Below are 115343 nucleotides of genomic sequence, written 5' to 3'. Positions count from 1 at the left end.
AGCTCGGCAGGACGAGCGGCAAAGTTAACCCGTAACTAATTCAGTAATTGACGGACCGACGACGATCAGCATGGTTACCGTTGCCGCGATTGCCGCGGCACCTCCAGCAACAAGCCACAAACGATATCGCTGACGCGCAGCGTCGACTTCAGCCCGAAGTCTTTCGAACCGCGCGGTGAGCCTCACGTTCGCGTTACCTGCTGCCGGTAGAACATGCCATGACTCGAGACGAGCTGCTGTGGCTACAAGGCGGTTCACCTCCCCTACGGAGTGCACCGGAGGTTCGTGGAGAAGCCAGCTCACGAGCTCTCCGAGCTGAAGCACCGGAACGGGCGGGCGCTTATTGCCATAAATGACACCGGAGGCACCCCCAATGGTCACGACGGGACGGACCCCGATGTGATCGGCACCGAGATCAGCCAACTCCTCAGCCAGGCGATCCGCCCCAATCAGGGCATCCCGAACATAGGCAACGCGGCGCCCATTGACCATAATCATCCGACCAGCGGTCACAATCTTCGCTAGCGGATGTTGCCGACTGCACACCAAGAAGACTCCAGGAGGACCGAGCACTATGTGGTCGGTATTGATCCGGTTAGTCGCACTGCGGGTCGAATGGGCAACGCACCAGTCTGCGCCTAAGGCTGCAAGGGCGACTGCCGTTTCCAGCTCGCTGAGAGCCGAAGAATAGTGCTGACGTGCCGTCATCGAGAGGGGATTAACACCAAAAAATCTAGCCGGCACGCTCTGACGTTCGCGCGCAGCCTGCGCTCGAAGGCAGGCAGACATCGCCGGCCCAAAACCGACTTCGGCCTCTGCAACCGCTGGTGCCCCAGCCATGGTTTCGGCACCCTCGCGCCGCTCAACACCACTCACTCAATTCCCCCACACGCCACAGGCAGAGATTAGCTGGATTCTGTGAATCACCCAACTCGGCGCATGGGGGTAGAACGGCCGTTTAGAGTTGAGAGGTGAATGTGTCCCCGCTACTCGACCTGCTGCTTATTGCGCTGCTGCTTGGGTACGTGGCCTATGGCATCTCGATAGGGCTGACCAGAAGCGTTTTCGTCATCGCGGGAATCGTCGCGGGAGTCATTGCCGCTGTACTGCTGGCGCCATCAATATCAACCTCGATTCCGTGGCCACAGCTTCGCGTCGCTCTCACTATTGTGGCCGCGATTGCTCTTATCGCAATTGGGCACGCGATCGGTGCAGCGATAGCTCGCGCACTTCGCGCGGAACTCGAAACCAGCAAACTCAGAGGCATCGACCGAGTCGCGGGGGGCATAGCCAATGGTGTCCTTGCCGCGCTAATCGTTTCGACCGTCAGCTTTAGCGTCGCGCAGCTCGGCTCACCGCTACTCTCCCGCACCATTTCAGGCTCGGCTGTCATCAGCACAATTCAGGACCTGACACCGAATGACGTCGAACTCAGAATCGCGCAATTGCGCACTGTGCTCGCCGATCAGGGCGTACCGTTCTTCACATCGGAGCTCGGAGCCGCTGGCGGGAAAATCCCGACGATCGACACTGACAGCGCAATTCTCGCCACGGCAGCCGAATCCGTTGTTCGGATCACCGGCAACGCCTACGCCTGTGGCCAAGCCCAGACCGGTACAGGATTCGTGGTTTCCGATGAACGAATTGTTACCAACGCTCATGTCGTTGCTGGCACGGAACGCCCCGTGATCGAAGCGCTAAACGGCCAAGTCCTCACCGGAACAATCGTGTATTTCGACCCGAGCGACGACCTCGCTGTAATCGCGGTACCCGGACTCAGCTCCGCTCCCCTCCCACTCGGCCGCACTGTACGCCCCGGAACTAGTGCCGCTATCGAGGGCTATCCCTACGGAGGGCCCATCACCGTCGATGCAGCACTAGTGCAGCACGTCAGCACAACCAGCAGCCCCGACATTTATGGGTCTGGCGGTTCGCCTCGCGAGGTTTACACCCTCGCAGGCCAGGTGAATCCCGGAAACTCCGGTGGCCCACTGCTCTCGCTCAGGGGGGAAGTAATCGGAGCAATCTTTGCTCGAGGTGCCGACCAAGAGAATGTCGGTTACGCACTAACCCTCACCGAGCTTCAACCCGCCGTTGATGACGCACCCGGCCTCTCCGCGACTGTGTCAAGCGGTGCGTGCATTCCGGGCTAGTCGCGCTGCTCGCTATCCGGTGATGACGACGCGGTCGAATCGAACAGCAGAGTCTCGAACGAGCCAGGGTCGCCAGGGCACGCATCGGCGGACGCGTCATCCCACATCGAAAATGCAAACCATGACCAGTCGTCGCCAAGCTTCTTGAAAACATTGCGCGGAATGACAAAGCTCACTACAGCGCCATCGATCTCAGCATCATCGACATCAAGTCGATCGCTCTTCTTGTCATCGAACTCGTACGAAGTGACGCTCTCAATCTCGCGATCATTGATTTCAACAGAGAACTGATAGGCGCGATCAGCGTCGGATCGTTCAACATAAATGCCCAACTGTGCCGAGCCAGCGGGCACAGCGGATGCCAGAGTCACGTCGACGGTGAGATCGCCACGGTCCGTCTGAGTCAGCGAGGCTTCAACAATATCGAGTGCGACTGTCTCCTCGGTGAAATCGACACAGCGCGCCCCGGTCGACTCCTCGGTTGGAGCGACAGCGGCAGAGTCCGGCACTGTGAGGTCAGGCGAAACTGCGGACGGGGAAACGCCCGGCGTTGGCGCTTGAGCACCGCTACCAGGAGTCGTCGCGGCAGCGAGCGTAATAACGATGGTCACAACAACGGCAAACACCAGAAGCGCAACAACCGCCACAATCACCGGCGCAACCGCAACACGTCGCTGCACAGGATCCAACGGAGGTTCAGAAGTCACCCAGTCACGCTAGCAGCCTCCCGAGCCCGACTTCGCAAGCGCAAGAAGCCGGTGACGATCAACAACTGGCCCGAAACATACAGCGCCATGATTACGGCATCCGAATTCCACCACGCACCCGTCGGGGCGAACAGAGCCCAGGCTAAAGAGGTGTCTGAAACCAAGAACAGCACAGCCCCAGTCGCAATCGTGGCGCTTGTGGCAAACGCTGCGGCTGTCGATGCACCAAGCACGATTCCGTAGATGGCTAGTGGAAGTAAGAAGACGCCAAGATCGTCGCGTAGCAAGAGGAGCATGCCCATCCACCACACAACAAGCCCTGTGGTTGACCAAGGGATGTGACGGGTTCGAAGGCTTCGAATAAAGAGAACGAAGTACACAACGTGGGTACACAAGAACGCAGCGAGGCCAATGATGAAGCTCGAGCTGCCCGTATTCGACACGAAAATATCACCGACCCACGCGAACACCAACGCGAGCACCAACGCGCCATCGGGGGCACGGAACTTCAGCCGAAGACTGCCGGCGATTGCGACGACAAGCGCGGGCATGAGGAGAAACTTTGTCGTGTTCGCCGCACCATCTTGCCCACAAGCCAAACCAAGGACATGGATCGCAGAAACCGCTAGGTACGGAACAAACCAGCGCGCGGAAGGCATGGCCCCAGAATACGCTTCGCTCACGTCAATATGAAGAATTTTCGACATCATGGCGGCGCCGGAGCGTAACCCGAGCACGGTGGCGCACGGCAGCAACGCTGAGAGTAATGACGACGCCGATAGTCGCGCCGAGGGAATTGGAAAGAATATCCCGTGGATCAGACACCCTCGATGGAATGAACTGCTGCACCCACTCGATACCCGCGGTCAAACCGACCGCAAGCCCAATCGCAAGCCACCACTGCCGCTTGCCCACGAGCAAAACAAAAAACAAACCAAGCGGAACAAAGAGAGCAATGTTCGCCACGAACTCAAGATCATTGAACGTCAACCACTGTGTTGCAGAAAATCGGTCGAGGAATAGCGCGAGTCGCCAGAGCGGACCGTCGCGCTGATCAGGCGCTTGGGGACTCAAAGTGAGCCACGCCACGATTGCCAAATATCCGAACGTGGCAACGCTCAGATATGGATGTCGCCTAAACATTCATCCATCGTGCCTTACCTCGAGAGAGAAAGCGCTCGACTCGCTAACGACTCACGGCTGACTATGGATCAACGCATAAGGAACTCACATGTCGCGTACGACCGCAGAAGCGAGGATCGAGACAAGAATCCACACGGAAAGAAACAGGATGATCACCGAAGCAGCACCCCACAGGAAACGTCGCGCCGTTGCCGCGCGAACTTCATGATGGATCCGCACGAACGCTCGCGTTAGATTTCGTGCCTTTCGAGCGCTCTTTTGAGGTTGTGGCCATGTGTCGTTGGCTTCGGCCGCACCAGAAATGTTGGCAACATCCTCACCGGAAAGCACCGACGGGGCCGAGAGCAGCCACTGTTCAAGCTGCATCGAGGTGAGCACGTGAACGTCAGCAGCATCCTGCAAGGTGGAAACCTTAGTCGGCTCAACCAAGACAAGGACTGGCGTGACCCTAATCGTGGCGCCGAGAGCGTTGCTGAGCGACTCAGCGACGATAGTCGCAGCGGACTTGGCCTCGCGCAACCCGGGATTGACACTTTTAGCGACAATGAGTTCATCACCATTGACGGCAACTTCGTCGCCCCGGCAATTTACGACGGCAATCGCAAAGACTCCCGCGCGGCCAACGGCAAAGTGATCAAGCGAGGAAGGGCCAAGAGGAACACCGTGCAGCACATCCCAGCTGTGCCCAAGATGGTCAAGGATGGAGCCGACAAGTAACTCGCCAACGGCGCCACGGTAGTGCGCTTTGCCTTCATCAGTGAGCGGGGATACGCCAAAGGTGCGCGCCAAGCGTCCTCGTGGCGCTCGGTGTGATTGCGCTTCGATTACGGCGGCCATAGCTGACTGTCCAGCGATCCGGCCGCGAAGATCGTTATTCTGCGGCACGCAGACCCTCCAGCTCTCACATGCACCTCAATGCATGCAGAAATACGTTGGGCCGGAGGCTCCCCCGCCTCCGGCCCGACTCGTGGCGAAAACTCGCTCCCGAGTGAAGGTCCCTCCCCCGAGGAACAACTTCTAGATACATAGTGCCTAACCTGAGAATTTCATGAAACCCCCACTTTTGGGCCTACCCGAGTGGGGGTGAACAGCCGCGAGCACCCTATTTCGGTAAGGGAATACCTTCCGGGAGCCCCTCAGAAGCCACAATGCTGAGGCGCTGGGTTGGGCGCGTCATCGCGACATACAGGGCGGCAGCGCCCCGAGTTATCTCGTCAACAATGCGCTGAGGCTCGACGACAACAACCGAATCGAACTCCAAACCTTTAGATTCTCGAGGCGTCAGTACGGCGATCGGCTTATTGAGGCCCGCTGCGCCCTCACCAACGAGACCCGGAAGCGCACTGGTGAGTGCAGCAACGGTTTCGTCCGTCAGCGACTCGCTCACGATGACCGCCGTGGTTCCATCAGTAGAGATAGCCCGATCGGCATGCACTGCATCGACAACGCTCCCGGCACGACTTTCAGGGGATGTCGTCGTCACGGCTACCGGCCACGGGCTCTCCCGCACAGCCCGCGACGGCGTGATCGACACGTGATGGGCTAAAGCAACTGCTTCGGCAACCGCAACAATCTGAGAGGGGGTGCGGTAATTGACGGTGAGTTCTTCAAGCCGCCACGCGCTACCGACATGAGCCCCCAACGCTTTTTCCCAACTCGTTGCAGCCGCTGCAGCACTTGCTTGAGCCACGTCACCGACAATCGTGAACGATTTCAGAGGATTGCGACGCCCGAGGAGACGCCACTGCATGGGCGAAAGTTCCTGAGCTTCATCGACAACGATATGCCCGTAGGCCCAAGAGCGATCAGCGGCAGCGATATCAGCGGTCGACGCACGTTCGACAGCCACCTCAAATCCGTCAGCAAGGGTCTCGGCATCAATCATGCCTTCAACACCCATGTTCTCAATGGCTGCGGCCGCGTTCTCGAGGTCACGCTTGCGCTGCTGGGCGTGCTCATGCTCGGCCGCGGTGTGGGCTACATCCACTTCACCGAGCCATTCGGCTGCTTCATCGAGCAGTGCAACGTCACTGATCGTAAATGCGGCATCGCGCTCACGCAGCAGCAATTGCCTCTCCGCGGGAGTCCAGCGGGGCGTGAGACTCTCCAGCCACGCCGGCCGAGCGTAGAGATCGCTAATGAGTTTCTGAGGCGACAGGGGCATCCATGCCGTGTTCAGCGCAACCTTGACGTCGTGGGCAGTGCGGATGTCTTCGCGCAACCATTTCTGATCGGAATCGTCGATGGTGTTGCCGTGTGAACGAAGCTGTTCGGCGAGCATCCGGCTCAAGGCGGCGATCGCGGCCTTATTGAATGTCACTCGAGCAAGATTGTGGGGCTTGTGGGAATCCCACGCCTTCTGCATCGCACCACGAATGAGATCAGCGGGAACATCAAGGATTTCACCATTGATTTCCATGCGCTGAGTAGCGGTAGGCACTACCTGACGTGACCGAACAGCCCTCCTGATCAGCGCCGCCATTTCTAGCGAACCTTTAAGGCTCGCAACCGCATCTAGATCTTCGCGACGAGCATCCACACCCGGGAATAGCTGTCCGAGGCTCGCGAGCACCACGCCCGTCTCACCGAGCGAGGGCAGTACCGCTTCGATGTACCGCAAGAACGAGCGAGACGGACCGACAATCAGCACACCGGATGTCGAAAGACGTTCACGATGCGAATACAGCAGGTACGCCGCGCGGTGCAGCGCTACCGCCGTTTTTCCAGTACCTGGTCCGCCCTGCACCACCAGGGCACCGCTGAGTTCGGAGCGAATGATCGCATCTTGCTCGGCCTGGATCGTCGCGACGATGTCGCCCATCCGGCCCGTGCGTTCGGCAGTGAGGCTGGCCATGAGAGCCGCCTCGCCTTGAAGTGAGACTGCGTCGCTCTCAAGAATCTCTGAGTCAAAGATTTCATCGTCGATGCGCACAATGTTGCGCCCGCTGCTTTGGAGGTGGCGTCGAGCGCGAGCCCCGAGCGGGGTCGCGGCCGTTGCCTGATAAAACGCTCGTGCCTGAGGAACTCGCCAATCGAGAAGCAGCGGCAATTGGTCATCGTCACGAAGGCCGATTCGACCGATGTAGCGCAGCACGCGACCGCTTTCATCGCCATCGGGTTCCAACTCGAGCCGACCAAACGCCAATCTTTCGTCAATCTCGCGCAACTGGCCAACTCGATCTTCATAGATTCGGGCAAAAGCATCGCGCTCAGACCGGTTCTGATGGGTTCCTCCTGGAGCGCTCCTGCGCACAGCCTCCAGCTGTTGTTGAGCGGCATCCCGAAGCGAATCGAGTCGGCGATAGAGACCATGGACATAGTCCCGTTCCCGTTCAAGTTCACTCGATGACATTCGGGTTCCTCTCCAAATTGCGGCCTTCAATGGTACGCCGTTTTTGACTATGAAATCGCCGCCAACCTATTGCGCTTAGCGAAACTTGGTGGCACGCTGAAAGCAGTAACACTCATCGCTCACCAGAGTCGCAGGCAGTGCCGCACCGGTGGGCGATGAGTCTGTGTGGGGCTTGCAGTCCCGCAAAACCCGCGATTCTGAGCCGTCTCCCCCCAAAGTGAGACTGACGGCTTGAGTGCCTCACAACTTACGATGGAACGATGCTTCGCTCAATCGACTACTCCGGGCTGATCTATCCCGTTGACGCTCACGAGGTATCGCAATTTCGGGCACAACGCCGCGACCATTTCGGGTACTCGCAGCTGGGGATGGTCGCCAAAGTTGGCCTCGTCGCTGTCGCAGCTGTCATCTTTCTCCTCGTCGCCGGTGGCCAGATTTTCGGCGTTCTTAGCGGCATAGTTCGATCAGCGTTCGTCGAAGGCGCGGTATTCGCTGCACTACCCGCCCTTCTCTTTCTCCTCATCCTTCTGATGGTGGCGACAGGGGCGATCTATGCCGGCATTCGCGCATGGCGTCGCAACGGCGGGCCATGGTTGCGCTTCTATCGCATGAACAAGTTCGCTGAAGACAATGGGCTCACATTTGCGCCCCTCGACACCGCCATTGACTATCCAGGACTCATCTTCAACAACGGCGGCACTCGCTCTATCCGCAATCGCTTTCGCAGCAATGAGGGGCGCACACTCGACTACGGCAACTACCGCTATGTGACAGGCTCGGGAAAGAATCGCCAGACACACAACTGGGGCTTCATGGCCTTAGAGCTTGACCGGGCTCTCCCCCACATGGTTTTGGATGCTCGTTCCAATAATCAATTATTTGGTGTCAGCAATCTGCCCAAGTCGTTCGCTCGCGATCAAGTGTTGAAACTCGAGGGTGACTTCAACGAACATTTCACGCTGTACTCACCGCGCCAGTATGAACGCGACGCTCTCTACGTTTTCACACCAGATTTGATGGCGTTGCTCATTGACCACGCTGCACCGTACGACGTTGAGGTCGTCGACAAGTGGCTATTGGTCTATTCGCCACAGGAGTTCGACCTTGTTGACCCAGCGCAACACCGTCGGCTGCTCGGCATCGCCGATACTGTCGGCGCCAAGACTCTGCGCCAGTCCCGAAATTATGCGGATGAACGCATCGGCGACTCGAGCGTAAATCTCGTCGCCCCTCAGGGGCAACGGCTGAAGGGCGGCGTCTCAATCGCCGCCATTACGATGGTGGCGGTAGTTGCGGTTTTCTGGATCGGGCAGTTCGTGATCCGCCTGCTTGCTTAGCAGATCACTTCCTCATTCACGGTGCCGGCTATCCAGTCGGTGGATCCTTGCGAGGCGGATTCCCGGTGCCCATGAGGGCATGGCGTGACTCGACTACGGCCCCTAGGAGCACTGCTTCGTCAGTGGTCGCACTAATCCGGTCACGCCCCGTGATGATGCGCTGACGGGCGAACGCGAGTCGCGTCGCATCCTGAATATAGGCTTGCATCGCCACTCGCTTGTTATTGCGGGCCGCCCACGCCAGCGCGTGACGTCGGCCACTCGCCGTCGCAAGCACCGCGATCTCATCGTGATTGAACCAGCCAACGCTCGCATATTCTGCAAGCCGGTCGAACGTCATTTTTTCTTCCTGCTTGCGCAGATAAAGAACAATCACGATGGCAACGACGAAGAGCGGAAACTGCACAATGGCGTAATAGCCGAAGAAGTCATTGACAAAAAACAGTGCGCCATTCCACAGGGCGTGCAACGCGATCGCGACGGTGAGCCCCACGGCGAAGATGCCCACTCCGTGAGCGGCTCGAGTCGAGCGCGATGCGAATCCCAATGCGATTCCGGTGCACGCCGTAAACATCACGTGGGCGAACGGTGACATGAGGCCCCGGACCAAGAACATCTGGAAGATTCCTGTTCCACCGCCATCAACGCTGACGAGTTGAGTGCCGAAGTACAAGATGTTCTCGGTGAACGCGAAACCGCCAGCGATCCATGCCGCATAAACCAATCCATCGATCGGTCCATCAAAGTGACGGCGTGCGACCCAAAAGATCACAAGAATCCCCAGCGCCTTACCCGCTTCTTCAACAATCGGCGCCTGAATCGCTGCAGAGAAGAACTCGTAGGCTGGCCCAGGCCCTCCGAGAGCAGCAATGACATTCTCAATCTCTGCACCGACAATCAACGCAAGCAAGACAGCGACGCCAGCACCCCAGAGAAATGCGAAAACAACGGCAAGGCGCGGTTCTGGTTCCCAGCGATCGATCCATCGCACGGTAAAGAAGACGACAGCCAGCGGAACAACCGCCAGCACACCGCCAAGCGCGAAAGCATCCGTGCCGATGGCAGAAATCACGTAGACAACAACAAAAAGTAAGACGAACGAGAGGGCGACAACGCCCACTATCCCCAAGATAAGCAGGCCAGGCCCTCGCCGCGGAGGCGGCCCACCATGCAATTGGTTCTGCTTCGCTTCGCTAGCGACCTCGGCAGGCGCCGGCAATGGCTGCTGAGCGGCAATCCCTGCGGATGCGGTGAAATCGGGAGTCGCAGAAGGTGAATCACTCGCGGTCATAAAACGACCCTAGCGTGAGACAGCCACCTCGCTGGGGACGTCTACTGTGAGGCTTGCTGCTCCCGCAAAATGCTCAATGCCCGCGTCACTCGATCACCGAGTCCTGCGACTCGCTTCTTCGAGGAACGTTCGGCTTCGATGATGAGGCCGAGAAGCTCTCCGCGGTAGACATCTTGAGTCGACCGCACGGCTGCGCGCAACGTCAGCGAAGCGCGGGCAGCGGAAACAGCAAACTGGAGGCTCAGAAGAAAGATCACCACTGCTACTGCCAGTGGCCACGATCGCGAGGAGTCGTTGGCCACGTCAACAATCGCCGCGATGATGGCCGCTAGTGAAGCAACTGGCGCGATCAACCAGTGCGGCGTTCGCAGAATCAGTCGCACGGTTGCTAGAGGTGTTGCTGCGTCCGGCATCCGACGATCTTTGGATGCTGCATCGATGGCAGCGACTCGCGCACGAAATTCGTCAACCTGATCTTGATGCATGCGCACACCGGCAAGCTCGATGAGCTCATCACGCATGAGTCGATAGCTATCGGCAGGAGGGCGAACCACCACGACAGCGATGATCGCAATGAGCGCCACAATTAACACCACGGTGCTGAGCGCGACGATGACCCCAGCGGGGGTCTGTGTTGGATTCGCGAAGAACAAGCGTGTGCTCCAGTCAATCCCTACTGCCGTAATGACAAGGGCCAGCGCGGCAACAGGCACGATCCACGCAACAGGGTGCAACCGCACTCTAGTTCGAACACCGCGCGCTAGTCGAAGGTGGTCGAAGCGTGCCGTCGCGTAGTCAGCGATTTGAGCTGAGAATGCTACGAGCCAGACGGCCGCAAGAATGGTGAGTACTGTCCATGAAGATTCCACGGTGCGACTGTAGTCGCTTCGGCCAGCTTCGGGTCAGCGCGCCGGGCAGTACTCGGTCAAGTCGCCGCAAGCGTGATGTCTGATTTCCGCTGGTCAGTAGCCTAACGAGGTGGCACCCTTGAGTTATGTCCGCCTCCATGCTCAGCTTCGATGAACAATATCGAGCACTGTGCTCGCGGGATGCGCGGTTCGATGGGCAGTTCATCGCCGGCGTGCACTCCACAGGAATCTATTGCCGCCCAAGTTGTCCTGCTGTCGCACCACAACCGCGGAATGTGCGGTTCTATCGGACCGCGGCTGCTGCTCACGAAGCTGGTCTCCGCGCGTGCAAACGGTGTCAGCCCGACGCAGTACCAGGTTCTCCCGACTGGAACCTCAGCGACGACCTGGCCTCACGCGCGATGCGCCTCATCGGCGACGGTGTCGTCGAACGAGAAGGCGTGTCTGGACTTTCCTCCCGTTTGGGATACACCAGCCGCCACCTCACCAGAGTGCTCTCAGCAGAACTCGGTGCTGGACCTTTGGCACTCGCCAGAGCACACCGGGCACAGGCCGCACGAACGCTCCTGAGCGCTACGGATTTGAGCATTTCCGACGTCGCCTTTGCCGCAGGGTTTTCCAGCATCCGCCAATTTAACGACACAATCCAGGCGGTGTACGAAACCACCCCGAGTCAGCTGCGTACGCTAGCCAGGCGCGGCAGCTCCGCTCATCCGCACCTTGCAGAAGAACGACCGTCGACGCTAACTCTTCGACTGCCAACTCGTGCACCCTTCGACGGAGCCGGGCTCATGACTTTCTTCGCAAATCATGCAGTCGAGGGCATAGAGCTAGCCACTGAATCCAGCCTTGAGCGCGCGGTGCGCTTGCCGGGCGGAGTGGCAACAGTTCGCCTCGAACTGATAGACAACGGCCTCGTGTGTACTGCCCAGCTAGCCAGAATTTCGGATGTCGCACCGCTAGTCGCTCGAGTGCGTCGCCTATTCGACCTCGACGCAGACTCACACGCAATCGATCGCATCCTTTCCGTGGATCCGGCACTTGCGCCCTCAGTCGCGCGGGTTCCCGGAATGCGCCTCCCCGGCAGTATCGATACCGAAGAGACACTATTTCGCACTCTAATTGGGCAACAAATTTCGGTTGCGGCCGCGCGAACAGTGCACGCCCGCATCGCTCGCGAACTGGGCAGTGATGGCCTGTTTCCCACCGCTGAGCGGTTGGCGGCGGCTGGTAGCGAGGTACTGCGTGGCCCACGCACTCGCATTGCGAGCATTCTCGCTGTCGCCGAAGCGCTTGCTTCCGGCGATCTCAATCTCGACGTTTCGACCCCTGTCGACGAATTCACAGCAAGGCTAAAGGCGATGCCGGGGATCGGCCCGTGGACCGCCGGGTACATGGCGATGCGGGTGCTCGGAAATCCCGACATCATGCTGGGCAGCGACCTCGTTGTGCGCCAAGGGGCTAGGGAACTGGGGCTTCCGGCCGCTGCTCCGGCTCTCACTCAGTATTCCGCCGCGTGGGCGCCTTGGCGTAGCTACGCCTGTATGCACTTGTGGCGATCACGCCCCGCCCAGGTAGAGCGAAAGGCGACCTCACCGTAGGCTAGACGCATGAACGCCAGACTCGTGAAACTCGCACTCGGTATTGCCATCGGCTATGTTCTCGGCGCGCGCGCCGGCCGCGAACGTTACGACCAGATGAAAGGCAAGGCAACAGAACTCTGGGAGAGCCCGCGAGTCAGCAAGGCACGCATAAGAGTCGAAGACTATGCACGCACTCAGGCACCGATCTTGCGCGACAAGGCTGAGGCTGTCGCAAAAGCTACCCCGGGATTCGTAACCAGCACGGCTAAAGACGTCGCTGAAACGGCGCGCGAGGTTGCCGAGTCCGCGAAGGGCACGGCAAAGGAACTTGCCGAGACTGCCAAAGAGACCGCGAAGGATCTCGCTGATTCTGCCAAGGGCTCGGCAAAAGAACTCGCTGGCCGAGCTTCAACAACGGCACGGGATGCGGTCGGTCGAGTGACCCACACTGCGAGCGATGTGCGAGACAACGCCACTCACACTGCCGCCGAACTTCGAGAGCGAGGCGAAAGCGTTATCGATCGTGCTTTTGCGACAGCGGGCAAGGCGCGCGACGAGGCTTTAGCGCCCCTCGATGACGAAGACGATGACGACTCTGAGTACGACACCCCGACCTCGAAGAAGCCCTAGCGCCCTACGACTCGTGCCCCTCAATCCGGCACACACTGGTTAACTCAGAAGACGCCTAGCCCCTCGCAGCGCGAGAGGTTAGGCCGCAGCGCGAGAGGTTAGGCGTCTTCTGCGTTGGGGCTGGCTATTCTTCTTCAGCTAGCCAGGGAAGGGTGATTGCGGAGGTCATAGGCGAAACCCCACTCAGTCGCTCAGGAGTGAGCACTCGGGCGACGTCTTCTTCTTTCATGAGCCCGGCAGAGACCACAAGTTGTGCAATGGATGCGTTCGTCGTCAGCGCTGTATGCGCGAGGGTCGCCGCTGCTGCGTAGCCAATGTAGGGAGTAAGAGCGGTAACAACGCCTACGCTCGATTCGACCTGTGCCGCGAGACGTTCCTCGTTGGCCGTGATTCCATCGATGCAGTTCTCGCGAAGAGTACGGCAAGCGTTAGTCATCCAGGCCAGCGACTGAAGCAGCGAGTGGGCAATGACGGGCTCAAAAGCGTTGAGCTGCAATTGCCCTGCTTCGGCCGCGGCGGTGACTGTGGCATCCGCCCCGATTACGCTGAATGCGACCTGATTGACGACCTCGGGGATAACCGGATTCACCTTGCCAGGCATGATCGAGGAACCTGCCTGCTTTGCCGGGAGGTTGATCTCACCGAAACCGGCTTGCGGGCCGCTGGAAAGCAATCGAAGGTCGTTGCAGATTTTCGAAAGCTTCACGGCCGAACGCTTGAGAATTCCACTCAGCGACATAAAGATTCCCACATCGCTCGTAGCTTCGATGAGGTCGAACGCGGTCTTCATCTCGATGCCGGTGGCATCCGTCAGGTGGCGTCGTACCGCTTCGGCGTACCGAGAATCGGCGGTAATTCCTGTGCCGATGGCAGTGGCGCCCATATTGATTTCGCTCATGAAGGGCAGAACGTCGGTGAGTCTGGCGTGATCTTCTTCGAGCGTGTGCGAAAAGCCAGTGAACTCTTGGCCAAGGGTCATGGGCACCGCGTCTTGCATTTGAGTGCGACCGATTTTGAGAATCTTGACAAACTCGCGACCCTTGACCGCGAAAGACTCGGACAGCAGTGCGTGTTCGGTGAGAAGCCGATGAACACCAAAGATCATCGCTAGCTTGATCGCGGTCGGATACACATCGTTCGTGCTCTGGCTGCGGTTGACATCATCGATGGGGTGCAGGAAGGAGTACTCGCCCTTCTGGTGCCCCAAGATTTCGAGGGCGCGGTTGGCAATCACCTCGTTGGCGTTCATGTTGGTAGACGTGCCAGCACCGCCCTGAATCACCCCGACACAGAACTCTGCATGAAGTGCGCCATCGAGAATCTCTTGGCACGCGGTATCGATAGCGTGCGCTTTCTTCGATTCCAGAACACCGAGTTCGGCGTTGGCACGAGCCGCCGCCTGCTTGATGTGAGCCAAAGCGCGAACGAGGTCAGGATAGACAGAGATCGCACGCCGAGTTATCGGAAAGTTCTGCATTGCTCGGAGAGTGTGGACCCCCCAATAGGCATCTGCCGGAATCTCTAGCGAGCCGAGCGAATCGGATTCGATGCGGGTAGTGGTGTTGTGCGAAGAGGCATTGCTCAACTGTTGGTTCTCATCTCCGTTGACGGTTGGCACGACAAAACCTGCGTGTCACTCATGCAACCATTCTACGCTTCGGCCACGCGTGAGCCGACGGAGACCGGTGACGAGAACGTCAGTTCTTAACGGTGAGCTAATTCTTGATGGCGTCCCGCAGCAGCGCGGAAAGCGCCTGAAGTTGGATATTCGACTCCGCAATGACTTCGTCATCTGAACCGTCAAGTGCCCGTGCAGCCAATCCAGCCTTACTGTCTATGAGCTCTGCGATTCGCGCATCAATCGTGTGCGCTGCGATGATGCGCCAGGCTGTCACCGGAAGCTCTTGGCCGATTCGGTGCACGCGGTCGATCGCCTGCGTTTGCTCGGCGTTCGTCCAACTAAGTTCGGCGAGAACAACGTTGGATGCTGCCTGAAGGTTTAGTCCAACGCCAGCGGCGGTAAGCGATGCAACCACTACGGAAACGTCGGGGTCATCGGCGAACGAGTCGATGGCGTTTTGGCGAGCCTTGGCGCTCTGGTCACCGCGAATCGACACCGACTTAAGTCCGACCTTGGCAAAGTGTGCCTCGGCGGTGTCCATCACATCGATGTGCTTGGCGAAAAACACAACCTTGCCGACTGAGCGAGCCAATTGCGCTGTGTAATCGGCGGCGAGCGTAGCCTTTGCCTGCCCAATTCGACGCACCATCGTAAAGACGTTCTCTCCCGTGGTTGCACTCTTTGACTCTTCGAGCTCGGCGTGAGCGACGACCCGAATCAAGTCTTCGACAGCGACATCGGGCTTGAGGTTGCGCACTCGAGTGAAGCGATCAAGGAGTCGCGCGGTGAGCGCTTGCTCTGCCGCCCGAATCGAGCGACCGAGATCATCGTCGAGTTCAACGGGAATATCGGCGATGCGTCGCGCCGGAATGTCAGCCGCGACATCCACTTTCTTGCGACGAACGATACCCATATCGATAACCGCACGTCTCGCTTCGGAGAAGAAACCGGGGTCAGCGGGGGTGAGATCTGATTCTTCGAGCTTTGCCATGAGTGGTGCGAGTGGCTTCGTCGCATCGATCCAGCCCAGAAACTGCCAGATTGCTCGGAAGTCTTCAATCGAGTTGATGAGCGGTGTTCCGGTTAGCGCCATCAAGAGCGCCTTCGGGTACGTCGCACGGATGCTGTGAGACAGGCTAAGTACATGCTTGGAACGTTCAGATTTGAGGTTCTTAATGAAGTGGGCTTCATCGACGACCATGCCTTTGAAGCCAAATCGTCCGAGCCAACCGACGTGGCGGTCGAGAACCTCATAGTTGACGATGACGACGTCGCTGAAGGCATCGACAGAATCGCCATCACCGTGAACAACAGTCGCGGTGCGACCAGGAGTCCACAGTTCCACTTCGCGTTCCCAGTTGGTCTTGACGACGTTAGGGACAACAACGAGCAATGGGTACGAGTGAGAAGCCTCCGCCGCCATCAGCGCTTGAGCCGTCTTGCCGAGTCCTGGCTCATCGGCGAGGAGGAACGTGCGGTGGCCCTGCTTGACGCGCTCGACGAAACGAGCTTGGTGCCGCATGAGATCGAGATTTCCCCGCGTGCGAAGCGATTCAGCTTCCGGCAGTTCCATTGACGCAGCACCACCGCCAGATCCGTGTTCGAAAGCCCGGAACAGAGGGTCAATGAGTTCCCAGTTTGCGAGGCGGTTTCCGTGCTCTGGCTTTGCAGCCACTGCACTGAAATCGGGAGCCAAGAAGGGGTTTGCCATTTGCATTTGACGAACGGATGCTGGCACAACTTGCTTATCGACCTGCTTGTCTACAGGCTTCGGCTCGGCGGAAATGATCAACTCTTCAGGGCTCAGCTCAACGCCAGCAGCCAACAAAAGGTCACGGCGCAGAGCTTTCGCTGCTGGCGTGATTGGGGCGGCCTCCCCGAGCATCGAAAGCAGGCTAGTGTCTCGCGCTGCGGTCTTAGCCAAGATGCCGGCGAGGCCATCAAGGCGCTTCTGCTCATTAGCTCGTTCAGACTCAGTCAGCGTTGCATCAACCTTGACTCTGGCGCGCTCTTCACGCAGGAGCAGCGCGGCGACTTGGAAGCGTGCACGGTTAGCAGGCTTAAGCGGGCCCTTTTGCACGGCAGTCTCGACTTCACGAGCGGCGCGAGCGAGCACGGGGATTACTCCGGTGTCGTCACCGGGGCGAGCGCGTCGACGTTGAGCGCCGGCTTGTCGCTGACCAGAGTTTTTGGGTCGCTTGTTGCGCTGCGAGGGATCGGTCTTTGACGAGTTGGTCAACTATTCTCCTGGCGCTAGGCAAATGCTCAGTCACACGGATCGACGGCTCGAAGACGTTGCCACGAATGGGACCTCATGCTGAGTGACAACATCCGCTCGAGTGAGCCAGACCCAACTGCGGTGCGATTGGTGGTCTCAAGGGATGCGTTACTAGTGTACGCAGAAAAACGGGATCATGTGCTACTCGAGCGAATTAACCTCGACTTTGGGTATCGGTGACGCGAACGGCGACGCCAATAACGATGAACACAAGCGCTGCGGTGTAGTGCAATCCCGCGAACAACTGAGTGTCGGCGACGACAATTGGAAACACGGGATTCCATAAAATCGCAATCGGCACGAGTGCGATCGCCCACCACCATTGGTGAGCCTGAACCACGAGCACCACGCAAATCAACGCAAGAATGCTGACAACGTAGCGAACCACTGTGAAAATCTCGGTGTCGATGATGCCCGCCCCAACGAGGAGCACGAGCACAGCGAGGATTGCTGCCGGGAGGACCACTCGGCGTGGCCTGTTGGGGTACGTAGCACTCATTAGAGCAAATATACCCGCGGCTGACTCTGCAGAGCGCTACACGCCGCCACCGCCACCACCGCCGCCACCACCACCGGAAGAGCCGCCGCCGCCGGAACCTCCACTCGAACTGCTCGACGCGCTGCCAGAGTACGAACTTGCGATCGAATCAGACATTGACGAAATACTTGAGGCAAACAGTGCACCGTTGAACGCGCCAGAACCGCTATACCAATCGGGTGAGCGTTCAGAGTAGTACCGACTCAGCTCCCCAGACCACTGCTTTTCGAGCCCAAAAAGCACTGCATAGGGCAGGAGCTTCTCGTAGATCTTGAGCACGTCGTTGTTACCGGTCGATGTACTTTTCTCGCGCAAGGCACCTTCAGGGCTTTGCAGCATCCTCAACCGGTCCGCTTCTGCCAGCCGGATGTACAACTCAAGTCCCTCAAGATGGTCTCTAGCTTCGGCGCCGCGCGCGGTGACGGGCGTGCGAAAGAGCAACACCAGAGTCGCTACCCCCGCGACAATCGAACCCGCAATGATCACGAATGGGACTCCGGATCCATAGGCACCATCGATCAGCAGGACTCCGAAGAATATGACTGCGGCTATCGCGACCGCCGACACCGCAATCGGTAGGTAGCTACTCGCCGACACTGTGCGACGGAAACCGGCAGCAACGAGTCCGGAATTCTCTCGCTCCACAATTTTGTAGAGCTTCTGGCTGAGCTTCTGATCGGCCTTCGCGAGACTTCGCACCGCGCCGTGCTGCAATGACTTCCCGAAAAGCGCGCGCAATATCTCTAGTTCAGCGCCACGCACCCCCGTTGGGTCAACCAACTCAAGGAGATACTCGGTGCGCGACGAGAAGAACCCACTCGATTCCGCTTCACGAACCCGAAGCTTGCCTCGGACGGCAAACTCGAGGATTTGCGCGGCGATCGCTTTATTGCGCTTGCCAAGAAGAAGGGCTGCCGTGACGAGTGGCACGTCGCTGGGAGGCGAATATTCGGCGATGATGGTGGGCCGCCCTGCAGCGTCGGCAAGTTTTGTTCGCCGCGTACGGAACGCCCAGATGAGGCCTGCAAGAGCGCCGAGAGCACCCAACGGTTGCAGATAGCCCGAGGTTGAGGCGAAATAGGAGCTGTCTCGAGCCACAAAGGTTCCCGGTTCGAATCCCATTGCGACGGTGAGGTTCTGACCTGCGCTTAAGAGATCGTGGGAGGCAACAAAATCGTTCGCGTCAACCGAGACGATCTCGCATACCTCTGTCGATCCTTCGTAGCCCCAATAGCAGCGAGGCGGCGAAATGAGTGCATCTGCGAGCCCTTCGCCCAAGTGGATGGTTGCTGTGACTGAGCCAAACGGTTGTTGCCAACCCGTGCCGTTCGTGTCCCAGTACCATTCGTCAGCCTCAGTGTTGGAAAAGTATCGAGTGACGTCAGTTTGGTCATAGCTGAAGACGTACGTTTGGGCTCCGCTGACAAACGTGTTTGCGGCACTCGTGATCAGAGTGAATCCCTCGTCATGCTCCACGTCGAATGGTCGAGGTTTGCCGGTCTCGTCTGTCACCGAAATATTGGCTAGGTTTACCGGCACACCCTGGTAGTAATCAGGGATCGCTCGCCGCATCCCCCGGTTCTGGTCTGCCGGAAATACCGCAACAAAAGTTTCGACCGTGGAAAGCGTCGAATGACCTTCGCTATCGCGATCAAGAAAGAACTCGGCGTCATAACTATCGAATACGAAATCGTCGAGACCGGCGCTCACGATGCTTGTAGGGGGATCTGTGAGAGCGTGCGCGTTCGGCGTAGTCGCTGCCGTGGGTGCTGCGGTCGCCATCGTCGGCGGCAGAATCATCCCGATTGCCCACAGGAGGGCTCCGGCAAGCACCAGATATCGGCGTGCTCGATGACCATTGGCCGCCAGCTCCAGTCGAGTCACAGTCTTCCTTCCTCGCGCATTACGACCCCCGGGTGGGGGCAATCACCGCCCAGCTCTCGATAGAGTCGACGTATGAAGAGTGCCTTGGCTGTCGAACACCTGCAACAGCTCGTACAAATCCCTACAGTTTCCCGCGAGGATGTGGACGCAACTGAGTGGGCAGAATTTACCCGCTTCGCTTCAGCGCTGCGCAAACTCTATCCACTGTGCCACAGCCGTCTCGAACGTGAGACAGTGCTTGACTACTCCCTTATTTTTCGCTGGCGCGGACGTGCATCGACAGAACCGTCAGTGCTCTTGGCCCACTACGACGTTGTTGCCGCTCCCCCTGAAGGTTGGAAGCGGCCGCCGTTTGCCGCTGAACTCAGCGGCAAAGGCGAAGAACAATTTATCTGGGGGCGCGGAACGCTCGACAACAAGGGCTCGGTCGTCGCCATCCTCGAAGCCGTCGAGTCTCAACTCGAAGCTGGCCTAGTGCCGTCTCAAGATATCTACCTGTGCTTTGGCCACGACGAAGAAACACACGGCACTGGGGCTTCAGCGATTGTGGATCTGCTCGAACAACGCGGAGTGAAACCCGTCTTGGTGCTCGACGAAGGCGGCGCGATTGTTGACGACGTCTTCGATCAGGTCACAGCCCCCATGGCAGTTGTTGGAGTCGCCGAGAAGGGTACGGCTGCCTTGCGTTTGACTGTCGACCAGTCAGGCGGACACGCCTCAACGCCACCACGCACTCCCGCCGCTGTTCGACTCGCTCAAGCGATAATTCGTCTCAATGCTCGTCCCTTTCCCGCCCATTTGACTTCGACAGGCTCAGACTTGCTTCGCACTCTCGGCGAGCATGCCGGGGGCTTCAGCGGCTTCTTGCTGCGCAATGTGTCGTGGACACGGGGGCTCCTCGTGCCCATTCTGGTGCGCAAGAGCGACGAGCTAGCCGCAATGTTGCGCACAACTCAGGCCGTAACAATCCTCGAAGGCGGCCACGCCGTCAACGCGCTGCCGGAGCGGGTCAGCGCCATCATCAACGTACGAATCGCTGTCAACTCCACCCTCGAAGCGACTCTCAAACATGTGACAAGGGCAGTAAACGACAAGCGGGTCAGAATCACCGTCGAGTCCCCCGGTGAGCCGTCTCCCGTCTCGCCGACTACGGGGTTGGCTTGGGAATTGCTTCGCTCGACAATTGAGAAAAGCTTCCCGGGAACGATCGTGACGCCCTATGTGCAGAACGGTGCAACAGACAGTCGCCACTTCACACGCATTAGCCGCGGAGTCTATCGATTTACCCCGTTTGCGATGGCACGCGAGGTTCGCGATACACTTCACGCCCGAAACGAGCGGATGCTCGTGAGCAGCTACCTCGCCGGCATCGACTTTTATCGAGCCCTCATCGCCTCGCTTTAGCCTGCAACTCGCACTCCCCTAGCGAATGGCAGATCCTCGGGGTCGGTGAACTCGCGAGCGATCCACTGTCCCAACTCTGCCGGTCTGTCGGTGACGATCCCGTCAACGCCCAACGACACCGCATCCGACCACGTCTCAGAATCGTTAAGGGTGTAGATGAGTATTCCGAGGCCAGCATCATGCACCCGCTGCACTAATTCAGGATCAGCCGTAATCGCTTTTTTGCTTGTGACGAGAGCAACTGCGCCCGCTGCTGCGGCCAGCGCTCCTGGGTCACCGACAATGTCTCGCACAATAAGCATGCCTGGCAGCTCGGGGTTGACGCGCTGCAGTGCTCGCAGTGTCATGATGTCGAAGCTTCCGATGATGACATGATCGCTGACACCATGACGCGCGATGAGGTCAGAAATCAGGGAAACCTGTTCATCAGTCCACGATCCTTTGAGTTCGAGGATGGCGTTCTTTGTAGACCAGCGAAGCAAATTGAGAAACTCTTCCAGCGTGGGAACTGACGCCCCCGCAAAGGCTTCACCAAACCACGAGCCAGCATCAAGCTTGGCAAGCTCGTCATAGCTGTAACCCCAGACGGGGCCCGTGCCGTTTGTTGTGCGATCGACTGTCCAATCGTGCATCAGTACCGGAACGCCGTCGGCAGTGAGTTGCACGTCAGTTTCGACGTAGTCTGCTGCGCTATTGAGCGCGTGACCGAGCGCCTCAAGGGTGTTCTCTGGCGCAATCATTTTGTCTCCGCGGTGCCCGGCGATGAACGCGGCCTCTCCAGGCGCACGAAGGGATGAGAAAGCACCGGCGGCATGAACGCGGCTGACGTTAGCATTCAGCACGAGCGCGAGAGTAATTGCGGCAACGAGGGCGTCGGCGAGGGTCACTCTTCGCGCTCGTTGGTCTCGATAGTGAGGTGCCGGGTTCTGCGATGTCGCCATTGACTCGCCATCCTTTGTCGGGTTGCCGTACGTTCACGGTGACCCCACTATAGCGAGTCTGTTATCAATCCGTTACCTAATGCGCAGATTCTTTTGCGCGTGTCTCGATGGCCGCACGTCGCGGAATCGACGGCACAGCTCCATTGCTCTCGACCGAAATGGATGCCGCCGCCACAGCAAATCGTAATGCTACATCCGCCTCCATTCCTTCAACGAGGCCCGCCGCGAAAGCACCACAGAACGTATCCCCAGCGCCCGTGGCATCAACTGAAGTCACACGATGTGCCGGGACAACAATCTGATCAAATCCAGTGCGGTGCAAGGAAGCACCCTTCGAACCGAGAGTCACAATCACTGTTGGCACCAGCGAGAGAAGGCGCTCCCCCAGTCCGTCGAGTTCAGGGTCCAAACCGTTATCACGTGCCAGCTCGGCAGCTTCATGCTCATTCACAATTAGTACATCAAGAACGTCAAGCAGCTCTTGAGGAAGCGTCTGAATGGGTGCAGCGTTCAGAATGACCAGAGTGTCAGCCGCCTGAGCGATTTTTGCCGCCTCGACGACTGTGGCTAGCGGAATTTCCAACTGCATCACGAGAGCCGACGCCGCCGTGATCGCTGCCGCATCCGCACTGCTGAGAGCCACAATATCGCCGTTAGCCCCCGGCTCAACGATGATCGTGTTCTCGCCCGTTCCGTCAACAGCAATCAGTGCTGTGCCGGTTGGCTTGGGCGAGGTGCGTAATTGGGCTATATCAATCAAATCGTCGCCCATTCCCGCGCGCACCATCTCGCCGAACGTGTCTGCGCCGACGGCACCCACGAAGGTGGTTTGTGCTCCGGCGCGAGCTGCAGCAACGGCCTGGTTTTGCCCTTTGCCGCCAAGCGCAGTGCTCAGACCGTGCGAAAGTACGGTTTCTCCCGGCGAAGGGATGCGCTCAACGCGAAAAACCTGATCAATATTTGCACTGCCGACAACGACGATTCCAGACATTAGTCAAATGTATCGCAGTCGGGTCATTAGCCAAGCGTGGTCAGTCAGCGGTGTTCGATTCTGCTGCAGCAACGATCCGATTTACCATGCCGCTGAAAATCACACCATGGAAGGGAAGAATCGCTGCCCAATAGAGGCGGCCGCCCAAACCGCTAGGAAAAAACACTGCGCGCTGGCGGTACAGCGATCCGGTAGCGCCATCCGGTTTAACGGTCAATTCGAGCCAGGCTCGACCCGGCAGTTTCATTTCGGCCCGCAGCCGAAGACTGTGACCATGGTCGATGCTTTCAACCCGCCAAAAGTCGAGCGCGTCTCCAGTATTGAGAGTACTCGGATGACGACGTCCGCGCCGCAAACCAACTCCGCCAACCAGCTTGTCTGCCCAGCCCCGCAACGCCCACGCAAGAGGGAACGAATACCATCCGTTCTCACCCCCAATTCCTTCAACTACAGCCCAGAGTGCTGCTGGCGATGCCGGAGTGCTTCGCTCTCGCAGATCGGTGTAGACAGTGTGGCCCGTCCATTCTGGATCACTCGGGATCGGGTCGCTCGGAGCCCCAGCGACGGTGGCGTCTTGCCAACTGGTCGCGACTTCCCCGTCGCGCATCTTCACTAGAGCTAAACGCACCGAGGCCCGGTAACCCGTAAGCCCGCCCGGTGGCTTGGGGATGAAGTCAGAGACAGATTCATCGCGCACAATGCAATCAAACTGAAGAGACTCGATGATCGGCACCGCGAGCAACCGGGGAATGGGAGTCACCAGGTTTACCCACTGCGACGCGAGCCACGGCGTTAGCACCGGCAACGAGGCGATGGGGCGCTGGTGCAGGCCAGCTTCGAGAGCATAGCCGTTCATCATTTGGCCGTAGCGGAGCACATCTGGGCCGCCGATATCGAAGCTACGGTTGAGATCTTTATCCAATTCGAGTGCCGCAACTAGGTAGTAGAGCACGTCTCGTACGGCGATCGGCTGGATGAAGTTGCGCACCCACTTCGGCGCTGGCATGTAGGGCAACACCTCGGTGAGGTGACGGATCATCTCAAACGACGCCGAGCCTGAACCAATCACGACACCAGCGTTGAATGCGATCGTGGGCACGCCGGAGTCCATCAGGATCCGACCCACCTCAGCGCGACTGCGCAAATGACGACTCAGCTCGCTAATGTCGCCTTCAGGGTGAAGTCCGCCGAGGTAGACAATTCTCGATACTCCGGCGCTTTTCGCTGCCACCGCCACGTTATTGGCGGAGAGCTTCTCGGTCGCTTCAAAATCGCCCTTAGCCCCCATGGCGTGCACGAGATAGTAGAGCGCGTCGATATCGGCGACAGCAGTGGTCAGTGTCTCGGCATCGGTGAGATCACCGATTACGGTCTCCACGTCGTCCCGCCACGGAACATCACGCAGCTTGCGAGGGTTGCGCACAAGCACGCGCACGGAGTGCCCAGCATCTATCAACCGAGGAACGAGTCGGCCACCCAAATATCCTGTTGCTCCAGTTACAAGAACGCGCATGTCAGAACTCTAAACAGCGCAACTGAGAACCAGCGCACAGAGGCTGAACGCTCGCGGCCAGAATGTCAGCTTCGAGCTCGTCTTCGCCACACCACAAACCAGACGCCGGCGCTAAGCAAGAGAATTCCGGCGAAAACAGACCACGCGATCCAGGTCTGATCTGGTCTGTCGCCGTACACGCTCGCCTGCAATTCTTCGCGCGACATGGTCGACGGCGATCTCGAATCAGCGTCTTCGCCCGCATCGGCGGATGCCGTTGGCGACGGTGAGATCTCGGCATCCTCAGCGGCTTGAGCGGCAGCTCTCTCAGCGGAGCTCGGAGCGTCTTCCTTCGGAGCTTCGGCTACAGGAGCAGGTTCTGTTTCAACGGCAGGCGCCGGGGCTGGTGCTGGGGCCGGGGCGACCGCGGCCGCCGGCGCTGCTGGTCCGGAGTGCCCAGCGTAGTTCGCAAAGACTTGCACACCCCACGTTGTTCCGCCGCTCTCGTAAAACGCGATGCCAACGTCGGTGAACGACCCCAGAATGTTTGCCTTATGACCTGGGGACCCCATCCAGCCATCGTGCATCGATTGAGCGGTGCGGTAGCCCTGAGCAACATTTTCCCCAGCCTTGTTCCAGCCACTAGGGATTTGGCTCGAATAATGGGGATTGTGTGGCATCCAGTTATTCGCGGCCATGTTTTTTGCCCAATCGAGAGCAACAGCATCCATCGCTGAATTACGAATCAGACCAGCCTGACCCACTTTCCAGCGTGCTTGATTCACCAAACTGTGAATGGTGTCGGCGGGAGCAGCGCTGGCCGGCGCCGCGTCGGCAACCGGGATCACGACAACAGCGATCAGTAGCGCGAAGAGCGCGGCACCGATACGCGAGAAAGTGCGGCGTGAAAAGACCATTACCCAGCAAGTATCCGCAGATAATCGTCTAGATCAAGCTTCACGCCGCACTTCTCGGCTAAATCAGAGACTTCGTGTGCCACACCGTCTTGGTCTCAGTCCACTGCACAACACGTTCAATTGACGGCGCCGGAACACCGATAACCGGTCCGGATACGCGCTTGAGAGTGTCTGCCGCGGCGATCTGAAGGTCAACCCACTCGAGCTGTTCTGCTCCGGCAAGGTCGAGACCATTGACATCCGCGTGGCTCGCAAGCCACGGTGCAATTTCCGCCGGAGAACCGGTGAGGATGTTGACGACACCACCGGGAACATCACTCGTCGCGAGAACCTCAGCGAGGCTGATCGCGCTGAGCGGGGCGTTCTGGTGAGCAACCACGACAACCGTGTTTCCACTGACGAGTGCCGGAGCAATGACGCTCACGAGCCCGAGCAGCGACGACGAGTCCTGCGGAGCCACAATGGCGATAACACCACTTGGCTCAGGCGTTGAGAGGTTGAAGTACGGCCCTGAAACGGGGTTACCGTTGCCAGCGACCTGCACGTACTTGTCAGCCCACCCCGCGTACCACACCCACGCATCGATCGCCGTATCCAGCTGCGCCGTTGCCGCGGCCTTCGACAGCGACTCCGTTGCCATGAGCTCGTCGATGAACTGCTCGCGACGACCCTCCAACAGTTCGGCGATGCGATACAGCACCTGGCCGCGGTTGTAGCCCGTGGCCCCCGACCAGCCGCTGAATGCTGCGCGGGCGGCGACTACGGCATCCCGAGCGTCCTTGCGGCTTGCCAGGGCAGCGTTCGCGAGGAAGGCGCCCTTCTTGGTTGCTACCTCGTAGGTGCGACCGCTTTCGCTGCGCGGAAACTTGCCACCGATGTAGAGCTTGTAGGTCTTAGGAACCGTGAGACGGGTCATTTCTTGCCACCTTTCGTGACGGCGGGCGCGGCCCATCCAGCGGATTCTAGGTAAGCGGCGAGTCCGTGACGGCCACCCTCGCGGCCGTAGCCACTCTCCTTGTAGCCACCGAACGGCGACGCAGGATCGAAACGGTTGAAGGTGTTGGCCCAGATGACACCGGCGCGCAGCTTGTCAGCCACAGCGAGGATGCGCGAGCCCTTGTCGCTCCAGATGCCCGCAGACAGCCCATAGGGCGTGTTGTTGGCCTTGGCGATGGCCTCGGCCGGCGTGCGGAACGTCAAGACACTCAGAACGGGCCCGAAGACCTCTTCGCGAGCGATGCGGCTCGAGGTCGACACGTTCGTGAAGATCGTCGGGGCGAACCAGAAACCGTTCTCAGGGATCGCGCAGTCGGCAGTCCAACGCTCGCCGCCTTCAGCTTCCCCGATGTCGCTGAGTTCGCGGATGCGGTCGAGCTGACCCTTGGAGTTGATTGCACCGATATCGGTGTTCTTATCAAGCGGGTCGCCCATTCGGAGGGTCGACAATCGCGCCTTGAGGCGGTCGACGACGTCATCGTGAATGTTCTCCTGAACCAGTAGGCGCGAACCTGCACAGCAGACGTGGCCCTGGTTGAAGAAGATGCCGTTGACGATTCCCTCGATGGCCTGGTCGATTGGCGCATCATCGAACACGATGTTTGCTGCCTTGCCACCGAGTTCGAGAGTGACTTTTTTGCCCGTTCCGGCAACCGATTTGGCGATCGCACGGCCAACGCCGGTTGACCCGGTGAAGGCAACCTTGTTGACGTCAGGGTGATTGACGAGCGCCTGGCCCGTGTCGCCGGCACCGGTGATGATGTTGACGACACCTTTCGGCAGGTCAGCCTGCTGCAAGATTTCAGCAAAGATCATTGCGCTCAACGGAGTAGTTTCGGCCGGTTTGATCACGACGGTGTTTCCCGCCGCAAGCGCCGGAGCGATCTTCCACGCGAGCATGAGCAGCGGGAAGTTCCACGGGATCACCTGAGCGGCAACACCGAGCGACTGCGGGTTCGGTCCGAGACCGGCGTAGTCGAGCTTGTCAGCCCAACCGGCGTAGTAAAAGAACCAGGCAGCAACGAGAGGTACGTCAACGTCGCGGCTCTCCTTGATCGGCTTTCCGTTGTCGAGGCTCTCGGCAACAGCAAGCTCACGAGCCCGCTCCTGCACGAGGCGCGCAATACGGAAGAGGTACTTGCCGCGGTCTGCGCCCGACAGCTTCGACCACGTGCGGTCGTAGGCCTTGCGGGCTGCAGCGACTGCGACATCCACATCAGCGCTGTTGGCGTTGGAGATCGAGGCGATCTCCTTTTCGGTTGCCGGTGAGATCGTGCTGAACGCGTCTCCGCGGCCATCCACAAATTCACCATCGATGAAGAGACCGTAGTGTTTCTTCAAGTGCAGAACCGAAGTGGACTCTGGAGCTGGCGCGTAGTCGAGAAAGCTTGGTGCTTTCACGCTTAATGCTTTGTCATTCTCAGTCATGGTGTGCCTTAGTCAATCGTGACGTAGTCGGGGCCTGAGTAGTGGCCGGTAGTGAGCTTCTGACGTTGCATGAGCACGTCATTGAGAAGACTGGATGCTCCGAAACGGAACAGGTGCGGCTGCAACCATTCCTCGCCGACAGTCTCAGCGACTGTGACGAGGTATTTGATCGCGTCTTTAGAACTGCGGATGCCGCCTGCTGGCTTCACCCCGATCTTTTCGCCGGTGAGCAAGTGCCAGTCGCGCACAACCTCGAGCATGAGGAGGGTGACGGGCAGGGTTGCGGCGGGCGAAACCTTTCCGGTGGAGGTCTTGATGAAGTCTCCCCCGGCCAGAATTGCGAGCCAGGATGCACGGCGCACATTGTCGTAGGTGTTGAGTTCGCCGGTCTCCAAGATCACCTTGAGGTGAGCGTAGGTGCCGTTCTCGCGGCGGCACGCTTCTTTGACAGCGACGATCTGGTCGAAGACAACACCGTACTTGCCCGAGAGGAAAGCGCCACGGTCGATAACCATGTCGATTTCGTCTGCGCCGTTAGCTACGGCTTCCTTGGTGTCCATGATCTTGATCGGCAACGATGAGCGTCCGCTCGGGAACGCGGTCGCGACGGCGGCAACGTTGATTCCGTTGTCTGAACCGTTTGACCAGGATGACCCGAGGGCTTCAGCCGCGTACGGGACCATGTCGCCATAGACGCAGACGGCAGCGACCTGAGGGGTCGACGCATCCGAAGCATCCGGCAGTACAGCCTTGGCCGCGAGCGAGCGAACCTTGCCAGGTGTGTCTGCGCCCTCAAGAGTGGTGAGGTCGATGAGTTTGATGATGGTGTCGAGAGCCCATGCCTTCGACGTGGTCTTGATGGAACGCGTTCCCAGACCCGCTGCGCGCTGCTCAAGCCCAACAGCGTCAACGCCCGAGAGTCCTTCAAGGTGAAGCTTGAGAGATTTCTCGGTCAGATCTGCTCCGATGAGATTGACCGCGCGCTCAGCAGGTGCGAGCGCGATGGCCGATTCGATTGTCATGTGGTTTCCTCCAGAAGGGCGTGCGCTGTGGCCTCATCGGTGACGATGACGGAACACAGCCCACTCGTAACGACGGCGCGCGCGACGTCATGTTTAGCGTCGCCAGCGACGACAAAAATTGCGTGATCTGCTGCACGAAGCTCATCAAGACCGATACCGACAGTGCGCTCGTCTAGAGCAGAGTCAACGATCTTGCCAGCGCTGTTGATGTAACGACCAACCACGTCGCCGACGGCTCCCTTAGAGACGAGGTCATCGACATCGTTCTCGGTCAGGTAACCACTATCGACGTGGACCGAACTAGCACCAGCAACACCGGCACTATACAAATAGGCGGATGCCGAAGCACCCAGTGCACGAACGCTAGCCACAGCACGGTCGCGTTCTATCGCACGCTTCGTCTCGACCTGCTCCAGAATCGCGGGGATCGGCAGCAGCGTCGCTTGACCGTGCCCCTTCTGGGCGATAGTGACAGCAGTTTGGGCTGCGGTTCCCTGCTTACTGTTGAGACTCACACCGCCGTTGATCTGCACGACCTGCACGCCAACGGTCCAGCCGGGAGCAAGTAAACGAGCGACCTCGTCGAGCGTGCGACCCCAGCTGACGCCCAGAGTGCGCGGAACGGGGCGAACAGCGGCCAAGTAGTCGGCAGCCGCTTGAGCCACGCGAGGGTTGACCTCTTCGTCATCCGCGGGCAGCGGAACCACGACCGCATCTTTCAGACCGAAGCGGTCTCGCAACTGCCGTTCGACATCCAGCCGCCGAGCGCGGGGGTGAATGATCTCGATGCGCACGATTCCTGCTTCGCGGGCACGAGTGAGCAGTCGGCCCACTTTCCAGCGGGTAATCCCGAGAAGAGCTCCGACTTCGTCTTGAGTCTTGTTCTCTTCGTAATAGAGCTCGGCAACACGCACGGCCAAGAGCTCGGTTGATTCGTCCACTGCTGCCTCCTCCCTCAACGATAGAGTTCCTCGACGCCCGCTGCAACATATGCAGTTGCATCTGCTCAGATGAGCAGCAATTCTCACTGGGCGATGCGCACATGCGCAGCCAACACCCTCAAGCTGAATGCCACACGAAAGTCATCAGGTGAACCACGATCACCACAGACACCCAATAAGGTGGATGCCGTGACCACCACCACATCGAATCGTTATGCCCTCGCCATCGACATTGGCGGAACCAAAGTCGAGGCTGCCCTCGTAGACCCGAACGGTGTCGTTCTCGCGACGAGCCGCTTCCGAGCCCCCACGGGCCGCGCATCATCGAGCGAGCAACTCGCCGAGAGCGTGCGCACCGTCGTGCGACAGTCGAATGCCGCCCTCCCCGATGGCGCTGAACTTCTGGGCGCTGGCATCGGTAGCGCCGGGCCCATTTCGGTATCGCGCGGCGAAGTATCACCCCTCAACTTGCCGGCCTGGCGAGACTATGGCGTGCGCGCCCTCGTCGAAGCAGAGCTTCCCGGCATCTCCGTTGCGCTGCGTGGCGACGGAAACTGCATCGCTCTCGCTGAACACTGGATCGGCGCCGCTCAGGGAGTGAAGTACTTCATGGGAATGGTCGTCTCGACCGGTGTCGGTGGAGGACTCATCCTCGACAACCAGCTCATCGACGGCCCCACCGGCAACGGTGGCCACTTCGGTCACGTCGAAGTCGGCGGCGAGGACACCCTGTGTGGCTGCGGCGGCACCGGATGCGTAGAAGCTGTGGCTTCCGGGCCCAAGACTGTCGAATGGGCACAAGCTCACGGCTGGAACGGCAGCACGGGAGAAGAGCTCTCGGCTGATTACGCTGCCGGAGATGAGATCGCAATTCGCGCCGTTCGCCGCTCGGCACGCGCTGTCGGCCACGGAATCGCCTCGGCTACCGCTCTTGTCGACCTCGAACTCGTTGCGATCGGTGGCGGCTTCTCCCACGTCGCCGCCGACTACATTGACCTCGTCGCAGAAGCGATCACCGACCGCGCGCCGTTCCCGTTCATCACGAAGGTGCGCGTTGTGGCGTCAGGTCTCTCTAGCGACGGCCCGCTGATTGGCGCCGCCGCTCTCGTTCATCACCCCGAGCGACTCAGCAATTCCGCGCTGCAGAGCTAAAGGTCTAGTCCGCGAGTTCGCCAACGGGAATGCGTAACTCATCTTCGACGAATCGCGGCCGAGTCAGCCAGAATGCGCTGATGATGGCAAGCAAGCTAGTGGCGAGCAAGAACATCAGGGGCGCAACCCACCCACCAGAAAGCTCTCGAACTAGCGCGACAGCGAACGGGCCGAGCGCGCCGACGGTGTAGCCAACGCTCTGCACGAAACCGCTGAGAGCAGCCGAGGCGTCATGACTACGGGTGCGCAGGTTGATCAGCACAAGGCTGAGCGGGAACATGATGCTGCCAATTCCCACGAAAATAACCCACAGCCAGGTCGCAACAGTGGGAGCAAAGGCTAGCCCAAGGAAACCTGCGGCACCGGCCGCTACTCCGCCAAGCATGAGCAGACCGACGTTGGAGATTCGGCTGACCAGAATCGGGCTCACAATGCCCAGCGGAATCCCGATGAGCCCGAAGAGCGACAGCATTGCGCCAGCCTCTACAGGCGTCATTTCGGCGGACTCAATAAGGATTTCAGGAAGCCAAGCGAAGAACGAATAGAAGCTGATCGACGAGACAGCGAAGGCAATCGTGATGGCCCAGGCCGTTCTCGAACGCGCCATTGACCACACCGAAATACTGTCCGACGTCGGCAGGAGAGCTTCTTCACTCGCGACAGTGCGACGAGCATGACGTCCACGCGCCCACAACAGGAGCCACGGCACTAGCGCAGTAAGGGCCAGCAGAGCCCACACCGCCACCGATACACGCCATCCGGCAACCTCAGCCAACGGAGCAGCAAAGAATGCCGGGATCGCGGCACCCAGCGAGACGAGCATGACATAGCCGCCGGTAACCGTGCCCAAGCGATCAGGGAAGTACTTCTTTACGGCGGGAGGCAACAGGATATTTCCGATTCCCATTCCTCCGAGAGCGATGATGCTGCCAAGAGCAAGCATGACGAAGTCATCACTGACGGCGCGGATGCTCGAACCCAAAACCATCGCCATTGCCGCGATCAGCAAACTCGCATCAAGCCCGCGAGCACGAGCAAGTGCCGGTGCACCAAGGCCGGCAAGGGCGAACGCAACAGGGGGAAGCATTCCGAGCACTCCGAGACCCAAGCTCGAGAGCGGGATGTCGTTTTGAATTACCCCAAGAATCGGAGAAATTGCGGCGACAGCGGTGCGCACATTGAGGGCGATAAAGAGAATCCCCAGGAGGGCGAGAATGCGGCCTCTCCAGAGAGTGCGCGCGATAGTAGTCATTCGAACTACTCTACTTCCCGTTAACCCCTGTCTCTACGATGATGGGTCCAGTCGGCAACTCGTGCTGGCTGCACGCCAAGGAGATACTCATGGGAAACAGCGGATTCGACCACGGGGCATCGGAGATATTGTCGGCGGTTTGGTTCGGGGTAAAGGTCTCGATCTCAATGCACTCGAGCCAATCTGGGAAGGCATCCAGCCCACGCTCCAGGGCCTCGATACCGACACGATCCTCGACACGATCGGCAACTGGGCGAAAGACCCCAATCTGCCCCTCATCGGCGATGTGCCCGATGACATTGTCGAGAACCTCAAGAATGTCGTTAAGGTCCCCCTCAACAAGCTCATCAAGGGCTAGCCTCAGCAACTACTTCTTGGGCGTCGCTTTCGCGGGGACGCCCAAGATGGTTCTCACGGTGTCTTCATCGCGGCCCATCTCCTCGACGAGAGAATCAATCGACGAGAACTTCACCATCCCGCGAATGAACTCAACAAACTCAATCTCGACTCGCTTGCCATAGATATCGAAGTCCTGATCGAGCGCATGGGCTTCAACCTGCTTCGCCGCCACGCCCTCAAACGTCGGATTGTTGCCGATCGATACAGCCGCCGCGAAACGTGTGCCGTCGACTATGAGCCAGGCCGCATAGACGCCATCCGCCGGAATAAAGCCTTCGGGCAATCGCTCAAGATTTGCTGTCGGATAACCCAACTCGCGACCGCGCTGCTGACCGAGCACAACGACACCTCGCACCGAATGCAGCGCCGTCAGAATGCGACCAGCTTCAGCGACCCGGCCATCAGCAAGTAGCTCTCGCACAAAGGTCGACGAAAGACGACGACCTGCCTCGAGCTCGATGTCGTCGATGACGATGACCTCAAAACCGTGTTTCTTGCCCAGCGACCGCAGTAAATCGACGTCGCCAGCGCCGCGTGCACCAAAACGGAAATCTGCACCAACAAGAACGACGCGAGTCTGCAGAGCACCCGTCAGCACTGTCGTTACGAACTCTTCAGCGCTCACCTCGCTCAGCGCACGATCGAATTCCAGAACAAGAGTCGCGTCAACGCCAGTCGAACCAAGTCGTTCTAGCTTTTGCTCAAGGCTCACGAGCGGCAGTGGACACGCCTCGGGGTTCAACAAACTCATCGGATTACGATCGAAAGTCACCACAACAGAACGCAGGTCCCGCTCGGCGGCAATCTGCTGCAATCGCTCAAGAACCGCGCGATGGCCACCATGAACACCATCAAACTTGCCGATCGTTATAGCAACCGCACCAAAATCATCCGGAACAGCGTCGATCGATTCGAACAACTCCATGTCAGCGATTCTCCCGAGGTTTCTGCACCCGATACAGCCAGATGAGCCCAAGAACAGGAAGGATAAGCGGCACGAACCCGTAGCCAGCCCCGAATGACGACCACACCGTATCTGCGGGGAACAGAACAGCGTCTACGAGACTGAGCGTGCCAATGGTCAGTACACCGACGAGTTCGAAAACGATTGCCACCACGGCAACCCTGAACCAGAGCGCTCCGGAACGGACAAGAGCAATCGTCGCAACAATATAGACAAGTCCCGCGAGCGCAGACAGAAGATACGCGACAGGCGCGTCATCGAACTTCGTTGCGATCTGAAAAAGCGACCGCGCGGTGGCCCCCAACGCCATAACGGCATAGACGGCGATAAGCACGCGGCCAAAACCGGTGGCGGTGGAAGAATTCTGGCTAGTCATCGCTTCAACTTTAGGCGCTCTGGGCTAGGCCAATTGCACAAACCAGATTTGGCTCATCCGGTAGACCATCACAGCGATTGAGAGGCACGCGACCCCCAACACAACGCTGCTCCAACGATTGCGTTCGATCAGTCCCCACATCACTGCAGCCGGCGGGATCAGGATGGCGGAGACCAGATAGATCCAGAACTCTAAGCCACTGCCCGTTGCCACATTTCCGAACGCTGGGGCGACAATCGCCATCACGAGCTGCACGGCCAAGAGCGCTTCAACGAGAAGCGTGGCACCCAGCGTGTAGTCGTTGGGCTTCACTCCCGCGAAACCAGCGACTATTGCCGCGGTGCCGGCAAGCACCGCCACGATCACTTGCACCCACACAAACCATTCAACCATCGTGCGGGGAACCTTCCTGGGGAACTGCTACGGCATCCGCCGGAAAATTCGACAGGATGCGGGTGCGGCCATTGACGACTTCTGCAAGACCGACGAGCCGGCCCCCAGAGTTCACAACAGCGAGCGGGCCGGAGCCAACGGGCCCAAGCGGAATCTGCTGGCCCCGCGAGAGTTCGAACGCTTCTTCATCACTGATCTTGACAGTCTCAAAAAGTGTGCCAGCAACCTGAGCGGGAGCAACGAGCTGCTGTTCGAGATCATCCGAGAGCGTGCTCGCCATCTCGACAGCGAATGGCCCCACTTTGGTGCGTCTCAATACAGTGAGATGACCGCCTACTCCCAGCACCTCACCAACATCGCGCGCTAGCGCTCGGATGTAGGTTCCCGAGGTGCAGTCGACTCGAACCTTCACATCAATGAACTCGTCACGCACGATCTCGAGCACCTCGAAAGCGGATACCGTCACTGCGCGTTCTGCCAACACAACCTCTTCGCCGGAACGAGCAAGCGTGTAGGCACGTCGACCGCCAACTTTGATCGCGCTGACCGAGCTGGGCCGCTGCATGATGGGGCCCGTGAATTGCGCGACCGCTTCGCCAATAGCGTCATCGCTGATCGCGGCAAGTACTGCAGCATCCGCGGGCGCTGAAAGCTCGCCATCGGCATCATCAGTATTCGACGAAGCGCCAAGCCGAATCGTTGCCGTGTACTGCTTATCGAGGCCAACCAAGTAGGTCAGAAGCCGAGTGGCATTATTCGCGCCGAGCACGAGAAGACCCGTGGCCATGGGATCTAGAGTGCCGGCGTGGCCAATCTTGCGTGTTCCCACGGATGCCCGAGCTCTGGCGACAACGCCGTGACTCGTTATTCCTTGAGGCTTGTCGATGAATAGGATTCCGCTCGTCGGATTGCGCGGTGGTTTAGCCATGACCGCACCTCCCGAACCCAGCGGCCCCGGATGGGCAGCGCAACAACATTAGCCAATTCTCTCGCATCGCACACGCGTATCGACACCGCCGGTCAAGTCCCAGCCGTTCGCGCGGTCAAGCGCTTAGACTTCGACCATGCGAATTGGCATCATTGGGGCGGGTGCCGTCGGCGGCGCAATTGCGGCTTTGCTTGCGCGCGCCGGCCATGATGTCGAAGTGACAGCGCGCGGGGCGCACCTCCACTCCATTCGCCAATCTGGCATCGCGCTCACTGGCGCGTGGGGCGAAAGCACCGCCAGACTTCGCGCGGCAGCGACCCTCACGCGCGTCAACGAGCTTGTTGTCGTGGCGACAAAGGCCCACGACGCTGAGCAAGCACTTCGCGACAACATCAAATATTTGCGCAACGTTCCCGTCGTCGTTTTTCAGAACGGACTCGATTCGCTCGAGGCCGCACAGCACGCCTCGCCTCGCTCCGACATTATTGGAGGCCTCGCGACTTTCGCTTCGTCGTTCCTCTCCCCTGGCAAGATCCATGTCACCGCCGCTGGCCCCAGCTACGTCGGTGTCGCTGGAGACAACGATGTTCCTGCTCGCTATGCCGCCCACACCCTCAATGACGTCATGCCGACCTTCGTTGTGCCCAACTTTCGCGGTGCACAGTGGACAAAACTCGTCATCAATCAGGTCAACGCGCTGCCCGCGATTAGCGGCCGTAGCGTGCAAGCCGTCGTTTCACACCGAGGCCTACGACGCATAATGACAGCAAGCATGCGCGAAACAGTGCGCGTTGGGCTGGCCGATCACATCCACTTCGAAACACTCCAGGGGCTCACCCATCGCCAATTGCGCACGTTCGCTCGAACACCGCTGCTGCTCGGCGAGCTACTCCCCCGGCTCATGGCACGGCGCATGGGCCGCACCCCCAACCCTGGCTCGACCCTTCAGAGCATTCGACGGGGCCAACCAAGCGAAGTGGACGCGCTGAACGGCGCCGTTGTGCGCACCGCAGCCGCCAACAACAGCAGCGCTCCCGTAAACGCCCTTATGGTCGAGCTCGTACACGCGGTAGAAGAACGCGGCACCTTCTTCAGCCCCGATGACATCGCCGCCCGCTATGCGGCTCTCACGAGTGGCAACTGAGAATTCGGCCGCAGATCTCGTCATACTTTCGCGGCTGATTCGAGAATGGTTCGTCGAGAACGGTCGTGAATTGCCGTGGCGCCAGGATGGCTACGGCGCCTGGGGCATCTTGGTCAGCGAAATCATGCTGCAACAAACCCCGGTCATCCGAGTCATACCGCGACTCGAGCAATGGCTCGAACGGTGGCCGACACCGGCTGCACTCGCCTCAGCGCCTCCCGGCGATGCCGTACGGGCGTGGGAACGGCTTGGGTACCCCCGACGTGCGCTCAACCTCCACGCCGCGGCCACAGCAATTACTGAGCACCACGGCGGAATTGTGCCGGAGGATGTGCCAACGCTCATGGCTCTTCCCGGCATAGGTGACTACACCGCTCGCGCTGTCGCCGCCTTCGCCTACGGTCACCGGCATCCGGTCGTCGACACCAATGTTCGGCGAGTAATTGCGCGAGCAGTGCGCGGTCAGGGCGAAGCGGGGCCGCCGTCAACGAAACGTGACCTTGCAGCGATGGAAGAACTGCTGCCAGCCGAACGCGATGCGGCTCGCGCAACTAACGCTGCGGTCATGGAACTTGGTGCCATCGTCTGCACCGCGAGAAAGCCGCTGTGTGACGAGTGCCCGATTAGGGAGCACTGCCAGTGGCGTGCCGCGGGCTACCCACTGTATGAGGGAAAACGGCAAGCCACCCAGAAACGGTTCGAGGGATCCGACCGCCAAGTGCGGGGCCTAATCCTCGCCGAATTGCGCGCAAGCGATGTACCGGTGACGGCAGAAGAAATTGCCCAAGTGTGGCCAGAAAGTGTCCAACGAGATCGAGCCATCGCTGGGCTCCTCGCGGACGGCCTCGCCGTGAAAGTAGGCTCCGACTACGAGTTGCCGTAGTCGAATGCTCTGATGCTCTAGTCGTCTTTGCTGACGTAAACGGCGTCGTCATCGTCATCGTCGTCGTCGAAGCCAGCAGCTTCTTCATCGGCGGCGATATCGCGCGGTTTGACGTAAGGGTCTTCGTCGCCGGCGTAGGTAGCGTTCTGCTTGAGCGAACCGATCGATGCGTCACGCTGATGGGCCTCGGTGAGGAGGGAATCGATCAGTGCGGCGTTCTCGGGAATTCCATCGGGAATGAACTCAATCGACGGGGTGAGCCGTGCGGTGAGATTCTTCCCAACTTCGCGACGAACAAGGCCGGTAGCGGATTTGAGGGCGGCGGCGCTGTCGAGGCGCTCCTCATCTGTTCCGTAGACGGTGAAGAAGATTGAGGCGTGCTGCAAGTCACCGGTGACACGAACGTCAGTGATTGTGACAAATCCGAGTCGCGGATCTCTGATGCCACGCTCTAGCGTCTTCGCAACGATTACTTTGATGCGGTCGGCCATTTTTGCCGCACGAGCTGCGTCAACCATCTCTACTCCTTCTATAACTTTTGCTGCCTCAAGATTAACTGAGGCGTTGACGGCAACCTGAGCAGGAAGCTCGCGGAGCCTGCGTAGCTCCGCTTCCTGCTCAGGTTGCCGTCATAAGCCAACGAGTTAGACTCGCGGCTTTTCCTTCATTTCAATTGTCTCGATCTCGTCACCGATTTGGATGTCGTTGAACTTGCCAAGTCCGATACCGGCTTCATAGTCGGTGCGAACTTCAGTGACGTCATCCTTGAAGCGACGCAGCGAGTCGATTGCGAGGTTGTCGCCAACGACGACACCTTCGCGGATAACTCGTGCTTTGGCGTTTCGCGTGATCGTTCCCGAGCGCACGATGACACCGGCGATGTTTCCGACCTTGGAGGAACGGAAGATCTCGCGGATCTCGGCAACACCAGACTGAACTTCTTCGAATTCTGGCTTGAGCATGCCCTTGAGCGAGTTCTCGACGTCTTCGAGTGCTGCGTAGATGACCGAGTAGAAACGAACGTCGACACCTTCGCGAGCGGCACGTTCCCGTGCCTTCGGGTCGGGGCGAACGTTGAATCCAATGATGATTGCGTTGTCGACGGTAGCGAGGTTGATGTCGCTCTCGGTAACAGCACCAACACCGCGGTGGATGATGCGCAGCTGAACCGAGTCATCAACATCAATCTTGAGGAGCGACTCTTCGAGGGCTTCAACAGCACCCGATACGTCACCCTTGATGATGAGGTTGAGCGATTCGACCTTGCCATCTTCGAGGGCCTTCGTGAAGTCCTCGAGGCTGATGCGCTTGCGGCTACGAGCGAGCATTGCATTGCGCTCTGCTGCTTCACGCTTTTCGGCGATCTGACGAGCCATGCGGTCATCGTCGGTAACCAAGAACACGTCGCCGGCCTTGGGTACTGAGGTCAAACCGAGCACAGCAACCGGACGCGACGGCTCAGCCTTGAGGACAGAGTCGCCGTTCTCGTCGAACATTGCACGAACGCGACCGTAAGCGGTTCCGGCAACGATGGGGTCTCCGACCGAAAGCGTTCCCGACTGGATGAGCACGGTAGCAACAGCACCGCGACCCTTGTCGAGCTTGGCTTCAATCGCAACACCACGAGCATCCTTGTTGGGGTTTGCGCGCAGGTCGAGCCCAGCATCCGCTGTCAGGAGCACAGCGTCAAGAAGCTCGGTGATACCGATCTTGTTGAGCGCCGAGACGTCCATGAACATCGTGTCTCCACCGTACTCTTCGGCCACGAGGCCGAATTCGGTGAGCTGCTGGCGTACCTTGGCCGGGTTTGCACCCTCTTTGTCGATCTTGTTGATTGCGACAACGATCGGAACATTTGCTGCCTGAGCGTGGTTGAGGGCTTCAACCGTCTGGGGCATGATTCCGTCATCTGCAGCAACCACGAGGATCGCAACGTCGGTGACCTGAGCACCACGAGCACGCATGGCGGTGAACGCCTCGTGACCCGGGGTGTCAATGAAGGTAATCGGACGCTCGAGGCCGTCGTGCTCTTTGACAACCTGGTAGGCACCAATGTGCTGCGTGATGCCTCCGGCTTCGCCAGCGACAACGTTGGCGTTACGGATAGCGTCAAGCAACTTGGTCTTACCGTGGTCGACGTGACCCATAACGGTGACAACGGGAGGGCGAATTACGAGTTCGTCTTCCGACTCGTCTTCAAGTTCTTGATCGAGGTCCATGTCGAAGCCGAGCAGCAGTTCGCGATCTTCTTCTTCTGGCGAGACCATTTCGATCTTGAAGCCGAGCTCTTCGCCCAAGATGTCGAACGTTGCCTCGTCGAGAGACTCCGTTGCCGTTGCCATCTGTCCCAAGTGGAACAGTACGGTAACGAGGTTTCCGGGGCTTGTGTCGATCTTGTCGGCAAAGTCGGTGATCGATGCGCCACGGCGAAGGCGAATTACTTCCTTGCCGTTTCCGCGGGGGACGCTAACGCCACCAAGCGAAGGAGCTTCTCTCAGTTCGAACTCTGCCCGCTTCGCCCGCTTCGACTTGCGTGCCTTGCTCTTGCCGCCACCGCGACCGAAAGCACCAGCAGTGCCGCCACCTGGACCGCGACCACGACCGCCGCCTGGCGGACGGTTGGGGCCAAAGTTATTGGGTGCGCCGCCTGGACGAGCACCGGCTCCAGCACCAGCGCCACCGGGACGCTGACCGCCACCGGCACCTGGGCCACCTGGACGCTGACCGAAGCCACCTGGGCGTGCGCTCTGGCCAGGGCCGCCTGGGCGCGGAGCGCCTGGACGAACTGAGCCGGGGCGAGCAGTGCCTGGGCGAGGTGCACCCGGACGAGGAAGTCCGGGGCGAGGTGCGCCTGGGCGAGGAATTGAGCTGTTGCCGCCGCTTGCAGCGGGACGCCCCATTCCCTGGTTAGAGGCAAAGGGGTTGTTTCCCGGACGAGGTGTACCCGGACGAGGAACAGAGGATGGGCTCGGAGTCGCAGCGGCGTTGCCCTCTGGCTTCGCTCCAGACTCAGCGGATGCTTTCTCGGCAGCCAAAGCCTTTTCGGCAGCGAGTGCCTGAGCTTGACGCTCGGCGACAGTCAACGGTGCGGGGGCCGCGCCCTCTTCTGATTCGTGAGTCGGCTCGGGCGCTAGCGTAGGAGCCGGGGCTTCTACAACAACCTCTGCCGGGGTCGGAGCACTAGGCACCGGGGTCTTGGGTTTTGGCGCAGCTTTCGGCGCGGCCTTGGGAGCAGCCTTGGGCTTCTCTGGCTCTGCCGGTGCTTTCGCAGCGTCTGCTTCTAGAGCAGCTTTTAGCCGTCGTGCGACGGGTGGTTCAATGCTTGACGAAGGGCCTTTAACGAATTCGCCCATTTCTTTGAGCTTCGCTAGTGCAGCCTTGCTATCGACGCCTGCTTCGGCGGCAACTTCGTGTACGCGTGGTTTGGAAGCCACATTTCTCCTGTCTGGGTCTGCTCCCAGACAGGGGCAGACCGCTAATTACGGACGGAACTCATTTCGAGCCGCTCATTAGTTGTCCATAGGTCAATCAGCCTGTTCGTTAGGGGACATCGGTTGATGTCCCGTCTCATATTCAGCTAACACTGAAAGAAGTGTTCCGGTATCTAGTGGCAACTTCACCTTCAATGCACGCTCAAAAGCCCTGCGTTTGACTGCAGACTCTAAACACGTGGATGTGGGGTGGAGCCACGCACCGCGACCCGGACGTGTGGCCGAATGGTCGGCCACAACCGCACCGTGAGATGCGATAACCCTCAGTAACGAGGATCTGCTGCCGCTTGCGCGACAGCCAATACACGTTCTTACTGCATCCATGATACCCCTACTCTCCAATCCCGCACTCCCCCGCGCCCAGTATCGGCACGTCAGCAGCGCTGGGGAGCGACACACAACCGCGGTCAGCCCTAACTCACGGGGAGCAGAGCCTGCCGCAGTCGTATGACTACTCGTCGTCGAGAATCGAGTCTGGCTGGATGTCGATGCGGGCGCCGGTCAGTTTTGCTGCCAGGCGCGCATTTTGTCCTTCTTTTCCGATTGCCAGTGAAAGCTGGTAATCGGGAACGAGGGCACGAACAGCTTTGGTTGCTTCGTCGATGACAAACGAGCTGGACACCTTGGCAGGTGAAAGCGCGTTTGCGACGAAAACAGCAAGATTCTCCGAGTAGTCGACAATGTCGATCTTTTCGTTGTTGAGTTCTGCTGTGACCGCGCGAACACGCTGTCCAAGCTCGCCGATGCATGATCCCTTGGCGTTGATTCCCGTTTCAGTCGCGCGCACGGCCATCTTGGTGCGGTGACCGGCTTCGCGAGCCACTGACGTGATCTCGACGAGTCCGCTTGCAATCTCGGGGACTTCAAGGGCAAAAAGCTTGCGTACGAGCGAAGGATGCGTGCGGCTGACCGTAATCTGGGGGCCCTTATCGCCCTTGTTCACTGCGGTGACATAGACACGAAGTCGTGAACCGTGCTTGTACTCTTCGCTCGGAACCTGCTCTTCTGGAGGCATAATCGCCTCGACGGTTCCCAGATCAATGTGGATCATTCGAGGGTTAGGACCCTGTTGAATGACGCCGGCAACAATGTCGCCTTCACGACCTTTGAATTCGCCGAGAACTTTGTCGTCACCGATGTCGCGAAGCCGTTGGTTAATAACCTGCTTCGCTGCGAACGCGGCAATACGACCAAAATCGCTCGGGCTGTCTTCAGCCTCACCGATGATTGCGCCTTCGTCGTCGTATTCAGGAACCCACACACTGACGTGGCCAGTCTTGCGGTCAAGTACGACGCGAGCAGTCGGCGCAAGTTCTGCGGCCTTACCTTCGGGAGCCTCAACGTGCTTGAGGTAGGCACTCATGATTGCCTGCTCAATGATCTGCACTAGCTCTTCGAACGGTATCTCTCGCTCGCGCTCCATCATGCGCAGCACGCTCAAGTCGATATCCATTGAGGGCCTCCGATATTCATTTAGGGGTGATAAACCGGAGCCTCACTGGCTCCGAATAGGCTAGTTTAGCCGCCTTAGGCGAGCAGCGCCGCACCAACCTCGTCGATGCTCGTGCTGGTGCGCTCGTTTGTCGTACGATCCCAGACTTCGACCATTCCGTTGGCAGCATCACGACCGACAATGACGATCTTGGGCACACCGAGCAGCTCAGCGTCGCCAAACTTTACGCCGGGCGAAACTTTGAGGCGGTCGTCGAAGAGCACGTCGAGTCCGGCGCTTTCGAGCGAAGACACCAAGTTCTCAGCGGTCTCGAAAATGAGCGGGTCTTTTCCTGCCGCCACGATATGAACGTCGAAAGGGCTGATGTTTTTCGGCCAGAGCAAGCCCTTGCCGTCGTTGGTGGTCTCAGCGATGGCAGCCATGAGGCGAGTAACCCCGATGCCGTAAGAGCCCATCGTGACGGTCACAAGCTTGCCGTTCTCATCGAGCACCTTGAGTCCGAGAACCTCGGCATATTTGCGGCCGAGCTGGAAGACGTGCCCAATCTCCATTCCGCGAGCGGTTTCGATGGGTCCGCTGCCGTCAGGAGCCGGGTCACCGGCGCGGACATCGGAAATCTCTACAGTGCCGTCGGCAATGAAATCACGACCGGCAACAAGACCGAGAACGTGCTTCTCGTGGATGTTCGCCCCGGTGATCCACTGAGTTCCATCAACGACACGGGGATCGAGCATGAAACGGACACCGGTTGCCGACTTCTCACCGATAACGGCACCCTCGGGTGACCACGGGCCGATGTAACCCTTGACAAAGCCGGGGTTGCCCTCGAGCTTGGCAAGGGTGGCGAAATCTTCTGGAGTTGCCGCTTCGACCTCAGCAGGCGCGAAGGCAACCTCAGCGCGCTTGAGATCAACATCGCGGTCGCCTGGCAGCCCAACAACAACAAGCTCGCGGGATCCATCGAGCGAGCTGAGCGCCAAGACAACGTTCTTGAGCGTGTCTCCCGCAGTCCACTGGCGGTCAGCGCGAGGCTGCTGCTCGTTCGCTAGAGCGACAAGCGTGTCGATCGTTGGTGTGTTTGGCGAATCAAAAATGAGCGGTTTAGGAAGCCCATCAATGGGAAGCGACTCTGGGACTGTTGTGCGGTACGCCTCAACGTTCGCGGCATAGCCTCCAGCAGAGCGAACAAACGTGTCTTCGCCGATAGGGGTTGGATGCAAGAACTCTTCGCTCTTCGAGCCACCCATGGCTCCAGCATCCGCAGCAACCACGACGTACTCAAGGCCCAAGCGAGCGAAGATTCGCTCGTAGGCGTCACGGTGCTGCTGATACGAAACGTCGAGGCCAGCATCCGTGTAATCGAAAGAGTAGCTGTCTTTCATCGAGAACTCGCGACCACGCAATAGGCCCGCGCGAGGGCGTGCTTCGTCACGGTACTTGTCCTGGATTTGGTACAGCGCCAGCGGAAGATCCTTGTAGCTCGAGTACAGGTCTTTCACGAGCAGCGTGAAGACCTCTTCGTGCGTTGGCGCCAAAAGATAGTCAGCCCCGCGGCGGTCCTGAAGACGAAAAATACCGTCACCATACTCAGCCCAACGACCAGTCAACTCATAGGGCTCGCGCGGCAGCAACGCCGGAAAGTGCACCTCTTGCGCGCCAAACGATTCAAGCTCATCGCGGATGATCGCCTCGATATTGCGGCGAACCTTGAGACCAAGTGGCAACCACGCAAAGACACCAGGAGCCTGACGACGGATGTAACCGGCACGCACCAAAAGGCGGTGACTGGCTACCTCAGCATCGACGGGGTCTTCGCGGAGCGTGCGGACAAAGAGTTGAGAAAGACGTGTAGACACGTCTCAATGTTAGTGGCGCTACGGTGTCAGTACTTGCGGGGTACCGATCTCACCGGCAGGCATTTCTGCTGCGATGCGATTGGCCTCTTCGATGAGAGTCGCAACGATCTCTGATTCGGGCACAGTCTTGATGACTTCACCCTTCACAAAGATCTGGCCCTTGCCATTACCGCTGGCAACACCGAGGTCAGCTTCGCGAGCCTCACCCGGTCCATTCACGACACAACCCATGACAGCAACGCGCAACGGAACCGTCATGCCCTCGAGGCCCTCGGTGACATCGTTTGCCAACTTATAGACGTCGACCTGAGCGCGACCGCAGCTGGGGCACGAGACGATTTCAAGCTTGCGCTCGCGAAGGTTGAGCGACTGCAGGATTTGCAGTCCAACCTTTACCTCTTGAGCTGGTGGTGCCGAGAGGGACACCCGAATGGTGTCGCCAATGCCTTCGGAAAGCAAGATGCCGAACGCGGTAGCGCTCTTGATCGTTCCTTGAAATTCGGGGCCAGCTTCGGTGACGCCCAAGTGCAGCGGCCAGTCACCGCGCTCAGCGAGCAGGCGGTAAGCCTTAACCATGACGATGGGGTCGTTGTGCTTGACCGAAATCTTGAAGTCGTGGAAGTCGTGCTCTTCGAAGAGCCCAGCTTCCCAGACGGCACTCTCAACGAGCGCCTCTGCGGTTGCCTTGCCGTACTTCTGCAGAATGCTCGGCTCAAGCGAACCGGCATTCACACCGATCCGCAGGCTTACGCCAGCATCTTTCGCTGCCTTGGCGATCTCGCCAACTTTGTCGTCGAACTTGCGGATATTTCCGGGATTGACACGAACAGCGCCCACTCCGGCATCGATCGCTGAAAAGACATAGCGCGGTTGAAAGTGGATGTCGGCGATAACCGGAATTTGGCTCTTCTTCGCGATGATGTGCAAGACATCTGCATCATCCTGATGAGGAACAGCGACGCGAACAATGTCGCAACCGGAGGCGGTAAGTTCGGCGATCTGCTGAAGAGTTCCGTCGATGTTCGTGGTCTGCGTCGTCGTCATAGACTGCACGCTGACTTGCGACTCGCTGCCGATTCCTACAGAACCGACCTTAATCTGCCTGGTCTTGCGACGAGGAGCGAGGACTTCGGGAACTTTCGGCATTCCAAGATTGATTGCTGGCACGATTCCAGTCTAGAGCCGACTCCTGAACAACACCGGAACGCTAGTTCGCGGCGAGGTGCGCGCCGAGGGCTTCAACGAACTCCTTGGGGTGTTCAAGGTGAGCCGAATGGCCGCAGTTTTCCCACGCCAACTCGGTGTATTCGCCGCCATTGGCGACGTAGCGATCGAAAACAGCGCGAGTTTGTTCGATCATTGGCTGCGGCGGAGCGATGTCCGCCCCCGGCCAACCAGGAATGACACCGAGTTGGCCCAAGAAGTTGAGATCAAATCCCGAAGCATCCGAAACAATCGCGTCACCGAGACCGCGAACCCACAGAATGGGCGGTTTGCTCGCCAATTCGGTGATTCCACTGACATTGAAGTGGTCTGGCGTCATCGTATTGAGCACTCCGCGACCGCCGGGACCGAATCCGGGCCACGCCTCAATAACGACAGAATCGCCAGGGTAATTGTCTTCGCCTGTCGCCGTCGTGAGCATCGACTCAACCCACAGATCTTCATGCTCAGCGTGCACTTCGGGGTTCGCAACGTATGCCGTGCGGAAAACCATGCGAGCGGATGCCGGAGAGTCGACACCCGTATTACCCGCCTGGAGCTGGGCGATAAAGTCGGGGTTCGCTCCCCCGCCACCGGTGCCAGGGCACTCCGGGGCGAGAATCTCGCCGGTGGGGCCCTTGGTTCCGCCAAAGCCATAGGGCGACACTGGGGAGACAAACGTTGCTGTTGCCACACGCTCAGCGTGGTCGATCATGAACTGCATGACGACGCCGCCACCCATGCTCCACCCGACAAAGTTTGCGCGCTCTACACCGAGAGAATCCAGCACTGCTGCGATGTCGTCAGAGAAATCGCGAACGCCACGGGTGGCATCCACTGGCAATGTCTCGCTGTCTCCAAAACCGCGAAGATCGATGGCGAGCGCACGAACATTCGGGTCGAGTCCGAGCATTGTTGGTTGCCAGAACAGTGACGATGACACGTTGCCGTGAACAAAAACGACGGTCGAGCTCGCCGGATCTGCTGGCCTTTCCAGCACTGACGCGACAAGGCGCGGGGTCGTAATGCTGTGCTGAATGATGCCGTCGAGAAGAGTAGCCATGGGGTGTCCTTTAGTCGGTGAAACTGCTGGAAATGCGGGTGTCCACAGAAACCTAGTGAGCGATGAGGTCGACCGTGAGTTCAGGCTCGGTAGCGGCCCGCACGGTGGCTTCGTCGACTCCGGGAGCGAGCTCGCGCAGCACGAGACCCGTTGGAGTGATATCGATCACGGCAAGATCCGTGATGATGCGGTGAACAACACCTCGGCCGGTGAGCGGTAGCGAGCACTCATTCACGATCTTGGGAGTTCCGTCTTTCGCGACGTGTTCCATGAGCACGATCACTCGTGCAGCACCGTGCACAAGATCCATCGCGCCGCCTGGGCCCTTCACCATCTTTCCGGGAATCATCCAATTGGCCAGATCTCCGGCAACAGATACTTGCATTGCACCCAAAATGGCGGCATCGATCTTGCCACCGCGGATCATGCCAAAGCTCATAGCAGAGTCAAAGAAGGCTGTGCCGGGAAGCGTGGTGACGGTTTCCTTTCCTGCGTTGATCAGGTCAGGGTCGACGTTTTCCTCCGTCGGGTACGGTCCAACACCGAGGATGCCGTTCTCCGACTGCAACACAACAGTGCGCCCCTCGGGAACATAGTTCGGCACGAGCGTCGGAAGGCCGATGCCCAGATTCACATAGGAACCGTCAGCAAGTTCGAGCGCCGCCCGCGCGGCCATTTCTTCACGAGTCAAAGCCATTACGCAACCACCTTCTGCACTGTGCGACGTTCAATACGCTTCTCGACATCGGAACCAACCTCAATGACCCGCGTGACATACACACCGGGCAAGTGCACGGCATCCGGTTCGATTTCACCAGGTTCAACTAGCTCTTCAACCTGAGCGATACAGATGCGGCCAGCCATTGCCGCGAGCGGCGAGAAGTTGCGGGCCGACTTGGCGAACACAAGGTTGCCGTGACGGTCCCCTTTAAGGGCATGTACGAGTGAAAAGTCAGTCGTGATCGATTCTTCGAGAACGAACTCTTTTGACGTTCCGTCCACATCGAATGAGCGAACCTCCTTCGGAGGCGAGGCGATCGCAATGCCACCGGCACCGTCATAGCGCCGCGGAAGACCACCCTCAGCGACCTGAGTACCCACGCCCGTCTGGGTGAAGAACGCCGCCACTCCGGAACCACCGGAGCGTAGCTTCTCGGCGAGCGTGCCCTGTGGAGTCAGCTCAACTTCAAGCTCACCCGTCAAAAACTGGCGCTCAAACTCCTTGTTCTCACCAACATACGACGACGTCATTTTCCGGATGCGACGGGCCGCCAGTAGCACGCCAAGCCCCCAGTCATCCACACCACAGTTGTTGCTCACAATGCTGAGGTCATCAGAGCCCAACTCCAATAACGCCTCAATCAACACCATTGGGTTGCCACAGAGACCGAAGCCGCCAACGGCAAGAGATGCCCCACTCGGAATATCCGCGACTGCCTCCGCCGCCGACCCCACTGTCTTATCGATACTCACGCTCGAACCTCCCGCGGTTGACTCGCCAATAGTTCACCCATGACGTCCGCAACACAATCTGCGCCGCGCTGCGTCAAAGTAATTGTGTAGTGGTTGACATCGTGCGCCTCATGAAAAATCACCTGAGGAAGCTCTCTGTGCCACTGCTCACACTGTTCCGGAGAATACAACGCGGGCACCTGATTGAGAAGCCCTCGAGGTGCACGGATGAAATGAACCGGCACCCTAATTGCCCGAAGCGCACCCAAATATTCCGCATCGCCGCTCAACTGCAACGCATCATAAGTGACCGCCTCAATATTGCTTGCCGGATGCAACGCTGGCTCAGTACCAACCAAGTCGTAGTCAACATAGTCACGCACCGCTTGAGTGAAATTACCCTCAAATGCCGGATGCTGAGCCCAAAAATCTTGATAGCTGGCACGATCCGGGAACGTCATCGACAGTCGCTCCGCCGCCGGCCCCAAAATCACTTGAGGAAGTTCCTCCATCGTCGTGCCCTTCGGAGCCGGAATCGGCAGACCACCATCAATGAGAACCAACCCGGTCACGCGCTCCGGGTAGAGCGCCGAAAGGCTTGCAGCGACAAAACCACCCATCGAATGAGCAACAACGAGCGCCGATTGCGTCTCTGTCGCAGCCAACAGCGCGTTCATGTCAGCGGCGTGCTGCGGCATCCCGAACGGAGCAGGAAGGCCACGGCTCGCACCGCGCCCCCGCAGGTCGGGAGCGATAACGCGATACTCAGGAAAAGCTGCGGCAATCAGAGGCCATGACATATGGGATGCCGTGATGCCGTGGATCGCCAGGATGGTGCCCTTCGGTGGCTCGGCTGGCTCCCAGATGGCTGCCGTGAGTTCGCCGCCATCGACGAGACACGTGATAGTTCGATAGTGCTGAGTCATCGTGCGCTCCAGCCGCCATCCATTGTGTACGAGGCGCCCGTCACCATTCCGGCGGTGTCACCAGCAAGCCACAGCACGAGGTCGGCAACTTCGGACGGCTCAAGCAAACGCTTAATGGCACTCTCAGTGAGCATGACCTTTTCGACAACCTCAGATTCGGGAATGCCGTGAACCTTTGCCTGATCAGCGATCTGCTTCTCGACGAGCGGAGTGCGAACGTAACCGGGGTTGACGCAGTTGCTTGTCACCCCGTGCTCGCCGCCCTCCAGCGCCGTGACCTTCGAAAAGCCTTCAAGGGCATGCTTGGCGGCAACATACGCTGACTTGTATGGCGATGCCCGCAAACCATGAACCGAGCTGATGTTGATGATGCGACCGAATTCGCGCTCATACATGCGCGGCAGTGCGGCCCGCACAAGCAAGAACGGTGCCTCAATCATGAGATCGAGAATGCGGCTAAACATCGCCGGCTCGAAACTCTCGATCGGGCTCACGTGTTGGATACCGGCATTGTTTACGAGAATGTCGATGTCGAGTGAGAGGTCCGCAAGAGCCGCGGTGTCGGTGAGGTCGACCTGCCAGGCCTCCCCACCCACGAGCGTCGCCTGAGCGGTGGCAGCATCACCGTTGAGATCGGCAACAATCACGTGAGCTCCGGCCTTGGCCAGCGCGACAGTACAGGAGGCACCAATTCCACTTGCGCCACCCGTAACGAGGGCCCTTCGGCCCGTCAGATCAGTCATTTCTCGACTCCTTCACTGCGCGGCTCTGGCACTGCCAGACCTCGGCGGATAAACGTGATCATTTGATCGAGAACTTCATCGGGAACCCGCGATGTTCCACTTGCGGTCGGATCGGCGTCATGGCCCGCCGACGGGGAGTCTCCCCACAAGACCCACCGCATCCCAATCATTTCGCCGATGCCCATCAGCGCCCAGGCTGCAACGGTCGGATCAACGTCACCGATTTCCCCGAGCAACTGTGCTTCTTTGAGACCTTCGATATAGCCATCGACGATGCGCGAATAGTGCAATCGCAGCGACTTGGGCGAAACAAATTCAGCCTCGCGCACCACGCGGTACAGCGCGGGGTGTTCCGCCGTGAATTCGAAGAACGCCCGAAAGCCGGCGCGCTCTGATTCAATGCGATTGGATGCTGTGCCCGATGCTTCACTCATCGCCCGACGAACACGCCGATTCAGATCCTCCACGAGCTCTTCGAAAATCTCGAGCTTGCTCGAAAAGTACAAATAGAACGTGCCCTGACCTACGCCGGCCTCTTCTGTGATGCGCACGACAGAAGCATCCGTGTAGCCATAACGGGCAAAGATTGTCTCGGCAGCCTCGATCAGTTTCGTCTTGGTGCGGGTGCCGCGAGCGGTAAGTGGTGTGCTCATGAACTGATCCGTCCTGATTGTGCCGACTGTTCTGTCCATTGGCTAAGAAGTACACGACGTCGAACTTTGTCGCTGGATGACCGGGGAATCGACTCCACGAATAGCACTCGTTTCGGCACTTTGAACTTGGCGAGAGAAGCGAGGGCAAAATCGAGAACGTCAGTTTCATCGGTCGATTCACCAGAGCGAACGACGACCCAGGCGACGGCAACTTCGCCCCACTGCTCGTCTGGCACTCCGACAACGGCGACGTCAGCAATAGCTGGATGCCCGAACAGCACACCCTCAATTTCTGCAGGAGCTACCGACTCTCCCCCGGTGATAAAAATGTCCTTGATTCGATCGAGAACGCGGTAGTAACCTTCCGCATCCCGATCCACCAGGTCTCCCGTGGCCAGCCACCCTTCGCGAAGAGCGAGTGCCGTCGCTTCTGGGGCGCGAAAGTAGCCAGTGAAGACACCCGGGCCATGAACCAGCAGCTCTCCCTGCCCGGCGCCAGTGATTCGTTCTCCCGTGACGGGGTCGGCGATATCGACGTCAACATGCGGATACGGTTTGCCCGCTGATCCGATGCGAACGCGCGCTTCCTCATCGGGAAGGCACAGCACATTGGGGGCAGCTTCGGTGAGGCCATAGCCCTGCGTAAGCGCTACACCCCGACCGTGCCACACCCTCAGCAACGGTTCGGGCATAGGAGCACCACCAACAATGGCGTGCGCCAGACTCGACAAATCACTCGACGCGAATCGTGGATGCTGCGACAAAATTAGGTAGTTCGCTGGCACGCCCATCATCGTCGTAATGCGCCGATCAGCAATAAGTTGAAGCACGCGTGCGGGGTCAAAAGTGCGCTCAAGAACCACTGTTGCCCCCATCCACCACGCCAAGAGTGGCTGAATGTTCCACCCGCCAACGTGATACTGAGGCATTACCGCGAGCACCGTGTCAGCGCTCGTGATCTCGGCAGTACGAGAGAGTGACAGGTTCGTCCAAAAGCAATTGGAATGACTGAGGATGGCGCCCTTAGCTTGCTCGAGGGTGCCCGAGGTAAACACGATGAGGAGAGCGTCCTCGTCTCGGACGGGTCGTCGCACCGGCAGTGCCGCATCCTGGCGCAACGGGGCAACAATGTCTCGTTCGATACCGTGGGTGCCCAAAATGCTACGGGCAATGGGGGCCCGAAGGCGATCTGTGGCGAGTGAAGCCAGGGTCGAAAATTCGTCTTCGACGAGCAACAGTGCGGGATCTGCTTGCTCCAGTTGCTGAGCGATCTCTCGCGGAGAGAGGCGCCACGACAGTGGCACAAGTACGAGCCCTGCCTTTGCACACGCAAAGAACACCACAACGTGGTCTGAGCTGTTGCCGGTAATCGTCGCAATTCGATCGCCAACACCGTAGCCGCCATCGAGGAAAGCGGCGGCGAGGGCTGTGGCCCGATCATCCAACTGCCGGTAAGTCAGCACCACACCACGGTCATCAACAGCTACGCGCTCTGGCGTAGCGATGGCGCGATCGGCCGTCCACCGCCCTAGCGTGTGTAGCCCATCAGGCTGACTCATTCCGCCTCCTCAAGCTGCTTGCGAGCAGCCGGCGTCGAACGAGTGCCTGTTCCTAGGCGCCGCACTGCACCGGCAATTCCTCCGGGAAGGAACAACACCACAAGGATAAACAGCGTGCCCAAGATAAAGAGCGGTTCTGACAGAGGAATACGCAAAACTGCGGGAAGTCCGGCAATTGCGTCGGAACCTGCGAGCGCCGTCAGTCTCTGATCGAGCAAGGTGTAGATGATTCCGCCGACGATGGCACCCCATCGCGAACCGACACCTCCGAGCACCACAATCACCAGAATCGTGAGCGTGAAGTCTGCGGATGTTGCTCGAGGAGTCGTTCCGCTCTGAAGCAGCAAGTGCACCATTCCCACGAGCGATGCCAAAACCGACGCGATGACGAACGCCATGAGTTTGACGCCGAACGGGCGTAATCCGAGCACTCGCACTCTCAACTCGTTTTCGCGCGTTGCCGTCACCGCGTGACCGGCTCGAGAATTTTCGAACCACGCCACGACGACAAAAACGATGACCAGCAGCGCGAGCGCAAGCCAGTAAAGGTTTCGTGTATTGATCACACCAACGAAAAAGTCGGGGATGTGCTCGGTGTCGAGCCGCAGCCCCTCCTCGCCGCCAGTGACGGAAGGATTACGTCGCACGAGTACGTTTCCTGCCTGCGCAAAAGCCAAAGTGACCATCGCGAAGGAGATTCCAGTAACTCGTAAGCTCAGCGAGCCGAGTAAATAGGCGGCCGCGATGACAATCGCCAGAGTGAGGCCGAGCGCCGGGATCAGGGTGAGCTCAGTTTGCTGCAACACAATGCCAAGTCCGTAAGCACCGAGGGCAAAGTAGAGCGCATGGCCAAAGGACAGCATGCCCGCCGTGCCAAACAGCAAATGGTAGCTCAGAGCAAGCGAAGCAAAGAGTAGCGCGAGGGCGAGCAACTGAAGCGTACCCGGCGTGTAGGTGGCCCCTGGCAGTACGCCGGGGATAGAGATGTTCAGCAGCGGCAGCAGGGCGGCGAACACCACAAACGCTCCCCCGAGCATCCACCACGTGCGCTGGCTGAGGTTCGTTAGCGACTTCATGCCTTCTTCCCCAAAATTCCGGTTGGGCGAACCAACAGCACGACAGCGAGCAACAGAACAACCATGAGGTCGCCAGTTCCGCCCAAGAAATAGTTAGCAAACTGCTGCAGGATGGCGACAGCCACCGACGCAATCGCCGCGCCAGCGAGCGAACCCAAACCACCAATCACGGTGACGATGAAAGCAAAGATCAGCAGTGATCCGCCCAGCTGCGGTGAAACGTAACCGAAGTAGTGCGAGGCGAGCACCCCACCGAGACCAGCTGCTGCCCCTCCAATCGCAAAGACAACGGTGAAAGCTTTACGCACGTCGATCCCCAACGCGGTCACCATCGAACGATTTTCGACACCAGCCCGAATGACAAGCCCAAACCGCGTGTACCTCAAGAATGCAACAATGCCGAGCAGTACGAGCACCGCAGCCCCGATGAGCAAGAAGCGATCATTCGGAACGCGCGCCCCCAATATCTCTGTCGTTTGCGACAACCATGGTGGTGCAGTGACGTAGATGGGATCAGTACCCCAAATTCCCTCAAAAAGTGCAACCGTCGCCAGAGCCAATCCCACGGTGACAAGCACTTGCTCAATGTGCCGGTTGTACAACCGCCGGATCAGCAAAAACTCAGTTGCCGCAGCGACGGTAGCGCCAACGACCATGCCGAGCAGCAACGAAGCAATTAGCGTGCCCCAGCTCTCTCCGCCCAGACGCCGCGCCAGTTCCCAACCGGCAAAAGCGCCGAGAGTGAGAAATGAACCGTGCGCGAAATTCAGCACTCCCATGAGGCCGTAGATCAGCGAGAGACCGGATGCCACCAAGAAATACAGGGCACCAAGCCCCAGACCGGTAATCAACAGGAGAATTATGGTGCTCATGCGACTCCCAGCAATTCTTTTGTTAGGGCTTCATCGCCCAAGAGTTCTTCGGCGCTGCCGTCGTAAACAACGCGGCCACCTTCAAGCACGATGGCCTTCTCTGCGAGCATCCGCACAACCTGAAGATTCTGTTCAACGAGCAGAACGGGAACAGACTGCGCTGCCCGTTCCAGAGCCCGAGCGACATCCATCACAATCAACGGCGCTAGCCCCTTAGTCGGTTCATCAACCAACAGCACGCGGTTGTCGTTAACGAGTGCACGAGCAAGCGAGACCATTTGTTGCTGACCACCAGACAGGGTTCCCGCAAGTTGGCCAGCCCGCTGAGTGAGATCAGGAAAAAGCTCGGCGATCAGTTCACGATTTGGTGAAGAGTCACGCTCAGCGAGGCGCAAGTTTTCGGCAACCGTGAGAGACGCAAACACTTCGCGATCCTCCGGAACATAGCCAACACCGCGCTGCACAATTCGATGGGTAGGTTCGCGGTCGACCCGCTCCCCCGCCAAAGTCACTTCCCCAGAACGTTCGATTAGCCCCATGATCGCGCGCAAAGTGCTCGTCTTGCCAACACCATTGCGCCCCAAGAGTGCCGTCACACCAACGGGGAGCATCTCGAAACTCACCGCTTCAACAACCTGCTGACCCTCGATGCTTGCGCTGAGATCAGCAACCGTCAAAATCGAATCTGTGATCGTCGGCGTCGTGCCGGTCGACTCGGTCATAGTGGTGCCCCCAAATAAGCTTTCTGCACCGCTTCGTCTGCCATCACGGCATCCGGGGTGTCACACGCGAGCAACTGACCATGGTGCATAACCGCAACACGGTCAACCAAGCCGAGCACGACATCCATGTGGTGTTCAACCATCAACACTGTGCGTCCAGACTGATGAACCTGGCGGATGACGTCGCTGAGTCCAGCAACATCTCCAGAGGCGACCCCTGCCATCGGCTCGTCGAGCAAGATCACGCTCGGGTCAGTAGCGAGCAGCATGGCGATCTCAAGCTTGCGCTTGTCACCGTGGGAGAGAACTCCTGCCAGCGTCTCACTGTGATGACCCAAACCGACCTCGTCGAGCCCCGCTCGAGCAATCGTCGATGCGGCATCGGTTGGCCTGGGAAAGCGGAGCACCGAAGTAGCACCACCCAGCTTGACTTGAGCTGCCAGCCTCACGTTCTCCACAGCGCTCAACGCCGGAAAGAGACTGGAGGTCTGAAAGGTTCTGCCGAGCCCAGCCCGGGCTCGCGCATCAATGGTCTGATTCGTGACATCGCGCCCCTCAAGACTGACGGTTCCCGTCGTGGGAGTCATCACTCCAGAGATGAGGTTGAATAGCGTGGTTTTTCCGGCCCCGTTAGGGCCGATCACGCCGAGCATCTCGCCCTTCGCTACCGACAGTGACACGTCATCGATGATGACGGCACCGCCAATCGTGAGAGCTAGATGCTCGACCGTGAGCACGGGCTGGTTCGACATAGCTTCTAACTTCGTTGGTTATTCAGCGACGGGAGGCGTGACAGCTTCAGCGTCAACCGCGGTTACCAGCTCAGGCATCCACGAGTCGCCGTCAGCGACAAGAGTTACCTGGAACATGGGCTGGATCATGGCGTGGTCTTCAGCGCGGACGGTGATCGATCCCTTGACGGAGTCGAACGTCCAACCTTCAAGAGCCGCAATCATGGCGTCGACATCGTCGCCGCCTTCACGCACAGCCTGAACAACCATCTGCGCGGCAACGAAGCCATCAGGCGAGAACAGGTCAGCCTGCTTGCCCTCTGCCTCGAGGTAGCTCACCATGGCCGAGTTGGCGTCGTTGTCTGTTGCTCCACCGAAGTAGTGGTTGAGGAAGCTGATCTTGTCGCTAGCGGGACCGTAGGCGCCGTAGGTCGAGATATCGCCAAGCCCGGTAGCAACCGGAACGCTATCGAACACGCCCTGCTGGCTGAGTGCCTCCCACATCGCACCCGAGGTAGCTCCAGCCCACGCCACGAACACGAGGTCAGGCTGGGCATCAACAATCTGCTGGGCGAACGGGGTGAACTCGGTTGCGTCTTCAGGAACGAGCAAGCTCGTCACATCGGCACCTTGGCCGCCGAGGACGGCAGTTGCTGCGGCAACGTTGCCCTGACCGAATGCGGTGTCCTGACCGAAGACGAGAACCGACTTACCCGAAGGGTCTCCGATAAAGGTTCCTGCAGTAGCGACGTCTTGGTAGCTCTGGCGACCTGAACGGAAGGTGTAGCCATTGACACCGGTGATGGCATCAGCGGCTGCGGGGCCCGAAATGTAGAGAACCTTGTTTTGCTCAGCCTGTTCGGCCAGCGCGAGCGCGATTCCGGATGACACCGTGCCCATGATGATCTTCTTGCCTTGACCGATCACGTCTTTCGCTGCGGTGACTGCCTTGTCGGCATCGCCGGCGTCATCCGTGATTTCGATGTTGAGTTCACGGCCGTCGACGGTGCCTGTGCCGTCGGTGGCGTAGTCGAGACCGGCGTCGAATCCGGCGAGGTAGGCCTCACCATAAGCCGCAAGGGGGCCGGTTTGGGAGGTGATGATGGAGATGTCGACCGGAGCGAGCTCGTCGCCGCCCGAACCGCTATCTACGCTGGGGGCACAGCCCGCCAGTGTGAGAGCTACCGTCGCAATTAACGCTGGAGCGAGGTACTTTTTACTGACCCGCATGATGGGACCTTTCCTGCTGCCTTAGGAGGATTGTGATCTGAACCTGAGACCCGGTTCAGGTTTCATGTAGCCTATGGTTGCTCAACCTCGCTGTCAACAACGGCGCACCAACAAAGGAGTTTGCACAGTGGCCAACACCCCTGCACCCAACGATGTAGTAGTCCTTTCCGCAACACGCACTCCACAAGGGAAACTGCGCGGACAACTCGCCTCACTCACCGCCGTCGAGCTCGGCGCCATAGCGCTTCGCGCCGCCGTCGAACGCTCCGGCGTCGACGTTGACTCCATTGACCAAGTGATCTTCGGCCAGGTCATTCAGGCCGGCGCCGGGCAGAACCCCGCGCGCCAAACGGCCATCGCCGCAGGCCTCGCCTGGAAAACCCCCACCGTCACAGTGAACAAAGTGTGTCTTTCCGGGCTTGCCGCAATCGTGGATGCTGCACGCCTCATCCGTCTCGGCGAAGCAAATGTCGTCGCTGCCGGCGGTCAAGAATCCATGACTAACGCACCGCACGTGCTCCCCGGATCGCGCATGGGCTGGGCTTACGGCACAGTGTCAGCACTGGACTCTGCCGCGCACGATGCCCTCACCGATGCTTTTGATGCCGAGTCAATGGGCGCTAGCACCGAACGTCACAACGGCCGCCTCAATATTGGCCGCACCGAACAGGACGAAATCGCCGCTGCCTCGCACCAGCGAGCGGCCGCCGCAATCGAAGCCGGCATCTTCGTCGACGAGATTGCACCGGTGACTATCCCGCAGCGCAAGGGTGACGACCTCATTCTGGACACGGATGAGGGTGTGCGAGCAACCACCACCGTCGAAACTCTCGCCGGGCTGCGTCCCGCTTTCGATCCCGAAGGCACGATCACCGCCGGAAACTCGTCGCCCCTAAGCGACGGAGCATCCGCCGTGATCCTAGCCAGTCGCGCCTGGGCTGAAGAAAACGGACTCACCTGGCTTGCCGTGCTCGACCGCTCCGGCCATGTCGCCGGCCCAGACAACTCGCTGCACTCGCAGCCAGCGCGCGCTATCGCCGCCGCCCTCGACAACGCAGGATGGAGCGCTGGCGACCTCGACTTTGCCGAGATCAACGAGGCCTTCGCCGCAGTGAGCCTGCGCTCGACCGCCGAGCTCGGGCTCAGTCATGACATCGTAAATATCCACGGTGGCGCTATAGCGATCGGACACCCCGTTGGCGCATCCGGTGCTCGCCTCGTCGTTCATGCAGCGCACGAACTTGCCCGCCGCGGCTCAGGTCGCGCCGCAGTCGCACTGTGCGGAGGCGGCGGTCAGGGCGACGCCCTGCTGCTAACCCGCTAGTACTCACTAGTTCGTGCTAGTCCGTCGGTACTGCACCGTCGGCGTTGCAGCGTTCGGCACTTGCACGGTTGATTGCGGTCTGGCCTCACGGGGCTAGACCGCAATTCGCCAAAAACTAAAAGATCGAAATGGGCTTCACAATGTCTGCATAGATGAGCAGCGCGCTCATTGCTCCGAGCAAGACAACAACCACTAGCGTCAACGGGATGATCTTGGCGGTATCGACCGGTCCAGGATCGGGCTTGCCAAAGAGCTTCGCGAAGAACCGTCGAATACCTTCATAGAGCGCACCGGCGACGTGTCCACCATCAAGCGGCATGAGTGGCACGAGGTTGAAGACGAAGAGTGCGACGTTTAGTGAACCAATCAGTCCAATGAGCGAGGCCACTCGGTCTGCAACCGGAGAGGAATCGAGGCTGGCAATCTCACCAGCGATCCGGCCGACTCCAACAACACTGATTGGTCCGTTGGGGTCGCGCTCATCTGGCCCAAAAGCCGCATTCGCGATATCAACCATGCGCTGCGGAAGGTGCAGGATGACGTTGGCGACAGCAACAACGTTGTCACCGACCGCGGGAAGCACTGCGGTAACAGGCTGGCGCACCGCTTCAACCGCCGAACCAATCCCCAAGAAACCGTACTCTTCGGTCTGAGGGTTGCCGTCGGCATCTTCGACAATTGCCCCTCGATCATCGTAAACATAGCGTTCGGTCAGCAGCGGCTCGGCCACCAGAGTGACCTCGGCGCCATCGCGCTCGACAACGACCGTTAGCTCGTCGCCAGCAGCCGCACGGATGTACTCAGTGGCTTCAGCCCACGTCTCGACCGGCTCACCGTCCATCGACACCAAACGGTCGCCGGGGAGCATCCCAGCCGCAAAACCAGGGGCCGCAGGATCAGCGCTTTCGCACGACTGACGTTCAGAAGTCGCAGGGAGCACACACTCCGAGACACTCCCGATTGTGGTGCTCGTCTGGGCAACACCAAATCCCATGAAAAGAATCGCGAACATGACGATGGCAATAAGCAGGTTCATCACCGGGCCACCCAGCATGATGATGATCCGTTTGATAATGGGCAGGCGATAGAAGGCCCGCGACTCATCAACGTCCACGAGAGTGTCAGCGCTGGCAGTACGAGCATCCTGAATCAGAGCCTGAAACATACCTGTCGTGGCGGTGCGCCCCCCACTGTTTGCTTTGCCCGGAGGATACATTCCCGCCATGGCGATGTAACCGCCAAGAGGAATTGCCTTGACGCCGTACTCCGTCTCTCCCCGTTTGCGGGAGAAAATAGTCGGGCCAAACCCAATCATGTACTGGCTTACGCGCACCCCAAAGAGCTTCGCCGGCAGTAAGTGGCCGATTTCGTGCAGGCCGATAGACACGGCGAGTCCGACGACGACAACAAGGATGCCGAGAATATACAAGAGCACGTTTTCCACCCGCTAAGAATAGCCACGAGCGCCGACGTCCACCTGTGCCAGCGCTGTGCAGACCTCAGAACTACCCCGCACTGGGGGTTTTTGAGACTCAGTGGCGAGTCTTTGACACAACCGAATCTGCTTCACGACGAGCCCAGACCTCGGCCTCGTGCAGGGCGTCAAGACTCAACTCGGTCGGCTGGTGGCTCTCAACGACCCGCTCGACGACATCCAAGATGTCGAGGTAACCGATAGCACCAGCGTGGAACGCCAGCACCGCTTGCTCGTTTGCCGCATTGAAAACTGCCGGGAATGTGAGGCCTGCCGTACCGACAGCCTTCGCCATCTCGACTGCAGGAAAAACTTCGCTATCGAGCGGCTCAAAACTCCACGTGCTTGCTGTAGTCCAGTCCAGCGGTACGCCGACACCCGGAACACGGTGCGGCCAATCCAATGCGAGCGAAATGGGCAAGCGCATATTGGGCGGGCTTGCCTGGGCAATCGTCGAGCCATCCACAAACTCGACCATCGAATGAACAATGGACTGAGGATGGACGGTGACAGCAATGCGGTCATATGGCACGTCAAACAGCAAGTGTGCCTCAATCACTTCGAGACCCTTGTTGACCAGTGTCGAGGAGTTCGTGGTGATTACGAGGCCCATGTCCCACGTCGGATGCGCCAACGCCTCGCGCGGCGTTACCTCATGCAACGACTCTCGCGATCGACCGCGGAACGGACCACCGGATGCCGTCAAAACTAGACGCTGCACCTCCGAGTGCTCCCCCGAACGAAGTGCTTGCGCGATGGCCGAATGCTCGGAGTCCACCGGAACAATCTGGCCCGGCTTCGCTCGCGACATCACTAAATCGCCACCGACAATCAAACTCTCCTTGTTGGCCAAAGCCAACACTGCGCCAGAATCAAGCGCAGCGAGCGTGGGACCCAAGCCCACAGAACCCGTGATTCCGTTGACGATAACGTCAGCCTCGACATCCCGAGCCAACTGAGCAGCCGCTTCAGCACCGAACGCAATGTGCTCGACGCCAAAACGCGCAGCTTGTTCCTCAGCGAGCGCGCGGTTCGACCCGGCGGCCAGCCCCACTACTTCGAATTGGTCGCGATTGGCATCGATGACGTCAAGCGCCTGAGTGCCAATTGATCCGGTCGATCCGAGCAGAATTATCTTGCGCATTCCGCTACCTTAGCGAGCCAGACGAAACTGACGAGCGGATGCTAGCCAATGCCGAGAATATCGACAACGAACACGATGGTGTCAGTTCCACTGATCGCAGCGCCTTCGTTGCCAGCTTCGCCGTAGCCTTCGCTTGGCGGGAGGACTGCGATGATCTGAGATCCGACTTTTTGTCCCTCAAGAGCAGCTTTGAAACCGGGAACAACCTGTCCGGTATTGAAAGTCGATGGGGTGCCGCGCGCCCAACTTTCATCAAAGATTTCGCCAGTTGTCCAGTTCATTCCTACGTAGTGAACGGTGACATCGGAATTTTCGCCAACAGTGTCGCCGTCACCTTGCTTAAGCACGGCCACGGCGAGCTCAGTGGGAGGATCAGTCGAAGGAATCGTGATGGTCGGGCGACCATCGTCGTCGAGCTCAACGGTAGGGAAGCCATCCTCAGCGGGCTGATCTTCGCCATCAGCTCGGGGAAGAGCTGCCGGCGCTGGAGCGTCAACGGAAACGATGTCGACCACAAAGACAATGTCGTCGTCGGCGCCAACACCAAGCTGCTCGCGAGCGGCGTCGTCGGCAAATGACTCGTCAGGAGGAATTACACCCACGACGCGCGAACCGGCGGTAGAGCACTGAATGGTCTTGACGATACCGACGAGGAACTGCTCGGCATCAACCGGGAATGGAGCGAGACCGGCTTCGTCATAAGTCGTCGACGACAGCTCTTCACCAGTAGCACCGCTGTACAGAGAGAACTGAACGTTAGCGGTTGCGCCCTCAACAGCAACCTCGTCACCGTCTCCGGCGATAGCAACGGTGCGCTGAGTTTCAGAAACGTCTGTGGGGAAGTCAATTGTGACTTCTGGCTTCGCGCCGAAGTCGCCAGCGGTATTGACGGCTTCCGAAGCAGATCCCGATGCTGTGGGCGAGCAATCACCTGATTGTTCAGCCGTTGTCGAGTCGCCGGGGGCGCATGCGGCAAGCGAGGCCACAACACCGAGGGTCAGGAAGAACGGAATCGCTTTACGCACAGGAACCTTTCACAGCAACAACAAGAAGAACCAATCCTCGCGCACTATTGCTGTGCGTAGCGTGTGGAATCGCCGCCCAGTGCACGATCGCCAAGCGATGTTGGCTCAGACCGCTTTCTCATCCCCGACGATGATCCGCGGCTGGTGAAGCACAGGGAAGTTGACGGATGACGCGATGAAACACTTCTGACTGGCTTCGGTGTGCGCATCCATCGCATCCTCAACGCTTCCGGCAGAGATCGTCACCACCGGCCGAAGCGTCACCGAGGTGAAATGCCCGCCTCCGTTGTCCGTCTGCTTCATCGTGCCCGAAACTTCGTCGTGGTAGGCGGTGACAACGATGCCGCGGCTGACCGCTACGTGCAGATAGCTGAGCATGTGGCACTGGCTGAGCGCGGCAATGAGCAACTCCTCCGGGTTCCACCGTGTGGCATCACCGTGAAAAACACGAGCGCTCGAGCCCTCGATGCTGTGCTTGCCAACGGCAGTGACTTCGTTATGGCGAGAGTACCCACGATATTCGCGCGTTCCCTCACCAAGATTGCCCGACCATTCGAGTCGCACTTCAAAGTTGTGATCGATATTCATCAGAAACTCCTTCGCCAGCATCTAGCCCAAAGCCCATGATCGCAGTACGAAGTCCCACCACCACGCGCGACTCCACCGTATCTCGCTCAGACCTCACGGCGAAGTGCTTGAAGTGCTTCGAAACGGCTAGCGTGGGATGGTGAATGAAGCTACCTCAGGCCAAGCCAACGCCCTCACCGTCGAAGACACCGTGCAGCTTGCTGTGCTCGAGCGGTCGGGGATGATCGAATCTCGCCATCTCGGAGCGGCAGTAGTGCTCGCCCCTGACGGTAGCGAATTGCGTCGTCTCGGCAACCCCGAAGCACTCATCTATCCGCGCTCGACTCTGAAACCGATGCAAGCGATCACTGTCCTGCGCTCAGGAGTCACACTCAGCGACGAACAACTCGTGTTGGCCAGCGCAAGTCACATCGGTAGCCAACGCCACCAAGACGTTGTCGCCTCGACCCTGGCCGCCTACGGCCTCAGCGATGATGATTTGCGTTGCCCGCCCGACTGGCCAGCAGACTCGGCTGCTCGACGCGCAACGGATGCTCCTAGTCGGCTGGCCATGAATTGTTCAGGAAAGCACGCGAGCTTTCTTGCGGCCTGTGTCGTCAACGGTTGGCCACTTGAGAGCTACCTTGAGCACGATCATCCGCTGCAATCTCGAATCCGCGAAACGATAGTCGAGTTCACTGAAGCTGAGTTGGCACATGAGGGTACCGACGGTTGCGGCGCCCCCGTCTTCGCGATGAGTCTTGTTTCCTTGGCACGGGCAATCCAACGCGTGACCACGGCAACCGCGGAGAACGATCCCCACGCTCACGCCCTCGTCAGCGCGATTCGGGCCAACGCCTGGGGGCTAGACATGCCGCAGGTTGCCGAAGCGATGGACACCCTCGGCATTATTGCCAAGCGCGGCGCCGAGGGTGTTCTTATCGCGGCGGCGCCCGATGGCACCACCGTCACGCTGAAAATCCTTGACGGGTCTATTCGGCCGCTGCTCCCTGTCGGTTTGTCCTTGCTCGCTGAAGTTGGTGCCATCGACGCGGATGCTGCCGCTGCGGTTCTCGCCTCGACTACCGAAAAAGTACTGGGTCGAGGCGTGCCCGTCGGTGAACTGCGTTTTCAGCTCACGTAAGAACTACGTGCTAATGATGGTGCGAGGATGACGGCAGGTCAGCCCTTACCGGTGATGCGACGGAACTCGGCATTGAACGCTTGGTCATCGGTGGTACTGAGCGTGCGGAAAGAACTGGCGCGCGACATTGCAGTGGCGTTGGGGAACGTGAACTGGTTTGTGGCCAACTCCGGGTAGTTCTCGATTGCGTACTCAAGGGTGCCGTCAACAGGGCTCACACACTTGATCCACTGCACGACCTTGGTCGCGTTTGCGGGATCGTAGTAAAAGTCCATCAGCTTTTCAACGTTGGCTTTGTGCTGAGCACCCGCAGGAATAACGAGCGAGTCCGTGAAGAACGTGCCCCGCGATCCTGGAAGCAAGAACTTGTACTTTTCGTACCCAGCTTGGGCATTGAGCACAGCGATATCGCCGGCACGAGCAAATCCGGCTACTGCTTCGCCTGACTTAAATTTGTCGATGTAGTCACTGCCCATGACCCCAAGAATGTGTTTGGACGCGAGGTGCTTTTCGAGAACATCACTCGCCTTCTTGAATTCGTCGATTCCCCAGATATCTTTCGAGATATCGACACCTTGGGCGAGCAAGAGCATCCCCATCGTGTGGCGCATTTCTGCGAGAACAACGACTTTTCCTTTGAGTTCATCTGCCCACAGTTGCTCAACCGAAACTAGGCCCTTGGGATATTCCTCGGTGTTCCAGGCAATGCCGATGAATCCGCTTTGCCACGGCAGTGAGTAGTCACGGTCGGGATCGAAGTCGGGATGAGCAAGCTTCTTGTTGAGGTTCGCCTTGTTGGGGATGTTCGCCGAATCAATCTTCTGTGCGTAGCCGAACCTGATCAGTCGAGCAGCCATCCAGTCGCTGACAACGATTACGTCAGCCCCTGTTGGCTTTCCCAACGCGAGTTGGTCTTTCATCGTCAAGTAGAAGCCAACGTTGTCTTTGACAACAGAACGGTATTCAACACTGACACCGGTCTGATTCTTGAATTCTTTGAGGGTCGCGGAGTGTCCGCTGAGGTCTTCATCAATGTATGAGGGCCAGCTTGCCCACACGAGAGAGCTATCACTCTCTGAAATATCAATAGCACTCGAGCCGTCTGGCGCGGCGCATGCGGCAAGAGCTAACGCGGATGCGCCAAGCCCTGCTCCCTGCAATAGCCGCCTGCGGCTGAGTTGAGATTGCTTCGCCTGCAGCATCAGCTGTTGGATCGCTGGATCCTGCGGAAGTGGTCTCGTCACGTTTTCTCCTTCGCCACACCAATTACCCCGATGGTAGTGAGCGCAGTTTGCGTAGTTGTAGCCCCAGTTAGGAGGGGCTTTATGGGCGCGTGGCAATAATTCCATGTTTTGTGCTCAGATTCGCGCCATTATTGTGCCCAATTCGGGTACCGCTGAAGATCACGTCCTCACCACTTCTCGTCGCGAGATTACACCGTGGTAGTTCTTGGCAGTCGCACTCTCTCTGCTCCAGCTTCGGTGACGTTCCAGTAGTGGCCCGAGCCGGGAGCAAGAGGGGGTGGCAGTTCCCGAGTGCGCGCGAGCGTGCGGTAGTCGCTGAGGTTGCAGCCATCGAGCAGGATTGTGGCGTGCGCTCTGAGGAGCGTTAGCGCGCCCCAGCGCGACTGCCATTCATCGATTGATCCGATAATGGCAACGGGGTCGTTCCCGTTGGGGATGAACAATTCGCGTTCGGAACCAGGCGCTCCTTCGAGTACGCGCGTTTGCCATCCTGCTGCGGCGAGTGCTGCTCTGGTTGCTGTGGGACGGCTGCTGGCGACAGCGAGGTGCTCATGACGATTGAGGGTTCTGACGGCTGCCGCTCGCGGCACAGGTGGCACATCTTCGCTTCTGGCGATGTGCACTCGCATGTCTTTCCATAAACCACCTCCGGGAGGTAGTGCCGGGTTAAAATCGTCTGAGGCGCCGCCGGAAAGTACGAATTCCTGCCGACTGCTGAAGCGGAGCCTCAGGATGTTTGGCATGAGTTGGGCGATGGCCTGCAGCGCTGCGGTGACACGTTGAGCGCTCGCGACCACCCAAATTTTGTGAGCGGGTCCCTCGCGGAGGAGGCGAATAAGTCTCTCGAGAATTGCGGCTCGGTGGTCGTCGTCGAACCGTGAAACTATCGCGTCTAGATCATCAATGAGCACGATCGTTCCCCCCGCGGACTGCTCGCGCGATGTCGAATTATCGAGTAGCGCATGAATTTCGGCAAGCGTGTCCCAGAATCCTGCAGCGTCGAGCCCTCCGGCTTCAATGCGGAAGCAAGGCTCTTCGCCCATGTGTGGGCCTGTGACCGCTTCTGCAGAGTCTGCCGTCACAGGGCGAGCAACACCGCGAGAAGCGGCCGCAGCGGCGACTGTGGCGATCGCGACACTCTTGCCGCTGCCTGGGCCACCGAGAATGAGAACATTCCCGTCTGCCATCGGCGACCATTCCGCAATGCCCTGGCGCTGCTCCTCGGGGATATCGCTGAGCCCAAAGCAGATGGTGGCCTCTTCTCTCCCCTGTCGCCAAGCCCTCCCCGCAGCGGAGCTACTGCGCTCAGCAACACGAGCGAGCGAAACATCGCCGGGAAGGGGCTCGCACCATGGTCGTCTCGGGGTTACGGTGGCTGGCCATCGTTTGGCAACTGTCTGAATGTCGTCTGGCGTCGCGAGCGCGAACTGCGCTAGCTCGGCGGATGAGGACCCGTGAGCAAGCCACGCGCGACCCTTCGCTCCCGTTGGCAGCTCGGCCGCGCGATCGCTACCGATCACGGCGGAGCTATCTGCTCCGTTGTTCACCCGCAGCGAGATCCGAAGATCGGCATTAGCTAGGAGCGAATCTCGCACCACTCCTGACGGGCGCTGTGTGCACAAAATCAGGTGCACCCCGAGAGACCGGCCACGGGCAGCAATGTCGCTAAACAGGGCGTGCAGTTGAGGATAGTCGGCCATCATCGCCGCAAACTCATCAACGACAATCACTAGGCGCGGAAGCGTGTCCAGTTCAGCGACATCTCTCACCCCGGCGATGGCGAGTGCACGCTCTCGGTACTGCAATTCTGCTCGAAGGCTGACAAACGCTCGACTGGCCTCGGCGGCGTCGAGGTCAGTAATGATTCCCACCGTGTGAGGAAGCTCTGAAAGGTGAGCGAATGCTGAACCACCTTTGAAATCGACGAGCAGGAAAGTGACATCGTCCGGCGAGGATTCTGCAGCCATTGCGAGAACCCAAGAGATGAGCAGTTCGCTCTTGCCGCTTCCCGTGGTCCCCCCAACAATTGCGTGCGGCCCGTGAGCAACAAGATCGACAACGATGCGACCGTTCGCCCCCACCGCCGGCCGACTCGCTAGCGACTTGGTACGACGCGGTCGCAGCTCGCAGCCAGGATCCAGCTGGCCCAACAGTCCTCTCAGCTCGACCGAATCAGGCACTGCACCATCGCTGCTTGCTAACCCGTCGCGGGAGGCAATGTCGTGTGCCGCGAGCGCCCACGCCAATGCTTGCTCCCGACCGAGAAACGATGGTGCAAAGTTTCGCCGCTGATGTTTGTCCGGATGGCGGACAACAGCAACCGAGCTCCCGTCGGCGCGAATAATAATTCGATGCCCGCTCGGTGCGTGCTCCTCATTCTCGACAACGCTGATCGAGACGCTGGGTACACCATCTCCGAGTACTCCCCAGTGAACACTTGCCCGGGTGTGCGCGTGGTCAGCATCATCGACACCGCTCTCTGAACGCAAGACTCGGTGCGGAAGATGTGCACTCCATTGCTCTGAACTAAAGACGCCGCGCAACCTCACCCAGCTTGTCGTTGGCGAAAGCGTGCGCGCTAACTGAATGGCCAGCCCCCTGGCTAGGGATAGTGCAATTGGCTCGGTACCGAAGATCGCAATGCCGAGCCGAGCATTCACAGCGATGGGAGCACCGTGCACACTCGCGGCCTGATCGACTAGGTGCTGGTAGTGCTCGTCCGTAAGCGGATCCACCGCATCGTGCGACCCGGAACGATCAATGACGAGGTCGCTGCGAACTGTGCCGTAGCCGAGGTGCACCGGCAGAACGTCGCGAGGCTCTCGCGCCCAGCGCAAGGAATCTATCTGCACGTCGTTCACCATGACGATCGCCGGTGGCGTGCGCTCAACAAGATCGCCTCGCTCCTGCCGATGGTAAGCCTCAATGGACAGTTGGGTCGCCGCTACTTCCCGGGAAAATCGTGCGGTTTCGGCGCGCAGCTTTTTGCGTGCGGAAACCCGCGAATCAATGAAGCTTCCCGTCGCCGCTAGTGGGCCAAGCGCAGCGAAGACCAATGCGAAGGTGGATCCTGTTATGAGCCAAATCGCCAATGAAGCCACGATCGGAACTGTTGCAGCGACGATCGGGAATCTAAAGGGTGCTGCGGGCTGTGGAGCGGTAGGCAAGGTAATACGGGGGCCAGTAGCGCGAGAATCGGTCACTCACTGAGTTCATCAGCCTTCAGCATCCGCTCATATCGCTCACCCCAAGTAGTGGAAAGAGTGCATCCTGTGGGATTTGTGAGGGACGCTTCTCCCCAGTTCGACCGCACCGACGGTGAGTAAAGCGAACGCCGGTGAGTTCTGTCGCTAACTAACGATGAAGAACTGTTCGCCGATCTCAACTCGTGTGCCGCGCATGACTCGGTAACGCTTGCCGGGTTCACACCGCTTGGGTTCTCCCCCGGGTTCTCGCACGACCGTTCCGTTGCCGGAGTAACGGTCGCTAATCCAGAAGGCACCAGTGATTTGACCGAACTCAAGATGCGTTTTGGACACGGACTTACTGGGGTCGGTAATCGGCACAAGAATGTCGAACTTCTCTGATGGCTCTGCAATCGGATTGCGACCAACCAGACCGGTTCCCGTCACAATCACGCTGTCGCCCGTGCTGAACTGAAGCACAAAACGTGTGCCAGAAAGACTTCTCTCGACGATCCGAGTGTCTTCGATGTCTTCGTCGTCGGAAGCAAGCGATGCAATCGGGGTTGGCGGAGCGATGGGAAGCTCCACTCGGTGATGAGACATCGGCGGCGGTGCAAGAACTGAGAGCCCAGCCGTCTCAGATGCGCCGCTACCATCCGTGCTTGCGCTTACCTCCTCGGCAACGCGCTGATCATCGCTTGATGCAAAATCTGGCACTGCGCTGAGTCGCTCGAATTCGGCAGCTGAGTCGTTATGGCTTCCGTCAACGGCACCAACCGAAGCTGCCTCATCCAAGGAGTCGATTGATTCACGTGGCGCGGATGCCGACGCTGCCTCAGAATTCAACTGTCCGATTTCCGCTGCACGGGAACTCGAATCCGCATCCGAAAATTGTGGGTCGCCTGAATCGTCGCGTGCCTCGTCGCTCGAAGCAGAGTGGTCGTTTTGCGAGTCTGCGTTGTCATCATCGCTCTGGGAAATTGTGGGCAGTTCTGGGGCGTCTCCCGATTCGGGATTCCCCGCGTTCATGACTTGGTCGGCGATCTCGGCCTGCTCGGCGACCTCAGCGTGCCCGGATTGTTGAGCCTGCTCAGCTAGTTCAGCCTGCTCAACGTTCTGATTCTGTTCAGTCTCGTCTTGTGCCGCTACCTCGTCGATGTGACTAGCAGCGAGTGTGTTGCGCGCTGAAGCGACTGCCCCGGTGCGGGCGGTTGGTTTTCCCCAGGGGAAGGGGTCTAGTGGTGGTGCGACCGCGGTGCGAGCTGTTGGCCCGATTCCGTGTTTGACGAAACCACAGGAGCCGCAGAAGATATCGGATTCCGAAAGAGCTTCACCACATTGAGCGCAGACTGCATCGCTCGATGCCGCCACGGCCAGTGGCGCCGTCGGTGCTTTTTCGGAATCGACAGAAGCGACTGACTCGTTCTGCGGACCATTGACACTGTCGGATGCCCGGGGAGCAGTTGCGCTGAACGAAGTCACCTCAGCCTCTGGCTCGACCGCTGTCGTTGAGGGAGCTGGCTGATCGGCTACGCGCTCCGATGCTACAGGCGCAAAAGCGGACGCCCTCAATCGATCTGCTGTCGTAAAGAGCGTTTCTTCACCGAGGGGGCGCACCTGCTTTGCAGGGGAACGCTCGGCGGCAGGAACGGCCACCTCAGGCCGACCCACATTCTTGAGATCTGGTTCAAACGCCGATCGCGGCAGGGGCGACGGCTCGACCAAGGGCTCTGGCTCAACGAGTGCTTCAGGCTCGGCCGGAAGCTCAGGCTCAGCTTGCTCTTCGTGCCCTGTCTGCGGCTGCGGCTCTGGCGCTGGCTCTTGCGCTGGCTCAGGCTCGGATTTAGCGTCGGATTCGGTTTCGGTTTCGGGCTGAGACTCTGATTGAGGCGCGGGCACCGGTGCGTCGCCCGCAAGCAGCACTACCCCGTCGCGATCGCTGTCACGGACGCCAGAGTGATCCTCTTCGAGCGATCCATTGACGTCACGAGTTGGATCGTCTCCGCCACGCGCATCGTCATCGACAAGCGCACCGTCATCGTCAGCAACATCGCCGCCGTCAGCGGCCTCGCCAGCCTTAGCGGCACCCGCATCAACACCCGCATCATTAACTACAGCAGCGTCAGCGTCGCCGATCTCAGCTATCGGGATCTCGTCATCAGATTTCGGCGCGTGGTCAGAATCGCCCTCAGTTTCGGACTGCAGCGAATTCTCAGTCGCTGCGTCGTTGACCACCACTGCCTCGTCCGCGGCTGCTGCGTCCACCGCTGCCTCGTCCGCCGTGGCGTCGGGTGACTGCGGCCAGGCCACTTCTTGGGGGTTTGGCGCCGGAAGGTCACGCCAACCCTCGTCGGCTGCGGGCGGGACATCGCTCACCACAGGTGATGGGGAAATGGTGGCGGCGAAAGTGAGAACTGAGGGGTCAACGACTTCGTCGTAGGGACCATCTTCGTCGAACGGCAAAACCTCGTGCTCTGGGCCGTCTTCTGGCTCGTCCTCGGGAGCGCCGTCGTGCTGAACTAATTCGCTGTCGTCAGTCGGAGTGTTGGGAAAGTCGCCAACATCGTGGGCCGAGAGTTCATCAGCGCTGGGGAGCACCAGTGGCTCGCCAAGCTGCAAAACAATGGTGTCGGATGCTGTGGGCGCGGTCTCATCGAACTGATGAGTTTCGTCGGCCAACGGAGAAGTTTCGGTGTTGACCTCGTGAATGTCAGCGGTGGCGGCAGTCGATGTCGGAATCGTGGGGCGTGAAACCGCACGAGACGCGGCTGCCGGTGCGACCTCAGCGCTCTCGCCGCTTTCGACCGAGTGACGGCGACGTGCGCTCAGCAAAGCCGCTGCCTTTGCCTTCTTTTCCGCGCGCTTCACTCGTGCGGATTGTGAGCGTTTGGGAGCAGCATCAGCGCTGCGGCGGGCGCGCCGCGACATCGCGGGCCGCCCGCACTCGGCACAGTAAACAGCATCGGCGGGCAGTTGCGTCGCGCAGAAAGAACAGATCATCGGGTAGTCCTCTATCGCTTAAACAGACTTGTGACACTATAACCACCGAGCGATCGCAGTGATATTTTGGTCGTGAACCGCGCCCAACGCGACAGTCCAGTGTGAAGCTGATTTTCGAGATCGGTGACGTTCGTCCAGAACGCATCGACCTCGTCTGACTTCGGATCAGCTCCGGAGAAAATTACGCGGTCGGCATGCACCGCAAGGTCATACGCGGCTGGTACTTGCACTATCGCAGCGACCTCCGTTCGGGTTCCTGACGGTGGTGGCGTGTAGCCGTGGTCAAGGAGGGAGTCTTCAAACTCTTGCCAACCACCGCTGATCTGGTCGAGGGCGGAATCTGCGCGTCGGCGCAATATCCGTCGACGCAGTTTCGCGGCGACAATAAGCAAGAATGGGGCAGCGATCACGAGGAGCACGAGCAACGTCCAACCGACAGCGCGGAGAACCGCGAGGATCGCCTGCAGCACAGGATCAAGGTCAGGTTGCAGCGCCTGCTCACTATCCGGGTTTGACTGGCGGTTGAGCGTGTCCGATTCGATTTCCGGAGGTTGCACGACTGTTTGGGGGCGAGCAACCTGCGCAGTGTCATCCGGATCTTCGTCCGGAATCTCACGCAATGGTGGATTGGGGTCAAGCGTGACCCAGCCATATTCTTCGGTATTGACTTCGATCCAGGCGCTCACGTCATTGCCGCGAATCTGCTGGTCTGAAGTGACGAACCCGAGCACTATTCGGGCGGGGAACCCCAACTCGTTTGCCATGATGGATGCCGCAACCGCATACTGCTCTCCATCACCGATCATTCGCTGCTCAGTAAACAGCTCAGCAATTCGATCTGCTGAGTGACCAGATCTGCTAGCCGGTTCGTCTACACCGACACCGTGACTGATGTAGCCGTCAGCTGCCAGGCCGGCAAGCATGGCGGCGAGACGCTCGCCTGGCACGGTGATCCCACGCACGTACTGGTCGAGTTTTTCCGTGAGTTCGTCTGGCGAGACTCCGATGGGAGGAACTTCAGCTGCACCAGGCGTAAGTGTCGAAATTTCGTCATCCGTGGGTTGGACGGGGACAACGCCTTCAAGGGTGTAGCTATCGCCACGCTCGAGTCGCTCGGTCACCGCTGCAGTGCCGGAAACTTTGTTGTAGTAGAACGAGTCGCGCAAATCCGCGGCTCGATCTCCACCGAAGTCAACCTCTTCAAACAGGCCAACGGTCGGCACCCAAACTCCTGAATATGCGGCAATAGTGATTGCCATCTGGGCCGGACTTCCTTCGACTTCAGACTGGTCAAAGCGAGAAGGCACACGAGCAAATGATCCGGAAGCGCTCGTGACGCGACCGCTACCTACCGCGTAAACAACCCCATCGTAGCTATCAAGTGTGGCAAGCCTGACTCGAGTTCCCAATGGGACACCCGACACTTCGAAAAGCACAGAGTTGGCTGTTGTTGGCTGCCAATAGCGCCGAAAACCAGAAAGCGGGCTCACGTAATCTCGCGGATCAAAAGGCTCAACTATCGCCGTGCGAAGCACGGAGCGATCGTTCACGGGAGGCACAGCGTTGGCAAAAGCGACTGCGGCACTTGTCGCGATCGCCAAAATCATGACCGCACTGATTACTGTTCGCGCACCAGCAAAGCCAAACTCTCGCTTGCGTCGAGCTACACCAGCGGTATCCATCGCGGCTTCAAGAGCATTGACGGTGTCGCGTCGACGTCGCCAGCGAAACCACACCAGCGCGAGCGCAATGACGACCAATAGGGCGATTGCCAATGTTGCCGGTCGATCGGGGTAGGTGGGGCCAAACGCCACTGCCGACAAGAACAACGCGATTGGTGGGATTACTGAAAGTTCTGGGCTTCTGGTGCGATAGGCGATGCTGAGCGCAGCGACTGTGGCGGTGAGGACAAGCACGAGGGCTGGTACGAGCAACGCTTGATAGCTGCCAACGGGAAGGGAAATTGTCAGAAGTTGCTTCCACCCGAGAGCAACACCGAGAACGAGATCGATAAGTCCGCCGAGCGTCGGCAACACTGTATATTGCGCCTCGGATGGAACCGCAATAGGAACTCCGATCACCAGAAATGCAACAAACGTGACAAGCGTTGTCGTCACGAATGACCATTTTCTCCAGAGCGAAACGACGGCCACAATGGAGCCGACGATCACACTCACGGCGATGAGAATGATCACGGCGGGGCTGCGGTAGATCGGCCACAGCGCGGCCGCAGCGAGAACAATTGCCAGCCAGAGCAGTCCGCCGCTGACAAGGAAGAAGGAACGTGACAGTGTGCGCCTCATACTGCCGCCGATCGCGCGAGGGCTCGTTTAAGATCCTCGAGGTAGCCGATCGTGAGAACGCTCAGTCCGGCGACCCTGCGCAAACCAGGAACTGTTTCCGGGTCACACACAATGGCAACCACTTCCACGTTCGCGGCGAATTTTGTTGATGCAGCGCGCAGTTGCTGCGAGGTCACGGGTGAACCGCAAATAAGAAACGCGACCGAAACACCGCTCGTCTGCTCAGACGTAACGCGTGCGACATCCACAATTCGAAGAGCCGTTTCTGCATTCTGCACGCGAGTGAGGTCGTCGAGGAGTCGGGTCCCGGTCAAAGTGGAAAGGGCTCGTACGGCGAAAATCTTCCGTTTGGCAAACTGCGGTGTTTGCGCGCTAGCAACTACCGTTACCGTTCTGGCATCGCGAATAGCTTGCGCGCCCAGAGATCCGGCAACGCTCACCGCCATCTCGAATTCATATTCGCTCGCAAAGTCGGCAGTCGCCAAGCTTAACGCGATCACCAAATGACTGCGGCGGGTCTCCTCAAACTGACGAACCATATACCGGCCGGTTCGCGCAGTGGTTTTCCAGTGGATGTTGCGCCGCTCGTCACCCGGAAGGTATTCGCGGAGCGCATGAAAAGAAATGTCGTTATTTGCTAGATCCTTGGTGGGGTTTCCTTCAAGGTCGCGGATCAGACCAGTGCTGACACTGGGGATACTGATGGTGCGCGGGTGAACGAAGACTTCCGCGGACTCAGTCCACACGAGCTCGCGGCGTACAAGCCCTATCGGGTCAGCGCGCACTGTTCGTACGGGGCCGACTGATATAACGCCTCGACGATGAGTAGGGATGGGAAAATCGTGCGTTGCCGAACCGCCGGGCCGGATGCTCGGAAGCACTGCCTCGGCAAAGGTCTGAGCGACCGGAATTTCAGCGACAACTCCGAGGCTGCGTCGCTTACTCTCGTTGACCCCGCGAACCTCGCCGCTTGCAGCCTCCCCGACAACCACACGCCGTCGATCCACGTGAAGGCTGATTGCGAGCTGGCTTCGCCCAAAGAGATAAATGGCCGCCATCAGCGATACAGCGATGAATGCGTAGCCCGCAATAACGAGTTCGACCCACGCTATCGAGTAACCAACGATCAGGCTCAGAGGGATGAGGGCAAGAATCACCCAGCCGAGCGGAGTCACGACTGACGTGACTCTCGCCGCGTAGCGAGAGATCATGGTGCGCGCGAGGCCAACGAAACGCACGATGGCAACGATTAGGTCAGCGAGAAACCCCGTGCGGTACCCGACAATTCGAGTTCGTGCGTTGTCGAGTCCCCGGATTGCAGTCGGGAAGTCTGCGTCAGAGCGCGCTCGTTCGCCGCTCGGATCCTGATGTTCCGCTGCGGGTTGTTGACGGGGCTCTCTTTTAGCCTGGCGCGAGAAAATCGAACTCACACGGCTTGCCGTTCAGTGGGTGGAGGATTCTCAATCAGAATCTGGGCGATAACACTCGAGGCGGTTACACCTTCAAACTCTGCTTCGGCATCGATCACCAGTCGGTGCGCAAGTACGGGCTCGGCAAGTGCTTTCACGTCATCGGGAACGACATAGTGCCGACCGTTGGAGGCCGCCAGGGTCTTGGCTGCGCGCATCAGCGCGAGCGCTCCACGGACACTCACGCCAAGTCGAACTTCAGTTGCGCTGCGAGTCGCTTCAACTAGCCGGCTTACGTAGTCATTTATTGTCGGGTCGACATGAACAGTGCGAGCGAGCTGAGCCATTTCAACAACAAGCTCAGCGCTGACGACAGGGTCAATGGTCACGGAGTGCGCGGCCACGCCGGCACCATCAAGGATACGAAGGGTGGATGCCCGGTCTGGGTAGCCGATCGAAGCTTTCATCAGAAAGCGATCCAGTTGTGCTTCGGGTAGACGGTAGGTACCCGCTTGCTCGATGGGGTTTTGAGTAGCAATCACCATGAAGGGCGCGCCAACGGGGTGTGAAATTCCGTCTACGGTTACTTGCCCTTCTTCCATCACTTCTAGCAGCGCAGCTTGAGTTTTGGGGCTCGCACGGTTGATCTCATCGGCAAGAACAATATTGGCAAAGATTGGTCCGGGGTGGAACTCAAACTCGTTGTCCCGCTGATCGTAGATACTGACTCCGGTGATGTCACCCGGCAGTAGGTCTGGGGTGAACTGGATGCGGTTCGTGGTTCCTGACACGCTTTGCGCTATCGCGCGAGCAAACGAGGTCTTTCCTGTGCCGGGGTAGTCCTCAAGCAGCAGGTGCCCCTCGCTCAGCAGCGCAGTGAATCCGAGGCGCACCACAAACGTCTTTCCGAGCAGGATTTGCTCGACATTCGTGACGAGCCTGTTGAAACTCTCTGCGAACCATGCAGCTTCATCGGGAGTCATGCTCATACCGCACCTCTAGTCATAATCGAATCCGTTATACGTTCTGTCGTAGGTTTGGCCACCGTTGGCGATGACGCGGACGACAAGTGTTGGGGTTGCCAGTAGGGCCACGTCCGCGTGGCAGCTGCCGCCGGGCGTGCTGGTGTTGGCTGTCTGCCAAGCATCAAGCGTTGCGCCTCCACAGCGATACTGCACAGCCTCGTAGGTGCCGGTGGGCCAATCGAGCCACGTGAAGGTTCCGCTCTGGTTAAGTACGTCATTGTCAGACGTGAACGTGAGGCTTGCCACTGAGGGGTTTACGGGAACTCCGAGCGGGAATGGTGTTGACCAGGTCGGCTGGCAGATCGGGCCCGATCCGTAGCTTCGGCACGCGCGCACTTCAACTGAAACGTAGGTTCCATACTGTTGACCACCGTCGGCCGTGAGGAACGAGCCGAGCGCAACTGGTCCAAAAATTGTGCCGGGAACGCTGCCACCGCTGAGACGGTAGTAGAGCGTGTAGTCGCTTGTCAGCGCGTCGCTGCCCATCATTCCACCGTTGACGGTGAAGTCGAATCGGTTGCCGTTTGCCACCGGTCCTGCCGTATTGAGCGCGGTCACGACAGCGGGAGGGGTGTGCGCAATCACTGTTGGAGATACGGTGCAGCCTTGCCCGTTGTAAGCAAACACAAGCATTGTGTACGTGCGATTGGGGGCTAGCCCGGTAAACGTTGTCGACGTACCGCTGGCGGCCGCCGAAAGCTTGGCACCGTTGCGAGCGATCGATCCGTCAGCAGCACAGGTAGGAGCTGTCCCGGTATAGGCAGCGGCGGTGTACTCGGTAACGGGGCGACCATTCTCGCTAAATGCTCCCGCCCACGTCAGATTGGCTGTGCTGTCGTTGACAACGCTCGCAACGGGAGCAGCAAGTGCGATCGGTGGGCCAGCGGGTACTGCGCTGCGCGGCTCGCTGGTATTCCACACCGATAGCGCCGTGTAGGCGGCGTTCCGCGGGCTGACTGTATAGGTAACGGCGACACCGTTGTCGAGTACCCACGTCGCTGGAGTATCCCAGGTGCACGTGGTGCTGTCGCATTGCGTCAACCCGAGCGAGGTCTCGAATCCACCAACGACAACGCGGTAACGGTCCACTGGTGAACCACCGCTCGGTGTGGGCACCGCATTCCAGGTCAGTCGCAGACCGTGGTCAAGAGGGGCTGCACTCAATGCAGTGGGGGCTACGGGGATGATGTCAGACCAGACAGCGTCTGCAAGCGTTACGGGGTCGGATTCTCCGATCGCGTTAATAGCGACCACCGTAACTTTGACCGCGTTAGTCGGGCCGTTGCCTGCGGTGGCGATTGCACACGTTGTGCCGGCACACTCCGTCGTGTTCGCAACGACGGTGCCGACTTTCGTGGTCACCCGATACGACGTAATGGCCGAATTGTTAGACGGACCGGCGTTCCAGCGCATCATGATGGTCTTGTCCCCGAAGCCGCTTGGCCCCAGGTTGGAGACCGGATCAGGTCGATCCTGAACGGAGACCGTCACTGTTCCCCACACGTAGCGAGACACATCGTTGGTCGCGTCAGCAACCCGATACTGAAGATTCACGTCGCCGGGCACTGCGTCAGCCGAAACGGTAACGGTCAACGTGCTCTTATCGCTGCTCGGCACGATCGTCAATCCGGCGGGGATCGCTCCGCCACCGAGCCCGCGAATATCGATAACCCGCAATGGTGCACCGGGGAACGGATTGGTCGACGCGTCGTTGGCTAGTACGTCGACGACCGTGGTCTGACCGCGTTGAGCAATTGCAGAGTCTGGCGCTGGGCTTGCCAGCGGGCGAGTTGAAGGAACTACATTGAGCTCGATACGCCCGGATTTACCCTCAGAGAGGTCGTCCTTGACTCCGAGCGAGATCGACGTCCGAGTTCCCTTAAACGCGCTGTTGTTCGCACGAAGAATCAACGTCGTGCCCTCAAGCGAATAAGTGAAGCCCTCAGGGAGTGGGCTCAACACGGAGTAGGCGAGTTCGTCCAGGTCGTCAGGGTAGGGGTAGTTCGTCAGCTTGAGGAGATCGATCTCCTTCTCCTGGCCCGGTTCAAAATCAATTACAGCGCCGCCGAAAACTGGAGCTTGGTTGTCTCGAGGGAGCACGTCGATCGGCAGCACCAAGATTGCTTTGCGGCCTTCAGGGTCGGTCGCTGACGTGCCGTCCGTGACCTCAAACGAAATGGATGCTGGACCAAAGTACTTTTCTGCCGACGTGTAAACAAGAGTGTCTTCGTCGCGCACGAGGCTCGTGCCATCGCTGTGGGTCGCCAGGACCGTACTGGAGTCGGTGAGTCGAACCGGCTTCTCCCCGACCGCAATGATGTAGTCGTTGAGATCGATAACTAGCGTGCTCTCACTATTGACGCTCAACTTTTTGGCTCGGCGATCGATCTGGGGCAAGGCGTCGTTGTACCCGGGCACTTTGATGAAGGCGTAGCTGAAGGCTTCGGGGTCTGCCGGGTTGGTGACGCGGAACGGGATGATCTGTCCGGCATCCTCAACAGAAATTTCGATCTTTTTGTCAGAGGTCACTCGTGCGACATCGCCGAAGCCTGTGTAGATTGCCAGCGATAGCGTGCGAGGGTCACCATCCGCAAAGAACACGTCACCGAGCACATCGACCGTTACCCGATTGCGGTCGAGCACGTCTGACAGTGTGAGAACACTATCCGTCGCTATCGGGTAGGCAGGTTTGGCTTCTGGGTCGACTGTGACGCGGATGAAGTTCTGGCTCGAACCGCCCGTTTCGTTCTCGATGACATAGATGATTCCGTAGTCGCCTGGTTCTTCTGGCGGAGTCACATTGACGACGTCACCGTCGATTTCAGCAACGGTTGCAGGATCGTTCGGTTCGACAGACACGACAGACAGCGGACTACCATCAGGGTCGGAGTCGTTAGCAAGGACCTGAACTGAGACTGTAATACCCGGCTTGACAGTGACCTCATCGATGATTGCCACGGGGTTCCGCGCACCATCGATTCGTGGGCTGATACCGATATTGATTTCGCCGTTCGCTCGCGCACCCAGCGAATCAATGAGCGTGTAGCTAAAGGTGTCTGTTCCGGCGGAGTACTCTCCGGCTTGGTAAACAAAGGTATTCGAATCGACTTCAATGACCGCGCCCTTGCTGGGGTTGGTTGCTTGACCCAGCAACTGAACGGAGTCACCATCGGGGTCTGCTGACGTCAACGGGATTTGCACTCGCACGGTGTCTCCAGCAAGAACGCGAGCAGTAACCGTCGGGGGAACTGGCGGGTTGTTGCTTGCCGGGTCGAGTTCACGAACGGCAATGCGCACAATCGCGGTTGCTGACTGACCATCGGGACCAGCGACTTGATAGGCGGCGGTGAAGTTTCCGGTGCGGTCGGGCGCAAGGTAGCGAAGAACTTGGCCGGAGGCGAACAGGAGCCCGGAATCCTCAGGGAGGTCCTGAGCAAGCTTGGGCACGAGAGTCAGTTCGAGTCCATCAGGGTGTTCGTCGTTGTGGAGTACCCGAATGTCGACAGCTTGACCCACGCGAACGGTAACGGAATCATCGTTCGCGATCGGAGCTTGCAGCCGCGACGGGGCGGGAATTTCAACAACAGTAATAACGCCAATGGCGTCCGCAAGGCCGTTACTAATGCGGTAATTGAAACTCACTGGACCGTCGTCGAGTGGAGCTTCCAAGCTGACACGCACGAGTCGCTGTTCCAAGACTTCGGCGCGTACGCCAGAGCCGGCGGGCAGATTCATGATTTCTGTGACGAGAAGCACTCCGCCGGCGGGGTCAACGTCAGTGCCCGCAACATCGATTCGTTCGTTCTGCAGTGTCTGCACGAAAATCGTCTTGGGTACCGTAATCGGTGTCGTGTTCGCGTCTGGTGGTGCAACGACATCGATTCGTACGATTGCCGTAAACGTCAGGTTTCCGTCTGTGACAACGTACTCAAGATTGTGGCTGCGAATCTCATCGCTCTTGAACCGGAAGGTGCCCGTCTCGTAGCTGGGCAAGACTTGAGCACCAGTCTTGGCTGGAACGCTATTGAGGCGGATGTTTCCGTTGCCACCGCGAACATGAGCCAGCGGTGAGACCGTGACTTCTTTGCCCGCATACGCCAGTACGACAAAAGGATCGGCTTCGATCGGAACTTCCCCGGGCGATTTGACCGAAACGGAAATGCTACCCGAGCTTTCGGCGTCGCCATCTGAAACGACGAGAGTGACGATTTTGAGTTCGCCGCCAGCGCCGGAGTCAGAGAAAATAACGTCTCCGCCTGGCTTGTAGCTCACAGTGTCGGGAACCGCGACTGCCGCGCTCGTCAGATAAAACGGATCACCATCGGGATCAACCCAGTCGCCAAGCACTTGTTCGGTAATTCGTCCGCTGGTTTGAACGGTGAACTTCGTCGCCCGCACCTGCTGCGGCGGCGAGTTTTCAGAATCTGGGCGAATGTCGACGACCACGGTTGCTGTCGCTGTACCACCGCGACCATCACTGATGGTGTAGCTGAAACTAACTTGGCCGCTCGCACTTGGCTCGAGCGTAAGTTGAATCTGCTGGCGTTCATTGATTCGGTCGATGCGACCTACACTTGCGCTAATCGTCGGCAGTTCTTCGACAACGAGGACGTCGCCGTTTGCGTCATAGTCATTCAGTAGCACCGGAAGAACTGTTGCGCGACCGGGGCGAGCCCCGAACGCGTCGTCAACGGCAACGGGTGGTTGCTGCACCTTGTCGACTTCGGGTTCGAGATCGAGAAGATTTTGTTCAACTTCAGGTTCTTCCTCATCTGTCGTGATGAGTTCGTTCCAGTTATTGATGAGCTCGCCATCATCCTGAATGGCCCAGGTGCGTCCGCTGAGTCGATCATTGAGAACCGCGCGCGTGCCATTAACGGAATATGACAACTGCGCGTTGGCTTGCATCTCGGCCAATTGCAGCATCACACCATCACCGGCATCCGTTGGACAGCGTCGCCAGTTCTCGCCGCTCGTCCAAGCGGCGAACTCGCAATCACCAATCCGAAGCGGTGCCGAGGCCAACCCTGACTGGCCAGTTGCCAAGCCAACGGCGGCGGCCCCACTGAGCGGAACGCTAAGAACCCCATCGCTATAGCCGATGAGCACTCGCTCTCCCCCGGTGGATGGGAGCTGGAGGATCGGGCCATTGCCACCATCAATAAGGCCAGTGAGGTCGACCGTCCTGCCGTCCATATAGAGCAGTTGAGCATCCGCATCGAGAATTGCCCACTGGCCGGCAACAGAGGTAATGCTGAGTTCCGCAGTGGTGTCGAGGTCGAGGGTAACGCTCGATTCTGCGGTGTCGGAGATCGCGGCGTTCACCCGAAAAAGCTGACTTGTCGACGGGGAGAAAGCGAAAAGCAATCCGACTTCGTCAACGCTGACAATCGCGTCGGCACCGAGGCTCAGCGACGCGACAGACTCAGCATCGAAATTGAGGAAGTCGTCGTAAGAGCGGATCCATACTTCGCCGGTGCCATGTTCAAGCACAACGACGTTTTTCCCTGCGAAGAAGACCTCGGGTTGGTTTGGCGGGAGCGCAATACTCTCGGCTACCTCTGAAAGCGCGGGATCAACCACATCGATCGCGCTCTCAGAGCGATCGAATAGCAGCACGTTCTCCCCGTGCTGAACAACCTCAAGGTCAGCGCTTTGAGCGTTCACCACCGAGTTGATTTCGAGCACTTCTGTACTTGCGCGGCCAATAGCCTGCTGCTGGTTGTTGGCAACCCACACAGCACCGTCGGCAAGATCAACGCGCTGTGCTGTGTAACCCGTCGACACAACGGCGATCGTTGCGATCAACGCAACGATCGCAGAGATGGCTACCGCACCAACAACAGTGGAGCGGCGCGCTCCGCGCCACAGCTTAGCCATCGTCACCGCCTACTTTTACTGGCGTCATGGCAACACCGCGCACTTCTGAGCACTCGATGACCCAGACTTTCCGTCGCGCGTCACTGTCACAGAAATGCAGACGTTCTCGCCTGATTCCGCATCGACGACGAAACTCGGCTCCCGTTGTTGCACCGGCGGTTGACCGTCGGTCGTGGTGATTTGGTACGAATCACCCGCTTCGAGTCCGGGATCTTTCCAAGAAAATTCCACAACATCGCTCGATATTGTCGCGCTGATATCGCTAACAACAGGAATGCCACTCGACTGTGACTGCAACTGGGTGAACGTCACAGTTGCCCCCAGCACCACAACAAGTGCGGCAACAATTACTCCGACCCACGCGATGGCCTGCATGCGGTAGCCGCGAGGTGGCGGGTTCGAGCCAGTCTTTCGTCTTCCCGCTTTTTCATCGACGGCCTCGCTGTCGAAAGAACCGAAACTGTCATCGATCGCTGCCGGACGACGACGCTTTCGGCGTTGAGATGACGAAACCGGCAAAGCCTGACCTGGACGAACTCGAGTGCGGTCTTCCAACTCTGCAACGGTCGCGAGTGCCCAGTCATCCATAGCAACTTCGATCGGAGTTTGCGAAAGGCCGAGTTCCGACTCCACCGCTTGGAGCTCGTGCACAAGCTCAAGCACACTGCCTTGGCGAGATTCCGGCTTGCGCGACATCGCACGATTCAACGCACGCTCAAGGCTCTCGGGAACGTCGCCACGACCGGTCGTGCGAGGCTTGGCTCGGTTGATTCTCGAAATCAAGTCCGTCGACTTATTCGACTCGCCCGGTACTTCGAACGGCGAACGACCGGCCAAGAGGGAATAAACAGTCGCAGCGTACGACCACAGTTCAGACTCAATAGTGCCAGCAGTCTCATCCATCAAGACTTCTGGTGCGGACCACGGAATCGACATTCCGACGGCTTCAAGATTTTCGGATTCGCTGAGGGTCGCTGCGATTCCGAAGTCAGAGAGCACCGGATGCCCGTAGGCGGTCGTCAGGATGTTCGATGGCTTGATGTCACGGTGAAGAACGCCGGCGCGATGAGCTGTTTCAATCGCGCTGCCGATCTTGATAGCGATGCGCAGCACCTCGGGAACTGGCAAGCGCTCGGCCCGGTAGCGCTGACTCAAAGTCGATGAGCAAAGTTCCATCACCAAGTACGGTCGGCCATCGGAAGAGACGCTCGCCTGATAGACCGTGAGGATCGACGGGTGGGCGCTGAGCTGCGCCATAAGATTCGCTTCGGCCTGAAACATTTGTCGAACTTGGTCGTTGACAACTTCACTCAGCATCACCTTGACAGCGACCTGACGTCGTGGCATGTTCTGCTCATAAAGAAATACGTCAGCGAATCCGCCGGAACCAAGAACGTGGACGTGGGAAAACCCCGGCAGCGCAGGGGGCTCTGATGGCAGTCTTCGAGCCACAGCACACCCCTAACATGTCGACGAGTTCGACCATTCTAAGTGAGCAATTAGCTCAATATCCGGATTCTGCCCCTTGTTTGGGGTCAGAGAGTCTGTCCCCAGTATGGAGGACCTACCGCCTAGTCCACTGTAGGTACTTCTAGTACATCGAGGATGATCGCGGTGATGTTGTCACGACCACCACTGTCGAGTGCTGCTGCGATCAAAGTTGACACGGTTTGTGCCGGGTCAGTGCGTTCGGCCAGTTGACGCGAAAGTTCATCCTCCGGCACCTCGCGAGTGAGTCCATCAGAACAGATGAGCAGTCGTTGTCCCCGGTGGATCGGCAGCATCCAAAAATCTGGCGATGGCGCCGCGTTGAAGCCGATCGCCCGTGTGATGATGTTGGCGTCTGGGTGATCGTCAGCTTCGTCACGAGTGATGAGTCCAGCATCCACAAGATCTTGAACTACAGAGTGATCTCGGGTGATCTGGGTGAGCACGTCATCTTCGAAGGAATAAACCCGACTGTCACCAACATTGAAAACTGCGAAGGCCACCGACTCGTGATGCTCAGTGAGCACAACACCGGTGACGGTAGTGCCGACGCCAAGTTCGCTGTCCTGAGCGATCAACCCGATGTAGTCAGTGGCGCGCTCAAGTGCACGTTCCACCGAACGCGCAGGCAAGAAGTCTCCCGTGATGGCGTCATCGAGGCGCTCGACGACGGCAGCGCTAGCGAGGTCACCAGCCGAATGTCCGCCCATGCCATCAGCAACCGCGAACATCGGTGCCCGAGCGACATAACTGTCCTCATTTGCGGCACGCCGATGTCCAGTATGAGTGCCTGCAGCCCACGCAAACGTAAACGTCTGGTCTTCTCGCCCTGGCAATGCGATCGTGTGCCGTGAATTGTTGCCGCCGATTTCGGTCACGGCCACCTTCCTGCTTGCTTTACTCCAGACGCCGCCGCGGCAGAATCCGAATAATGTTTCCGTCTCCAATATCCACTAGCGTGCCGGCAGTTACGACTACCGACTCACCCTGCCGAAGTTTTTTCGCGGCATTGCCGGGAACTTGAACAACGGACCCGTTGGTAGATCGAAGATCTGTCACGATAACTGATGAACCCAACTGACGTATCTCTACATGGGTTTCTGACACTTCTCGTGTTGGCGAGTTCACCGCGATAAGCCTAGGCCCGACGCCGCGAACGACGCGTGGGGGCCTAGGGTCGCGGCCAAACACACACGGATGCTCAAGATTGTGGGCACCTGCTGCGCCGTCAATTTGCACTCGGTAATACAGTGCGGATGTCTCGGGCGTATTCGCGGCAGTGGGACGTGAACGAGTCACCGGTTGGGCCCTGACCCGCGTCGGCAGGCGTGCAGGAACTTGTGCGGTTGGCGAGGCTGCGGCCCGGCCAGCGGAGGGCGCAGCACCAGCGCCTGGCCGAATATACGGCTGCACTACTACCGGCCGTTTTCTGGACGAAAGAATGATCGTGTCATCGAGGTCGGGCTCAGTCGGCTGCACGACGGGACGCTGGCCCGCAGTAATCGTGTCGTCGAAGTCTTGCTTCACCCCGTAAGTTTAGGCTCGCTTGACGATTTCTCGTGGGAGAACGTCACGCTTTTCCGATAAAACTCATGACGTGCTTGATGCGGGTGTAATCCTCAAAGCCATAGCTTGAGAGGTCCTTTCCGTACCCAGAGTGCTTGAATCCGCCATGAGGCATTTCGGCGACGATCGGGATGTGGGTGTTGATCCACACGCATCCGAAGTCCAAATGCTTCGCGAAGCGCATCGCGCGGCCGTGATCGCGAGTCCACACGCTTGACGCGAGCCCGTAGTTGACATCGTTCGCCCATTCGAGCGCTTGGTCTTCATCAGTGAACTTCTGAACGGTGATGACCGGCCCAAAGATTTCGTTTTGCACGGCAGAGTCATGTTGCTGAAGCCCGGAGATGATGGTCGCTTCATAGAAGTAGCCACGCTCACCTTGACGATGCCCGCCTAGCTCAATCTGAGCATGGGATGGCAACTCATCAACTACGCGGGAGACCTGCGCAAGCTGATTCGCGTTGTTCACGGCTCCGAAGTACACGTCTTCGTCTGGCGCTCCTGTCTTGGCGTTTTCTCGTGTCCACTTCACCAGCTCAGCGACAAATTCATCATGCACGTCCTCCTGCACGATCAGGCGCGTTGCCGCCGTGCAATCTTGACCAGCATTGAAGTATCCGGCGGCACCGATTCCTGCTACCGCCGCAGGGATGTCTGCATCGTTGAAGACCACAACCGGGGCCTTACCGCCAAGTTCTAGATGAACCCTCTTGAGATCAACGGATGCCGCCTTAGCGACCTCCATACCGGCCCGAACCGACCCGGTGATGGAAACCATTTGCGGTGTCTTGTGGTCGATCATGAGGCCGCCCGTTGTGCGATCGCCCGTGAGTACGTTGAATACGCCTGCTGGGAGAAACTCGGAGGCGACTTCTGCAAAGAGCAGCGTTGATGACGGGGTCGTGTCGCTCGGCTTCAGGACGGTGGTGTTGCCAGCGGCAATAGCTGGCGCAACTTTCCACACGGCCATATTGAGCGGGTAGTTCCACGGGGCAACTTGACCGATAACGCCGATAGGTTCGCGACGAATCGATGATGTGTGGTCTTTCAGGTATTCGCCGGAGGCCATACCCGAAAGGTGCCGTGCCTCCCCCGCGAAGAATCTGATTTGATCGACGGAGAGCAGGATTTCATCGGCCACCAAACTGTTGCGCGGTTTGCCGGTGTCTCGTGATTCCAGATCGGCGAATTCTTCGGCTCGAGCTTCCATCGCATCAGCGATGCGGAACAGGGCTAGTTGACGCTCTGACGGCGTGGTCTCGCCCCACGTCTCGAATGCTCGCGCCGCAGCGCCGTAGGCTGCATCAACATCGGCGGCTGACGATATTGGTGAGGTGGCGTAGCTCTTCTCCGTTGCCGGGTCGACCACATCGAAACTGTTCTCGGTGGTGGCGGCAACATACTCGCCATTGATGAAGTTTTGGATCTCAGAAGTGCTCATGCCACCAAGATACCTACCGCGTCGTCAGTAATCCACTGCTGAACTGACGATTTCCGCTGTGAAACGACTATTTTGATACGGAATCACTTGCAGAAGAGGGTTTCAACTGACAAAATCGAGCAATGAGCACCTCGTCTCGCAGTTCTGCGGCCAAACCTGTGCACCTCGACGATGTCTCAAAGGCGATCATCGAGCAACTGCAGAACGATGGGCGCCGCTCCTATGCCGACATCGGCAAGGCGGTCGGTCTCAGCGAAGCAGCTGTTCGGCAACGTGTGCAGAAACTCACCGACTCGGGTGTCATGCAGGTCGTTGCTGTTACTGATCCCATGCAACTTGGTTTCTTTCGCCAGGCAATGATCGGCATCCAGGTATCAGGAGACACGACCTCTGTCGCCGAACAAATCGGTAAGCTTCCGTCAGTTGACTACGTCGTGCTCACCGCGGGCAGCTTTGACCTCCTTGTCGAAGTCGTCTGCGAAAACGACGATGACCTTATTGATCTTCTGAACCGCGACATCCGCGGAATTCAGGGCGTTCGCTCTACGGAGACCTTCGTCTACTTGCGTCTCCACAAGCAGTTCTATAACTGGGGCACGCGCTAAACGGCGCCCCCATTCTCCTCAAGAAAGTGTCTGCCATGCCAGAGTTCGACGAAGCCGATCTGCAGCAAAAAGCTAAGGATCACCTGTGGATGCACTTCTCTCGCCAATCGGTGATGGAAGACGGTCACGGCGTGCCCATTATTGTGCGCGGCGAAGGCCATCACATTTATGACACTGCAGGCAAAAAGTACTTCGATGGACTGAGCGGGCTCTTTGTGGTCAATGCTGGTCACGGCCGCAAGCGCTTGGCCGAGGTTGCCGCTAAGCAGGCAGAAGAACTCGCGTTCTTCCCGCTGTGGTCGTACGCCCATCCGAAAGCCATCGAGCTTGCTGACCGTTTGGCAGGCTATGCGCCTGGCGACCTCAACCGGGTATTTTTCTCTACCGGCGGCGGCGAGGCCGTAGAGACGGCGTTCAAGTTGGCGAAGCAGTACTGGAAACTTCAGGGACGCCACACTAAACACAAGGTGATTTCGCGGGCAGTGGCCTATCACGGCACACCTCAGGGTGCACTCACGATCACGGGAATCCCCGGCATGAAAGAGATGTTTGAGCCGCTCGTTCCTGGTGGCTTTCGCGTGCCGAACACCAACTATTACCGTGCCGAGGAAATGGGTTTCCATGGCACGGAAGAAGAGTTCGGGCTGTGGGCAGCCAACCGTATCGAGGAGATGATTCTCTTTGAGGGCCCCGAAACCGTCGCAGCCGTCTTCTTAGAACCGGTGCAGAACTCGGGCGGATGTTTCCCACCGCCGCCCGGCTACTTCACGCGAGTGCGCGAGATTTGTGATGAGTATGACGTGCTGCTGGTAAGCGATGAAGTCATTTGTGCATTCGGGCGCCTTGGCCACATGTTTGCGTGTGACGCCTATGACTACATTCCTGACATGATTACGTGCGCGAAGGGCATGACGAGCGGGTACTCCCCGATCGGCGCGACGATCGTGTCAGACCGCGTTTATGAGCCCTTCAAGCACGGCGCGACGACTTTCTATCACGGGTACACCTTCGGCGGGCACCCTGTGTCGGCCGCTGTCGCTCTCGAGAACCTTGACATCTTTGAAGAAGAGAAAATCAACGAGCATGTTCGGGAAAACTCCCCGAAATTCCGTGCGGCTCTTGAACGTTTGCTCGACCTACCAATCGTTGGTGATGTGCGGGGCGATGGGTACTTCTTTGGCATTGAGCTCGTCAAGGACAAGGCGACGAAAGAGACCTTTAACGATGATGAGTCCGAGCGCCTTCTGCGTGGTTTCCTCTCCAAGGCTCTCTATGATGCCGGGCTCTACTGCCGTGCTGACGATCGAGGGGATCCTGTGATTCAGCTGGCACCGCCGCTAACGATCGGTCCAGCCGAATTTGACGAGATAGAATCGATCCTGCGTTCGGTTCTCACCGAAGCATGGAGCCGCCTCTAGAACCACAGCAGGTTCGTTCTCTTACCCGCGGCTCAGTTAGAGTTGTTTCGTGAGTACTGAGGATAATTCGCCGATATTGCGCGAGCGCGATCGCCGTTCCCCCATGACCGTGTCCCGGGCAATTGCGATTGCCCTCGCGGTCATGCTCAATGTTGCCGTCATCGCTAGCGGAGTGTGGGTACTCACTAATCAGCAGCGCATCGCTGATCAGTTCGCCGTGTGGCAGTTCGAACCGTCATCGAGCGTTGAGAAGTATGTCGGTGAGGCCGGAATGTCCGACGAGGGCAAGTTCTTGTTTTACGCAAGCCAGCCGACGATTCAGACGAACCCCACCTTCAACAGCACGTGCTCGAACGTCGAAGAAAACTTCGGGGTGCTCGGCTGCTACTTCCCGAGCAATAAGTCGATCTACCTCTTTGACGTTACGGATGATCGGCTCGCCGGTATCGAGCAAGTCGTCGCCGCGCACGAGATGCTGCACGCGGCGTGGGACCGCACCTCTAGCGCGGAACGAGCACGGCTTACTCCGCTGCTGGAAGCAGAAGCGAAGCGGATGAAAGACGATCCAGAGTTTGCCACAACTCTAGAGTTCTACGCTAAGACCGAGCCCGGAGAGCGGTCGAATGAACTCCATTCCATTATTGGTACGGAGTTTGCCGAACTCAGCCCCGAACTTGAAGAGCACTACGCCGAGTACTTCACCGACCGCTCGGCGGTTGTTGCCCTGCACGAAAAGTCCAATGCTGTCTTTACCGCTCAGCAGGAAGCTAGCGAGAAGCTGGTAGCCGAGCTCGATACGCTACGCGCCAGCATTGATGCCGACTATGACTCTTACAATGCGGGCTACGACCAATTAAACCGGGACATCGATAGCTTCAATACCCGCGCAGACAACGGCGACTTCTCCACGGTCCAGCAGTTCAACAACGAGCGCAGTTCGTTGATCGATCGCCAAGACTCCTTGAATTCGTTCTACGCCTCAATCGAAAAGAATGTCGCGACGTACGAAGACATGGTGACGCAGCTTGAGGCACTCAACGCGACGATCAGCGAACTCAACAAGAGCATCAATATCGAGCCGCGAGACGACAAACTCTAGGACTCATCCTCCACAGCGCTCCCCCAAAGCCGAATATCGCGATGTCCGAAAATAGCCAGCGGCGCCTCTAGAGTCAGGATTACGCTCGAATCATGCAACCAGGCAACGCACTCCAGCACGAAGAAACCTACCTTCGCCGTCTTCCGTCTCCTATCGGCCGCATCGAGCTCACGAGCGATGGGGAAAGCCTCACAGGGCTAGCCATTGAAAACAGTGGCGTTCTGCCTCATGGCGCCGAAGACGAGCATTCCTGTGCCGTGCTCGATGAGGCGGCACGACAACTCACCGAGTACTTCGCTGGCAAACGTCGCTCATTTGACTTGCCTCTGTCTGCTCCTGGCACGGCATTCCAGCAGTCGGTCTGGCACGAGCTAAACCAACTCCCGTTCGGTTCAGCTGTTTCCTATGCCGATATCGGCCGCGCGACGGGCCGCCCCACTGCGGGCCGTGCGGTAGGAGGCGCCGTTGGCGCTAACCCGATCCCCATCATTGTGCCCTGTCACCGCGTGCTCGCGTCGAACCAGCGCATCACCGGTTACAGCGGTGGTGCGGGCATTCCTACGAAGGTGTGGCTACTCGAACACGAAGGAATCAGTCACCGATGAGCGAACGGGCATCGATTATCGTCGGGCCCGATGGCCGCGGTCGTTGCGGCTGGGTCGGGGACGACGAACTCTATCGCCAGTACCACGATGACGAGTGGGGGGTTCCCCTTCGCGGTGACCACAAGCTCTTCGAGAAGATCATGCTTGAGGCTTTCCAAGCTGGGCTTTCGTGGATTACGATCTTGCGACGACGTGAGGGATTACGCGATGCGTTCGACCACTTTGACCCAATGGCGATCGCGAAGTATTCCGACGCAGATGTGGCCCGACTGCTCAACGATCCCCGCATCATCCGCAACCGCCTCAAAGTCTCAGCAGCAATCACTAATGCCCGAGCAACGCTGAAACTCACGCAGCAGGCACCGGGCGCGTTGGATGCACTGCTGTGGCAGTTCGCTCCCCCAACACGGGCGCGACGGCTATCGTCGCTTGCAGATGTACCTGCCGTGACTGCCGAGTCCACCGCCATGAGCAAGGACCTCAAAGCTCAGGGGTTCCGATTCGTGGGGCCGACGACGATGTACGCCCTGATGCAATCGGCCGGCATGGTCGACGATCACGTCGAAGGCTGTTGGCGAGCAGCCTAAGTGGCGGCGGCGACGACCAGATCGAGTTCTCCAGGTTCGCCGCGCTCGAGTTGAAAACCCGCACCCCTCGCCCACTCCATGAGCGATTCGACGGTGGAATGGTGGATACCGGCGCTGATGACCGCCCGAGAGAAGATACCCTTGGACTTTTTGTTGAAGTGGCTCAGCGCGACGCGCTTTCCGTCCGGCCCCTCAGTGACAATTCGAAGATAGACACTGTTACCCGACGCAGCGCCCAGCTGCGCATAAGCCTCAGAGCGAAGATCAAGTTGCAGCCCCTTGACGGCGCTCAAAGTCTCCGTAACCGAGGCACGCCAATGTGATTTAAGAGTCAATCCGGGTAAGCGCGAATTGTGTGAAAGTCGGTAGGCGGGAATCGGATCTCCGGCCCCAATGGGCCCGAAAAGTGCCGAATGCACAACCACCGTTTTGTGGGCGAAGTCACGTTCTGCAGGTGTCAGGCTCGGCGCATCGAGTCCGTCAAAAAGTACGCCGGTATAGCGTTCGAGGGCTGGCATAACGGGGGCGGTGGCCAGCGTGCGGTTCCGTTCAACCTCGAACTGTTGTTTAAGGCTGAGTCCAAGCGCTCGTCGGGCGGTTTCGGAATCGCCCGTGAGGTGCGTGAGCTGTTGAGCAACGGTTTGACGGTGCTCGGTCAACGCAGGGAAAGATAGCCGTGACCAATCGAGGGCCGAGCCGTGGACTCCGCCGTCTCGTTTCGTTTCAGAGGGAGGAAGAAGAACGATCACGCGTCAAGAAAGGCGATGGCCCGTTCAACGTTGACACCGATCGCGCCGGCAGAATCAAGGGTGATGCGTGCAGTCGCACCGCTCGCTCCAGTCCAGGCCGAGTATTCGTCCAGATTGTGTTCCACAGCATCTCGAGCCAGAACACTGGACCGTTCTCGTTTAGCTGCGCGCTCGACGAGTCGAGTTTTGTGTTCTTCGCGATCGGAGCACACGACTTCGATGAACCGGATGCCGGAACCTGTGCGCTCAGCGAGGTTAACCCACTGCTCGCGCGCAGGATCCACGGCGTTTACGGCGTCGATGATGATATCTCGATCGTGCATGAGAACAGATTCTGCGAGAGTCTCTGCTACCAAATAGGCGGCAAGACCTGTCGGTTGTCCACTACTAATTCCGGCTTCCAGAATCGCAGTTTCTATTTGGTCGACCGACAGGATTGTGATCTTGCGCCGTGCACCAATGACCTCTGCGAGAGTGGTCTTACCTGCGCCCGGCAGCCCAGCCATTGCAATTAGCATGAAACGAAAACTAGACCAACTCTGCGGAACTCGCCACGACTGTTACCGTGTTGTTCTCCACTGAGAGGAATCCGTTATCTGCGTTTGCGGTGACGAGTGTTCCATCAGCGGCGGTGACTCGAACTTCACCCTTCGCGAGAATCGCTAGAAGCGGTTCGTGGCCAGGAAGAATTCCGATTTCACCTTCGGTAGTGCGCGCGACGAGCTGGCTCGCCTCTCCCGACCAGAGTTCCTGGTCGGCAGAGACGACGCTCACCTTGAGAACGGCCATTGTTAGGAGTTCTCTTTCTGAATTTTGGCCCACTGCTCTTCGACATCGTTGATTCCACCGACGTTGAAGAATGCCTGCTCGGCAACGTGGTCGAACTCACCCTTGACGATCGCGTCAAACGACTCGATGGTCTCCTTGAGCGGAACAGTCGATCCCTCAACACCGGTGAACTTCTTCGCCATGTAGGTGTTCTGTGAGAGGAACTGCTGGATGCGACGTGCGCGCGAAACGGTGATCTTGTCTTCTTCAGAGAGCTCGTCGACACCGAGGATCGCGATGATCTCCTGGAGTTCCTTGTTCTTCTGCAGAATCTGCTTCACGTTGGTAGCAACACGGTAGTGGTCGGCACCTAGGTAACGAGGGTCGAGGATACGACTCGTCGAGGTGAGCGGGTCAACGGCCGGGTAGAGACCCTTCGACGCGATTTCACGGCTGAGCTCAGTCGTAGCGTCGAGGTGGGCAAAGGTCGTTGCCGGAGCTGGGTCGGTGTAGTCGTCAGCAGGAACATAAATTGCCTGAAGCGACGTAATCGAATGACCACGCGTCGAGGTGATGCGCTCCTGAAGGATACCCATCTCGTCGGCGAGGTTCGGCTGGTAACCAACGGCCGAAGGCATGCGGCCCAGAAGGGTCGATACTTCAGAACCGGCCTGCGTGAAGCGGAAGATGTTGTCAATGAACAACAGAACGTCCTGCTTCTGAACGTCACGGAAGTACTCAGCCATGGTGAGAGCCGAGAGTGCAACGCGCAGACGCGTTCCTGGTGGCTCATCCATCTGGCCGAAGACTAGAGCAGTCTTCTCGAAGACGCCTGCTTCGTCCATTTCGGCGATGAGGTCGTTACCTTCGCGGGTACGCTCACCAACACCGGCGAAGACGGAAACTCCACCGTGGTCCTGGGCTACACGCTGGATCATTTCCTGGATCAGAACGGTCTTACCGACGCCGGCACCACCGAACAGACCAATCTTTCCACCTTGTACGTAGGGGGTAAGGAGGTCGATGACCTTGATACCGGTCTCGAACAGCTCAGTCTTTGCTTCGAGCTGGTCGAATGCCGGGGGCTTGCGGTGGATGGGCCAGCGCTCGGTGATCTCGACAGTTTCACCGTTGACCTTGCCATCTTCATCCGCGTTGAGGATCTCACCGGTAACGCTGAAGACCTTGCCCTTGGTGACGTCACCAACGGGAACAGTGATCTGCTCGCCGGTGTCGCGCACTTCTTGGCCACGAACGAGTCCGTCAGTCGGCTTGAGCGCGATGGCGCGAACGACGTCGTCACCGAGGTGCTGTGCAACCTCAAGTGTGATCTCAGTCGTCTTACCACCGATGGTGACGTTGGTCTTGAGGGCGTTGTAGATTCCGGGGATCGAATCGTGCGGGAATTCGACGTCCACTACGGGGCCGGTTACTCGCGAAATGCGACCAATACCGGCAACTGTGGCCGCCGCAGCCTTCGTGGCTGCAGGCGCCTTCTTGGCTGGTGCTTTTTTGGCTGGGGCCTTCTTGGCCGGGGCTTTTTCAGTCATGGCTTCCCTATCTATGGTTCTTACTTAGCCGAGCTGAGGGCGTCCGCGCCGCCCACGATCTCGGAAATCTGCTGGGTGATCTCTGACTGGCGCGCGTTGTTTGCGAGGCGCGTGTAGTCGTTGATGAGCTTGTCTGCGTTGTCGCTTGCAGACTTCATTGCCTTCTGTGTAGCAGCGTGCTTTGCAGCAGCCGACTGAAGCATGGCGTTGAAGATGCGACTTTCGATGTACACAGGCAGCAAAGCGTCGAGCACCTTGTCTACCTCTGGTTCGAATTCGTAGAGGGGAAGAACATCCTTCTCGTCGGGCGCTTCAACACCCTCAACGATCTCCAGAGGGAGGAGACGAACGACCTCGGGAACCTGCAGAAGCATGCTTACCAAGCGGTTATACACGATGTGAATTTCATCCACGCCGCCCTCGCTCGCTGGCTGCAAGAACTTGCCAACTACGGCATCGCCGATTTCCTTGGCAATTTCGAACGCTGGCGAATCTGTTCCGCCGGTCCAAATCTGCTCAGCATCTCGCTTGCGGAAGGCGAAGTACGCCGCTGCCTTGCGACCAACGAGGTAGTAAACAACTTCTTTGCCTTCGCCCTCGAGCCGAGCTGCGAGTTCGCCAGCTTCGCGGAGAACGTTCGTGTTGAACGCTCCTGCGAGGCCACGGTCGCTCGAGAAGATGACTACCGCTGCGCGGTCGACTGTCTCTGGCTCGGTTGTCAGCACGTGATCGACGTTCGAGAAAGTCGCCACCGCCGAAACGGCACGCGTGACTGCACGTGAGTACGGTCCCGATGCAGCAACCCGCTGTTTCGCCTTTTGAATGCGCGACGCGGAGATCAGCTCCATCGCGCGTGTGATCTTCTTGGTCGTCTTGGCAGAACTAATCTTCTGCCGGTAGACCCGAAGTTGCGCTCCCATAGCTTTCTAACTTTCTCTGTCGTGTTGGTCGATGATCACTGGTTCGCTTATTATCGGCGCCGAGCTCAGCGCTTCTGCTTGACGATCTGCTCTTGAGCGATGTCTTCTTCAGCGATCTCTTCGAACTGCTCGGATCCTACCGAGTTGAGCGACTTGCCCTCACCGGTCTGGAAACCTAGCTTGAATGCTTCGACTCCCGCATCCATGTCAGCAATTAGCTGGTCATCGAGGGCGTTCTTCTCGCGGAGGGTGTCGAGAACCTTCGTGTTACGAGCGAGGTAGTCGTGCAATTCGCTTTCGAAACGAAGAATGTCTTCGACGGGAACCTCGTCGAGCTTGCCGTTCGTGCCGGCCCAGATCGAAACGACCTGGTTCTCGACGGGGAAGGGCGAGTACTGAGGCTGGCGAAGCAGCTCGGTGAGGCGTGCGCCTCGAGCGAGCTGGCGACGGCTAGTTGGGTCAAGGTCAGATGCGAACATTGCGAATGCTTCGAGCGAGCGGTACTGAGCAAGCTCAAGCTTCAGTGTTCCTGAAACCTTCTTGATCGACTTGACCTGAGCGTCTCCACCAACACGCGAGACCGAAATTCCCACGTCAACAGCGGGGCGCTGGTTGGCGTTGAACAGGTCGGACTGCAGGAAGATCTGACCGTCGGTGATCGAGATCACGTTGGTCGGGATGTACGCAGCAACGTCGTTTGCCTTGGTCTCGATGATGGGAAGGCCCGTCATCGATCCGGCACCGAGCTCGTCGGAGAGCTTGGCACAACGCTCAAGCAGACGGGAGTGCAGGTAGAACACGTCACCGGGGTATGCCTCACGTCCTGGCGGACGGCGCAAGAGCAGCGATACGGCGCGGTAGGCCTCGGCTTGCTTGGAGAGGTCATCGAAGATGATCAGTACGTGCTTGCCGCCGTACATCCAGTGCTGGCCGATGGCTGAACCGGTGTAAGGGGCGAGGTACTTGAATCCTGCAGGGTCGGATGCGGGAGCAGCCACGATGGTGGTGTACTCCATCGCGCCGGCCTCTTCGAGCGCGCCCTTGACAGCAGCAATCGTCGAACCCTTTTGCCCGATGGCGACATAGATGCAGCGAACCTGCTTGTTCTCGTCGCCCGAGTCCCAGTTTTCTTTCTGGTTGATGATGGTGTCGATCGCAATGGCGGTTTTACCCGTCTGGCGGTCACCAATGATCAGCTGGCGCTGGCCACGGCCGATCGGGATCATGGCGTCGATTGCCTTGATTCCGGTTTGCATGGGCTCGTGAACACTCTTGCGGTCCATGACGCCAGGTGCCTGAAGTTCGAGCGCACGGCGAGCTTCTGCCTTGATCTCACCGAGGCCATCGATCGGGGCGCCGAGAGGATCGACTACACGACCGAGGAATGCGTCGCCAACTGGTGCGGAAAGTACTTCACCCGTGCGGGTAACCTCCATACCTTCGACGATGCCGGCGAATTCGCCGAGGATGACAACACCGATCTCGTCTTCGTCGAGGTTCTGGGCGAGGCCCAGGGTGCCGTCGGCGAAGCGGATGAGTTCGTTGGCCATTACGCCGGGGAGGCCGTCGACGTGAGCGATTCCGTCTGCAGCGTCGACGACGGTGCCGGTCTCGGTTGTCGCAGCCTTGCCGGGCTCGTAAGCCTTGACGAAGTCCTTGAGCGCGTCGCGGATCTCGTCCGGACTAATGCTGAGTTCTGCCATTGTGTTTTCCTATTCCGTGGAAAGGTCTGCTAACTCGCTAGCCCGCGAGTTGGATCCTGAGGTCGTTGAGCTTGGTGGAAACGCTGCCGTCGATGACTTCGTCACCGATCTGAACGCGTACCCCACCGATGATCGAGGGGTCGATGCGAACGTTGAGCTTGAGCTCGCGTCCGTAGTTCTTGGTGAGGCCCGTGCGCAATCGTTCGAGCTGCGCTGCTTTGAGCGGCGCAGCAGTCGTGATTGTGGCGACTGACTGACCTGCCTGGTCGGCAACGATGTCTGCTGCAGTGGCGATTAGTTCACCGATGCGGCGGCCACGTGGCTGCTGAACGAGCTGGTCGATGATGACAACAGCCTGTTCTGAAGCCTTGCCCTTGAGCAGTTCGTGAACCAGCGCAGACTTCGATGCGGCGGAGCCAAGCTTGCTGCCTACGGCGAGTTCCAGTTCGGCATCTGAAGAAACGGTGCCACCGAAAGCGAAGAGCTCGTTATCAATAGAGAGCTTTGCGGGAGATGAATTTGCCACCGACCGAATACCGATCTCTTCGATTCCTGCGAGCAAATCATCTGCACTCGACCAGCGAGCGCTCACGATGGCTGAAAGCACGGTGCGCGTAGAGGCGCTCAGCGACGAGAAAACCGAACCGATAATCGCGGCCTTGTCTTTCGCAGCGGCGGCAGGATCAGCCAAAGCGGAACGCAATTGGGCGGAACCGCCCACAACGCGCCCGGCTTCAAACAGCTCTGCGCCAGTGGCCAGAGAGTTCTTGGCAGCGACCGATGCCAAAGCATCTTTCGCGGCAACAAGCGCTTCTCTCGTAGCTGATCCCATTACTTTTTCGCCTTTGCCTTCTCTGATGCCTCAAGGTCAGCCAGGAACTGATCGACGAGCGCAGACGACTTCTTGTCATCGGTCAAGCTCTGCCCGATGACGCCCGATGCGAGGTCGATGGCCATTGAGCCAACCTCGGTGCGGAGCGACACGAGAGCTGCTTGACGCTCTGCCTCGATTGTGGCCTGTGCGTTCGCAGTGATGCGTGCAGCCTCAATCGACGCCTGCTCTTTGAGCTCGTTGACGATCGCGGTGCCTTCGAGTCGTGCCTGTTCGCGAATTTTCGCGGCCTCGGCACGGCCCTCAGCGAGCTGCGTCTTGTACTGCTCGAGAGCTGCAGCAGCTTCGGCCTGAGCGATCTCGGCCTTCTTGATGCCACCTTCGATCGCTTCGGCGCGTGCGTCGAGCGTCTTCGTTAGTGCAGGAAGGAACTTCTTCCAGAAGAAGAACAAGATGATCGCGAAGCAAACCAACGACCAAACAATGTCGTAGGTCTCCGGAATCAACGGGTTGGGCGATTCGCCCTCCGTTGCAGCAGCCAGTAGTGCGGTTAGCATCCCAGCCTCCTCTTAGTCAGTTAGCGATTACGGGAAGGGGATGAATGCAACTGCGATCGCAACGAATGCGAGCGCCTCGGTGAATGCAATACCGAGGAACATAAGGCCGGTGAGGCGACCCTGAAGTTCTGGTTGGCGCGCAACCGACTCAACGGTCTTGCCAACAACGATGCCTACACCGATAGCGGGTCCGATGGTTGCAACACCGAATGCGAGGGGTGCAATGTTTCCAGTCAGCTCTGCGACGTTCATTTGTGTTTCCTTCCGTGGTTTTCTAATCCAGGCGAATGCCGGGATCGGTCTAGTGCTCTTCGACCAGCGCGAGCTGGATGTATACGGCGGTCAGGAATGTGAAGACATAGGCCTGAAGTACCGCGACAAGGAGTTCGAAGATTGTGAAGATAAAGCCAAAGGCGAGGGTGCCAATACCGAAGAGTCCGAAGAGCCCACCGGCGGTGAAGAAGAAGAACTGTGTTGCCGAGAAGCACAGCACGAGAAGCATGTGGCCAGCGACCATGTTCATGAGAAGTCGAAGCGCCAGTGTTACGGGGCGAAGGATGAACGTGGAGAGGAACTCAATCGGCGTAACGACGATGTAGAGGTACCACGGAACACCGGACGGAAAGAGCGAAGCTTTGAAGAAGTTGCCACCCTGCTTCTTGATTCCTGCGTAGATAAACGCCACGTAAGCAACGAGAGCCAAAACAAGCGGAACGCCGATAACTGAGGTGCCAGCGAGATTGAGACCGGGAACTATACCGGTGAGGTTCATGGCCAGCACCATGAAGAACATGCTGGCGAGAATGGGCATGAAACGCTTGCCGTCTACCTTGCCAAGAGCGCCATCGGCGATGTTGGACTGAACGAAGCCCACGGCCATCTCGAGGAGGCTTTGGCCGCGACCGGGAATCATTCGCATGCGGCGGGTGCCGATCCAGAACAACACCACAATGAGCGCTACCGCAATAAAGCGAATAAGCATGAGGCGGTTGATCTCAAACGGCGTGCCGTCAAAGAAGATCGCTGGAGGGTAAAAATCGAACAGCGTGGGGCCATGAAAACCCCCATCGCCTGATCCGTCATCGGTGGCAAAGGGCGCTAGAAGCGCGAGAGCGTTATATAACAGCGCTGTCTCCAGAATCGGGGCGTGTCATCACGCGGCGATGGAAGTGGGGGGTTGAACAGGTCAAAGTCTATCAAGAGAATCAGTCTCACGACGAATCCAGAGGCGAATCCGACGAGAATTAGTTTGACGTCGAGATATCTTCACCTGGCAGCTTGACGCCGGGTACATAACTCTCACGCGCACGAACGAAAGCGAGCACGTCAACGACGAGACTGCCGATCACAGCAGCGAGGATTGCAAAGAAGAACACGAGAGGTTCCAAGAACGGTTGCCCGCGCAGCACGACCAGGATTGCGATGAACACCACGAACTTGAGGAGCCACGCGCCAAGCACGATGCCAAAGAACAGAGTGCTCGAAGAATCACCGTTCGTGGCTCGCGAAGCCACAACGATAGTGCCGGCCGTGAACGCCATGAACAGCGCAGTGAGTCCAGCACCGATGAGTGCGCTGATGAGTCCCGGCGTTCCCGCGACCAAATAACCGATGACTGAACCGGCCAAGGCAATAGCGACAGTCAGTATCGCGCCATAGGCAAGAGCACGGCCGAGAATGGCGGAAGACTTCATAGGGTGGGTTCCTTCGTGAGTGGCGTTGGTGAGGTGTCGGTGGACGCGGCATCCAAACCGTCGTATCGTGCGTCGTCGTTCTCGAGAGTTTCGCGCAGCTCGCCACGACGTTGAGCAGCGGCCTCGCGTGCCTTGCGAGTGCTCAAGGGAGCAAGGGTGATCGCGGCGCACACCGCAAGCCCAGCGACGAACATCAGCGCGCCCCAACGCCACGGCACAAACGTAAAGGCGAGAACACCGACGGAGGCCACGAAGGTCCAGCTGTACAGAATCAGAACAGCGTGAAGGTGCGAATGCCCCATGTCGAGCAGTCGGTGATGAAGGTGCTTACGGTCAGCACTGAACGGCGATTTGCCTGCTCGGAGACGGCGGATCATCGCGAGCCCAAAGTCGAGCAGCGGAATGACGAGCACCGCTACCGGAAGCAGGATGGGAATGAAGGCCGGCAAGAAATCGAGCGTAAATTTATCGGGCTGCGCGAGATAGCCCGCATCCACTTGTCCAGTGACAGAAATTGCTGATGCCGCCATCAAAAGGCCGACGAGCAGTGCACCGGCGTCGCCCATAAACATCTTGGCTGGATGGAAGTTGATCGGCAGGAAGCCGACACATGCACCGATAAGGATCGCTGTGGTCAGCGACGCCAGGTTGAAGTATTCGGTTTGGGCCTGTGACTGCAAAAGATAGGCGTAGATGAAGAAGACGCCATTGGCGATAACAGCGACACCAGCCACTAGCCCGTCAAGGCCATCAATGAAGTTCACGGCGTTCATGACCAACACGACGGCAAAAATCGTAATGATGAGCGAGACATACGGCGAAAGGATGGTCTGCCCGCCGACGGGAAGCGTAGTGAGCTGCACCCCCTGCCACGCCAAAACTCCAGCCGCGATTATCTGCCCGGCGAGTTTGGTGAGCCAGTCAAGATCCCAAATGTCGTCAGCGACACCGATGACAACAATGATGAGCGCTGCGCCAAGCAGGCCAAGAACCTTACCTGGGTCGTTGAAGATCAGCGAAAAGTTGCTGAAGCTCGATGCAACGGCAAACGCAACGATGATCCCAAAGAACATCGCGACGCCGCCAAGTCGAGGCGTAGGCGTTGTGTGCACATCGCGTTGGCGAACCTTCGGGTAAAGCCGGTATTTGAGACTCAATTTGAGTACAAGCAGCGCAAGGGCGTAAGTAACGATTGCCGCAATGCCCGCGATGAGCAAGTAGAAGATTATTCGCATCGGTCGGCCCCGATCAGTGCACGGATCGACTCTGCCGGGATAACACCCTCACGCACAATGCGCAGTTTGCCACCCTCAGAAAGCAAACCAGTGGCATCCACAATCGTGGAGGCAAGTTCGCCGCCCTCACCATCATCGAGGTACACCGAGACGGATTCGCCCAGCATCGCTTGAGCCTCTGCTGCAGTACGCGCGGCGGGAAGCCCCGTGCTGTTTGCGCTCGAGACGGCAAGCGGGCCCGTTTCAGACAGAAGCTCCAAAGCAATCCGGCTTGATGGCATCCGCAATGCAACAGTGCCGTGGGTCTCCCCCAGATCCCAACTCAGCGAGGGCTGTGCTGGCAAAATGATCGTCAGACCGCCTGGCCAAAACTCGGCGACAAGAGTGCGCACCTCATCCGGAACCTCGGCTGCAAGCGCGTCGAGAGTGGGGATGCCAGGAATCAGAACGGGAGGCGGCGACTGACGCGTGCGCCCCTTGGCATCGATGAGCTTCTGAACAGCCTCGGGCTGAAAAGCGTCTGCCGCAACCCCGTAGACGGTGTCAGTCGGGATGACAACAAGATCGCCGCGGCCAATAGCAACACGTGCGAGCCGCATGCCGGTAAGAAGCTGAGCGTCGTCTGCGCAATCGTAAAGGTCATCCATGTCCCCAACATGGTACCCGTCTAAACAGTGAAAGACTGATCACGACAAACAGATAGCGATGGTCAACAATGACGCTGCTTTTCATCTTTGACATGGATGACGTGCTCTATGAGTACGACTGGCGTGCACGCATGGCCGCAATGAGCGAGCTGACCGGCCTCAGTTTTCTCGAACTGCGTCGCCTCTGGTGGCACGATGACGGCGAATTCGGCGCCGAAGCTGGCCTCTACCCCACGGGTGACGAGTACCTCGCAGCGTTTGAACGTGCAATCGGTCAGTCAGTGGATGTCGCACGCTGGGTCGAGATCAGAGCAGCAGCAATGACGGTGTGGCCCGATTCCATCGCAGCTGCACAACGCGCTTCCGAGCTAGGACAGGCGACCCTGCTCACGAACAACGGAGCCCTCCTTGGCGATCATTTGCCCACCCTCGCCCCTGAACTCGTAGATATTTTCGGCGACAACCTGCGCACCTCAAGTCACTACGGGGCGCGCAAACCCGATCCGGCAGTCTATGAACGAACCCTCGATGCCTATGGTGTTGATGCCCGCAACGCTTTCTTCGTTGACGACATGCAGGTGAATGTGGAATCAGCGCGGCAACTCGGAATAACAAGTCACCAATTTCTCGATTGCGCCGGACTACACCGTGCTATCGAAGAGTTCGCCAACGCGCGCGCCTAAAACGACCGCAGCACAAGCGACGCTGGCACGCGAGAGCGGGCCAGAAGCGCGTTCCTAGAGCAGCGCGGTAGTCGCGCGATCTCGGCCGAGCAAGTCTTTGTGGTGGGCAACAGCATTCCAACCGTCTGCCGTGAGCAGCGCGGCCAATGCCGAGGCTTGCTCTTCGCCATGCTCGAGCACGAGAGTGCCACCCTGGTGCAAAAGCCGGCGTGCCGTCGTTGAGACGCGGCGTACGACATCCATGCCGTCTTCTCCTCCATAGAGCGCCAGAGCGGGGTCGTGGAGCTGCACTTCGATGTCGCGCGGGATTGCGGCCGCGGGAATGTAAGGCGGGTTCGAAATCACAACATCGACGGTGCCGTTGAGTTCAGGAAAGGCATCCCCGAGGTCAGCGTTGATGAGAGTCGCGTTATCGGCGCCGTAGCGACGAAAGTTTTCGCTCGTGTATGGCATCGCGTCGGGCGACAGCTCGACCGCATAAATACGAGCGCGCGGCACCTCTGTGGCCATTGAGAGAGCAATCGCTCCACTACCGGTGCCAAGATCGACACCGATCGGCTCAGGAGTAGCACTCGCATTGAGCGCATCGATCGCGAACTGCACCACTGTTTCTGTCTCCGGGCGTGGCACAAAAACACCGGGGCCAACCCGAAGCTCAAGATTTCGGAACGGCGCCATGCCCGTAATGTGCTGCAGAGGTTCGCGAGCGGCGCGGCGCGCAAAGAGTTCGCGCACTGTCGACTCCACCTCCGCAGGCACTGTCGCTCCGGTGACCACGCGAACACGAACCTCACCGCGGCTCAATTCAAGAACGTGCGCTACGAGAAGTTCGGCATCCACAGCGGGACTCTGCACTCCCGCGGCAGTCAACAATTCAGTGCCGCTGCCCAGAAGGTCAGCGACACTGATGTTGTGTCCAGATGTCACTTCAGGCTTAGGAGTCGTTGCCGACTGCCGCCAAGCGCGCCTCTTCATCAGCCATGATGCACGACTGGATGACAGGCTCGAGAGCACCGTTGATCGCCTGGTCAAGGTTGTAGGCCTTGTATCCCGTGCGGTGATCAGCGATGCGGTTCTCAGGGAAGTTGTACGTGCGGATGCGCTCGGAGCGATCCATGGTGCGAATCTGACTCTTGCGGTATTCGCTCGCCTCAGCGTCCGCTTCTTCTTGATAGCGGGCGAGGATGCGCGCACGCAGCACTCGCATACCGGCTTCGCGGTTTTGCAGTTGCGATTTCTCATTCTGCATGGCCACGACGATGCCGGTCGGAAGGTGAGTAATACGAACAGCGGAGTCCGTTGTGTTCACCGACTGGCCACCGGGGCCCGAGGAGCGATACACGTCGATCTTGAGATCGTTCTGGCTGATCTCGACCTCTTCTGGCTCGTCGACCTCAGGGAACACGAGCACTCCAGCAGCAGAAGTGTGGATGCGGCCTTGAGACTCAGTGGCAGGCACACGCTGAACGCGGTGCACTCCCCCCTCGTACTTCAAGTGCGCCCACACGCCCTCAGCGGGATCGCTCGAGTTGCCCTTGACGGCCAACTGAACATCTTTGATGCCGCCAAGATCGCTCGAGGTCTGCTCGATGATCTCCGTCTTCCACTTCTTTGACTCTGCGTAGTGCAAGTACATGCGCAGCAGGTCGCCAGCGAAGAGAGCCGATTCTGCACCGCCCTCCCCCATCTTGATTTCCATGATCACGTCACGGGAATCGTTGGGGTCACGCGGAATCAGGATGCGGCGAAGCTTCTCCTGCGCTGCATCCAGTTCCTCAGTAAGACCGGGGACCTCAGCAGCGAACGACTCATCCTCGTCAGCCATTTCTGTGGCGGCCGCGAGATCATCGGTCAACTGACGCCAGTTGTTGTAGGCCGCGACAATGCGCGACAACTCGGCGTAACGTCGGTTGACTTTCTTCGAGCGGACCGGATCTGAGTGGAGCTCGGGGTCAGCAAGCTGACCCTCGAGCTCCCCATGCTCGGTCAGCAGCGACAGTACTGACTCGAACATAGTTAGTCCTCTTTTTTACCGTTAGTGGAAGGAAGCGATTTCTGGATCTGCATGAGGAACTCAACGTTCGACTGCGTTTCCTTGAGTTTATTCAACACGATCTCGAGAGCGGCCTGCTGATCGAGACCTGCAAGAGCGCGACGCAAGTTCCAGGTGACCTTCACTTCGTCAGCACCGAGAAGCATTTCCTCACGACGCGTGCCGGATGCGTTGAAGTCGACTGCCGGGAAGATGCGCTTGTCAGCGAGCTGGCGCGAGAGACGAAGCTCCATGTTGCCGGTGCCCTTGAACTCTTCAAAGATAACTTCATCCATCTTCGAGCCAGTCTCAACGAGAGCCGTCGCGATGATGGTGAGCGAGCCACCCTCTTCAACGTTGCGTGCCGCACCGAAGAACCGCTTCGGTGGGTAGAGCGCTGCTGAGTCGACTCCACCAGACAAAACGCGACCGGAAGCCGGTGCCGTCAGGTTGTAGGCACGGCCGAGGCGCGTGATCGAGTCGAGCAAGACAACAACGTCGTGACCGAGCTCAACGAGGCGCTTAGCGCGCTCGATAGCAAGTTCAGCGACGGTGGTGTGGTCTTCAGCTGGACGGTCGAAGGTCGAAGCAATAACTTCGCCCTTGACGGTGCGCTGCATGTCGGTGACTTCTTCAGGTCGCTCGTCGACGAGAACGACCATGAGGTGAACCTCAGGGTTGTTCTTCGAGATCGCGTTCGCAATAGCCTGCAGAACCTGCGTCTTGCCTGCCTTGGGCGGCGAAACGATGAGACCGCGCTGGCCCTTGCCGATCGGAGCAGCAAGGTCAATGATGCGGGTCGACAGCATGGTCGACTCGGTTTCAAGACGCAGACGCTCCTGCGGGTAGAGCGGGGTGAGCTTGCCAAATTCAACGCGGTCGGCTGCCTCTTCAACGGGCAAACCGTTGATCGAGTCGATGCGCACGATGGCGTTGTACTTCTGGCGGCCCTGGCTGTTGTCGCCGTCACGAGGCTGGCGGATGGCACCAACGACAGCGTCGCCCTTGCGCAGGTTGTACTTCTTGACCTGACCGAGCGAAACGTAAACATCGCTGTTGCCGGGAAGGTAACCAGTGGTGCGAACGAAAGCGTAGTTGTCGAGAACGTCGAGGATGCCGGCAACCGGGATCAAGACGTCATCATCGGTGATCTCTGGCTCGAAGTCGTCGCCCATGTTGCCACGGCCACGCTTGCGGTCACGGTAACGGCCACGTCCACCGCGCTCGGAATCAGCGTCGCCACCGCGTGAGTCGTCCTGGTTGTTCGGGCCGTTGGTGCCGCGGTTGTCGTTGCTGCCGCGGTTGTCGCGGTTTTCCCGAGGCTCGCGGTTCTCACGAGGTTCGTTGCCGCCACCGTTGTTGTTCTGGCGACGGTTGTTGTTCTGACGACCTGAACCATCGGCGTTCTGTCCGTTGCGGTTGCGGTTGCGGTTGCGGTTACGCCCCGAACCCGACTCACCGTCGGAGTTGTTGTCGCCATCGTTATCACTGTCGGAATCGGAATCTGATGATCCACGGCCGGAGTTGTTGCTCTTGTCGCTGCCGCTGTCGGAGTTGTCCGCAGTGTTGGCGTTGTTGTCACGCTTGTTACGGCCAGCGTTGCGACCCTTGCCAGCATCGCTGCCCTTGTCGGCGTCGCCGCCCCTGTCGGAATCGCTCTGCGCCTTGTCTGGCGTGGCATCGGTTGACGCGCCAGAGTTGGCGTCATCGTTCGAGCCCGACGTGGCTTCTGCGGCGCGGCTTGAGCTGCGACGGTTGCGCTTAGGCGCTGCGGCGGCTGCGGGAGCATCCGATGATGCTGGTGCATCGGTCGGTGCGCTCGAGGTTGCTGCAGCATCCGACTCGCTTGCTGCTGGTGCAGCGTCGACCTTCTTCTTTCGAGGAGCCGTCTTTGGCTTCTGCTCTGCGGCACCGGTTGACGGCGCAGCGTCTGCTGCGGGAGCAGCAGAATCAGTTTTTGGTGCAGCAGTCTTTGGTGCAGCGGTCTTGGCAACCTGCGGGGCGCCAGCGGGAGCTTCGGAGCCTGCGATTGCGGCGCCGTCGACGCTCGTGACACGGCGCGAAGCGCGCTTGCGTGCGGGAGCTACTTCAGCTGCTGTTGATGCTGCTGCATCTGTTGATGCGGATGGTGCGGTGTTGCTGTTCTTCTCGTTGATAGCTTCCACGAGTTCTCCTTTGCGAAGTTTTGAAGTGCCGGTGATGCCGCGTTCGGCTGCCATTGCTTGAAGCTCGGGCAGTCGCAACGCGCTCAGCGCGGCACGGGAATCCACGCTTGATGCGTGGTTGTTGACGTCAGTCACTACTTGGGGTTCCTTTCCCCAACCACGCTTTCGAGCGATGGTGGAGAGCTAGTCGCTCACCGATGTCTACGCGGATGCGCAGGAATCTAATTCGGGGATGCGACGGGTGAAGTGCAACCGGGATGCTACGACTACGCCGTAGCTTCTACCTGGTGCTCAATCACTGTAGCACCTTTGAAGTCCACAGCTAAGAGTAGGCATTCCCAAGGCGTGGCGGCGTGTTCCTGCACGAGTGCCATAGCCTCAAGTCTTCTCGCTGGGTCGTCGGCGAGCACGAGCACAGACGGGCCGGCACCAGAAACTACGGCGGCGTGACCGTGGGAGCGCAGCATCCGAATCAGTTCAGTTGTCTCGGGCATCGCTGCAGCCCGGTAGTCCTGATGAAGTCGGTCGCCGGTGGCCTCGAGCAACAATTCGGGGCTCTGGGCAAGAGCTGCGATGAGCAGTGCCGCCCGGGAAACGTTGTAAACCGCATCAGCGTAGGGCACCGTTTCTGGCTGCAAGCTGCGCGCATGGGCCGTTGACACCCGAAAGTCGGGAACACAGACGAGAGGTGAAACTCCGCGATGCACGATCAACTTCTTCGCTTGCGGCCCGGTCTCGGTGCTCCATGCGATCGTGAGTCCGCCCAAAAGGGCTGGTGCGACATTGTCGGGGTGCCCCTCTAGCTCGGTTGCGAGCACCAGGAGCGTCGCGGCATCCATCTCGACGATGCCCTCGAGCAGCCCCTTGGCTGCCATTACTCCAGAAACGATCGCCGCCGCAGAGGAGCCGAGCCCTCCACCGTGCGGGATGACGTTGCTTGCGCTCACATGCAGTGCTGGCATTGTCTGCCCGAAGTGGGTAAAGCAATGCTGAATCGCTTGGATCACCAGGTTGGACTCGTCGGTGGCAACAATGCCGGCGCCGACACCCGTGACATCGATCGTGACACCCGAGCCCTCTACCGCTGTGACGATGAGTTCGTCATAGTGCGATAGAGCAAGCCCGAGCGTGTCGAAACCTGGACCAAGATTCGCTGAGGTCGCCGGCACACGCACTACGACGCTGCGACCGACCAGCGAGGTCATGCCTTGGCCAACCCCAGAACGCTGGCGACCTCAGCGGTGTCAACGGGAACAATCTTGGGCGTGATATCGTCGCCGCTTGCCGTCTTGAGCGCCCACTGTGGGTCTTTCAAGCCGTGACCGGTGACGGTAAGAACTACTGTCGATCCGCGAGGGATCTGACCAGCTTCTGCGCGCTCCAACAAGCCCGCAACGCTGATTGCGGATGCCGGTTCAACAAAGATGCCGACTTCGGCAGACAGAATGCGTTGAGCTTCAAGAATCTTGGCATCGCTGATGGCACCGAAGTAGCCATCGGAGACTTTGTGGGCTTCGGTGGCGAGGTGCCACGAAGCGGGATTTCCGATGCGGATGGCGCTAGCGATTGTTTCGGGATGCTTGACCACTTCGCCGCGAACGATCGGTGCACTGCCTTCGGCTTGGAAACCAAACATGCGCGGCAACTTGGTGGTGGCCGAGCGTGCAAGTTCTTCGCTGTAGCCCCGGAAGTATGCGGTGTAGTTTCCGGCATTGCCGACGGGAACGATGTGGAAATCGGGGGCATCGCCCAAGACCTCAACGACCTCGAACGCAGCAGTCTTCTGGCCCTCGATGCGGTCAGGGTTAACGGAATTCACGAGGTGCACGGGGTAGTTGTCTGCGAGATCGCGAGCGATATCGAGGCAGTCATCAAAGTTGCCCTGAACCTGAATGAGTTCGCCATTGTGGGCGATGGCCTGGCTGAGCTTGCCCATCGCGATCTTGCCCTCAGGCACAAGAACAGCGGCGGTAATTCCGGCGTGAGCGGCATACGCTGCTGCCGACGCTGACGTGTTACCGGTCGAGGCGCAAATGACCGCCTTCGCACCGTGCTCGACTGCCTTGGAAATGGCCATTGTCATACCGCGGTCCTTGAAAGAACCGGTCGGATTCATGCCCTCGAACTTGACCCACACGTTCGCACCAGTGCGCGCAGAGAGAGCTGGAGCAGGAAGAAGCGGTGTGCCACCCTCCCCCAAGGTGATGATCGGAGTTGCATCAGAGATGTTCAAACGATCTGCGTACTCGTGAAGAACGCCTCGCCACTGCCGATTCTTGATTTCGCTACCCACTGGTTAAAGCCCCTCAACTCTCAAAACGGACACAACTTCACGCACAACCGAATTCTCGGCAAGCGCGGCCACCGTGGCGGCAAGCGACTCATCTGTCGCCTCATGCGTCACAGTAACTAGGGTAGCGCTAGGCACACCCTCAGTTACTGCGCCGACGGTCTGGTTGACCGCCTCAACAGAGACTCCATGATCGCTAAAGACTGCGGCAATTGACGCGAGCACACCCGGCTCATCGACAACCGTCAAGGTGATCTGATAGCGCGTCATTACGCTCGAGATCGGCAAAATAGGAAGATTGGCGTGCGTGGACTCGGCAACGCCGGGGCCGCCAATGACGTGCCGACGTGCAGCAGAAACGACATCGCCAAGAACCGCGGATGCCGTCTCGAGTCCGCCAGCGCCGGCGCCGTAGAACATGAGACTGCCTGCAGCCTCGGCCTCAACAAAGACGGCATTGTTGGCACCGTGCACGGCAGCAAGGGGGTGAGCTAGCGGTACAAGAGCGGGATGCACTCGGGTGCTAACGCCATCGACGCCACTTGCGGCATCCACTACTCGTTCGCAGATTGCGAGAAGTTTGACGACGTAGCCGGCCTTGCGGGCAGCAACGACTTGCGCGGCTGTGACTCCTGTGATTCCTTCGCGGTGCACCGAGTCGAGCGGAACGCGCGTGTGGAAGGCCAGACTCGACAAGAGCGAGGCTTTCTGGGCGGCGTCATATCCTTCGATGTCGGCGGTGGGGTCTGCTTCGGCGTACCCGAGGCGAGTTGCCTCGGCGAGGGCGTCGTCAAAGCTGTCGCCCGTGGCATCCATTCGGTCAAGAATGTAGTTCGTGGTGCCGTTGACGATTCCGAGGATGCGCTGCACACGATCGCCAGCAAGGCTGTCGCGAAGCGGGCGAATGATCGGAATCGCGCCAGCAACGGCAGCTTCGTAGTAGAGCTGGGCACCAACTTGGGCGGCTTCTTCGAAAAGTTCGGCACCGTGATGTGCGAGCAGCGCTTTGTTCGCCGTAATCACATCAGCCCCGGAGTGCAGTGCTTTGAGGATCCATGTGCGCGCAGGCTCAAGCCCACCAATGAGTTCGATCACGATATCGGCGCCAACGATGAGCGACTCCGCATCGGTTGTCAGCAACTCTTTCGGGATCTCGGTATCGCGCGGTGCATCGAGGTCACGAACAGCGACGCCGACAACTTCAAGCCCGGCCCCCGCTCGAGCAGCAAGCTCGTCAGCGTGCTCGAGTAACAGTGCGGTGACCTGTGATCCGACACTTCCTCCGCCCAAAACTGCGACGCGAAGGTTGCGGTATTCGATCATTCAGATTCTCCCGATGGTGTGATTCCTGCGTCGCGGCTGAGTAAGTCTTCTTCGGTTTCGCCGCGCACAATAATGCGAGCTTTTCCTTCACGAACGGCGACAACGGGCGGCCGTACGAGGTAGTTGTAGTTGTTCGACATCGCCCACCCATAAGCGCCCGTTGCCGGTACTGCGATTATGTCGCCTGGCTCAATATCGCCGGGCAAATATTCGGCGCGCACAACGATGTCGCCCGCTTCACAGTGCTTGCCTGCAATACGGACGAGCGTCGGGTCAGCCGGCGAAACACGATTGGCAATTCGGGCGGAGTAATCGGCACCATAGAGAGCAGTTCGGAGGTTGTCACTCATGCCGCCATCAACGCTGACGTACTTGCGCACGGCCTCGCCATCGACGAGCACATCTTTGATCGTGCCAACCGTGTACAGCGTTGTCGTCGATGGCCCAATGATGGAACGGCCTGGTTCAATCGCAATGCGAGGAACAGCGATGCCCAGGCGTGCACATTCGGTTTCCACAATGGTGGCAAGCGACGCGGCAAGTTCGGCAACCGGCAACGCCTCGTCTGCCGAGGTATAGGCGATGCCGAAACCACCGCCAAGATTCAGCTCAGGCACCGGACCATCAGCAGACAGTCGCGCATGCAACTCAAGCAAACGCTGCGCCGCCTCCGCAAAGCCAGCAGTATCGAAAATTTGCGAACCAATATGCGAATGGATGCCCACAAACTCCAACGAGGAGTGCGAACGAATGTGCGTCACCACAGCCTCAGCATCCGACAACGGAATCCCAAACTTCTGGTCTTCACGTGCTGTCGCCAAATACTCGTGAGTTGACGCGTGAACCCCGCTATTGATGCGCAAGCGCACCGGCTGGGTTCGACCGTGCCGTGCGGCGGCTTCAGCAACCCGACCGATTTCGACGACGCTGTCGATAACGATGGGGCCGATGCCCGCGCGCACGGCACGGTCGATCTCGGAAAAACTCTTGTTGTTGCCGTGGAATCCCAGTCGCGATGCGTCGACACCAGCCGCGAGCGCAACAGCCATTTCGCCGGCGCTAGCAACATCGATGTTGAGACCGGCTGCCGTCATCCAGCGGGCAACTTCGGTGCACAAAAATGCTTTGCCCGCGTAGTACACCTTGACGCTCGAACCGATGCGAGCGAACTCACTATCGAAGGCATTCTTGATCTCGGTGGCGCGAGCGATTGCATCCGCTTCGTCGACGACGTACACGGGGGTGCCAAAGTCACGAACAAGTTCACTAGCGGTAACGCCGGCAATCGCGAGTTCGCCAGTTTCTGTGCGCGCCGCATTATGCGACCAGACGGTCGACGGCAAAGAGTTTGCTTCGGCGGGAGCGTTTAGCCACTCGGGCGCCAGCGGATTCGCGAACACAGTCGCACCTCACAGAGATGTAGACGAAAAGCGGCGGATTGTGTCCGCACGAGCGTAGGGGATGCTGACCACTCTAACGGCAGTCTCGGCTAGCGCTGAATCGAGTTACTCCGCAGCGCAAACGCCGTATTGCTGCCATCGGTCATCGCCGAGGGCAATGCCATCTGCGCTGAGCTGGATGATGAGGTCAGAACCCTCAACCGCGACGGAGTCGATCGTGAGCGCTGCGGGCATCGACGAGGCAACGCAGAACTTTTGCGAGCTAAGGAGGCTGCCAGCAAGCCCAGAAACGAGAGGGTTGTTTCGTAAATCGGCAACCGAAATTTGTTGATCTCCTAGGAGCACCGATTGCGGCTCAAACTTGAGGGAATCCCCCGCCGCCACTGGCAAGAGGTCAAGCGCGACCGGGATGCGGATGAAGAGCAGTTGGAACACGGTGGAGACCCGGATCGCTGGCTCCTGCAATTCGATGGAATCGAGTTCGATGCCGCTGAGCGTGCTCGCCAATTTGGTGATCTCAGAGTTCGGGATTGATGCCTCCATCGTGAAGGTGTCAAGCGCGCCAGAGGGAAGCAACGGCACTTCTGTCGCCACAATGTGGGCGGATGCTTCGAGGCCGTTCACTTCGACACGATCGAGTTCGACTGTCACGACATCGATTCCGCCGGTGAGTGCTTGCAGCACGAGGGAGCCAGAGCCGAGGTCAACAGCGACGCCATCCGTTGACTCAATTCCGAGCGAAGAGGCGATTTCGTCGCGCACCAGAGTCTCGGCGGCAGCGCGCCCTGCCGTCTCAACGAGCACAACACCAAGGATCAGGATGACCGCGATGATGCCGCCAGCGATCCACCAGCCTCGCCAACCACGACGACGCGATTGCGGACGGGATGCTGACTGAGAGCCATCATCGAGAACAAGTTCGACAGTGGGCTGCTGGTCTGTGTCTGCCACGAAATCTACATCCGCTCCGGTGCACTGACGCCGAGCATCCAGAGCGCATTGCGCAGAACCTGGCCGACAGCGTCATTGACCCAGAGCCGAGTGCGGTGCACATCGGTAACCTCTTCATCGTTCATCGGCGTGACCCGGCACTGGTCGTACCAGCGGTGGTAGCTGCCCGCGAGTTCTTCCGCGAAGCGCGCGATGCGGTGCGGCTCGCGCAACTCTGCGGCCTGAGCCACGATGCGCGGGAATTCAGCAAGAACACCCAGCAGGATGCTCTCGGTTTCGTTCGTGAGTAGTGAGGCATCGAAGACGCTGCGATCCACTCCCGACTCCCCCGCATTGCGAGCAACGCTGTGCGTGCGGGCATGCGCGTATTGCACGTAAAACACGGGGTTGTCGTTCGTGCGCTTCTGCAGAATCTCCGGGTCGAGGTTGAGCGGCGAATCGGAGGGGTAGCGGCCGAGCGAGTAGCGCAGGGCATCCGTTCCGAGCCATTCGCGCAGGTCGTCGAGCTCGATGATGTTGCCGGCGCGCTTAGATAGGCGAGCGCCGTTGATGCTGACGAGCTGCCCGATGAGCACCTCGATATCTTTGTTGGGGTCGTCACCGGCCGCGCCCGCGAGCGCCTTGAGACGGTGAACGTAACCGTGGTGGTCGGCACCGAGTAGGTAGATCTTGTGGGCGTAGCCACGGTCACCCTTGCTCAAGTAGTAGGCCGCATCGGCAGCAAAATAGGTGTAGATGCCATTGCCGCGCTTGATCACACGATCTTTGTCATCACCAAAGTCGGTGGTCTTGACCCACACCGCGTCATCGATATCGGCGACGTGGCCCTGAGCACGCAAACGCTCAACGGCCGTATCGATCGCGCTCTTGCCGTCGTCCTTCACCGCGTGAAGGTCACGCTCACTGAACCAGACATCGAAGTGCACGTTGAACGCAGCAAGTGACTTCTTGATCTCGCCAAGCTGAAGTTCGTAGCCACGCTCGCGCGCCACAGCGATCGCAGCATCGTGATCAAGTTCAAGAATTTCAGGGTTCGACGCGAGCACACGCTGAGCGAGTTCCGCAATGTAGGCACCCGGATACCCGTTCTCGGGGGTCGGTTCGCCCTTCGCTGACGCCAGAATTGACGCCCCAAAGTTGTCCATCTGGTTTCCGGCGTCATTGATGTAGAACTCGCTAACCAGCTCAGCACCGGCAGCTTTCAGGATGCGGGCCAGTGAATCACCGAGAGCGGCCCAGCGAGTGTGACCGATGTGCAGCGGGCCAGTGGGGTTCGCCGAAACGAATTCCACGTTGATGGTTTGCCCGGCAAGCGAATCGTTGTTGCCATACACATCACCCTGCTCGACGATCGTCTTCGCGAGTGCGCCAGCGGCAGCAGCATCCAGCGTGATGTTAATGAAACCGGGGCCTGCGACATCCACCGAAGCAATGCCGTTGATCGCACGAACCTGTTCGGCAATCTCAGTTGCGAGCTCTCGGGGGTTGGCCCCGAGCGCTTTCGCCAATTTCATAGCGATGTTGGATGCCCAATCACCGTGATCGCGATTTCGCGGTCGCTCTAACACCAGATCGGTCACGGTCAGGCCCAGATCGGGCGTGCCGCGGTCCGCCGCAATGCGGGAGACGACAGAGAGCAGGGTGGCAGAAAGATCAGCAGGATTCACTCCTTAAGAGTACTGGGTGGTCGCCGCCGTTCTTTTCGAAGTTCACGACACTGCCGGGTCACTGCGCAGCAATGCCACTACAGGTCGCGAGAATGGAACCATGGCTCTTCGACTTCGTGTTCTTCCCGCAGTTATCGCACTTAGCGCATCTGCTCTTCTGCTGACCGCTTGTGTTCAAGCAGAGCCCGACCCTACTGGACCCAATCCGACACGCACCATTGACCCGTCGAGCACGCCTTCTAGTTCCGCGACGCCCGAGCCAACGACCTCAGCAACCGCTGACCCTGAAGCTACTGCCGTCACTCTGGCCTGTACAGATCTGATCTCGCCTCAAGCGATGTATGACTTCAATCCCAACTACTTGTTGCTGAACAACTTCTCCCCCGCTGCTGGGTCTCCCGCCGCTACCGCACTCGCGTCGAAAGGCATCGCGTGCCGCTGGGAGAATTCCACCAGCGGTGTGACGATCGATGTGTCAGTTGCCAAGCCTGCCCCCAACAAGCTCGACGGACTCAAGTCGAACGCTGGTAGCGCTGCGAGCGGCTTTGACGGCTACTTCGCTGCTGCCGGGGGCACCGGAACCGCGCAAGTATTCAGCGGAGCCTATTGGGCAACGTTGAGCTCACAAGCATTCTTCGAAGCCGCGGATGCCGCAGAACTTGTTTCTGACGTGCGTTCAGCACTGAAATAACCGAGCAGACGCGCGATAACCGAGCGGACCCACGGCGCGCAAGATTCTCGCCGTAGCTGCGGCGCTCGTTAGGAGAGCTGTACCGGTGACTGGTGGTCGTCGATCGGCAGCGAGTCTGCTGTTGCCGTGATGACAAGGTTCTGCAGGAACAGGTCAGCCCAATGATTGGTGAGGAACGCGACATCGGCGGCGTCCCGGCCTGTCGCAATGCGCACGAGTGACTGGCGAGGAGCGAGTCCCGTGGAATCGACAACCCACCACTGACCGTCAATGAATGCCTCAGCGACGGCATGAAAATCCATCGGGCTCAGCCCCGGTGCGTATACCGAGGCGTAGCGAGCGGGAACATCCTTGGCGCGCAACATCGCGATGGTGAGATGCGCAAAGTCGCGGCACACTCCCCGACGCGAAAGCAGGGAATGAGCCGCGCCATCCGTCGCGAGAGAAACACCTGGCGTGTAGCGAAGATTCTGCGCTACCCAATTGCGCACCGCGTGCACCAACTCGTGACCGGTCTGAGTGGGAAATAGTGAACGCGCGGTCGGCGTGAGTGCATCGGATTCGCAATAGCGACTGGGGCGCAAGTACTCGACCCGATCGATGTCATTGACCGGTGCCGGTTCGGGGCTCGCCTCAACGGCGGCGGCATAGTGGACGACGAGCCGGCCAGGGCCCGCAATCAGCGTGTGAAGTCGAGTTCCGCGCGCATCGACCAACTCTGTTGGTTGCTGGGGCACGCCATCCAACACGAAATCCAGCGACTCGGATGACGTAGGCCACGAAGAGGCGACAGCGATGCTGAAGACCATTTCGGTGCGACCGCGAAGGTCAAGTTCTTGGTGGGATGAAACTGTGCGCAGCATGACTCGATACTGTCACGGGAACCTGAAGTGGGTATGAGAAGACCGTGCTAATCGTTGGGGCGATTGCTTGCTAAGCTAGGGTCCTTGCCTTCGTAGCTCAGGGGATAGAGCGCCGGTTTCCGGTACCGTAGGTCGGGGGTTCGATTCCCTCCGGGGGCACTGTTATTTCTGCTCTTCGCCGCTTCAGGCTGTTTCCACTGGCTGTCGTGACAAAGGTTATTCGTTGACCTGAGGTCGTTGCGGCGAGATACTGGGGTCACCACCGGAAAGCTTCCGGGGGAAGGGTTCAGGCGTCATCCGCCGATTCGAACCATCGGCATGATTAGGCCTGCAGCTCGGACAGGAAAACTGATCATGGCCGGATCAATCGAATTCCTTTCGTCGACAGGCGATATAGCGCGAGTGAACTACTCAGTTCCACTTCCCGGCAGCCATCAGGGCAGGCGCCTTGTTCGCCTTGATCTTGGCTTGACTGCTGGTGACTGGGTGGAAGCAGAACTGACGGGCGGAACCACCCCTGCGTTAGCCGCAGGAATCCACCAGGATCAGTCTGGGAAGATCACTATAGATCCCGGCGCCGCGACCACATTCTTGCGCAAAAAGTTGACGCGCCTCGGCTACCCAGCCGCCGATATTGACACGGCACTTGCGGCGCTTCCTGACGAGATCGAAGGCAATGATCCGCCTCCGCAGCAACCCGGACTGGCGCCAGACACGCCATTACCGAACCCGCCGAAACCGGGCGGCCTTGAGGGGCTTGCCAAACGATTCGTGTCAGCGGCACGGGAGGGAATGGTCTTGTCGCCTTTGCCCGGGCCCGGCGGATCCGACGTCACGGAAACCGTTCCTGTTGACATCGAGCCAGATCCACAACTGTTCCTCGTTGAAAAAGTCGCTATTTCGTCATTCCTCGGGGACTACGGCATGGGCAAAACTGTCAAGACCTTCACCCTTTTGCCTGGCGAGTCCACCACGATCCGTGTCAAGACGTGGCAGTCCACGAAGAAGAGCCGCAAGGAGTCATCGTCGATCATTGATTCGCACGAAGACG

100 protein-coding genes and 1 tRNA gene (1 of these 101 only partly in view) are annotated in these 115343 nt (G+C 58.9%); 20 read left to right on the top strand and 81 right to left on the bottom strand.

The features are described from left to right. Positions 1-24: 24 nt before the first annotated feature. On the bottom strand, positions 25-744 hold the full coding sequence (locus ACOH1Z_RS13070; RefSeq protein WP_449648937.1) for a hypothetical protein: 720 nt from the start codon (positions 742-744) through the stop codon (positions 25-27). Positions 745-971: 227 nt separating this feature from the next. Here ACOH1Z_RS13070 and ACOH1Z_RS13065 point away from each other — a divergent pair, with 227 nt between their 5' ends. Next, complete coding sequence (locus ACOH1Z_RS13065) at positions 972-2153, top strand: MarP family serine protease (RefSeq protein ID WP_449648936.1); 1182 nt, start codon at positions 972-974, stop codon at positions 2151-2153. Here ACOH1Z_RS13065 and ACOH1Z_RS13060 read toward each other — a convergent pair. The 5 genes from ACOH1Z_RS13060 to ACOH1Z_RS13040 all read right to left on the bottom strand — a co-directional run bounded on the left by ACOH1Z_RS13060 (position 2150) and on the right by ACOH1Z_RS13040 (position 7355). Next, complete coding sequence (locus tag ACOH1Z_RS13060; RefSeq protein ID WP_449648935.1) at positions 2150-2860, bottom strand: hypothetical protein; 711 nt, start codon at positions 2858-2860, stop codon at positions 2150-2152. The two genes, ACOH1Z_RS13065 and ACOH1Z_RS13060, sit on opposite strands and share 4 nt — an antisense overlap. Further along, entirely contained in the window at positions 2857-3519 is a 663-nt protein-coding gene (locus ACOH1Z_RS13055) for a lysoplasmalogenase family protein (protein ID WP_449648934.1), read from the bottom strand. The genes ACOH1Z_RS13060 and ACOH1Z_RS13055 overlap by 4 nt, the downstream gene beginning before the upstream one ends. 25 nt (positions 3520-3544) lie before the next feature. Next, complete coding sequence (locus ACOH1Z_RS13050; RefSeq protein WP_449648933.1) at positions 3545-4003, bottom strand: VanZ family protein; 459 nt, start codon at positions 4001-4003, stop codon at positions 3545-3547. Between the two features lie 84 nt (positions 4004-4087). Then, a complete protein-coding gene (locus ACOH1Z_RS13045; protein ID WP_449648932.1) occupies positions 4088-4888 on the bottom strand; it encodes a nuclease-related domain-containing protein in 801 nt (266 codons plus the stop codon). Between the two features lie 217 nt (positions 4889-5105). Then, the gene (locus ACOH1Z_RS13040) at positions 5106-7355 is read right to left on the bottom strand and encodes a HelD family protein (RefSeq protein WP_449648931.1); all 2250 of its coding nucleotides are present in this window, start codon (positions 7353-7355) and stop codon (positions 5106-5108) included. 260 nt (positions 7356-7615) lie between these two features. Here ACOH1Z_RS13040 and ACOH1Z_RS13035 point away from each other — a divergent pair, with 260 nt between their 5' ends. Beyond that, a complete protein-coding gene (locus ACOH1Z_RS13035; RefSeq protein ID WP_449648930.1) occupies positions 7616-8692 on the top strand; it encodes a hypothetical protein in 1077 nt (358 codons plus the stop codon). Positions 8693-8720: 28 nt separating this feature from the next. Here ACOH1Z_RS13035 and ACOH1Z_RS13030 read toward each other — a convergent pair whose 3' ends face one another. Both ACOH1Z_RS13030 and ACOH1Z_RS13025 read right to left on the bottom strand, forming a co-directional pair. Continuing rightward, positions 8721-9983, bottom strand: coding sequence for a PrsW family intramembrane metalloprotease (locus ACOH1Z_RS13030; RefSeq protein WP_449648929.1), 1263 nt, complete (start codon positions 9981-9983; stop codon positions 8721-8723). Positions 9984-10024: 41 nt separating this feature from the next. Further along, entirely contained in the window at positions 10025-10852 is an 828-nt protein-coding gene (locus tag ACOH1Z_RS13025; protein WP_449648928.1) for a hypothetical protein, read from the bottom strand. 125 nt (positions 10853-10977) lie between these two features. Here ACOH1Z_RS13025 and ACOH1Z_RS13020 point away from each other — a divergent pair, with 125 nt between their 5' ends. Further along, the gene (locus tag ACOH1Z_RS13020; protein ID WP_449648927.1) at positions 10978-12453 is read left to right on the top strand and encodes an AlkA N-terminal domain-containing protein; all 1476 of its coding nucleotides are present in this window, start codon (positions 10978-10980) and stop codon (positions 12451-12453) included. Between the two features lie 9 nt (positions 12454-12462). Continuing rightward, positions 12463-13065 (top strand): protoporphyrinogen oxidase, encoded by a 603-nt coding sequence (locus ACOH1Z_RS13015; protein WP_449648926.1) that lies wholly within the window; start codon positions 12463-12465, stop codon positions 13063-13065. A gap of 124 nt (positions 13066-13189) precedes the next feature. On the opposite strand, the gene ACOH1Z_RS13010 is transcribed toward ACOH1Z_RS13015, so the two are convergent. The 4 genes from ACOH1Z_RS13010 to ACOH1Z_RS12995 all read right to left on the bottom strand — a co-directional run bounded on the left by ACOH1Z_RS13010 (position 13190) and on the right by ACOH1Z_RS12995 (position 19386). Next, positions 13190-14683 (bottom strand): aspartate ammonia-lyase, encoded by a 1494-nt coding sequence (locus tag ACOH1Z_RS13010; RefSeq protein WP_449648925.1) that lies wholly within the window; start codon positions 14681-14683, stop codon positions 13190-13192. A 97-nt stretch (positions 14684-14780) separates the two neighbouring features. Beyond that, positions 14781-16925 (bottom strand): DEAD/DEAH box helicase, encoded by a 2145-nt coding sequence (locus ACOH1Z_RS13005; RefSeq protein ID WP_449648924.1) that lies wholly within the window; start codon positions 16923-16925, stop codon positions 14781-14783. 193 nt (positions 16926-17118) lie between these two features. Further along, positions 17119-17463, bottom strand: a complete 345-nt coding sequence (locus ACOH1Z_RS13000; RefSeq protein WP_449648923.1) for a DUF6804 family protein — start codon at positions 17461-17463, stop codon at positions 17119-17121. A gap of 36 nt (positions 17464-17499) precedes the next feature. Further along, positions 17500-19386 (bottom strand): DUF2207 domain-containing protein, encoded by a 1887-nt coding sequence (locus ACOH1Z_RS12995; protein ID WP_449648922.1) that lies wholly within the window; start codon positions 19384-19386, stop codon positions 17500-17502. A gap of 72 nt (positions 19387-19458) precedes the next feature. Between ACOH1Z_RS12995 and ACOH1Z_RS12990 the strand changes: the two genes are divergently transcribed. Continuing rightward, a complete protein-coding gene (locus tag ACOH1Z_RS12990; RefSeq protein WP_449648921.1) occupies positions 19459-20790 on the top strand; it encodes a M20/M25/M40 family metallo-hydrolase in 1332 nt (443 codons plus the stop codon). On the opposite strand, the gene ACOH1Z_RS12985 is transcribed toward ACOH1Z_RS12990, so the two are convergent. The 8 genes from ACOH1Z_RS12985 to ACOH1Z_RS12950 form a co-directional block, all read right to left on the bottom strand. Further along, positions 20787-21731, bottom strand: coding sequence for a glycerophosphodiester phosphodiesterase (locus tag ACOH1Z_RS12985; RefSeq protein ID WP_449648920.1), 945 nt, complete (start codon positions 21729-21731; stop codon positions 20787-20789). The genes ACOH1Z_RS12990 and ACOH1Z_RS12985 overlap by 4 nt on opposite strands. 76 nt (positions 21732-21807) lie before the next feature. After that, a complete protein-coding gene (locus ACOH1Z_RS12980; RefSeq protein WP_449648919.1) occupies positions 21808-22722 on the bottom strand; it encodes a ribokinase in 915 nt (304 codons plus the stop codon). A gap of 40 nt (positions 22723-22762) precedes the next feature. Beyond that, the gene (locus ACOH1Z_RS12975) at positions 22763-24235 is read right to left on the bottom strand and encodes an SDR family oxidoreductase (protein WP_449648918.1); all 1473 of its coding nucleotides are present in this window, start codon (positions 24233-24235) and stop codon (positions 22763-22765) included. 65 nt (positions 24236-24300) lie between these two features. Beyond that, entirely contained in the window at positions 24301-25131 is an 831-nt protein-coding gene (locus ACOH1Z_RS12970) for a CAP domain-containing protein (protein ID WP_449648917.1), read from the bottom strand. Between the two features lie 58 nt (positions 25132-25189). Beyond that, positions 25190-26047, bottom strand: coding sequence for an aldehyde dehydrogenase family protein (locus ACOH1Z_RS12965; protein WP_449648916.1), 858 nt, complete (start codon positions 26045-26047; stop codon positions 25190-25192). Further along, positions 26044-27555 carry an aldehyde dehydrogenase family protein gene (locus ACOH1Z_RS12960; protein ID WP_449648915.1) on the bottom strand — a complete coding sequence of 504 codons (1512 nt, stop codon included), beginning with the start codon at positions 27553-27555 and terminating at the stop codon, positions 26044-26046. The genes ACOH1Z_RS12965 and ACOH1Z_RS12960 overlap by 4 nt, the downstream gene beginning before the upstream one ends. Before the next feature lie 8 nt (positions 27556-27563). Continuing rightward, the gene (deoC, locus tag ACOH1Z_RS12955) at positions 27564-28577 is read right to left on the bottom strand and encodes a deoxyribose-phosphate aldolase (protein ID WP_449648914.1); all 1014 of its coding nucleotides are present in this window, start codon (positions 28575-28577) and stop codon (positions 27564-27566) included. Further along, on the bottom strand, positions 28574-29518 hold the full coding sequence (locus tag ACOH1Z_RS12950; protein ID WP_449648913.1) for a sugar-binding transcriptional regulator: 945 nt from the start codon (positions 29516-29518) through the stop codon (positions 28574-28576). The genes deoC and ACOH1Z_RS12950 overlap by 4 nt, the downstream gene beginning before the upstream one ends. Before the next feature lie 189 nt (positions 29519-29707). Here ACOH1Z_RS12950 and ACOH1Z_RS12945 point away from each other — a divergent pair, with 189 nt between their 5' ends. Next, entirely contained in the window at positions 29708-30670 is a 963-nt protein-coding gene (locus ACOH1Z_RS12945; RefSeq protein WP_449648912.1) for an ROK family protein, read from the top strand. A gap of 4 nt (positions 30671-30674) precedes the next feature. Here ACOH1Z_RS12945 and ACOH1Z_RS12940 read toward each other — a convergent pair whose 3' ends face one another. Next, a complete protein-coding gene (locus ACOH1Z_RS12940; RefSeq protein WP_449648911.1) occupies positions 30675-31922 on the bottom strand; it encodes an MFS transporter in 1248 nt (415 codons plus the stop codon). Positions 31923-32061: 139 nt separating this feature from the next. On the opposite strand from ACOH1Z_RS12940, the gene ACOH1Z_RS12935 reads away from it, so the two are divergent. Beyond that, positions 32062-32280 carry a hypothetical protein gene (locus tag ACOH1Z_RS12935; protein WP_449648910.1) on the top strand — a complete coding sequence of 73 codons (219 nt, stop codon included), beginning with the start codon at positions 32062-32064 and terminating at the stop codon, positions 32278-32280. Between the two features lie 9 nt (positions 32281-32289). Here the strand turns inward: ACOH1Z_RS12935 and ACOH1Z_RS12930 are convergent, their stop codons facing one another. Genes ACOH1Z_RS12930 through truB form a run of 4 tightly spaced genes read right to left on the bottom strand, consistent with a single transcriptional unit; the run spans position 32290 to position 34982 of the window. Further along, positions 32290-33246 carry a bifunctional riboflavin kinase/FAD synthetase gene (locus ACOH1Z_RS12930; RefSeq protein WP_449648909.1) on the bottom strand — a complete coding sequence of 319 codons (957 nt, stop codon included), beginning with the start codon at positions 33244-33246 and terminating at the stop codon, positions 32290-32292. A gap of 1 nt (position 33247) precedes the next feature. Continuing rightward, on the bottom strand, positions 33248-33661 hold the full coding sequence (locus ACOH1Z_RS12925; protein WP_449648908.1) for a hypothetical protein: 414 nt from the start codon (positions 33659-33661) through the stop codon (positions 33248-33250). A 24-nt stretch (positions 33662-33685) separates the two neighbouring features. Next, the gene (locus ACOH1Z_RS12920) at positions 33686-34054 is read right to left on the bottom strand and encodes a hypothetical protein (protein ID WP_449648907.1); all 369 of its coding nucleotides are present in this window, start codon (positions 34052-34054) and stop codon (positions 33686-33688) included. Beyond that, the gene (gene truB / locus ACOH1Z_RS12915) at positions 34047-34982 is read right to left on the bottom strand and encodes a tRNA pseudouridine(55) synthase TruB (RefSeq protein ID WP_449648906.1); all 936 of its coding nucleotides are present in this window, start codon (positions 34980-34982) and stop codon (positions 34047-34049) included. The genes ACOH1Z_RS12920 and truB overlap by 8 nt, the downstream gene beginning before the upstream one ends. A gap of 136 nt (positions 34983-35118) precedes the next feature. On the opposite strand from truB, the gene ACOH1Z_RS12910 reads away from it, so the two are divergent. Together ACOH1Z_RS12910 and ACOH1Z_RS12905 are read left to right on the top strand one after the other, a co-directional pair. Beyond that, the gene (locus ACOH1Z_RS12910; protein WP_449648905.1) at positions 35119-36126 is read left to right on the top strand and encodes a ketopantoate reductase family protein; all 1008 of its coding nucleotides are present in this window, start codon (positions 35119-35121) and stop codon (positions 36124-36126) included. After that, the gene (locus tag ACOH1Z_RS12905) at positions 36116-37009 is read left to right on the top strand and encodes an iron-sulfur binding domain-containing protein (protein WP_449648904.1); all 894 of its coding nucleotides are present in this window, start codon (positions 36116-36118) and stop codon (positions 37007-37009) included. Before ACOH1Z_RS12910 ends, ACOH1Z_RS12905 begins: the two co-directional genes overlap by 11 nt. Positions 37010-37026: 17 nt before the next feature. Here ACOH1Z_RS12905 and rbfA read toward each other — a convergent pair whose 3' ends face one another. The 18 genes from rbfA to ACOH1Z_RS12815 all read right to left on the bottom strand — a co-directional run bounded on the left by rbfA (position 37027) and on the right by ACOH1Z_RS12815 (position 56039). Then, a complete protein-coding gene (rbfA, locus tag ACOH1Z_RS12900; protein ID WP_449648903.1) occupies positions 37027-37527 on the bottom strand; it encodes a 30S ribosome-binding factor RbfA in 501 nt (166 codons plus the stop codon). Between the two features lie 126 nt (positions 37528-37653). Beyond that, complete coding sequence (gene infB, locus ACOH1Z_RS12895) at positions 37654-40443, bottom strand: translation initiation factor IF-2 (protein ID WP_449648902.1); 2790 nt, start codon at positions 40441-40443, stop codon at positions 37654-37656. Positions 40444-40533: 90 nt separating this feature from the next. Then, positions 40534-40824 carry a YlxR family protein gene (locus tag ACOH1Z_RS12890; protein ID WP_449648901.1) on the bottom strand — a complete coding sequence of 97 codons (291 nt, stop codon included), beginning with the start codon at positions 40822-40824 and terminating at the stop codon, positions 40534-40536. Between the two features lie 127 nt (positions 40825-40951). Further along, entirely contained in the window at positions 40952-41953 is a 1002-nt protein-coding gene (gene nusA, locus ACOH1Z_RS12885) for a transcription termination factor NusA (RefSeq protein ID WP_449648900.1), read from the bottom strand. 74 nt (positions 41954-42027) lie between these two features. After that, complete coding sequence (locus ACOH1Z_RS12880; RefSeq protein WP_449648899.1) at positions 42028-43809, bottom strand: proline--tRNA ligase; 1782 nt, start codon at positions 43807-43809, stop codon at positions 42028-42030. Between the two features lie 18 nt (positions 43810-43827). Continuing rightward, positions 43828-44976, bottom strand: a complete 1149-nt coding sequence (ispG, locus tag ACOH1Z_RS12875; RefSeq protein WP_449648898.1) for a flavodoxin-dependent (E)-4-hydroxy-3-methylbut-2-enyl-diphosphate synthase — start codon at positions 44974-44976, stop codon at positions 43828-43830. Between the two features lie 40 nt (positions 44977-45016). After that, the gene (locus ACOH1Z_RS12870) at positions 45017-46075 is read right to left on the bottom strand and encodes an alpha/beta fold hydrolase (RefSeq protein WP_449648897.1); all 1059 of its coding nucleotides are present in this window, start codon (positions 46073-46075) and stop codon (positions 45017-45019) included. 52 nt (positions 46076-46127) lie between these two features. Further along, positions 46128-46772 (bottom strand): CoA transferase subunit B, encoded by a 645-nt coding sequence (locus ACOH1Z_RS12865; RefSeq protein WP_449648896.1) that lies wholly within the window; start codon positions 46770-46772, stop codon positions 46128-46130. Continuing rightward, on the bottom strand, positions 46772-47548 hold the full coding sequence (locus ACOH1Z_RS12860; protein WP_449648895.1) for a CoA transferase subunit A: 777 nt from the start codon (positions 47546-47548) through the stop codon (positions 46772-46774). The genes ACOH1Z_RS12865 and ACOH1Z_RS12860 overlap by 1 nt, the downstream gene beginning before the upstream one ends. Beyond that, positions 47545-48453 (bottom strand): alpha/beta fold hydrolase, encoded by a 909-nt coding sequence (locus tag ACOH1Z_RS12855; RefSeq protein WP_449648894.1) that lies wholly within the window; start codon positions 48451-48453, stop codon positions 47545-47547. The genes ACOH1Z_RS12860 and ACOH1Z_RS12855 overlap by 4 nt, the downstream gene beginning before the upstream one ends. After that, entirely contained in the window at positions 48450-49196 is a 747-nt protein-coding gene (locus tag ACOH1Z_RS12850) for a 3-hydroxybutyrate dehydrogenase (protein ID WP_449648893.1), read from the bottom strand. The genes ACOH1Z_RS12855 and ACOH1Z_RS12850 overlap by 4 nt, the downstream gene beginning before the upstream one ends. After that, on the bottom strand, positions 49193-49849 hold the full coding sequence (locus tag ACOH1Z_RS12845; RefSeq protein WP_449648892.1) for a TetR/AcrR family transcriptional regulator: 657 nt from the start codon (positions 49847-49849) through the stop codon (positions 49193-49195). The genes ACOH1Z_RS12850 and ACOH1Z_RS12845 overlap by 4 nt, the downstream gene beginning before the upstream one ends. Beyond that, entirely contained in the window at positions 49846-51408 is a 1563-nt protein-coding gene (locus tag ACOH1Z_RS12840) for a class I adenylate-forming enzyme family protein (RefSeq protein ID WP_449648891.1), read from the bottom strand. The genes ACOH1Z_RS12845 and ACOH1Z_RS12840 overlap by 4 nt, the downstream gene beginning before the upstream one ends. Then, positions 51405-52484, bottom strand: coding sequence for a branched-chain amino acid ABC transporter permease (locus ACOH1Z_RS12835; RefSeq protein WP_449648890.1), 1080 nt, complete (start codon positions 52482-52484; stop codon positions 51405-51407). The genes ACOH1Z_RS12840 and ACOH1Z_RS12835 overlap by 4 nt, the downstream gene beginning before the upstream one ends. Beyond that, on the bottom strand, positions 52481-53356 hold the full coding sequence (locus tag ACOH1Z_RS12830; RefSeq protein ID WP_449648889.1) for a branched-chain amino acid ABC transporter permease: 876 nt from the start codon (positions 53354-53356) through the stop codon (positions 52481-52483). Before ACOH1Z_RS12830 ends, ACOH1Z_RS12835 begins: the two co-directional genes overlap by 4 nt. Beyond that, the gene (locus ACOH1Z_RS12825; RefSeq protein ID WP_449648888.1) at positions 53353-54078 is read right to left on the bottom strand and encodes an ABC transporter ATP-binding protein; all 726 of its coding nucleotides are present in this window, start codon (positions 54076-54078) and stop codon (positions 53353-53355) included. Before ACOH1Z_RS12825 ends, ACOH1Z_RS12830 begins: the two co-directional genes overlap by 4 nt. Continuing rightward, a complete protein-coding gene (locus tag ACOH1Z_RS12820; protein ID WP_449648887.1) occupies positions 54075-54830 on the bottom strand; it encodes an ABC transporter ATP-binding protein in 756 nt (251 codons plus the stop codon). Before ACOH1Z_RS12820 ends, ACOH1Z_RS12825 begins: the two co-directional genes overlap by 4 nt. A gap of 18 nt (positions 54831-54848) precedes the next feature. Next, positions 54849-56039, bottom strand: a complete 1191-nt coding sequence (locus tag ACOH1Z_RS12815) for a substrate-binding domain-containing protein (protein ID WP_449648886.1) — start codon at positions 56037-56039, stop codon at positions 54849-54851. 127 nt (positions 56040-56166) lie between these two features. Here ACOH1Z_RS12815 and ACOH1Z_RS12810 point away from each other — a divergent pair, with 127 nt between their 5' ends. Further along, positions 56167-57363 (top strand): acetyl-CoA C-acetyltransferase, encoded by a 1197-nt coding sequence (locus tag ACOH1Z_RS12810; protein ID WP_449648885.1) that lies wholly within the window; start codon positions 56167-56169, stop codon positions 57361-57363. 115 nt (positions 57364-57478) lie between these two features. Here the strand turns inward: ACOH1Z_RS12810 and ACOH1Z_RS12805 are convergent, their stop codons facing one another. The 4 genes from ACOH1Z_RS12805 to ACOH1Z_RS12790 form a co-directional block, all read right to left on the bottom strand. Beyond that, a complete protein-coding gene (locus tag ACOH1Z_RS12805; RefSeq protein WP_449648884.1) occupies positions 57479-58807 on the bottom strand; it encodes a M50 family metallopeptidase in 1329 nt (442 codons plus the stop codon). Positions 58808-58895: 88 nt separating this feature from the next. Then, a complete protein-coding gene (gene dxr, locus ACOH1Z_RS12800) occupies positions 58896-59981 on the bottom strand; it encodes a 1-deoxy-D-xylulose-5-phosphate reductoisomerase (RefSeq protein ID WP_449648883.1) in 1086 nt (361 codons plus the stop codon). A 41-nt stretch (positions 59982-60022) separates the two neighbouring features. After that, positions 60023-61006, bottom strand: a complete 984-nt coding sequence (locus ACOH1Z_RS12795; RefSeq protein ID WP_449648882.1) for an FKBP-type peptidyl-prolyl cis-trans isomerase — start codon at positions 61004-61006, stop codon at positions 60023-60025. Positions 61007-61111: 105 nt separating this feature from the next. Further along, on the bottom strand, positions 61112-61594 hold the full coding sequence (locus ACOH1Z_RS12790) for an OsmC family protein (RefSeq protein ID WP_449648881.1): 483 nt from the start codon (positions 61592-61594) through the stop codon (positions 61112-61114). A gap of 136 nt (positions 61595-61730) precedes the next feature. Here ACOH1Z_RS12790 and ACOH1Z_RS12785 point away from each other — a divergent pair, with 136 nt between their 5' ends. Beyond that, positions 61731-62717 carry an asparaginase gene (locus ACOH1Z_RS12785; protein ID WP_449648880.1) on the top strand — a complete coding sequence of 329 codons (987 nt, stop codon included), beginning with the start codon at positions 61731-61733 and terminating at the stop codon, positions 62715-62717. Between the two features lie 38 nt (positions 62718-62755). Here the strand turns inward: ACOH1Z_RS12785 and ACOH1Z_RS12780 are convergent, their stop codons facing one another. From ACOH1Z_RS12780 to ACOH1Z_RS12730, 11 genes are all read right to left on the bottom strand, one after another. Continuing rightward, positions 62756-63961 carry an ABC transporter substrate-binding protein gene (locus tag ACOH1Z_RS12780; protein ID WP_449648879.1) on the bottom strand — a complete coding sequence of 402 codons (1206 nt, stop codon included), beginning with the start codon at positions 63959-63961 and terminating at the stop codon, positions 62756-62758. Between the two features lie 188 nt (positions 63962-64149). Further along, complete coding sequence (locus ACOH1Z_RS12775) at positions 64150-67164, bottom strand: FtsK/SpoIIIE domain-containing protein (protein ID WP_449648878.1); 3015 nt, start codon at positions 67162-67164, stop codon at positions 64150-64152. Between the two features lie 147 nt (positions 67165-67311). Further along, entirely contained in the window at positions 67312-70014 is a 2703-nt protein-coding gene (locus ACOH1Z_RS12770; RefSeq protein WP_449648877.1) for an FHA domain-containing protein, read from the bottom strand. Positions 70015-70157: 143 nt separating this feature from the next. Beyond that, positions 70158-72449 carry a transglutaminase TgpA family protein gene (locus tag ACOH1Z_RS12765; RefSeq protein ID WP_449648876.1) on the bottom strand — a complete coding sequence of 764 codons (2292 nt, stop codon included), beginning with the start codon at positions 72447-72449 and terminating at the stop codon, positions 70158-70160. Next, on the bottom strand, positions 72446-73879 hold the full coding sequence (locus tag ACOH1Z_RS12760; RefSeq protein ID WP_449648875.1) for a DUF58 domain-containing protein: 1434 nt from the start codon (positions 73877-73879) through the stop codon (positions 72446-72448). Before ACOH1Z_RS12760 ends, ACOH1Z_RS12765 begins: the two co-directional genes overlap by 4 nt. Further along, positions 73876-74847, bottom strand: coding sequence for an AAA family ATPase (locus ACOH1Z_RS12755; RefSeq protein WP_449648874.1), 972 nt, complete (start codon positions 74845-74847; stop codon positions 73876-73878). Before ACOH1Z_RS12755 ends, ACOH1Z_RS12760 begins: the two co-directional genes overlap by 4 nt. 9 nt (positions 74848-74856) lie before the next feature. Then, positions 74857-80763, bottom strand: a complete 5907-nt coding sequence (locus tag ACOH1Z_RS12750) for an Ig-like domain-containing protein (protein ID WP_449648873.1) — start codon at positions 80761-80763, stop codon at positions 74857-74859. A 24-nt stretch (positions 80764-80787) separates the two neighbouring features. Further along, entirely contained in the window at positions 80788-82215 is a 1428-nt protein-coding gene (locus tag ACOH1Z_RS12745; RefSeq protein WP_449648872.1) for a serine/threonine-protein kinase, read from the bottom strand. Positions 82216-82334: 119 nt separating this feature from the next. Next, positions 82335-83129: a PP2C family protein-serine/threonine phosphatase gene (locus tag ACOH1Z_RS12740; protein ID WP_449648871.1), complete on the bottom strand. Its 795-nt coding sequence runs from the start codon at positions 83127-83129 to the stop codon at positions 82335-82337. A gap of 19 nt (positions 83130-83148) precedes the next feature. Continuing rightward, on the bottom strand, positions 83149-83778 hold the full coding sequence (locus tag ACOH1Z_RS12735) for an FHA domain-containing protein (protein ID WP_449648870.1): 630 nt from the start codon (positions 83776-83778) through the stop codon (positions 83149-83151). A gap of 43 nt (positions 83779-83821) precedes the next feature. After that, the gene (locus ACOH1Z_RS12730) at positions 83822-85258 is read right to left on the bottom strand and encodes a gamma-aminobutyraldehyde dehydrogenase (protein WP_449648869.1); all 1437 of its coding nucleotides are present in this window, start codon (positions 85256-85258) and stop codon (positions 83822-83824) included. A gap of 122 nt (positions 85259-85380) precedes the next feature. Here ACOH1Z_RS12730 and ACOH1Z_RS12725 point away from each other — a divergent pair, with 122 nt between their 5' ends. The 5 genes from ACOH1Z_RS12725 to ACOH1Z_RS12705 all read left to right on the top strand — a co-directional run bounded on the left by ACOH1Z_RS12725 (position 85381) and on the right by ACOH1Z_RS12705 (position 89572). Next, the gene (locus ACOH1Z_RS12725; RefSeq protein ID WP_449648868.1) at positions 85381-85863 is read left to right on the top strand and encodes an Lrp/AsnC family transcriptional regulator; all 483 of its coding nucleotides are present in this window, start codon (positions 85381-85383) and stop codon (positions 85861-85863) included. Positions 85864-85898: 35 nt separating this feature from the next. Next, positions 85899-87281, top strand: a complete 1383-nt coding sequence (locus tag ACOH1Z_RS12720; RefSeq protein WP_449648867.1) for an aspartate aminotransferase family protein — start codon at positions 85899-85901, stop codon at positions 87279-87281. 49 nt (positions 87282-87330) lie between these two features. Next, complete coding sequence (locus ACOH1Z_RS12715; RefSeq protein WP_449648866.1) at positions 87331-88380, top strand: hypothetical protein; 1050 nt, start codon at positions 87331-87333, stop codon at positions 88378-88380. Positions 88381-88472: 92 nt separating this feature from the next. Further along, entirely contained in the window at positions 88473-88985 is a 513-nt protein-coding gene (locus ACOH1Z_RS12710; RefSeq protein WP_449648865.1) for a methylated-DNA--[protein]-cysteine S-methyltransferase, read from the top strand. Continuing rightward, positions 88982-89572 carry a DNA-3-methyladenine glycosylase I gene (locus ACOH1Z_RS12705; RefSeq protein ID WP_449648864.1) on the top strand — a complete coding sequence of 197 codons (591 nt, stop codon included), beginning with the start codon at positions 88982-88984 and terminating at the stop codon, positions 89570-89572. Before ACOH1Z_RS12710 ends, ACOH1Z_RS12705 begins: the two co-directional genes overlap by 4 nt. Here ACOH1Z_RS12705 and ACOH1Z_RS12700 read toward each other — a convergent pair. The 13 genes from ACOH1Z_RS12700 to ACOH1Z_RS12640 all read right to left on the bottom strand — a co-directional run bounded on the left by ACOH1Z_RS12700 (position 89569) and on the right by ACOH1Z_RS12640 (position 100227). Then, positions 89569-90321 (bottom strand): YaaA family protein, encoded by a 753-nt coding sequence (locus ACOH1Z_RS12700; RefSeq protein ID WP_449648863.1) that lies wholly within the window; start codon positions 90319-90321, stop codon positions 89569-89571. The genes ACOH1Z_RS12705 and ACOH1Z_RS12700 overlap by 4 nt on opposite strands. Then, positions 90318-90839 carry a P-loop nucleotide/nucleoside kinase family protein gene (locus ACOH1Z_RS12695; protein ID WP_449648862.1) on the bottom strand — a complete coding sequence of 174 codons (522 nt, stop codon included), beginning with the start codon at positions 90837-90839 and terminating at the stop codon, positions 90318-90320. Before ACOH1Z_RS12695 ends, ACOH1Z_RS12700 begins: the two co-directional genes overlap by 4 nt. A gap of 10 nt (positions 90840-90849) precedes the next feature. Then, the gene (locus ACOH1Z_RS12690) at positions 90850-91110 is read right to left on the bottom strand and encodes a F0F1 ATP synthase subunit epsilon (RefSeq protein ID WP_449648861.1); all 261 of its coding nucleotides are present in this window, start codon (positions 91108-91110) and stop codon (positions 90850-90852) included. 2 nt (positions 91111-91112) lie between these two features. Then, positions 91113-92639: a F0F1 ATP synthase subunit beta gene (gene atpD, locus ACOH1Z_RS12685; RefSeq protein WP_449648860.1), complete on the bottom strand. Its 1527-nt coding sequence runs from the start codon at positions 92637-92639 to the stop codon at positions 91113-91115. A gap of 20 nt (positions 92640-92659) precedes the next feature. After that, positions 92660-93559, bottom strand: a complete 900-nt coding sequence (locus tag ACOH1Z_RS12680) for a F0F1 ATP synthase subunit gamma (protein WP_449648859.1) — start codon at positions 93557-93559, stop codon at positions 92660-92662. Positions 93560-93624: 65 nt separating this feature from the next. Beyond that, the gene (gene atpA, locus ACOH1Z_RS12675; protein WP_449648858.1) at positions 93625-95262 is read right to left on the bottom strand and encodes a F0F1 ATP synthase subunit alpha; all 1638 of its coding nucleotides are present in this window, start codon (positions 95260-95262) and stop codon (positions 93625-93627) included. 37 nt (positions 95263-95299) lie between these two features. Then, positions 95300-96094, bottom strand: coding sequence for a F0F1 ATP synthase subunit delta (locus ACOH1Z_RS12670; protein ID WP_449648857.1), 795 nt, complete (start codon positions 96092-96094; stop codon positions 95300-95302). Then, positions 96094-96651, bottom strand: a complete 558-nt coding sequence (locus ACOH1Z_RS12665; protein WP_449648856.1) for a F0F1 ATP synthase subunit B — start codon at positions 96649-96651, stop codon at positions 96094-96096. The genes ACOH1Z_RS12670 and ACOH1Z_RS12665 overlap by 1 nt, the downstream gene beginning before the upstream one ends. A gap of 27 nt (positions 96652-96678) precedes the next feature. Beyond that, positions 96679-96903 (bottom strand): ATP synthase F0 subunit C, encoded by a 225-nt coding sequence (gene atpE / locus ACOH1Z_RS12660; protein WP_009771813.1) that lies wholly within the window; start codon positions 96901-96903, stop codon positions 96679-96681. Between the two features lie 49 nt (positions 96904-96952). Beyond that, positions 96953-97777 carry a F0F1 ATP synthase subunit A gene (atpB, locus tag ACOH1Z_RS12655; protein WP_480392161.1) on the bottom strand — a complete coding sequence of 275 codons (825 nt, stop codon included), beginning with the start codon at positions 97775-97777 and terminating at the stop codon, positions 96953-96955. A gap of 118 nt (positions 97778-97895) precedes the next feature. Then, positions 97896-98345: a Cg1360 family ATP-synthase-associated protein gene (locus tag ACOH1Z_RS12650; protein ID WP_449648855.1), complete on the bottom strand. Its 450-nt coding sequence runs from the start codon at positions 98343-98345 to the stop codon at positions 97896-97898. Then, positions 98342-99574 (bottom strand): MraY family glycosyltransferase, encoded by a 1233-nt coding sequence (locus ACOH1Z_RS12645; RefSeq protein WP_449649007.1) that lies wholly within the window; start codon positions 99572-99574, stop codon positions 98342-98344. The genes ACOH1Z_RS12650 and ACOH1Z_RS12645 overlap by 4 nt, the downstream gene beginning before the upstream one ends. Then, the gene (locus tag ACOH1Z_RS12640; RefSeq protein WP_449648854.1) at positions 99571-100227 is read right to left on the bottom strand and encodes an L-threonylcarbamoyladenylate synthase; all 657 of its coding nucleotides are present in this window, start codon (positions 100225-100227) and stop codon (positions 99571-99573) included. The genes ACOH1Z_RS12645 and ACOH1Z_RS12640 overlap by 4 nt, the downstream gene beginning before the upstream one ends. A gap of 68 nt (positions 100228-100295) precedes the next feature. Here ACOH1Z_RS12640 and ACOH1Z_RS12635 point away from each other — a divergent pair, with 68 nt between their 5' ends. Next, positions 100296-100910, top strand: coding sequence for an HAD-IA family hydrolase (locus tag ACOH1Z_RS12635; RefSeq protein ID WP_449648853.1), 615 nt, complete (start codon positions 100296-100298; stop codon positions 100908-100910). A 54-nt stretch (positions 100911-100964) separates the two neighbouring features. On the opposite strand, the gene prmC is transcribed toward ACOH1Z_RS12635, so the two are convergent. The 9 genes from prmC to argS all read right to left on the bottom strand — a co-directional run bounded on the left by prmC (position 100965) and on the right by argS (position 112738). Then, positions 100965-101885 (bottom strand): peptide chain release factor N(5)-glutamine methyltransferase, encoded by a 921-nt coding sequence (gene prmC / locus ACOH1Z_RS12630; RefSeq protein WP_449648852.1) that lies wholly within the window; start codon positions 101883-101885, stop codon positions 100965-100967. Continuing rightward, positions 101845-102924 carry a peptide chain release factor 1 gene (gene prfA / locus ACOH1Z_RS12625; protein ID WP_449648851.1) on the bottom strand — a complete coding sequence of 360 codons (1080 nt, stop codon included), beginning with the start codon at positions 102922-102924 and terminating at the stop codon, positions 101845-101847. Before prfA ends, prmC begins: the two co-directional genes overlap by 41 nt. 2 nt (positions 102925-102926) lie before the next feature. Next, positions 102927-105242, bottom strand: a complete 2316-nt coding sequence (gene rho, locus ACOH1Z_RS12620; protein ID WP_449648850.1) for a transcription termination factor Rho — start codon at positions 105240-105242, stop codon at positions 102927-102929. A gap of 131 nt (positions 105243-105373) precedes the next feature. Next, entirely contained in the window at positions 105374-106312 is a 939-nt protein-coding gene (gene thrB, locus ACOH1Z_RS12615) for a homoserine kinase (protein ID WP_449648849.1), read from the bottom strand. Beyond that, positions 106309-107400, bottom strand: coding sequence for a threonine synthase (gene thrC, locus ACOH1Z_RS12610; protein ID WP_449648848.1), 1092 nt, complete (start codon positions 107398-107400; stop codon positions 106309-106311). The genes thrB and thrC overlap by 4 nt, the downstream gene beginning before the upstream one ends. A 3-nt stretch (positions 107401-107403) precedes the next feature. Further along, on the bottom strand, positions 107404-108720 hold the full coding sequence (locus ACOH1Z_RS12605) for a homoserine dehydrogenase (RefSeq protein WP_449648847.1): 1317 nt from the start codon (positions 108718-108720) through the stop codon (positions 107404-107406). Continuing rightward, the gene (lysA, locus tag ACOH1Z_RS12600; RefSeq protein WP_449648846.1) at positions 108717-110120 is read right to left on the bottom strand and encodes a diaminopimelate decarboxylase; all 1404 of its coding nucleotides are present in this window, start codon (positions 110118-110120) and stop codon (positions 108717-108719) included. The genes ACOH1Z_RS12605 and lysA overlap by 4 nt, the downstream gene beginning before the upstream one ends. A gap of 105 nt (positions 110121-110225) precedes the next feature. Beyond that, positions 110226-111071 (bottom strand): LmeA family phospholipid-binding protein, encoded by an 846-nt coding sequence (locus tag ACOH1Z_RS12595; protein WP_449648845.1) that lies wholly within the window; start codon positions 111069-111071, stop codon positions 110226-110228. Positions 111072-111076: 5 nt separating this feature from the next. Then, positions 111077-112738, bottom strand: a complete 1662-nt coding sequence (gene argS, locus ACOH1Z_RS12590) for an arginine--tRNA ligase (protein WP_449648844.1) — start codon at positions 112736-112738, stop codon at positions 111077-111079. A gap of 16 nt (positions 112739-112754) precedes the next feature. Between argS and ACOH1Z_RS12585 the strand changes: the two genes are divergently transcribed. Continuing rightward, a complete protein-coding gene (locus tag ACOH1Z_RS12585) occupies positions 112755-113429 on the top strand; it encodes an arginyl-tRNA synthetase (RefSeq protein ID WP_449648843.1) in 675 nt (224 codons plus the stop codon). A gap of 68 nt (positions 113430-113497) precedes the next feature. Here ACOH1Z_RS12585 and ACOH1Z_RS12580 read toward each other — a convergent pair whose 3' ends face one another. Then, positions 113498-114292, bottom strand: coding sequence for a transglutaminase-like domain-containing protein (locus ACOH1Z_RS12580; RefSeq protein ID WP_449648842.1), 795 nt, complete (start codon positions 114290-114292; stop codon positions 113498-113500). An 86-nt stretch (positions 114293-114378) separates the two neighbouring features. Here ACOH1Z_RS12580 and ACOH1Z_RS12575 point away from each other — a divergent pair. Next, positions 114379-114451, top strand: a tRNA-Arg gene (locus ACOH1Z_RS12575). Positions 114452-114646: 195 nt separating this feature from the next. After that, positions 114647-115343 carry the 5' end (the start) of a hypothetical protein gene (locus ACOH1Z_RS12570; RefSeq protein WP_449648841.1) on the top strand. It continues 962 nt past the right edge of the window, so 697 of the gene's 1659 nt are visible here — the first part of the coding sequence; its start codon is at positions 114647-114649; its stop codon lies beyond the right edge, outside the window.

The sequence above is a fragment of the Rhodoglobus sp. genome (assembly GCF_053580035.1).
The sequence above is the reverse complement of the archived record's forward strand: the minus strand, read 5'-3'. Positions and strand labels throughout refer to the sequence as shown.

What these genes read in the sequence shown, in the direction of transcription:
- ACOH1Z_RS13055 (WP_449648934.1), bottom strand. Translation starts at nt 3,519, where the DNA reads ATGCCTTCCGCGCGCTGGTTTGTTCCGTACCTAGCGGTTTCTGCGATC.
- ACOH1Z_RS13050 (WP_449648933.1), bottom strand. Translation starts at nt 4,003, where the DNA reads ATGTTTAGGCGACATCCATATCTGAGCGTTGCCACGTTCGGATATTTG.
- ACOH1Z_RS13040 (WP_449648931.1), bottom strand. Translation starts at nt 7,355, where the DNA reads ATGTCATCGAGTGAACTTGAACGGGAACGGGACTATGTCCATGGTCTC.
- ACOH1Z_RS13035 (WP_449648930.1), top strand. Translation starts at nt 7,616, where the DNA reads ATGCTTCGCTCAATCGACTACTCCGGGCTGATCTATCCCGTTGACGCT.
- ACOH1Z_RS13030 (WP_449648929.1), bottom strand. Translation starts at nt 9,983, where the DNA reads ATGACCGCGAGTGATTCACCTTCTGCGACTCCCGATTTCACCGCATCC.
- ACOH1Z_RS13020 (WP_449648927.1), top strand. Translation starts at nt 10,978, where the DNA reads ATGTCCGCCTCCATGCTCAGCTTCGATGAACAATATCGAGCACTGTGC.
- ACOH1Z_RS13015 (WP_449648926.1), top strand. Translation starts at nt 12,463, where the DNA reads ATGAACGCCAGACTCGTGAAACTCGCACTCGGTATTGCCATCGGCTAT.
- ACOH1Z_RS13000 (WP_449648923.1), bottom strand. Translation starts at nt 17,463, where the DNA reads ATGAGTGCTACGTACCCCAACAGGCCACGCCGAGTGGTCCTCCCGGCA.
- ACOH1Z_RS12990 (WP_449648921.1), top strand. Translation starts at nt 19,459, where the DNA reads ATGAAGAGTGCCTTGGCTGTCGAACACCTGCAACAGCTCGTACAAATC.
- ACOH1Z_RS12985 (WP_449648920.1), bottom strand. Translation starts at nt 21,731, where the DNA reads ATGGCGACATCGCAGAACCCGGCACCTCACTATCGAGACCAACGAGCG.
- ACOH1Z_RS12980 (WP_449648919.1), bottom strand. Translation starts at nt 22,722, where the DNA reads ATGTCTGGAATCGTCGTTGTCGGCAGTGCAAATATTGATCAGGTTTTT.
- ACOH1Z_RS12975 (WP_449648918.1), bottom strand. Translation starts at nt 24,235, where the DNA reads ATGCGCGTTCTTGTAACTGGAGCAACAGGATATTTGGGTGGCCGACTC.
- ACOH1Z_RS12970 (WP_449648917.1), bottom strand. Translation starts at nt 25,131, where the DNA reads ATGGTCTTTTCACGCCGCACTTTCTCGCGTATCGGTGCCGCGCTCTTC.
- ACOH1Z_RS12965 (WP_449648916.1), bottom strand. Translation starts at nt 26,047, where the DNA reads ATGACCCGTCTCACGGTTCCTAAGACCTACAAGCTCTACATCGGTGGC.
- ACOH1Z_RS12960 (WP_449648915.1), bottom strand. Translation starts at nt 27,555, where the DNA reads ATGACTGAGAATGACAAAGCATTAAGCGTGAAAGCACCAAGCTTTCTC.
- deoC (WP_449648914.1), bottom strand. Translation starts at nt 28,577, where the DNA reads ATGACAATCGAATCGGCCATCGCGCTCGCACCTGCTGAGCGCGCGGTC.
- ACOH1Z_RS12940 (WP_449648911.1), bottom strand. Translation starts at nt 31,922, where the DNA reads ATGACTACTATCGCGCGCACTCTCTGGAGAGGCCGCATTCTCGCCCTC.
- ACOH1Z_RS12930 (WP_449648909.1), bottom strand. Translation starts at nt 33,246, where the DNA reads ATGGAGTTGTTCGAATCGATCGACGCTGTTCCGGATGATTTTGGTGCG.
- ACOH1Z_RS12925 (WP_449648908.1), bottom strand. Translation starts at nt 33,661, where the DNA reads ATGACTAGCCAGAATTCTTCCACCGCCACCGGTTTTGGCCGCGTGCTT.
- ACOH1Z_RS12920 (WP_449648907.1), bottom strand. Translation starts at nt 34,054, where the DNA reads ATGGTTGAATGGTTTGTGTGGGTGCAAGTGATCGTGGCGGTGCTTGCC.
- truB (WP_449648906.1), bottom strand. Translation starts at nt 34,982, where the DNA reads ATGGCTAAACCACCGCGCAATCCGACGAGCGGAATCCTATTCATCGAC.
- ACOH1Z_RS12910 (WP_449648905.1), top strand. Translation starts at nt 35,119, where the DNA reads ATGCGAATTGGCATCATTGGGGCGGGTGCCGTCGGCGGCGCAATTGCG.
- rbfA (WP_449648903.1), bottom strand. Translation starts at nt 37,527, where the DNA reads ATGGTTGACGCAGCTCGTGCGGCAAAAATGGCCGACCGCATCAAAGTA.
- ACOH1Z_RS12890 (WP_449648901.1), bottom strand. Translation starts at nt 40,824, where the DNA reads ATGGATGCAGTAAGAACGTGTATTGGCTGTCGCGCAAGCGGCAGCAGA.
- nusA (WP_449648900.1), bottom strand. Translation starts at nt 41,953, where the DNA reads ATGGATATCGACTTGAGCGTGCTGCGCATGATGGAGCGCGAGCGAGAG.
- ACOH1Z_RS12870 (WP_449648897.1), bottom strand. Translation starts at nt 46,075, where the DNA reads ATGGCTACTCTTCTCGACGGCATCATTCAGCACAGCATTACGACCCCG.
- ACOH1Z_RS12865 (WP_449648896.1), bottom strand. Translation starts at nt 46,772, where the DNA reads ATGGCTTTGACTCGTGAAGAAATGGCCGCGCGGGCGGCGCTCGAACTT.
- ACOH1Z_RS12855 (WP_449648894.1), bottom strand. Translation starts at nt 48,453, where the DNA reads ATGACTCAGCACTATCGAACTATCACGTGTCTCGTCGATGGCGGCGAA.
- ACOH1Z_RS12850 (WP_449648893.1), bottom strand. Translation starts at nt 49,196, where the DNA reads ATGACTGATCTGACGGGCCGAAGGGCCCTCGTTACGGGTGGCGCAAGT.
- ACOH1Z_RS12845 (WP_449648892.1), bottom strand. Translation starts at nt 49,849, where the DNA reads ATGAGCACACCACTTACCGCTCGCGGCACCCGCACCAAGACGAAACTG.
- ACOH1Z_RS12840 (WP_449648891.1), bottom strand. Translation starts at nt 51,408, where the DNA reads ATGAGTCAGCCTGATGGGCTACACACGCTAGGGCGGTGGACGGCCGAT.
- ACOH1Z_RS12835 (WP_449648890.1), bottom strand. Translation starts at nt 52,484, where the DNA reads ATGAAGTCGCTAACGAACCTCAGCCAGCGCACGTGGTGGATGCTCGGG.
- ACOH1Z_RS12830 (WP_449648889.1), bottom strand. Translation starts at nt 53,356, where the DNA reads ATGAGCACCATAATTCTCCTGTTGATTACCGGTCTGGGGCTTGGTGCC.
- ACOH1Z_RS12825 (WP_449648888.1), bottom strand. Translation starts at nt 54,078, where the DNA reads ATGACCGAGTCGACCGGCACGACGCCGACGATCACAGATTCGATTTTG.
- ACOH1Z_RS12820 (WP_449648887.1), bottom strand. Translation starts at nt 54,830, where the DNA reads ATGTCGAACCAGCCCGTGCTCACGGTCGAGCATCTAGCTCTCACGATT.
- ACOH1Z_RS12815 (WP_449648886.1), bottom strand. Translation starts at nt 56,039, where the DNA reads ATGCGGGTCAGTAAAAAGTACCTCGCTCCAGCGTTAATTGCGACGGTA.
- dxr (WP_449648883.1), bottom strand. Translation starts at nt 59,981, where the DNA reads ATGCGCAAGATAATTCTGCTCGGATCGACCGGATCAATTGGCACTCAG.
- ACOH1Z_RS12790 (WP_449648881.1), bottom strand. Translation starts at nt 61,594, where the DNA reads ATGAATATCGATCACAACTTTGAAGTGCGACTCGAATGGTCGGGCAAT.
- ACOH1Z_RS12785 (WP_449648880.1), top strand. Translation starts at nt 61,731, where the DNA reads ATGGTGAATGAAGCTACCTCAGGCCAAGCCAACGCCCTCACCGTCGAA.
- ACOH1Z_RS12765 (WP_449648876.1), bottom strand. Translation starts at nt 72,449, where the DNA reads ATGAGGCGCACACTGTCACGTTCCTTCTTCCTTGTCAGCGGCGGACTG.
- ACOH1Z_RS12755 (WP_449648874.1), bottom strand. Translation starts at nt 74,847, where the DNA reads ATGAGCATGACTCCCGATGAAGCTGCATGGTTCGCAGAGAGTTTCAAC.
- ACOH1Z_RS12750 (WP_449648873.1), bottom strand. Translation starts at nt 80,763, where the DNA reads ATGGCTAAGCTGTGGCGCGGAGCGCGCCGCTCCACTGTTGTTGGTGCG.
- ACOH1Z_RS12730 (WP_449648869.1), bottom strand. Translation starts at nt 85,258, where the DNA reads ATGAGCACTTCTGAGATCCAAAACTTCATCAATGGCGAGTATGTTGCC.
- ACOH1Z_RS12725 (WP_449648868.1), top strand. Translation starts at nt 85,381, where the DNA reads ATGAGCACCTCGTCTCGCAGTTCTGCGGCCAAACCTGTGCACCTCGAC.
- ACOH1Z_RS12720 (WP_449648867.1), top strand. Translation starts at nt 85,899, where the DNA reads ATGCCAGAGTTCGACGAAGCCGATCTGCAGCAAAAAGCTAAGGATCAC.
- ACOH1Z_RS12710 (WP_449648865.1), top strand. Translation starts at nt 88,473, where the DNA reads ATGCAACCAGGCAACGCACTCCAGCACGAAGAAACCTACCTTCGCCGT.
- ACOH1Z_RS12705 (WP_449648864.1), top strand. Translation starts at nt 88,982, where the DNA reads ATGAGCGAACGGGCATCGATTATCGTCGGGCCCGATGGCCGCGGTCGT.
- ACOH1Z_RS12695 (WP_449648862.1), bottom strand. Translation starts at nt 90,839, where the DNA reads ATGCTAATTGCAATGGCTGGGCTGCCGGGCGCAGGTAAGACCACTCTC.
- ACOH1Z_RS12690 (WP_449648861.1), bottom strand. Translation starts at nt 91,110, where the DNA reads ATGGCCGTTCTCAAGGTGAGCGTCGTCTCTGCCGACCAGGAACTCTGG.
- atpD (WP_449648860.1), bottom strand. Translation starts at nt 92,639, where the DNA reads ATGACTGAAAAAGCCCCGGCCAAGAAGGCCCCAGCCAAAAAAGCACCA.
- ACOH1Z_RS12680 (WP_449648859.1), bottom strand. Translation starts at nt 93,559, where the DNA reads ATGGGAGCGCAACTTCGGGTCTACCGGCAGAAGATTAGTTCTGCCAAG.
- atpA (WP_449648858.1), bottom strand. Translation starts at nt 95,262, where the DNA reads ATGGCAGAACTCAGCATTAGTCCGGACGAGATCCGCGACGCGCTCAAG.
- ACOH1Z_RS12670 (WP_449648857.1), bottom strand. Translation starts at nt 96,094, where the DNA reads ATGGGATCAGCTACGAGAGAAGCGCTTGTTGCCGCGAAAGATGCTTTG.
- ACOH1Z_RS12665 (WP_449648856.1), bottom strand. Translation starts at nt 96,651, where the DNA reads ATGCTAACCGCACTACTGGCTGCTGCAACGGAGGGCGAATCGCCCAAC.
- atpE (WP_009771813.1), bottom strand. Translation starts at nt 96,903, where the DNA reads ATGAACGTCGCAGAGCTGACTGGAAACATTGCACCCCTCGCATTCGGT.
- ACOH1Z_RS12650 (WP_449648855.1), bottom strand. Translation starts at nt 98,345, where the DNA reads ATGAAGTCTTCCGCCATTCTCGGCCGTGCTCTTGCCTATGGCGCGATA.
- ACOH1Z_RS12640 (WP_449648854.1), bottom strand. Translation starts at nt 100,227, where the DNA reads ATGGATGACCTTTACGATTGCGCAGACGACGCTCAGCTTCTTACCGGC.
- ACOH1Z_RS12635 (WP_449648853.1), top strand. Translation starts at nt 100,296, where the DNA reads ATGACGCTGCTTTTCATCTTTGACATGGATGACGTGCTCTATGAGTAC.
- prmC (WP_449648852.1), bottom strand. Translation starts at nt 101,885, where the DNA reads ATGAAGAGGCGCGCTTGGCGGCAGTCGGCAACGACTCCTAAGCCTGAA.
- prfA (WP_449648851.1), bottom strand. Translation starts at nt 102,924, where the DNA reads ATGTTCGAGTCAGTACTGTCGCTGCTGACCGAGCATGGGGAGCTCGAG.
- thrB (WP_449648849.1), bottom strand. Translation starts at nt 106,312, where the DNA reads ATGACCTCGCTGGTCGGTCGCAGCGTCGTAGTGCGTGTGCCGGCGACC.
- ACOH1Z_RS12605 (WP_449648847.1), bottom strand. Translation starts at nt 108,720, where the DNA reads ATGATCGAATACCGCAACCTTCGCGTCGCAGTTTTGGGCGGAGGAAGT.
- ACOH1Z_RS12580 (WP_449648842.1), bottom strand. Translation starts at nt 114,292, where the DNA reads ATGCTGCGCACAGTTTCATCCCACCAAGAACTTGACCTTCGCGGTCGC.